Genomic DNA, 108,554 nt, shown 5'->3' on the forward strand with positions numbered 1-108,554 from the left:
GATCTTATAAGCCTGGTTGTAAAGAGTCTTAACGCCATCAACTTCGGCTGCATCTGCTACTTTACCAAAGCCTGTAGCTACGAGCTTGAACAGCTTGCCTTCTCCTGTTGTAGCAACTACAGCAGAGTCTGCTTTCATATTGATGCTACGACCTTCCAGAATACCTGATACATAATCCAAAGAGAATGCATAGTTAGTCAAAGAATCAGCAGTGATATAAGACCAGCCCATTGTTGAATCTTTCAAGTTTACATCTTCCATCACTTTGATTTCGAATGTATCTGTCAGGTTTGTATAAACATCAGCCTTACCTTCTACTGAATAAAGAGCATCTGTTGAAACTGTATTCAATTCACGGTTGATCATCTTAGCACCGTCAAACACGAACTGTGTAGAAGGCAGGTGAGCAAAGACCTTGCTTGAATAAGCTTCGCCATAAGCATCTGCAGCTGTCGGAGCTACTACCATATACTTACCTGCATTTTCAGCATCAGCAGCTTCGTTTACATTCTTAACAGAGTAAACCTTTGTACCATCAAACAGAGGAGCAGGAGTTGCACCACCGGTGAAGGAGATACGGGTATCTTCAGGAAGAGGACCTGCTACAGCTGTAGCATCACCTGTCGTCAAAACCAATTTATCTGTAGAGATTCCGGCAAGAGGAGCTAACTGCAATGGGAAAGGATTAGAACCATCAGTTACCTTATAAGTTCTCGGATCAACACCAGAACCTGATTGACCTAATTTGTAAGATTGCTTCACAAACACAGCAACAGAATCATTCGGAGAAGAAGGATCTACATAGAAGCTGAATGTATAAGCATCAGCATCCAAGATAGTACCTGCAGTTGCTGTTCCATCAGTAGTCGGGATTGTATCAACCTTGAAAGTCAGCTTTGAACCATCATCAGTCTTGTTAGCTGCATCATAACAAATAGTATCAATATAAGCATACAAATACTTATTGTTACCCTCTGCGCTTTTCTTAGGAGCTAATGTTTTTGCTTTCAACATAACTTCAGTACCATCGGTTGCAGCATCGCCTGCCTCTCCTGTTACTTTTGTTACAGCTTCAAAGATAACCCCAGCCAAAGCATTATTAGCAGTAGTCAACTTATTCTTATAAGAGAAGAACAGTTGGAAACCTCTGCCTTCACCCAGCATGTTGTTAAGTTCGATACCATTCAGTTGTCTTGGTGTAGCACGAACAGCTTTAACTGCAAGGATAGGATTTTCCTTAGAAGCGTCACCAACTGTCGGTTTAGCATTTCCCTTAGTCATTACCTGAATAATCGGAGATTTCGTAGCAGCAAGAGCTTCACTGCTTCCTAATTTTACAGCCAAAGACAAAGTAGAGTCCTTTGCCGGAATATATGAAGACAGAACAGCCGCAGTAGTTTGTACACCAGAAGGGGCAGCCCAGTTAAACAGCAAAGAGCCACTCAATGTGCCGTCTGCTTTTGTGCCATGCTCAGTTAAGTCATTAGCACCAGATGTGATTGTAGCCGGAGTTTTAACATTGCTTCCCGCAGCAAAAGACAACTGTGTTCCGGTAGCCTTATTCTTAAATGTATAAGAATATTGGCCAGAGGTAACATCTAATTTATAATCTACTTTCCATAAAGCAGAGTCAGTAAGGGCAAGAGGCTGATCTGACTTAACAACGACTAATGCATCTTTTGCATCAGCAGTTTCCTGTGTTAACACCAAACGACCTGCTGCACCAGGTGTATTACCGATCGCTTGTGTCTCCAAATGATAATAGTCCCCTTTCACAATGTCAGCATCAGCAGCCATTGCGAACGAACTTGTCGCCAATCCGAAGACGGCAACCAGAGTAGAAATCTTTTTGTTCATAATCTAAATTTTAATATTAATAATACAGTTATTGAAATGCAAGTTCTATATATATACGTACGCGCTATTATAAGGTACGTTTGTTAATTCTTGTATTTTGACTACGAATACGATCGTTTTTTTTAGTCATTTTTTTTCGCGATCTTTGGACTTCGTATTAAAAAGGCGTATTTTCGTACTAAAATTGCTATCTAATTGATAAGAAAGACTATAGAGGTAGGAAATTTTTTATTGAAAAGAGTTGTGGTTTAAAAAGGAATGCGTATTTTTGTGCAGTAAAAATGACGAATTAAAACGATCGTTTTTTTTAGTCATTTTCCCGGAACTTAATTCACTCTTCCACAACCACTTATCCACTTTTCGCATAATCTTAAAAAAGCTTTCGTGCAAAACGGTTCAAAAAATGGTATCTTTCAAGGAATACCCTGATGAATACAGCGTTTGAAGGCAGTGCCTATCCGTTTTTGAACCGATGCCTGTCTCGTTGAAAAGCAATGCTTATTCAATTTTTGCGGAATCAGGACAACGCATTTGTAAAAAAAGTTTCAAAAGTTTCAAAAATTCTTAGGGTATTTCCGGGGCGACGATTGTTTTTCCTTTCGTTGTCTTTTCGAAATAACCGGCTCCTACAGAAACGATTAGCTTTTGTTCTTCGCATTTCTTGATCATTCTGTTTACACTCGACTTGCTGATGCCACGGACATTTCCCTCCTCGATCAGCTCGGCGCGCTTGAAGCGGTCGGGCAGGTCGGCAAAGAACTTTTGCTGGATGTAGGGAAACTTATAATGCGCCACCCGTTTCTCGCGGTTCAACGACGTGCTAACCACATAGGCGTGCTGCAGGCATACTTCCATAATGCGAAAAGCGGTACGATAATCGTCTTCACAAACGGTACAGACACGTTCCAGGCTACGCGCCTCGCCTTTACGGAGGGCAGTCAGTACCATCGCGATGCGGAACATCGCCAGGCGGTAGCGCAGGACGGCCGAAGCGAGGTCTTCGTTGTCGAAAACGCGTACCTTTTCATACTCGCGTTCAAAGAAACGGTCGATCCTTTTCCGTTGTGCATCCGTGTAATTCACCCATGTGGGCGAGCCGTCGAGGTGTATGCCGATGTCCAGGATACGCTGTCCGGCCACGTCGAAACAGTTTGCAGCCGTTGGCGAATCGTCTGCCGAAGTCAGGCCCCGGTAGGCCGCGTCGCCGGTCAGTTTGTAGATCAGCAGGCGGCTGAAGGTTCCGTTCTCGGTCGAGGGTACTAATTGCGGGAACATTCCGTCGGTACCGGTGACAAAGAGTGCCAGTTTGGGTTCGGCAACCATGAAAGTGCCGTTCGTCTTCGAGTCGTTGCCGGCACGTTCGTGGTGGTAAGCCTGGTTGAGCAGGTAGCCGTAGCCGCCGAAATCCTGCCCCATGGTATGGATGAGTGACTCCATCTCCGTTTCGAAGAGGCAGGAGGCATAGGGAGAGTTGACTTGCAAAAGCTCGATGAAGCGGGCCAGTGTGGTATATCCGAAGATATTCAGGTTTCGCTGTTTGACCACTTCCGGCTCTTCGGGAGGCAGACCGGCCTGGGGCGCCGCGTTTTTGGAGGGGCGCTTCTTCGACTGGATATAGAGATCGTATTCCATTTTCTTCCTTTCATATTCTTTCACGTAGCAGCGCGAATTGTCGTAGACGTACTGCTGCCAGGGGGCGATCAGTGCGTGCATGCCTGCCACACAGCCCTTACCACTTCCCGAGGGTCCCAGGAGAGCGCCGAAGAGGCAGGGATAATGTATTTTTTCTGCTATCGAACCGCGGACGTTCGACGTCACACTGCTGATCAGCGTGAGGGCTGCAAAGAGCATGGTGTCTCTTTCCGTCTCGCCCGGAGCCCGCTCTAAAATGTCCGTGAGTATGGTTGGGAGGTTCTCGTAGACGTCCTTTCCAAAACGGGGCAAAAGGAGATTATCGGGTTCTATATCAGGCTGTTCCTGATCTTCCTCCGAAGCCTGCTGCTGGCCGGGAACTATAGGGGAATTTTTGAGACTTTTGAGACATTTCTTCGTCTCCTGCTCCTCTTTCGGCCTATACGGATTGCAGCCATGCGAGGCGCTGTAACGGCGGTAAATATCCGTGACGGTCTTCTCGATTTCGCCTGCCGGGAAATCCGGCTGGACGTAGCGGCGGGTGCATTCGGCCGCTACTTCGTAAGGCGAAAAGCCGGCATTGTTCAGGACGGCGGCGAGTTTCACGACATGCGAGTGGCGCCCTCCGGCAGCGAAAGGGTTATCCTGCTCATACTTGTCGATGTAGTTCGTGAGGGCGTCTGCCGTACGGCCGGCCTCCGGACGGGGCGCATGGGTGACCGACGCGGGCTCGGGCATAGGAAGGGAGAGCACTTCCGACTCTACCTTATAAAAAGCGTCAGGGTCGTGGCTGACGAAACAGCCACGGTTCGGGTCCTTGCCGCTCCGGTCTACCGTCACGCCGGGGATATCGGTTTCGATGCGGCGGCGTACGAGCTCGAAGGCCAGGGAGTGGCACTCCAAAGGGCTGTCTACCAGGATAAAGAGTTTGTTACCTGTGCCGGAAGGACTGATATGCCCGGCTTTCACATACGGGAGGCTTCCTGCGATCCGGAGGACTTCCTGGGGCGAGATGGCGGGGTCGTCGATATCAGTGCAGATGCAACCGCTATAAGCCACCATGTGCTCCAGGCGCCGGCCGCCTTGCATTTCGCCGCCGGCAACGTAGAGGGGTAGCTCCTTCTTCAGGCTCTCCGCTTCTTTGTTTTTACCGGCCGAGACCAGTTCCCTGATCCGGGCAATCGCCGGGGCGTGAACTCCGTTTTTCACTTCGTTGATGTACTGATCTAAGGGCATCATACGGGCGCTCCATGTCCGGATCGCCGAGTCAAAGAAAGTTCCTTTGACGCTTAATGAATCAATCATGTCACAATTGTTTTATGTGGATGTACTAAAAATATCCGATTAGTATTCTATCTAAGGTTCGCCCAGGTGCTCAACCAGGCAGGCGACTTGTTTCGGCGTGTAGAGTTTCTGAAATCTTACCCAACCGGCAGCGATCAGCTTTTCCTTCAATCCGCGCGAGGTACGAATCCATACCCACATCCTTTTGTATGCCATTTCGGGCGTACAGTCAGGGAAATAAAGGAGGGCGAACTCGGTTACTCCCATTGCGCCCCTTGCTAATTCCAGCTCGTTTTTTTTATCTTCCATAATATTTTTTGTCTAAGTCATCTAAATCACTTACAATGTACGGACTTATTTAATACTATACAAACTTTTTGACAACTATTTTATAAAAAGTTATTGAATCCGGCACAAACATCCGGCATCCTGCAACACCTTTCCCATTGGGCTACATGGTGTTGTATCTTTGTAATGTAATAATTCACTAACCCTTAAATTTTTTAATCGTATGTCAGTAAAGTACAAACTTGTTTTGAAAAAAGACCTGACGAAAGGTGCGGATGCAGATGCGAAGCGGTATTATGCTTCCGCCAATGTCACGGGAATGATGGACTTCAATACCATCTGCGATGTGGTGGCAGACCGTTCAACAGCCAGCGATGGCGACGTGGCGCTCGTCTTGCTGGGTGTGATCCGCTGCATGCAAGAGGCGTTGCTCCGAGGCGAAACGGTCCAGATGGGGGCATTGGGCAACTTCCGCCTCTCGATCGGAAGCGCTGGAGTGGTATATGCAAGCGATTTTCAGGCATCCATGATCCGAAAGCCGCGAATAATCTTCTCTCCGGGGGCTAAACTGCGTGAAATGATAGCCAAAGTAAGCGTTGAACGCATTGAAAATGAATCAGATAATTCCGGAAATGGTTCTGGTGTAGAAAGACCTGGAATTTTATGAAACCAGCACAAATCAGCTTCGTAAAAGAGTGTCTGCCGGCGGCTTTGTCGGCAGGAGCTGCTTTCAACATGAATCCGCTGGTCATTTTGGCGCAGGCGGCGTTAGAGAGCGGTTGGGGCATGAGTGACCTGGCACGGGAAAGCCGGAACTTTTTCGGATTGACGGCCTACGGTTGCAGTAACGCTTATTGGCATGGCGGAAAGACGGTTTTAAAGACTTCTGCCTATTCTTTGGACTTCCGCCGGTATGATACGCGCGAAAACTCTTTCCTGGATTTTGCACGCCTTATTCGGGATTGTTATCGCCGTGCCTGGCAGGTAAGCAATGACCCGGAGGCCTATGCCAAAGAGATTGCCTACAGTCCCTACATTAGTGAACAGAACGGCGACAACCGCGAAACGTACCGGCACAGCATCATCCAGATCGCACGGACAATTCAGGCGGTTATTGCGTTAATTGAAAAATAATTATGCAGAAAATCAGAAAGATCATTGAATTTGTTTTGGCATTATTGAATTTCTTGTTTCACTTTAAACCCGTACCGGATGAAGAACCTCCCGTCAGCACTGAAACTTATCCTCGCCCTGCTCCTCCGGATTCTGAGGAAGGGGATGAACCTCTATTTGAGACTGTCCGTTAGGATCAGGCTCTGGTAAGTTCCTACAAAGCCCTGTAGGGGCGACAGAACTTAGCCCAGGGCGTAAGCCTTGGGAGAAAGGTCCCTACCCTAACACTAAAGCCCTGTAAGGGCGACACAATGTTTTCTATATACAAAGTGTCGCCCCTACAGGGCTTTTATCATAAAGAAGAACTCCTATCCCCCAGGGCTCACGCCCTGGGCTAAGTTCTGTCGCCCTTACAGGCTTTGAAAGTATTATTCGGCAGCTTTTTCTTCAGCAACCGGTGCTTCTGCAACGGGAGCTTCGACAGCGGCTTCAGCAGCTGTAGCTTTCTTACGAGAACGTCTTGTCTTCGTAGCTTTCTTAGTTGTAGCTGCGCTCAACATGTTTTCGTTGTAATCAACCAGTTCAATGAAGCACATGGCTGCGTTGTCACCCAGACGGTTGCCAGTCTTCAGGATACGTGTGTAACCACCCGGACGGTCGCCGATCTTCTGAGATACTTCCTTGAACAATTCTGTTACAGCAAATTTGTCCTGCAAATTGCTGAATACCACACGTCTTGAGTGAGTTGTATCCTCCTTAGACTTAGTGATAAGCGGTTCTACAAATTTACGAAGCGCTTTAGCTTTTGCAACAGTAGTAAAGATTCTCTTATGCTTGATAAGGGAACATGCCATGTTTGAAAGCATCGCGTTACGGTGAGTATTTGTACGACCCAAATGATTTATTTTTTTATTATGTCTCATCGCTATACTTACTCTTTATCTAATTTATACTTAGTGATATCCATACCGAATGAAAGGTTCAGACTTTCAAGCAGTTCGTCAAGCTCAGTCAGTGACTTCTTACCGAAGTTACGGAACTTCAACAGGTCATTCTTGTTGAATTTAACCAGTTCGCCTAACGTTTCAACATCTGCGGCCTTCAAGCAATTCAATGCGCGAACGGAAAGATCCATATCCGAGAGTTTGCTCTTGAGCAACTGGCGCATGTGAAGTACTTCTTCATCGAATTCCTCATTACCGTCAGTATCAACTGTCTCGATAGCAATCTTTTCATCTGAGAACAACATGAAATGGTGAATCAGAATCTTAGCTGCTTCTTTTAACGCTTCCTTCGGATGAATAGAACCATCAGTGGCTATTTCAAGAACCAACTTTTCGTAGTCCGTCTTCTGCTCAACACGGAAGTTTTCGATTGAATATTTGACGTTACGCACAGGTGTGTAAATAGAGTCGATTGCAATCACGTGCATGTCTGCGTTCGGGTCTCTGTTTTCATCAGCGGGAACATATCCGCGACCTTTGTTAATCGTCAGTTCAATCTGGAAACCTGCGTTCGGATCTAAGCGACAAATAACCAACTCAGGATTCAATACTTCGAATCCGGTCAGCTGTTTACCTATATCACCGGCTTTGAACACTTCCGAACCCGAAACAGTAATACTTACTTTTTCATTCTCTATGTCGTCTACAATATGCTTGAACCGGACTTGTTTCAGATTCAAGATTATGTTTGTCACATCCTCGATCACGCCGGGAATTGTACCAAATTCATGGTCAACGCCTTCGATCTTAATGGATGTAATAGCAAAACCTTCAAGTGACGACAGGAGAATACGACGTAGAGCATTACCTATTGTAATACCATAGCCGGGTTCCAACGGACGAAATTCAAACTTTCCGAAGAAATTGTCCGCTTCCAACATTAATACTTTATCGGGTTTTTGAAATGCTAATATCGCCATGGAAATCAATTATTATTTAGAATACAATTCTACGATCAACTGCTCTTTAATGTTTTCAGGAATGTCAGCTCTTTCCGGCAGATGCAGTAATTTTCCGCTTAAAGAAGACTGATCCCATTCGATCCAGGGATACTTGCTGTGATTGAATCCTGACAGTGCGTCAGCAATCACTTCAAGTGATTTGGATTTTTCTCTAACACCAATAACCTGACCGGCTTTTACAGAGTAAGAAGGAATGTTTACAACCTTACCGTCTACTGTAATGTGACGATGAGAAACCAACTGACGGGCTGCAGCACGCGTCGGGGCGATACCCAAACGGAATACTACGTTGTCCAGACGGCCTTCCAGGAGCTGCAACAGCACCTCACCGGTAATACCTTTTGAACGTGAAGCCTTTTCAAACAGGTTTCTAAATTGTTTTTCCAATACACCGTAAGTGTATTTTGCTTTCTGCTTCTCACGAAGCTGGATTCCGTACTCAGAAGTTTTTCTTTTGCGGGCGTTTCCGTGCTGTCCGGGAGGATAGTTCTTCTTTGAAAGAACTTTATCCGGTCCGAATATTGCCTCACCAAACTTACGGGCAATTCTTGTTTTAGGTCCAGTATATCTTGCCATTTTTTTATTGTTTTAATGTTCTGTTCTGAATCTGGAACCGTGCAGCCGCGATTACAGAGAGGATAAGGTCTTTGTGTAATCTATTCACAATTCCGGATTCAATGTTCAAGAAACTATAGTTAATTATACTCTTCTCTTTTTCGGAGGACGACAACCATTGTGAGGAAGCGGAGTAACGTCAACGATTTCTGTTACTTCAATACCGGCACCGTGAATTGTACGGATAGCAGACTCACGTCCGTTACCCGGGCCCTTAACGAATACTTTTACTTTTCTCAAACCAAGATCATAAGCTACTTTTGCACAATCCTGAGCTGCCATCTGAGCGGCATACGGAGTGTTCTTTTTAGAACTTCTGAATCCCATCTTACCAGCAGAAGACCAACTGATAACCTGACCTTCGCTATTAGCAAGAGACACAATAATGTTGTTAAAAGAAGAATGAATATGAGCTTGACCGTAAGCGTCAACTTTTACGTTTCTCTTCTTTGCTGCGACTGATTTCTTTGCCATATCAATTCTTATTATTTAGTAGCTTTTTTCTTATTTGCAACAGTTTTCTTCTTACCCTTACGAGTACGAGCATTGTTCTTTGTGCTCTGGCCTCTCAAAGGCAAACCAATACGGTGACGAACACCTCTGTAACATCCGATATCCATCAGACGCTTGATGTTCAGCTGAACTTCTGAACGAAGATCACCTTCTACTTTATACTCAGCGCCAATGACTTCACGTACTTTTGCAGCCTGATCGTCTGTCCAGTCTTTTACTTTGATATCACGATCAATGCCTGCTTTATCTAAGATGGATTTTGAAGCACTACGACCAATACCGTAAATATAGGTCAAGGCAATTTCTCCTCTTTTATTTTGTGGCAAGTCTACACCAACTATTCTTATAGCCATATTACTTACTTAAATTATTTTGCAAAAATAATAAATTATCCTTGACGTTGTTTATACTTAGGATTTTTCTTGTTAATTACGTATAAGCGTCCCTTTCTTCTAACGATTTTACATTCGGGAGTACGCTTCTTTAAAGATGCTCTTACTTTCATATCTTGTTGTTTTTTTTATTTATATCTAAAAGCAATTCTACCTTTCGATAGATCATACGGAGACATCTCAACTCTTACTTTATCACCCGGGAGGATCTTAATGTAGTGCATTCTCATCTTCCCTGAGATATGAGCAGTAATTTCATGTCCGTTCTCTAATTCTACACGAAACATTGCGTTTGACAATGCTTCTACTATAACTCCATCTTGTTCAATTGCTGACTGTTTAGCCATATAAATTAAATCAAATTAAATTGCGTTATTACCTAAAACTTCTTCTAAAAACTCGAATGAAGATAAGATTTGGGGACCGTCGGGACAGATCGCGATACAATGCTCGAAATGAGCCGAACACTTTCTGTCTTTCGTGCGGACTGTCCAACCGTCTTTCTCAAAAGCTACATTCTTGCTTCCCATATTGATCATCGGTTCTATGCAGATGCACATACCGCTGCGTAATAAGGGACCGCAACCGGGGCGCCCGTAATTGGGGACTTCCGGTTCTTCGTGCATCTTGCGTCCGATTCCGTGACCGACCAGCTCTCTGACAACAGAGTAACCTTTCGATTCGCAATAGGACTGTACGGCATGGCTGATATCGCCAAGGCGTTTGCCTTCGAGGGCATGCTGGATGCCCAGGTAAAGTGATTCTTTTGTTGTCTTCAACAAGGCTTTCACTTTGGGATCGACTTCGCCGACACAAAATGTATAGGCGGAATCTCCGACAAAACCATTCAACACCGTACCGCAATCGACAGATATAACGTCACCTTCTTTCAAAACTGCTTTCTCGGAAGGGATGCCGTGTACTACCTGCTCGTTTACGGAAGCACAGATTGAGTTTGGAAAACCACCGTATCCTAAAAAGGCCGGAACTGCACCATTATCTCTAATGAATTCCTCGGCAATCTTATCGAGTTGAAGCGTATTCACGCCGGGAGCGATATGTTTGGCTAATTCGCCAAGCGTCTTACCCACCAGTTGATTCGCGGCACGCATCAACTCTATTTCTTCATCTGTTTTTAAATAGATCATTCTATTAGTAAGCGGCAACTGAGCCTGTACGACCTTTAATTCTTCCTGACTTCAACAAACCGTCATAATGACGCATCAACAAATGACTTTCTACTTGCTGCAGTGTATCCAACACTACACCAACCAGGATCAACAAAGATGTTCCGCCAAAGAATTGGGAGAACGCCATACTTACACCGGCGATCCGGGCAAAAGCAGGCATGATTGCCACTAATGCAAGGAAGAATGCTCCCGGCAAAGTAATACGGTCCATGATGGTATCCAAATAATCTTTGGTACTCTTTCCCGGTTTGACACCCGGAATGAACCCGTTGTTTCTCTTCAGATCATCCGACATCTGGGTAGGATTGATCGTGATAGCTGTATAGAAATATGTAAACAAGATAATCAGTACAGCAAATACGAAGTTGTACCAAAATCCGGTATTATCCATAAAGGCAGCTACAAAGCCGGAACGTTCGCCCGTGCTTGAGAAACCAACAATTGAAATCGGAATAAACATGATTGCCTGGGCAAAGATGATAGGCATTACGTTTGCAGCATTCACCTTCAGGGGAATGTACTGGCGTGCGCCACCATATTGTTTATTTCCAATGATCCGTTTTGCATACTGTACGGGGACCTTACGGGTACCTTGTACTAACAGGATAGCACCTGCGATAACCAGCAAAAGGAACAACATTTCAAACAGGAACATAACCAGACCACCGGTTTTTTCACTTGTTCTTGAAATAAATTCTTCGAACAGCGAGTGCGGCAGACGGGCTATAATACCAACTAAAATGATAAATGAGATACCATTTCCAACACCTTTATCTGTAATTCTTTCACCAAGCCATAAGATAAACATACTTCCAGCAGCTAAAATAACTGTAGAAGAGATTGTAAACCATATACCTGCAGGCAGAGCTGCTCCGGCGGCTTTCAGCTGTACACTTAAGTTAACAAGATAAGTAGGACCCTGGAACAGAAGAATAGCCACTGTCAGGTAGCGAGTCCACTGGTTGATCTTACGACGACCACTTTCGCCTTCTCTCTGTAATTTCTGGAAAGAAGGAACTGCAATTGCCATCAACTGCATCACAATGGAAGCGGAGATATACGGCATAATCCCTAATGCAAAAATAGAAGCATTAGAGAATGCACCACCAGAGAACATGTCCAACAATGCCAGCAATCCGCCTCTTGTCTGTTCCTGCAAAGCGGTCAACGCTTTAGGATCAATACCCGGAAGCACAACGTATGTACCGAAACGGTATATCGCCACTAACAAAAGAGTGGTGAGGATCCGATTTCTCAGATCCTCAATCTTCCAGATATTTTTTATTGTTTCAACTGCTCTCATAACTTAGAGTTTAACAACAGTTCCACCTACAGCTTGGATAGCTGCTTCAGCACTCTTTGAGAAAGCGTGAGCTTCCACTTCAAGTTTCGCTGTCAAGCTACCTTTAGCAAGGATTTTAACCAACTGGGAAGCTGAGATGAAACCAGCTTCGATCAAATCATTGATACCAATCTTTGTGAGCTGCTGAGCTTCAGCCATGCCCTGTAATGTAGAAAGATTGATAGCTTTATATTCTACGCGGTTAATATTCTTGAAACCAAATTTAGGTAAGCGTCTCTGTATAGGCATCTGACCACCTTCGAAACCAATCTTCTGGCTATAACCGGATCTTGATTTCGCACCTTTATGACCTCTTGTTGAAGTTCCTCCTAATCCTGAACCCGGACCACGGCCGATTCTCTTTCTGGTCTTGGTAGATCCTTCAGCAGGTTTTAAATTTGATAAGTTCATATCGTATAATTTATTTTTCAACCGTTATTACTTTACTACTGAAACCAAATGTTTCACTTTCTCAACCATACCCAGAATTGCCGGAGTAGCTTCATGTTCTACTACCTGGTTCATTTTCTTCAGACCCAGTGCATCAAGAGTTCTCTTTTGGTCTTTCGGGCATTTAATTCTACTTTTTGTCTGCTTAACTTTGATAGTTGCCATAACTTATTATCCTCCCTAATTAACCTCTGAATACTTTTTCAACTGCAACACCTCTGTTCTGAGCAACCATCAACGGGCTTCTCAACTCACTCAGTGCAGCGATAGTCGCTTTCACCAGGTTGTGAGGGTTAGAAGAACCTTTTGACTTAGCCAAAACGTCTGTGATACCAACACTTTCCAATACGGCACGCATAGCACCACCAGCCTTCACTCCGGTACCATGAGATGCCGGTTTGATCAGCACCTGAGCACCACCGAACTTAGCTAATTGTTCGTGAGGGATAGTTCCTTTATGAACGGGAACCTTGATCAAGTTTTTCTTTGCAGCTTCAACACCTTTAGCGATAGCTGTCGTGACTTCACCGGCTTTTCCCAAGCCCCAACCAACGATGCCGTCTTCATTTCCTACTACAACGATTGCAGCAAAACTGAATGTACGTCCACCCTTAGTTACTTTAGTTACGCGGTTGATTGCAACCAAACGGTCCTTCAACTCTATGTCGTTGGTCGACTTAACTCTATTATTAACTCCTGCCATCTTCATTAAAATTTAAGGCCGCCGTTACGTGCAGCATCAGCTAATTCTTTAATTCTCCCATGATACAGGTAACCGTTACGGTCGAAAACGACAGCTTGTACACCAGCTTCCTGGGCTACTTTAGCAATCTGTTCTCCAACCTTGGCAGCGATCTCCTTTTTCGGAGCTTTAACATCCATCTTCAGAGATGATGCTGCAGCCAGAGTCTTACCTGTAGTGTCATCAATAACCTGTGCATAGATCTGCTTGTTGCTTCTAAACACAGTCAGGCGCGGACGTTCAGGAGTTCCTGAGATCTTACCGCGTACACCTGCTTTTATCTTTAATCTTCTTTCTTCCTTCGTTGTCATGATAATTTCAGTTTACGTAGATTACTTACCTGCTGATTTACCAGACTTTCTGCGAATTTCTTCACCCACGAACTTGATACCTTTACCTTTATACGGTTCCGGCATTCTGAATGAACGAATCTTAGCACAAATCTGTCCCAGTAATTGTTTATCAGCCGATTCAAGGATAATAAGAGGATTTTTATTTCTCTCTGCCTTTGTTTCAACTTTCACTTCTTTAGGCAACTGCATGTAAATGTTGTGTGTATAACCTAAAGAAAGGTCTAACAGCTGACCTGTATTTGTCACACGGTAACCAACACCGACAAGTTCCAGTTCTTTCTTATATCCTTCTGAACATCCGATCACCATGTTGTTGATCAGTGAACGATACAAGCCGTGCAATGCACGATGGTTCTTTTCGTCTGTCGGACGTGTCAGATGGATGATTCCATCTTCCAAAGTCACATTAATATCAGGATTCACAGCCTGAGTCATCTCGCCTTTGGGACCTTTTACAGTCACTACATTATCCTTAATGGTAACCGTAACACCGGCCGGTACATGAATTGGTAATTTTCCTATTCTTGACATTCTTCTTTCCTCCTAATTAATAAACATAACATAATACTTCGCCGCCGATCTTCAGATCACGTGCTTCTTTGTCTGTCATCACACCCTTAGAAGTAGAAAGAACGGCAATACCTAAACCATTCAATACTCTCGGCATTTCCTTGTAACCAGTGTACTTACGCAAACCAGGGGTAGAAACTCTCTCAAGTTTCTTGATTGCATTAACTTTGTTTACCTGGTCATACTTCAAGGCAATCTTAATTGTACCCTGAGGACCATCTTCTACAAACTTGAAATTAAGAATGTAGCCCTTGTCGAAAAGGATCTTTGTGATCTCTTTCTTTAAATTTGACGCCGGCACTTCAACAACTCTGTGCTTCGCTTTAATTGCATTACGCAATCTTGTCAAATAATCTGCAATAGGATCTGTCATATATAAATGAATTAAATTGATCCGGACACCCGGACAATATTTAAATTAAAAAACTCTTACCAACTTGCTTTCTTTACACCCGGGATTAAACCATTAGATGCCATTTCACGCAGTTGAATACGAGAAATACCGAACTGGCGTACATAGCCTTTCGGACGTCCTGTAATTTTGCAACGGTTGTGCAAACGTACAGGAGAAGCATTTTTAGGTAAAGCCTGTAAAGCTTCATAGTCACCTGCTGCTTTCAGTTCTGCTCTTTTAGCAGCATATTTAGCTACGAGCTTTGCTCTTTTCACCTCACGGGCTTTCATTGATTCCTTTGCCATAACTACTTAGTCTTTTTTTGCATTTTTAAAAGGCAATCCAAATTCTCTCAAGAGAGCATACCCTTCTTCATCTGTTTTCGCAGAGGTCACAAAGGTAATATTCATTCCCAATATTTTGGTAATATTATCGATATTTATTTCAGGGAAAATGATTTGTTCCTGAATACCGAGTGTATAATTACCTCTTCCGTCCAATTTGCTTTCGATGCCCTTGAAGTCACGGATACGGGGAAGAGCCACGCGAACGAGTCTTTCCAGGAATTCGTACATCTGTTCACGACGCAATGTTACCATTACACCGATCGGCATTTTCTTACGCAACTTGAAGTTAGAGATATCCTTCTTTGAAACTGTCGCAACAGCCTTCTGGCCTGTGATAGTTGACAATTCGCTGATAGCGATATCAATAATCTTCTTATCAGCAGCAGCCATACCTAAACCTTGATTGATAACAATCTTCTTCAGTACGGGCACCTGCATAACGGTTTTATAACCGAACTCTTTCGTCAAAGCAGGAACAATTCTGTCCTGATATTCTTTCTTAAGACTGGCAGTATTGCTCATTACTTAATTTCCTCCCCTGATTTTTTAGAATAACGCACTAAAGCACCTTTTTCGTCTAATTTGCGACCAATACGTGTCGGCTTGCCGGATTTCGGGTCAACAACGTTTAGGTTGGAAATATGAATCGGGGCTTCTTTCTTTTCAATTCCTCCCTGAGGATTCTTTGCATTAGGCTTGGTATGCTTTGATACCATATTAATACCTTCTACAATGGCACGGCTGTCTTTTACGAGTACTTCTAAAACACGACCTGTCTTACCTTTGTCTTCGCCGGTATTAACAAAAACTATATCGCCTTTTTTGATATGTAATTTGCTCATTACTTTACGTTTTACAAAATTAAAGCACTTCAGGTGCAAGTGAAACGATTTTCATGTTTGTTGCACGAAGTTCTCTGGCAACCGGACCGAAGATACGGCTTCCACGAATATCACCACCGGCATTCAACAATACGCATGCGTTATCATCGAAACGGATGTATGAACCATCCGGACGGCGGATTTCTTTTTTAGTGCGAACAATGATAGCCTTAGAAACAGCACCCTTCTTCACATCACTTGCCGGGATTACACTCTTAATTGCTACTACAATTACATCCCCAACAGAGGCATAACGTTTTCTTGTTCCGCCCAAAACACGGATACACAACGCTTCTTTAGCGCCACTGTTATCTGCTACTACTAGTCTTGATTCTTGTTGTATCATGTTACTTAGCCCTTTCGATTATTTGAACTAATCTCCATCTTTTTGTTTTGCTCAAAGGACGAGTTTCCATAATCTTTACAGTATCGCCGATACCGCATTCATTCTTTTCGTCATGAGCATGATATTTCTTCGTCTTGCTAACGAACTTTCCATAAATGGGGTGTTTTTCCTTCCATTTGATAGCAACCGTGATGCTCTTATCCATCTTGTTGCTGGTAACCACGCCCGTTCTTTCTTTTCTTAAATTTCTAGTTTCCATCAGGCTCAATTATTTGTTGTTAAGTTCTCTCTGGCGCAATTCTGTCTTCATGCGCGCAATCATCCTGCGTTGTTGTTTAATCTGAGCAGGGTTTTCACTCGGAGATATGCTGTGGTTAATTACTTTCTGATCGTAAGCAGTAACTTCAGCATCAATTCTTTCCACTAACTCCTTCGTGCTTAATTCTCTAATTTCTGCAATCTTCATAACAATTACGCATTTTGATTAGCCATATCATAATCACGTCTCACAACAAACTTTGTTGTTACCGGAAGCTTCTGTGCAGCTAAGCGCAAAGCTTCTTTAGCAATATCAAAAGGAACCCCTTCGATTTCGAAAATCAAACGACCTGGAGTAACAGGCGCAACAAACCCTTCGGGATTACCTTTACCTTTACCCATACGTACTTCAGCAGGCTTCTTTGTGATTGGTTTGTCCGGGAAAATACGAACCCAAACCTGACCCTGACGTTGCATATAACGAGTTACCGCGATACGAGCAGCTTCAATCTGACGACCGGTAATCCATTTATTCTCTAACGCTTTTATACCAAACGAACCGAATGCCAGCTGGTTGCCACGTTGAGCTTCGCCCTTCATGCGGCCTTTCTGCTGTCTTCTGAACTTGGTTTTCTTTGGTTGTAACATCTCTTCTTAAATTCTAACGTTTAACGATTAGCTTTCTTTCTCTTGAAGTTCTTTTCTCTGCTGCCGCCGGCATTGTCATTTCTGCGACCTGAATCTTTAGTAGCAGCAAATGAAGGAGCAAGATCTCTCTTACCATATACTTCACCACGGCAGATCCAAACCTTAACGCCGATCAAACCAACCTTCGTCAACGCTTCAGCCAAAGCATAATCAATATCTGCTCTGAATGTGTGTAACGGAGTTCTTCCTTCTTTATACATTTCTGAACGCGCCATTTCAGCACCATTCAAACGACCAGAGACTTGCACTTTAATACCTTCGGCACCCATTCTCATGGTAGAGGCGATAGCCATCTTGATAGCACGACGGTAAGCAATTTTTCCTTCAAGCTGACGAGCAATGTTGTTTGCAACGATAACAGCGTCCAATTCGGGTCTTTTTACCTCAAAGATATTGATCTGAACTTCTTTGTCGGTAATTTTCTTCAACTCTTCTTTCAACTTATCAACTTCCTGACCACCTTTTCCGATGATGATACCCGGACGCGATGTGCAAACTGTAATTGTAATCAACTTCAGCGTACGTTCAATAACGACGCGAGATACACTAGCCTTAGCAAGACGAGCATTCAGATATTTACGGATTTTGCTATCTTCCAGCAAAGTATCTCCGTATTTCTTGCCGCCATACCAATTGGAATCCCATCCACGGATAATTCCCAAACGATTACTAACCGGATTAACTTTTTGTCCCATCTACAAATTAATTTTGACTATCGTTTTTACTAAGTGTATCAACAAACAGAGTTACATGGTTCGAACGTTTACGAATTCTGTAACCTCTTCCCTGAGGAGCCGGACGCATTCTCTTCAATGTAGTAGCGCAATCTACGCTGATTGAAGATACGCACAACTCTCCAGCTTCTGCTTTACGTTCATTCTTCTGTTCCCAATTGGCAATAGCCGAACGAAGCAATTTTTCTACTCTTGCTGCAGCTTCCTTATTAGAAAACTTCAAAACACCAAGTGCACGGAATACTTCCATACCGCGGATCATGTCTACAACGAGACGCATCTTGCGCGGAGAAGTCGGCACGTTACGCAATTTTGCGAAATACATGGTTTTTTGGGCTTCTTTTCTTGCTTCAGCTGATATTCTTTTTCTAGCACCCATTTTATTGATTCTTTTTATTTTCAGATTCCTGAATTCCTGTTACTACCGATTATTTTTTCTTGTTACCGGCGTGACCACGGAACGTACGAGTAGGAGAAAACTCTCCCAGTTTATGACCTACCATGTTCTCGGTTACAAAAACAGGAATAAATTTATTTCCATTATGAACTGCAATAGTATGGCCTACAAAGTCAGGCGAAATCATTGAAGCTCTTGCCCATGTCTTAACGACAGCCTTCTTACCTGACTCATTCATTGCCAGGACTTTCTTTTCCAGCTTGATATTAATGTACGGGCCTTTTTTTAGCGAACGACTCATAGTTTACTTAATTAATCAGATTATTTCTTTCTTCTTTCAATGATATATTTTGAAGAATGCTTCTTCGGAGCTCTTGTCTTCAAGCCCTTAGCATACAAGCCATTACGAGATCTTGGATGACCTCCGGAAGCACGACCTTCACCACCACCCATTGGGTGATCAACCGGGTTCATTACAACACCACGGTTACGAGGACGACGACCTAACCATCTAGAACGACCGGCTTTACCTGATTTTTCAAGACCATGGTCTGAGTTACCTACGCTACCAACTGTAGCCTTACATGCAGCAAGAATCTTTCTGGTTTCACCAGAAGGCATCTTAATAATTGCATAATCGCCTTCTTTTGAAGTCAGCTGAGCAAATGCACCGGCAGAACGTACCATTTTGGCACCCTGTCCCGGACGAAGCTCGATATTATGAATAATAGTACCAACGGGAATATTTGCCATAGGCAAAGTATTACCTATCTCAGGAGCTGCTTCGCTACCTGAAACCACTGTCTGGCCAACTTCCAGTCCGTTCGGAGCGATGATATAGCTCTTTGCTCCGTCTGCGTAATACAACAGTGCGATACGAGATGTACGGTTAGGATCATACTCGATAGACTTAACTGTTGCAGGAATGCCATCTTTATTTCTCTTGAAATCGATAAATCTGTACTTCTGTTTGTGACCGCCACCAAGATAACGCATTGTCATCTTACCTGTGTTATTACGACCACCTGTACTTCTTTTACCTGTTACAAGAGACTTTTCTGGTGTACTTGCAGTGATTTTATCAAATGCACCAATAACTTTGTGTCTCTGCCCCGGTGTTGTGGGCTTTAATTTACGTATTCCCATTTCTTTTTTTAGATATTACTAAAGAAATCAATTGTTTCTCCTTCTTTCAACGTTACGATAGCTTTTTTGAAAGCTGATTGTTTGCCATTGATAATACCGGATTTGGTATAACGACTTTTCTGTTTGCCTGAGTAGTTGATGGTATTAACATCAACTACGGTAACATTGTACATGTCTTCAATGGCTTTTTTAATCTCTAACTTGTTGGCATCAGGAGAAACACGAAAACCATAGCGATTAGCCATCTTTTCTGTAATCGCTGTTTGCTTCTCAGTTACTATAGGTTTAATAATAATTCCCATTTTTCTACTCCTTATGCGTTAAACAGTTTTTCAATAGCAGCGACTGAACTTTCGGTAAATACAACATTTGCAGCATTTAACACTCCGTATGTATTTAATTCAGAAGCTGTTATAACATTTGCCTTCTCTAAATTTCTGGCCGACAAATATACGAAATTATTTTTCTCTGATAAAACCAAAAGTAACTTTCCGTCAGCCACTTTCAGATTCTTAGCAATTGTTACGAATTCTTTAGTCTTAGGAGCTTCCAAAGTGAAATCTTCTACTACTACGATTGCGTTATTCTTTGCTTTATAAGCCAAGGCAGACTTACGAGCCAGACCCTTCACTTTCTTGTTCAATTTGAACTCATAATCTCTGGGTTTCGGACCGAATACACGGCCACCACCTACCAACACCGGAGAGTTGATGTCACCACGACGAGCTCCACCACCACCCTTCTGGCGGATCAGTTTACGAGTACTACCGGAAACTTCACTTCTTTCTTTCGATTTGTGAGTTCCCTGACGCTGATTAGCCAAATACTGTTTTACATCCAAGTAAATAGCATGATCATTGGGTTCAATTCCAAAGATAGCATCGTTCAATGTTACCTTTCTTCCGGTATCTTCACCTTTAATATTTAATACGCTCAGTTCCATTACTTTTCAATTAATAAGATTGAACCTTTTGCTCCTGGAACAGATCCTTTAACCAATAAAAGATTGTGTTCCGGCATCACCTTGATCACTTGCAGGTTCTGAACAGTTACACGTTCATTACCCATTTGGCCGGCCATACGCATACCTTTGAATACCTTTGCAGGGTAAGAACAGGCACCGATACCACCGGGAGCACGCAAACGGTTATGCTGACCGTGAGTAGTCTGACCTACACCACCGAAACCATGACGTTTTACTACACCCTGGAAACCTTTACCTTTTGATGTACCAACTACATCAACGAAACCTGCATCTTCCAAATAATCTACAGTGATTACATCACCGAGCTTATATTCGGTTTCAAAATTCTTGAACTCGGCCAAGTATCTCTTGGGAGTTACACCAGCTTTTTTAAAGTGACCCATTTCAGGCTGTGTCGTGTGTTTCTCTTTTTTCTCTTCGAAACCCAACTGTACAGCTTCATAGCCATCATTTTCCAAAGTCTTAATCTGTGTAACTACACAAGGACCCACTTCGATAACAGTGCATGGAAGATTTTTTCCCTCGGCACTGAAAACGGATGTCATTCCGATTTTTTTTCCTAATAATCCTGGCATTTCACTAATTTGTTAATAAACTTACACTTTAATTTCTACTTCAACACCGCTGGGCAATTCCAGCTTCATCAAAGCGTCAACTGTTTTTGCAGTCGAGCTATAGATATCGATTAATCTCTTATAAGAAGAGAGTTCGAACTGCTCACGAGACTTTTTGTTAACGAAAGTCGAGCGGTTCACAGTAAAGATACGCTTGTGCGTAGGCAGAGGTATCGGGCCGCTAACAACTGCACCGGTAGCCTTAACCGTCTTCACGATCTTCTCGGCAGACTTGTCTACCAGAGAATAATCGTAAGACTTTAATTTAATTCTGATCTTTTGGCTCATATTTATATATATGTTTCTAAATTATTTGATCAAATCAGCACGACCCTGTACTTCTGTCAATACCTGCTTAGCGATAGAAGAAGATACCTGAGCATAGTGTGAGAACTGCATTGAAGAAGTTGCACGACCTGAAGTGATAGTACGCAATGCTGTTACATAACCGAATGTTTCAGCCAAAGGAACTTTCGCTTTCACTACACGTGCACCGGTACGGCTTGATTCCATACCTTCAACCTGTCCACGACGTTTGTTCAAGTCGCCGATTACATCACCCATGCTTTCTTCCGGAGTCACAACTTCCATCTGCATGATCGGTTCCATCAAAGCAGGACCTGCCTTTTCAGAAGCACTCTTGAATGCCTGGATGGCACAAATTTCGAATGACAACTGGTCAGAGTCTACCGGGTGGAAAGAACCATCGATCAAAGTAACTTTCAGTTTATCCAACGGATAACCGGCCAAGATACCGTTCTTCATTGCCTTTTCGAAACCTTTCTGAACAGACGGGATAAATTCCTTCGGAATGTTACCACCCTTCACTTCGTCGATAAACTGCAGTGTACCTTCAAAGCTTTCGTCAGCCGGTTCGATGCGAACGATGATATCGGCAAACTTACCACGACCACCAGACTGTTTCTTATAAACTTCGCGAAGTTCAACAGACTTGGTGATAGCTTCCTTGTAAGTAACCTGAGGTTTACCCTGGTTACATTCAACCTTGAATTCACGACGCAGACGGTCAACAATGATATCCAGGTGAAGCTCACCCATACCGCTGATTACTGTCTGGCCAGTTTCTTCGTTAGTCTGTACGCGGAACGTCGGGTCTTCTTCAGCCAGCTTAGCCAATCCCATGCCCAGCTTATCCAGGTCTTTCTGAGTCTTAGGCTCTACGGCGATACCGATAACCGGATCCGGGAATTCCATTGATTCCAGAGTGATCGGATGTGCTTCGTCGCAAAGAGTATCACCAGTACGGATATCCTTGAAACCAACACCTGCACCGATATCACCGCAACCGATAGCTTCCATCGGGTTCTGTTTGTTTGAGTGCATCTGGAACAGACGTGAAATACGTTCTTTCTTGTCTGAACGAGTGTTATATACATAAGAACCAGCCTGCAAAGAACCTGAATACACACGGAAGAAACACAAGCGGCCTACATACGGGTCGGTTGCGATCTTAAATGCCAACGCAGTCAACGGTTCTTCAAACAACGGTTTGCGAACAATCACTTTTTCCGGATCACGCGGATCTGTACCTTCGATAGCATCTGTATCGGCAGGACTCGGCAAATAAGCACAGACAGCGTTCAACAGTGTCTGAACACCTTTGTTCTTGAAAGAAGAACCACAGATCATCGGATTGATCTGCATAGCGATAGTTCCTTTGCGGATAGCTACACGGATCTCATCTTCTGTAATAGTAGAAGGATCGTCGAAATATTTCTCCATCAAAGCATCGTCGCATTCAGCCAAAACTTCGAGCATCTTGTCTCTCCATTCTTCAGCTTCATCCTTCAGGTTTGCCGGAATTTCTTCAACAGAATATTCAGCACCCATTGTTTCATCGTGCCAGAAAATAGCCTTCATCGTAACCAGGTCGACTACGCCTTTGAAAGTTTCTTCTGCACCGATAGGTATCTGAATCGGACAAGGATTAGCACCTAAAACATCCTTTACCTGACGAACTACTTCGAAGAAGTTTGCGCCGGAACGGTCCATTTTATTTACATAACCAATTCTGGGTACGTTATATTTATCAGCTTGACGCCATACTGTTTCAGACTGCGGTTCAACACCACCTACAGCACAGAAAGCAGCAACAGCACCATCCAGGATACGCAATGAACGTTCTACTTCGACAGTAAAGTCAACGTGTCCCGGAGTGTCAATCAAGTTAATCTTATATTTATCATTAGCGTAGTTCCAGAAAGTCGTAGTTGCAGCAGAGGTAATTGTGATACCGCGTTCCTGCTCCTGTTCCATCCAGTCCATTGTTGCAGCACCGTCGTGAACTTCACCAATCTTGTGAGTCAGACCTGTGTAGAAAAGGATACGCTCTGAAGTCGTAGTCTTTCCTGCATCGATGTGCGCCATGATACCGATGTTTCTGGTATACTTTAATTGTTCGTCAGCTTTTGTTGCCATCTTTTTTATTATCTCCTAAATAATTGATAAATTAAAATCTGAAGTGAGCGAATGCACGGTTAGCTTCAGCCATACGGTGCATATCTTCTTTTCTTTTGAATGCGCCACCCTGGTTGTTGTAAGCATCTACAATCTCTGCAGACAGCTTGTCAGCCATAGTCTTACCACCTCTCTTGCGTGAGAAGATGATCAGGTTCTTCATTGAAATTGATTCTTTACGATCGGGGCGGATTTCAGTAGGTACCTGGAAAGTAGCACCACCAACACGGCGGGATTTCACTTCGACTTGAGGAGTAATATTGTCGAGTGCAGCTTTCCAAATTTCGAGAGCGGACTTTTCTTCGTTAGGCAATTTGGCCTTAACTGTTTCCAAAGCGGAATAGAAAATTTCGAAGGCAGTATTTTTCTTGCCGTCATACATCAAATGGTTAACGAATCTCGTAACCTTAACATCACCGAAAACAGGATCCGGAAGGATCTGTCTTTTCTTTGGTTTTGCTTTTCTCATTTTGTTTTCAAAAATTTCGTTCTTGTTTCTTGGTTGCCTTTTATGCGTCTTCAACGGTTCCGCTGAACCATTTACTCAACCTATAGCCTATCCAAATAACTCAAACCAGCTTTAATACTTAAATTTAAATTCTCAGTTTGAAGGGATGTAACTAATTACTTCTTCTTTCCTTTAGCTGCTGCAGCTGCCTGTCCCGGTTTCGGGCGTTTAGCGCCGTATTTGGAACGTCTCTGAGTACGTCCGTTTACGCCTGCAGTATCCAAGGTTCCACGTACAATGTGATAACGTACACCAGGAAGGTCTTTCACACGACCACCACGTACCAGTACGATTGAGTGTTCCTGCAAGTTGTGTCCTTCTCCCGGAATGTAAGAGTTTACTTCTTTTCCATTTGTCAAACGTACTCTCGCTACTTTACGCATTGCAGAGTTAGGTTTCTTCGGAGTTGTAGTGTAAACACGAACGCAAACGCCACGTCTCTGCGGACATGAATCCAATGCGGGTGATTTACCCTTTTCCACCAAAGTTTCCCTTCCTTTTCTAACTAATTGCTGAATTGTAGGCATTTCTTTTCTTTTTTAAACTTTGAATGTGTTATTATTATAATTATCTATTTCTTTATTTTGAGCTGCAAAGGTACGCATTCTTTTCGGACTATCAATCATTTAAGTCCACTTTATTATACACTTCGCGCTAAAAACGGTGCAAAGTTACGCATTTGTTCCCGTATCACAAGACCAACCTTTTATCCATTTACAGATAATTAACAATTATTTCATCAAGAAGGAGACATTCGTTAAGTTTCCGCTCCTTTAGCGTTTGCGATTCGATGCCCATCGAAGTTGCAGCCGATGCCCATCGAAGTTGCAGCCGATGCCCATCGAATCGCAAACGGACTGCAGTCCGTATAATGAGCCCTATATCAATAATTACTTGAAGCGTTTTTCCAGCTCATCATCCGTCAATAGCGAGATGATCGTCTTGCCGTCGGGAGTCAAGTTAGAATCCGGGCAGGAGAAAAGAGTAGCGATCAGGTTATCCATTTCTTCGGCGGAAAGGACTTTGCCGGGGCGGATAGCTGCGGCTTTTGCCAGGGAAAGTGCCAGCGATTCACAAATTTCCTCATGTACCTCACAGCCTGTTTCGATGGCGCGGCTGACCATGTCGCGCACCAAGGCTACCGTATCCAGATTCTCGATACCGGCAGGCATACCGTTGATGGCATAACTGTTGTTTCCCAGATGGGTCAACTCAAAACCGATGAAGTGCATATCATCCAGCAAAGACGGCAAGACAGCCGCTTCGGCAGTCGTAAACTCCACTACTTCCGGGAAAAGCATCTGTTGGGAGGCGCCTTTCTGCTGCCGTATATTCGTGATATATTGGTCGAAGAGGATACGGACATGGGCACGATGCTGATCGATCAGAGCCAGACCGGACTTCAACGATGTGACGATATATTTCCCTTTATACTGATAGCAGGGATTAGACACATCATTAAACAGACCTGTAGAAGAGTCCGCCGCAGCCGCTTCACCGACATCGGCCACAGGTTCTGAGAGATCTGGCAGCAAGGCATCTGTCAAATCCGGATCCTGGCTGACAGCAGAACGGTCTTCCTCAAAATCCTGATAGAGCTTGGACCAGTCGAACTCCGGTTTCTTATAGGAAGAGGATTCAAATGGATTATAGCCGGCATCCACCTGTACACGGGGAGCTTTATAAGAGGCAGTCTCCTTGACAGGATTGTAGACCGGTATGTCGATAGCGCCCTCCACATCGAAGTCGATTGTTGGGATAGCGCTCGATTTGGCCAGCGCTTCGCGGGTTGCCGCCATCAGGATTTGCCAGATCGGTTGTTCGTTTTCAAACTTGATCTCTGTTTTGGTCGGATGTATATTCACATCTATCGTAGAGGGATCGAGCGTGAAATAGATAAAATAGTTTGGCTGTTCGCCTTGCGGGATCAATTGTTCATAGGCCTGCATCACGGCTTTGTGGAAATACGGGTGCTTCATGAAGCGTCCGTTCACAAAGAAATATTGCAAGGCTCCGCGTTTCTTGGCCGAATCGGGACGGCCGACAAAACCGGAAACCGTAACTAACGAACTTTGGGCATCCACCGAAAGCAGCTTTTGGTTCAGCGTCTTGCCATATACATTAATAATACGTTGCCTCAAGCCGGACTCCGGCAGGTTGAAAATCTCCGTATCGTTATGATAGAGCGACAGGGCGACCTGCGGATTCACCAGGGCGATCCGTTCAAATTCATTGATGATATTCCGGAACTCCGTCTCGTTCGACTTCAGGAATTTGCGACGCGCCGGGACATTAAAGAAAAGATTCTTGACAGAAAATATACTCCCCTCGTTACAAGCATCCGGCTCGATGCTTTCCAGGTTGGAACCGGAAAAGACAAGATGCGAACCCAGCTCCGTTCCCTTTAGGCGTGTACGAAGCTCAACCTGCGAAACAGCCACGATCGAAGCAAGCGCCTCGCCGCGGAAACCCATCGTATGCAAAGAGAAAAGATCGTCGGCCGATGAAATCTTGGAAGTTGCATGCCGCTCGAAAGCCATGCGGGCATCCGTTTCGGACATACCTTTCCCGTCATCGATCACCTGGACCAATGTACGGCCGGCATCCTTGATATTCACCTGAATATGTCCGGCACCGGCATCAACCGCGTTCTCCACCAGCTCCTTCACAACAGAGGCAGGACGTTGGATCACCTCGCCTGCCGCTATCTGATTGGCAATACTGTCGGGAAGTAAATGTATAATATCGCTCATTACATGAACAAATACCAGAATATGCCGACTAAAATAGCGGCAGCCAATAACAGTTTTACATTCTTATAGGTACGACTACGGGAATCATGTCCATTGTCGCGGCTCTTTTTCAAATGGGAAGTTCCTTCGACAAAACTGCCTTTGATCTCAGCTTTGTAATCGTCGATCGACAGTTCACCGTCCATCCCAATCTCTCGCTTCACCTTGCGGATACGATCTTCCATCGCCTCTTTATGAGGATCCCAATAGATCGGTTTGTGCTCGAATTGGCGAGGTTTCCGTACATTATAAAATGAGAATAACGCCATAGTCTTTTATTGTTTATAAATACTGTGCTAATGTACAAATTTATTGCTTCTCTTGGGTGACTCTGCCGCTTTTCTTTTCACCACCTGGTAAATATCATACTTATCCTTCGGACGCAGATAGTCGAACCAGTAGAAATCTTTCAACGTCTTTTGATCTGGTTTCAAGTCTGGAATAGGAGTTAAAGTCCCTGTAACCCCGGTATAAATACCCAATCTGTCCAATTTATTATTTTTCACCCAGATCGAAAGTGAAGCTCCTTTTGCATTATTCATTCCGACTTTTGAACCATCATTCTCCAAAGGATAATAATTTAATTCGGCATTGCCGTTTACATCAATACGCCGTAATTCCTGATTTTCAAAATAGGCTTTCAGGTCGTTCCCTTTCAGCTGGTTATAATAAGTCGAGTCGACATGCTGGGCGGCGAAAGCGAACTGGATCACATGGGCGTACTCGATCGTACTGTCATTCATATAAATGGCAATCGTATCGCCGTACAACTGATACTGTTCGTTCCAAATGACCGGTTCCGTGTACATATATAATACAGAGTCACGCGTATTAAACTGCATGGAGTCACAAACTCCCTGCATATCGGTCCGGTAGAAGCGGACACCGTAATAGGCTTTGATCTCCCGGTAAGCCGAGTCGACCGTCATCATCTGTAAGGTATCGGCATGCAGGAAAAGCGTATCACCTTGCGAATATTCAAGGAAACGGGCACTGTCGGTCGCAAATGCATAGCCGGTCTGTTCGTTATAATAGCCGTAATTGCCTTCCAGGGTCACATGTTGCGCCGTATCGATCAGGAGCATATTACCGTAAACTTCCCCCATACCCGAATCCCGGTTATAGAAGATGGAGTCACCAATCAGTATCTTTTCACCCGACTCCACCTGCGAGCGGTCAAGCAAAAGAGAGGTATTGTTTTGCGTATCATACCAACCGCGCGAAGTATGGATCGTACCGCTGTCCGAAACAATGACAGACGGCCCCAGGATAGTTGCAATCTTCGATTCCGTATCGTAATTCAAGGTATCGGAGTACAACGTAAAATCGGGGTTCTCGAGTTGCACACTGTCATTAAAGACAGCCAGTTTTGTATCCGGAGAATATTGCCCGTAGAAAGAGGTAAGCTGATTGAGGGAATCGACAATCATCCCTCCCTCGAAATAATAACCGATATTTGGAATACGCTCATAGTTGAGACTGTCCGTAAAAAGCGTCACCTCTCCGTTCTCCATCCGGACATTCTCGCGCAGGTAGGCAATTTGCGTATTACCGTCATAAAACAGGTAATCGCCATAGACGAACAAGGTGTCTCCCTGCTCCATCCTAACATTACTGAATGCTTCGAGCGAATTGGCCTGCTCAAAAAAGTAAGCGCTGTCGCAATACATATACGAACTGTCGTGCCGGAAACAGACATCCCCGTTCAGGATTTGCGCATCGGGCATGATATCCTTGTCAAACGACAGCGTATTCGTATGTTCCAAATAAATTTTTGTCTTCTTTACCGGAACGGTATCAGTAACAAGCAAGCTATCTGCAACCTGCAAGCTATCGCCGGCCAACAAACTGTCCGGCGGAGCGACTGTTATATTTTGTGCAGAGACGACAGTGGTATCCTGGGTCTGTGCAAAAGCGCAGACCGTACAGAGAAAAAACAGAGATGTGAAAACAAATTTCTTTACCGTCTTCATTCTTTAACCCAGCCAGGGAACTTGAAGTCACAATTACGCCAGCCTTCACTGATGCGTACATATGTACTTTTCTGCTTCTTAACAATCCAGTTATTCAACAATTCTTCACGCTTCCGAGCTTCGACGATTGCCTTCAAAGCCTGATAGTCGTCCGAGATATTTGCCTTATGCTGTTCTACTCTGGATTTCAGTTTTACAATGGCAACCACGTCTTTCTGCTTGTCGTTAATCATCGTAAAAGGTTTGGAGATTTCGCCAACCTGCATGGTATAAACCATCTTACCAATTTCCTGGGGTAGTTCGGACATCTCAAACTTCGGCGTTCCGTGATTGTTGCTTTCAAAATGCGAGTTCACCATCAAACCTTTGTTGTTTCTTGTATCCTTATCGGCAGAGATAAAGGTGGCAGCTTCTTCAAATGTAAATTTCTTAGCCGTCAAGTCCGTGTAGAGCGAATCCATACGAGTCAAACATTCGTTCAATTCCTTATCCGACACTTTCGGCTTCAACAGGATATGGCGGCAGTTGATACGGTCGCCACGCTTTTCGATCAACTGGATAATGTGAAAACCATATTCAGTCTGTACAATCTGGGAAATCTTCTTCGGATCGTTCAAATTGAAAGCGACATTGGCAAACTCCGGCAACAAGTCCATCTTACTCATAAAGCCCAACTCGCCACCACGAACAGACGATCCCGGATCTTCGGAATACAAACGCGCCAATGTCGAAAATTCATATTTTCCACTATTGATATCTTCCGTGTACTGGCGCAAACGAGCCTTGATCGCATCCGTTTCTTCAAACGGAATCTTCGGTTCCATTGTGATAACCTGCACTTCCACTGTTGTCGGGATATTAGGCAGACTATCCTTGGACAGCTGGTTGTAGTATTTGCGGACTTCGGAAGGGGTCAGCTTGATCTCACCGATCAGCTGGCGCTGCATCTGCTGCACCGTTTGCTGCTCCATAAGCTGTTCCTTTTTTTCTTCCTTTATTTCGGAAATCCTTTTATTGAAATACTCCTCCAGCTTTTCTCTTGAACCACTCTGGTTGATCGCATAGTTTACCCAACGGTCCGCTTCCTGGATCACCTGGCTTTCACTTACTTCCACACTATCGATCTTTGCCTGGTTCAGATACAATTTCTGGATGGCCATCTGTTCCGGAATCACACAATAGGGGTCTCCATCCAGACGCTGCCCCTCGTTCTGTAAGTACAAACGCTGGCTTTCCACATCCGAACGCAGAATTGCATCATCTCCTACCACCCACACTATCTCATCAATCACATTATCCTGTGCATAAACAACACAGGATAAGCAGGCAAGAATGAATACTGTTAAAATCTTTTTCATCATGTACTATTTATAAATAAGTTACCAATCAGGGTTCCGTGTAAAACTGAACATCACCTCGCCTGACTGCATCATTATATAATTCTTCTTCAAATTTCCTCAAAAACTCCACCTTACGCAAATTAGTCAGCATCTCCACAATCTGCGGGCTGGCGTAATCGTAAGGAGCCACACTGCCTACGGGCAAATACTCTTTGATATTCAACAAATAGCAATACGTACTATCGGTCGCTTCCACAAATTTATTCGCCTTCAGGAAGTCGTTTGCGTTCGACACCCGGACAGGAATATTATCCATCACCTGGTCGAAGTCCACCCATTTGTCGTAAAAGTAGTCATAAATACTGGCATTCTGCACACTATACTTCTCAATTTTTTCTAAAGAAGCCTCAGATGTCGATCTATACCATCCTTTTACATCAGAAAGCCCGGGGGCATCCACTGGGATTTTCAGGAACAAGCCTTTCACCAAAGCCTTGTCCAATACAAACTTTTTCTGGTTCTCTTCGTAATAGCTCAACTTGTCGCTTTCCTGGAACTCGGATGAAAGCCTTTCCCTTACCAGTTGTTCCTGATAGCGGTAGCGGATCAGCGAATGGCGGTATTCCTCCACCAGCTTGTCCACTTCTTCTTTATCTTTTCCTTCCAAGTTACGTTGTGCCACCTCATAAACCAAAGCGTCTTTCACCCATTTCTTTTCCAGACTTTCGCCAAGCAACAAGCTGTCAGCCGACGAGAGTCCGCGCGGGATCTGCTTTTTGACCTCCGAATGCTCGAGAACCCGGTCCTTCACTCTTACCAGTACATCTGCATCATCGGAAGACTGCGTCTTCTTGCAAGAACACAGCAAAGATACGAATGCTATAAAAATGAAGCAATATCTCATATAACTTTCTCTTTATTATTTCTTTATCTTTTTATCGATCTTCTTCAGCAACTTCTTGTTTACCGTCACCGGATATTTCTGGTTCAAACGCTCGATCCATGCGGCTTCTGCCTGAGCCTGCTCGTTCATCGGCTTGTTCCAGACTTCCTTATTGCTAATATCAAACAACAGGATGCCATCCCGGTATTCCTGCATCAACAGGTTAAATTCAGGATGCTTTGTCGTCAGGTTTTTACGCTCTGCTGTCGTTACGATATCACGGATGAAAAGATCGTACACTTCCTGCATAAAATCTCCGGCATAGGATTTTGTGGAGAACGGGCAACGCTGGATGTAATAAGCGAACTCGCTCTGCGGGAAATCCGTACCGTTAAGATGGAACAATGTCTTGTTCATATCCTTCGCCTTCTCATAGAAAGCCGGATCGGACGGGAAATAGTCATTGCAAAGCGCCTGCAATTCCGCATAGGCTTCGGGATAGAATTTATATCCGTACTCTTTCTTCATCCGTTCATCAAAGGCACCGTAATATTCAAAGTTGCGTTCGCCCTGTGCCATCTGGCGTGACCAACCTTTTTTCTTTTCATCGAAAGTAGGCATTCCTTTCTTCTCGATCAACTTAATGATATGATAGCCGAAACGCGTTTTCACCGGACGGGACAATTCCCCCGGCGTATTCAATGCAAAAGCAGCCGCTTCGAACGGTTCTACCATCTCGCCGACACCGAAAGCGGGCAGTTCGCCACCCCTTTTGGCAGAGCCGGTATCCGATGAATATTCTTTTGCCAACTCGGCAAAGTCGGCTCCTTCTTTTGCTTTCCGGTAAACTTCTTCCGCACGCGCCAACACCTCTGCTTCATCCTGCTTCACCGAGTCCGCCGGAAACGGAATCAGGATATGCGCCACACGTACCAGACCGGGATTCGGCTTACGGCTGTGTATCTTTATCAGATGGAAACCCATCGTCGTACGCACCGGCTTGGATATAGCCCCTACCGGCATAGAATAGGCGACATTCTCAAAGGCTTTGACCGTCTGCATCGGCAGCAGGCAATGGACATACTCATAACCGACGTTTTCTTTGTCGGCTTCTTTCAGTTCCTCACCTACAGCGGCAAAGTCCTCCCCTTTCTGAATGCGCTCGTAAGCCTGCATCGCTTTCTGATAAACGGCAACCGTATCTTTCGACAAGGTACGCGCCGGCAAGCGGAATAAGATGTGACTTAATTCGAGCACCTCGCCATAGCGATCGTACACGGCATGCACTACTGCCTCTTCACCTTCTTTATCCGACAAATAACTCGAAGTCAACTGAGCGCGATAGCCGTCCAATTCATCTTTGAACGCCTTTGTCTTGTCCAGGCCCTGTTCTTCCGCTTCCGCCACTTTCAGCTTGAAGTTCTTAAACAACTCCACATAGGCATTCACGGACTTCTGGTCTGACAAATTAACTTCGCTATTCTTTTGTGCAATAAAAATAAATTCATCCAACGGGATCTGCTTTCCGGCAACCGTCATCACAACTGAATCGGCCGGGATCTGGGCATGTCCTGTCATACAAGCGAATACCAAAGATAATACAAGTAACTTCTTCATTAATCCTCCTTTTATCATATCACGATATACATTACAAAAATAACACTAATCTAACGGAGAGCAGGCAAGAAAAGTATGCTATCCAATTAAATTAGTGTTTTTTATAATACAGGTCATATGACTTTCTTATTCTCCACGGCTGTAATTCGGCGCTTCCTGCGTAATCGCCACATCATGCGGATGGCTTTCCAGCACACCGGCATTCGTGATACGGGTAAACCGGGCCGAATGCAGTTCGTCGATATTGTGTGCTCCGCAATATCCCATCCCGGCACGCAGACCGCCTACCATCTGGTAGATCACCTCATACAGCGAACCTTTGTACGGCACACGCGCGGCAATACCTTCGGGAACCAGCTTCTTCACATCGTCTTCCACATCCTGGAAATAGCGGTCTTTCGAACCTTTCTGCATGGCTTCCAGCGAACCCATGCCACGATAAGACTTGAACTTACGCCCGTTGAAGATGATCGTCTCACCCGGCGACTCTTCCACACCGGCCAACAACGAGCCCATCATGACCGACGAGCCGCCGGCGGCAATCGCTTTCACGATATCACCGGAATAGCGCAAGCCTCCGTCTGCAATCAGCGGGACTCCCGTACCCTTCAACGCCTTTGCCACCTCATAGATGGCTGACAGCTGGGGCACACCGACTCCGGCAATCACGCGGGTCGTACAGATAGAACCCGGACCGATCCCGACTTTTACAGCATCCGCCCCGGCTTCCACCAGATACCGGGCCGCATCGCCTGTCGCTATGTTTCCCACAACACAGTCGATTTGCGGATATTGGGCTTTGATCTGCTTCAACACGTCGACAACCCCTTTGGAGTGCCCGTGGGCCGTATCGATCACCAGCGCATCCGCACCGGCTTCCACCAAAGCGGCAACCCGTTCAAACGTGTTGAACGTAACGCCGACACCGGCAGCTACACGCAAACGGCCTTTTGAGTCCTTACAAGCGGTCGGTTTGTCTTTTGCCCTCGTTATGTCTTTATAGGTAATCAGGCCGACCAGTTTATTATGGTGGTCCACTACCGGCAATTTCTCGATCTTGTGCTGCTGCAGGATGCTGGCTGCCGCTTCCAGGTCTGTCGACTGGTCCGCCACAATCAGTTTTTCCCTTGTCATCACCTCGTCGATCGAACGGTTCATGTCTCTTTCGAACCGCAGGTCACGGTTCGTCACGATCCCGACCAGGCAACCGGCTTCATCCACCACAGGAATCCCTCCGATCTTATACTCCTTCATCATCCCTAAGGCATCCCCAACGGTCTTGCCTCTTGTGATGGTAACGGGATCATAGATCATGCCGTTCTCGGCCCGTTTCACACTCTGAACCTGCTTTGCCTGTTCGGCAATCGTCATATTCTTATGAATAACACCGATACCGCCTTCGCGGGCAATGGCAATCGCCATCTTCGCTTCGGTAACCGTATCCATCGCAGCCGAAACCATCGGGATATTCAAAGAGATGTTACGGGAAAACTTCGTAGTCAGATCGACATTACGGGGAAGTACTTCCGAATAGGCCGGAATCAACAATACATCGTCGAATGTCAACCCGTCCATCACTACTCTGTCTGCTATAAATGACATAAACTTATACTTTAAATAATTATTAATCAGTTCGCCATTTCAGACAGGAACTTGATACGGACCAAACGAATTTCTTCTTCGGTATAATCGCCTCCCAATTCTTCAATAGCATCTTCCAGATCATCCGTTTCCGAATCCTTGAAGTATTCGTAAATATCTTCGATATGATCTTCATCCATCACGTCGTTCAGGAAATAGTCGATATTGATACGGGTTCCGGAATAAACGATCGCTTCGATTTCGTCCAGCAGTTCGTTAAACTCCAGTCCGTTCGTCATCGCGATCTCGTCCAACGCCACCTTGCGGTCGATGCGCTGAATGATTGAAACTTTCAGTTTGGACTTATTGGCAACCGTACGCACACGAAGGTCTTCAGGACGTTCGATCTCATTTTCTTCCACATGTTTCTTGATCAACTCGACAAACTCCTTGCCATATCTCTTTGCCTTACCGGCACCCACTCCCGGGATGTTCTGCAACTCATCCAATGTCACCGGATAAGTCGTTGCCATCGCTTCCAAAGACGGGTCCTGGAAAATTACGAAAGGAGGAACCTCCAGGCGTTTCGACAGCTTCTTACGCAAATCCTTCATCATCGAATAAAGGATCGGGTCGACGGCACAGGTAGCCCCGCCGCGTACCGGAACTTCTTCTTCCTCTTCGTCAAATTCGTTGTCTTCCGTAATCTTGAAAGAGACCGGCTTTTTTATAAACTCTTTTCCTTTTTCCGTAATCTTCAGCAGTCCGTAGTTTTCAATGTCTTTAGCCAGATACCCGGCGATCAGTGCCTGACGGATAACGGCATTCCATGTTTTCTCTTCTTCATCCGAACCGGAGCCGAAAACTTCCAGTTCGTTGTGTTTGTAAGATTGAATTTCGGAGGTTTCGTTGCCAACCAACATGTTGACGATATATTCTGCCTTAAACTTTTCCTTTAACGTACCAATAACTTCCAGTACGGCGCTTAATAATTCTTTTGCTTCCACTTTCTTTTTGGGGTTCAAACAATTATCACAATTTCCACAATTATCTTCCAGGTACTCTTCACCGAAGTAGTGCAACAATACTTTCCGGCGGCATACGGAAGTTTCGGCGTAAGCGGCAGTTTCCAGCAATAATTGCTTTCCGATTTCCTGCTCCGCAACCGGCTTCCCCTGCATGAACTTTTCTAATTTCTGCAAGTCTTTGTATGCATAAAAAGCAATGCACTGCCCCTCGCCGCCATCACGGCCGGCACGTCCGGTTTCCTGGTAATATCCTTCGAGGCTTTTCGGTATATCGTAATGAATGACATAGCGTACATCCGGTTTATCGATTCCCATACCGAAAGCAATAGTCGCCACAATCACATCCGCTTTTTCCATCAGGAATGCATCCTGGTTGGACGAACGCTGCTGCGAATCCATACCGGCATGATAAGGCAACGCCTTAATGCCGTTTGCTTTCAGGATATCGGCAAACTCTTCCACCTTCTTACGGCTCAGACAATAAATAATACCTGATTTTCCCTCGTTGGACTTAATATATTTAATGATCTCACGGTCGATATTCGCCGTTTTCGGACGAATCTCATAATACAGATTAGAACGGTTGAAGGACGATTTGAAAACTGAAGCATCGATCATTCCCAGGTTTTTCTGGATATCGTGCTGCACTTTCGGCGTTGCCGTAGCAGTCAGGGCTATTAACGGACGTTTGCCGATCTCGTTTATGATCGGGCGGATACGACGGTATTCCGGCCGGAAGTCATGTCCCCACTCTGAAATACAATGCGCTTCGTCCACGGCATAAAACGAAATATTGACCTGACGCAAAAATTCGACATTCTCTTCCTTTGTCAGAGACTCCGGGGCCACATAAAGCAACTTGGTACGGCCGCTTCTGATATCATCTTTCACCTGGTCTATGGCCGACTTGTTCAGAGAAGAGTTGATGAAATGAGCCACCCCGTCTTCCTCACTGAAGTTCCGCATGGCATCCACCTGGTTTTTCATCAGGGCTATCAAGGGAGAAATCACAATGGCCGTCCCCTGCATCATCAGAGAAGGCAATTGGTAACACAAAGACTTTCCTCCTCCGGTCGGCATCAACACAAAGGTATCGTTTCCTGCCAGCACATTTTCGATGATCGCTCTCTGATTACCTTTAAAGGTACCAAAACCAAAATGTTTTTTGAGCGCCTCTGTCAAATTATCCTTCTTTGCCATACTAATTAATATTTTAAAAACCGCCGATCAGACCACCTGCAGACGGTTTACGTCCGACTTTTCAAACTTATCCTTCGCATACTCCAACGTAACATGGAGTGTCTTCTTTTTTGCAGACGGCATACTGTACATGGCATCCATCATCACAGCCTCTACAATGGAACGCAGACCACGTGCTCCCAACTTAAATTCGAGTGCCTTATCGACAATGAATTCGAACACGTCCTCATCAAACGTCAGCTTTATATCATCCATATCGAACAATTTGATGTATTGTTTGATAATGGAGTTCTTCGGCTCCGTCAGGATATTTCGGAGCGTACTTCTATCCAACGGATTCAAATACGTCAGAATGGGCAGACGTCCGATGATCTCAGGAATCAGACCAAACGACTTCAAATCGGTAGGCGTAATATATTTCAGCAGATTGTTACGGTCAACCTGTGCTGTGTTTTCGTTTGCGGCGTATCCAACTACACGAGTATTCAAACGCTGGGCGATTTTCTTCTCTATTCCGTCGAAAGCGCCACCACATACAAACAGGATATTTTTGGTATCCACAGCAATCATCTTCTGTTCCGGATGCTTACGGCCACCCTGGGGAGGCACGTTCACGATGGAACCTTCCAGCAATTTCAGCAATCCCTGCTGTACGCCTTCACCACTGACATCACGTGTAATGGAAGGATTATCGCTCTTGCGAGCGATCTTGTCTATTTCGTCGATAAATACGATACCGCGTTGCGCCGCATCCACATCATAATCGGCTGCCTGCAACAAACGGGTCAAAATACTTTCTATATCCTCCCCTACATAACCGGCTTCCGTCAACACCGTTGCATCGACAATAGCAAACGGGACATGAAGCAATTTGGCGATCGTACGGGCCAATAACGTTTTACCGGTACCCGTAGCACCCACCATAATAATATTCGATTTCTCGATCTCGACATCATCCGATGTCACTTTCTGGATCAAACGCTTATAGTGGTTATAAACGGCAACCGACAGGTAACGTTTGGCATCGTCTTGCCCTATTACATATTGATCCAGGAAAGCCTTAATATCTTCCGGTTTCGGCAACTCTCCCTGGCTTAATCCGAAAGAGCTCTTTTTACCGGGCATTTGTTCTTTTACTATTTCGTACGCCTGCTGTGCACATTCATCACAGATAGCACCGGAAATTCCGTTAATCAGCATATTAACATCCCGGCTACTGCGCCCGCAAAACGTACAGTTATCGCCTGTTTTGGCCATTCCGTATTTGTTTTTTTAAAGGGCAAGCTAACCTTGCCCCTGCATTAATATTATTTGTTACGTACCAGAACCTTGTCCACCATACCGTAAGCCAACGCTTCTTCCGCTGTCATCCAGTAGTCACGGTCACTGTCGTGTTCTACCTTTTCATACGGCTGACCGGAATGGGTCGATATGATCGTGTACAGTTCTTTCTTTACTTTCAGGATTTCACGCGCTGTAATCTCGATATCCGAGGCCTGTCCCTGAGCACCACCTAACGGTTGGTGAATCATCACGCGGGAATGGGGCAATGCCATACGTTTGCCTTTTGTCCCGGCCACCAGCAATACGGCTGCGAATGAAGCTGCCATACCCGTACAGATTGTCGATACGTCACTGCTGATAAACTGCATGGTGTCATAGATGCCATATCCGGCATAGACGGAACCGCCCGGTGAATTGATATAAATTGAGATATCCTTACCAGGATCACTGGAGTCCAGATACAACAACTGTGCCTGGATTACATTGGCCGTATAATCGTCAACTTGTGTACCTAAAAATATAATACGGTCCATCATCAACCGTGAAAAAACGTCCATCTGAGCAACGTTCAATTGGCGCTCTTCGATAATCGTCGGAGAGATGTAACTGCTGGTTATGTTCATATAACTGTCCAGCGCATTACTGCTCATCCCTAAATGCTTCGTTGCATACTTTCTGAAATCTTCCATAATCTATAGTCTTATTTGTATTACCGAAAAGTCATAAAAAAAGGGATTCCCCTCTTACTTATCGGAAAAACAAAGTTATAAATAAATTTCTGAAAGAAACAACTTATTTGCAATCCGGTAAGATATTTTTTCGAGAGAAAGCCCTTTTTAGAAGAAAAAAGCAGCCGGAGCTGCTTTTTCAGGGGATATTATTCTTCAAAAAGTTTATTGAACTCGTCGGCTGATACTTCCTTAACATCCAGCTCAACCTGTTCCTTCAACCAACCAGCCAGTTTTTCTTCGACAGCACGGTCGATGATATTCTGCAAGGTTTGTTTATTCTTCAAAATGTCCTTCGCATAGTTAGCCAGCACATCTTCAGGTACAGAAAGCATTCCGTACTGTGCGAACTGGGCTTTAGCCACACGTTTAGCGAAGTTTTCGATATCGGCATCTTCAACCTTCAGACCGTTTTCTTTCACCAGATTTTCCTTGATCAGGTGATATTTCAGGTCTTCCACGATCTGCGGATATTCTTCGTCGATCTTTTCTTTTGTATTCTTTTCGTTTGCAACCAGCAACCAACGTTTCAACAGGTCTTCGGCAAAAGCCAGTTCTCCGGCTTTCTTAACCAAAATATCACGTGTATCGGTCAGGAACTTGAAGTCGCTCTGCGGAGTGAACTGTTCAGCCAACGCTTCACGGATCTTGTTCTTAAATTCTTCTTCGCTGGTAACTACACCTTCTCCGAATACTTTGTCGAACAATTCCTGGTTCAGTTCTGCGTTTTTATGACGAGTCACTTCCTTGATTTCGAAGCTGAAGTCACCTGTGATACCGGCAACAGCCTCTTTCTCTACCTTCAGGAATGAAGCGATTTCAGCTTCTGCACCTTCATAAGCCTTGTTCGGGTTGAACACGACAACCGTATTTTTCTTTGCACCCAAGAATTTAGCCTTTTCTGCTTCATCCTTGATATACATAGGCATCAGGACTGCGTCTTCAACAACGATACCGCCTTCTTTCGGAGAACCGTTTTCCAGCTCGGCTACAGTACCTTTTATCAGGTCTTTTTCTTCTACATCGTCAACTTCGTCATAAGAGCCGAAATTAGCCTGGTAAGCTTCAACCTGCTTGCCGATCATGTCGTCGTCGATATTCACCTGATAGTAAGGAACCTTATCGTTCTTGGACAGTTCGAGTTTGATTTCCGGAGCCAAAGCAACGTCGAAACAAAATTCGAACTCTTCCTGAGTATCAAAGTTGATTTCTTTCTGTTCAGTCTCGTTAGGCAGCGGTTCGCCCAAAATGTTCAGGTTATTTTCACGGATATAGCTGTACAGGTTTTCAGAAACCAATTTGTTGATTTCTTCCACCAACACATGCTTTCCATACATCTTTTTCACCATACCCATCGGCACCATACCTTTACGGAAACCAGGCACATTTGCTTTCTGACGGAAGCTGCGAAGGCTCTTTTCGACCTTTTCAGCATAGTCAGCTTTCACTATTTCTAATTTCACAATGCCTTTTGTGGCATCAATGTTTTTAAGCGAAACGTTCATTCTGAATGATTTATTTAATTAATAGTCTTGTTCGAATTTTAGGGTGCAAAATTAGACTTATTCTTTTAATCTCGCAAATTGTTTGCTTAATTTGTTATAACCGAGATGAATTTAAGAGCAATATTATTTTTTCCCGGCTAAAATGTTGTTTATCTAAAATAAATGTATTCCTTTGTGACATGAAAGGGCAACCTGTTACGAAGTTCCGGTTTACTTCTTTCATTAAGTAACAATTTTATTTTTTTAATTTTCTATTTTATGAACATTTATGTTGGAAACCTGAACTATCGTGTTCGGGAAGATGATTTGAAACAAGTAATGGAAGAATACGGTACTGTTGATTCCGTAAAGATCATCAAAGACCGTGAAACCGGCAAATCAAAAGGTTTTGCTTTCGTTGAAATGCCCGACGATGCAGCCGCAAAGAAGGCTATCGAAGAATTAAACGAAGCTGAATACGAAGGCCGTCAGATGGTAGTAAAAGAGGCTCGTCCTAAATAATTACTTTTCCGGAAAGAAATAAAAAACTTCTGCTTATCTTTGAGCAGAAGTTTTTTTATGTCCAAACGTATGTTCTTAAAAGGTATATATGCCGGAAAACCGGCTTTCTTTCAACTGTTCGTCTTGCTCCTGCTGGTTTTGTTCGGGGCCATTTTCTCATCGCTGATCGCAATGGGAATATTCTATATGGTGTATGGTTTCCAGTCCGATATCATGCAATATCCCGACATGATGCGCCTTTTGCAATTGATATCGGCTGTCGGAACTTTCCTGTTTCCGGCCGTAGCGCTGGCCTGGACTTGCAGCAACAATCCGAAAGAATATCTGTCGATCGGCAAAATCCCCAAAGGACAAATACTGCTGCTCACACTGGTCAGTATCTTCCTGCTCTCTCCCTCCATCAGCCTGGTCGGATTGTTGAATAAACAAATGGAACTGCCGTCTTTTATGGAACCGGTAGAAAACTGGATGCGCGCGCAGGAAAAGACCGCTGAAGAATTGACACTGATGCTGCTGGCAGGCAAAGGGATCGTAACGTTATTGTTCAACTTGCTTGTCATCGCCCTTGCCGCCGGGATCACGGAAGAATTTCTTTTCAGGGGAGCTGTGCAACGGGTAATCGGAGGATGGACACGTAATCACCATATTATCATCTGGAGCGCCGCAATTCTTTTCAGCGCCTTCCATATGCAGTTCTTCGGTTTCCTGCCCCGCATGCTGTTAGGGGCTTATTTCGGCTATCTGCTCTACTGGGGACGGAATATCTGGATACCGGTATTCGCCCACTTTACCAACAACGCTTTTGCCGTAATAAGCATGTCGGATGCCAAGCTGAAAGACAACGAATTTATCACCGGCGATATCTCTGCGCAAAACCTGTTGCCTTACACCGTCATAGCTATTATCTCGTTGTTCCTGTTTTATGCCTGTGCAAAAAAGATTAAACAGTTGACGGCAGCCAAAAACTAAAAGTCTTTCTTGCGAAGCACAAAGTCTTTACCCAGGTATTTTTCGCGTACGATCTCGTTCTCGGCCAGCTGCTCGGCTGTTCCCTGAAAGAGCACTTTTCCTTCAAACAAAAGGTACGCACGGTCGCAAATACTCAGCGTCTCATACACGTTGTGGTCGGTAATCAGGATACCGATATTTTTGTGTTTCAATTTGGCAACGATGCTCTGGATATCTTGTACGGCAATCGGGTCGACTCCGGCAAACGGTTCGTCGAGCATGATAAATTTCGGGTCGATAGCCAGACAGCGGGCAATCTCGGCACGGCGCCGTTCACCTCCGGACAACTGGTCACCTAAGTTTTTCCGCACCTTGTTCAGACCAAACTCGGCAATCAGGCTTTCCAGCTTCTCCTTCTGGTATTCAGGTGTCGTTTCCGTCATTTCCAATACGGACCGGATATTATCTTCCACCGTCATTTTCCGGAAGATGGAAGCTTCCTGCGCCAGGTAGCCGATACCGTTACGGGCACGTTTATATACCGGAAACTTCGTGATCTCCATATCGTTCAGAAATATCTTTCCTTCGTTGGGCGTCACCAAGCCTACCGTCATATAGAACGTAGTCGTTTTCCCCGCCCCGTTCGGTCCGAGCAATCCCACGATCTCCCCTTGCTTCACATTAATAGAAACATGATTTACAACGGTTCGTGTCTTATATTTCTTAACGAGGTCCTCCGTGCGGAGCACCATTTGTTGTTCGTCTGCCATATCCAAAAATCTTTGCCACAAAGAAACGGAATTAATTCCTTCTATACAAATAGAGGCCCTCCCTTTTTAATCTGCTATTCCATCTCACACAGGAATTGCCCCAATATCGTTTCGTCATACAGGTACCGAGAAATTCCTGACGTTCGCTTTTGATCAGGCGCACCGGAAAGAAAGCCATTTCTTCTTTCCGGCAGTAGTGGCAGATCGTATCGCAGATATACCGGCTAACGACAAAGCCCCGGAAGTGTTACCATCTCCCGGGGCTTGTTTTTTTGTATGCTTTCGTCCTTCACAGGGTTACCGGCTACATTGAACTTTTTAAATTCAATATACTTTAGTATTATTAATATTAAACTTGACCGCTTGTTCGCCTGTCACAGGGTAATTGGTGTTGATATGGGATATATCCCGTACAAACCCGCGCGGCCTGTTTTAGAATTATTCTTATAATATCCTTAGTTATTTAACGATAGCTTTTACAGCATCTTCGCCTTCGATAGCGACAACCACTACGCCGGCAGGAGCAGCGATTACAGCGTCGCTTGAAGTAAGAACTGTGTTAGCAACTACCTGGCCTAAGATGTTAGTTACAACAACTTTCTTACCGGCAGCACCAATGATCTGAACACCACCGTTAGCAGCAATAACTTTCACTTCTGTTACGGAAGGAGCAGCTTCGTTTGATGTTGCATAATCCGGAGCTTTCAAAGTAGCAAGCATATTTTCATCAGAATCAGCTTTAACAACTAACAGGCCGTTAACACTTACGACATATTTACCTGTCATAGATTTCATCAGATAATTATCGGTACCATCTACTACTTCGAATTGGAACTTAAAGTTATCGATACCGCCCAGCAACAAGCCCTTAGCAGCATCTGCAGAATGCTTAGTTCCGTTAGCACCAGCAGCTACTGTATCAGGAGCCATAACGCCAGCCTTTTCATCAAAGTTATTTACGATCAAAGTATCTACACCATGGCGGGCAGCAGTACGGAAGTACAGGCGAGCAGCACCATCTAACGTATATAACTTGGCCAGATCATCTGATTTCTTAATAGAGTCATTGCTTGCAACCGTCAGATATAATCTTTCAGCAACAGCATCTTCAGCCTTTGTTTCTTCGCCAGCGGCTTTGATACCCTGTGAAATGAAGTAAGAAGCTTCGATATCAGCTTTGTAGTTTACAGTATCGAACCACAATGTAAAGTTGTCATTTACGAATTTGTCAGCATCAGCCTTCAAGTCGTTACCCGGTTGAGCCATCACAGCCAAATTGTTTTTACCAACAGCCAGACGGTCGTTGTTATTATAGATATTCTGGTGAGTCGGATCTGTGAACAACATTGAAGGAGCAGCCTTTTCTGTTACTGTGAACAAATCGCTCTTAGCAGCAGTCAAAGAAGAAGGATAGATTTCTGCATTCTGAGCATTTACGCTTACGATAATAGCTTTGCTCCAATCTACAGTAGCAGCACCAATACCGGTCGTATCAATCAACATGTAGCTGTCAGCTGCACCCCAAGACTTGAAGAAGAATACAGACGGTTTGTTTGCTGCGTCTTTTGTCAAGATATATTTGCTATCTTTCTGAGCAACAAACTCTCCCTTCTTTGTTACCAACTTATATGTGTAACGATACAGAGAATCCACACCCTTAACTGTTGCGCCATAAGCTGCATTGTTTACATCTTTCAGGTAGAAGAAATAATCATCTTCAGCCAAATTCATCGTAGAATCAGCCTTAGCTTGCATAAACAAATCTTTCATGAAAGGAGAAGCAGAAGCCACCTTAAATGTTTTGTTTTCCAGAACTTTCGGGTCATAGTAACCATAACCGATAGTAGCGTAGTTCTTCTTATTTACAGTGATTTTGCCTTCAACAACTGCACACTTGGCGTCTTCCAACAGAAGCGTGTCGATACCGACAACATATGTATCGGCAATAGCCTTGCCATCAGCATCTTTTACCTTGTTGAACGCGCCGGAATATTTAATAGCCGGGAACTCACGGTTCTTGATCACATACAAGCCATCGGCGGTACCAGCCTCAACTACCCACTGAGTAGAAGGCATATAAGCATAAGCATGGTCGCTATAAGACTTTTCAGTAGCATTTACAATAGCACCGGCAACTACATATTTGTCCTTGTTGTCACCTTTGTTTGCATACTTGATGAAATACACCTTGTCGGCTGCAATCTTAGCATCACCACCCAAAGTAGCAGAGCGCAACGGAGATTTGATGTTGGCATAAGAAAGGCCGGTATTTTCAGCGTCAATCATAGATGTTGAATCCACAGCTAAAACAGTCACATTATCCAATGCTCTCAAGCAAACAACAGCTTCTGTAGAACCGTTTTCGCCTAATCCTGTCTTTACATTCTCCTGTCCATCAGCGTTCCACCATGAAGCACCGTTTGTATTCGGAGAACTCAGTTTGATCGGAGTGGCTACCGGCTTGATTGACATAGAGTCTGTCACATAATCGTAAGAAACGACAAACATATGCAAACTGTCAAGACCTGCTTTGTAGTAGTTAGAAGGAGACGCTGTTCCTGCAGCACGGCGGAAGAATGCAGAGTCACCTACAGCCAACTTCATAGACTGAGTCGGATTAATATTTGCCGTATCCACATACAGGAAGCCTGTGGAATCCTTTGCTCCTACTTTCTGGAACAACAAAGTGTCAAGAGACGCTGTATTGTCATTGCGTTTGAAATACTGTCCGTCCAACGTACCGTCTGCTTTCTTTTTACCATGAATGGAAATAGCCACCCAGTCATTATCGGTCAATACGTTTGCCTGTCCTTCGGATGTTTTTGCAGGATCTTTACGACCATTCACTGCAGCAAAACTAAATTTCTTGACAACGTTGTTGAAATCTTCAGCTGTCAAGTTGAAAGAAGTTGTAATCTCATACGGCTTTACATAATCCACATTGGTAAATGTTGTGGTTGTACTACTTTCAACAACACCTGCAAAACTTGCACCTGCTTTCAAATAATAAGTAGAGTCACCGCTCATTGCATAGAAACCTGTGTCATCCAATCCCCATTCGTTAATGGCACCACCAAGTTTCATTGTTCCGGTTTTCTTTTCGTATGAAAGAATATCACCGGTTGCCCTGTTTTGCAATTGGTAAGACTTACCGATAGAAGTTGTTTTCACAGTGACCTTCCATGCCATAGAATCCAATCGTGCGAAAGTGGAATCGGTTGAAGCGACTACTGTAGAATCAAGCTTCCCGTTTTTAACGACCAAAGAGTTATCGCCACTGGCGCTTCTCAAGTAGATGAAACCATCCTTGAGCTTAGTGCCGTCTAACTCGTTATAATCGGTAGGCGTTGCACTTGCTGACAATCCACCGGCTACCAAAATGGCAGCCAAAAGAGTAGAAAATCTTTTGTTCATAATTTAATAATTTAATTAGTAATAAAACTTATGTGTTATATAATGTATATCACTTTGTGAATGTTAACGATTGTATTTTGACTACAAATACGTACGTTTAAATTCGTCATTTTTTGAGGCGTTTTTGGAGTTTGTTGCAAAAAGAGGTATTTTTGTCCTTGATAAGCTATCTAATTGATAAGAAACAACATAGAAAATGAAAAATTATTAGAGAAAAGAATTGCAGGTTTAAAAAGTATGCGTAAATTTGTGACGAATTTAAACGTACGTTTTTTTTCGTCATTTTGAATTAGCCTCCTATCTTTTTTATTTCCAGTCAGTTATAAGTCAAAAACAGGTCATTTTTACCCCTAAAAAACGGGCTTTTCCGTGTCCGCTTACAATTGTGTATATATTTCTTATTTATAACCACTTACACCACCTCCATGCAAGTAGTGCTTGAAGTGCAGTTTTGTTATTTTTGAAGGGATGCGGCAAAAAAGGGGGTAAAAAGAGCTAAAAACAGCTTACTGGTTTACCTGAAATCAGAACACATGAATGCTTATTTGAAACAACGTATCACAAAGGAGGCTATTTATGTTTGACCGAGAATTAGCTGTCCAATGTCTGGAAAATATCAAATTTAAATCTTCCGCAAATAAAAAAATACAATAACCCCCATTTCGGCCATTTTTCTATTTCATCTAAAATTTTGATCAATTTTGGATTGACTTTTTTTACGGTTTTAGCTTTTGGGGCTGACAACTGATAAAACGAGGTGCCGAACTCGTCCCGTAAAGCCTGCAATTTGATTGCCTAAAGGCTGAAAAACCGACAAAGTGATAAACCTTAACTCCCGGAGAATCGAATATTTGAAAACAAAACGGACGGCGTTCCAAATATCCCAAGGACATTCAGGTGCTTTTTTGCCCTTAAGACGGTCCTCTTTTCAATTACGACCGTCCAAATCGCCATTACGACCGTGCTAATCTTCGCGAGGTGCCGAGTGCACTACACATTAGCACGGTCGTAATGGCAAAGAGGACGGTCGTAATTTGGGAAAACGCTCGAAAAAGTCGAAAAACCCCCTTTTTGACGTCCGAAAAGCGGATTAACATTTGTTTTGTTTCGGAGGCCTTTTACCTCCCAAAAATACGTTTTATACAATAAGCCCCCTTAAATAACGGACTGATAGAAGACAAATAAGAACAAATGTTAATTTACTATCAAACGGATACGACTATGTGAGTTTTTCGTACATTTGCAATAAATACAATAATATTTATTATATCTAATTTTACCATATAAAAGATACAATAATGTCTTTAATATATACATTTGATTTAGATACGGCACAGAGCCTTTTACAGATAATAGCCCAGAATCTGCAAAAAAGGAGATTAGAGAAGAATCTTTCCAGAGAAGCTCTTTCCCAGCTTAGCGGCGTACCTGCTCCAACAATTGCCAAGTTTGAACAGAAATATACTATTTCATTGGCTTCTTTCGTTGCTCTTGCAAAAGCATTAGGATATACGAAAGAGATAAAAGCATTGCTATCCGAACCTCAATACAGCACAATGGAAGAATTGGAAAACATCAATAAAAACAAAAACAGAAAGAGAGGACGCTATGAAATGGATAGATAAGTTGTCAGTGTTGTATCGTGACAAAAAAGTAGGAATACTGACAATGACACCGGATAATACAAGATGCGCCTTCCAATATGACAAGGAATGGTTATCTACTGGATTTTCAATTTCTCCTATAGAACTTCCATTAAAGCCGGACCTGTTCATAGCTAAGCCTGAACCCTTTTGGGGCAATTTCGGGATTTTTGAAGATAGCCTACCCGATGGATACGGGCGTTATCTATTAAACCGGCTATTGAGAAAACAAAATATAGACGACTCAAATCTGACCCCTATACAACGTTTAAGTATTGTTGGAAATTCCGGAATGGGAGCCTTATGCTATGTACCCGAATCATACATCGGCGAAGAAAAATCTTTACCGGAATTAGACACATTACAACAAATGGCTCTTGACGTTCTTTCTGAAAAATCAGACGTAGGAACTGATATCCTTTATTTTAACAGTGGTAATTCCGGCGGATGCCGCCCCAAATGCCTATTACATGATCAAGACGGTAGTTGGTTGGTTAAATTCCGTCATAATTATGATCCGGAAGATATGGGAGTAATGGAGTATCGCTATAATCTGACAGCCCGAAAATGCAATATACAAGTCGCCGATTTCAAGTTGCTGGAAGGAAAATATTTTGCAAGCAAACGTTTTGATCTAAAAGCCGGAAAACGTTTGCATATTGCAACAGCCGGAGCATTATTAAACGAATCGATCAGTCAACCGAAATTGGATTACAAAATATTGCTCCATTTAACAGGCTTCTTGACTCAAGACCCGAAACAGGTAGACGAAATGTTCCGGCGCATGGTTTTCAACGTACTGACAGACAACAAAGACGATCACGCAAAAAATTTCAGTTTCATCTATGAAAATGACAGATGGATATTATCACCTGCATATGATCTGACACTATGCAGTATCGGATATCATGGAGAACGCGCGACATCTGTCAATAACAATGGGACACCTACTTTGGACGATATGCTTACCGTAGGAGAAAGTATCCGCATTAATCGAAAAAAGGGGATGGAATTATTCCAAACAGTCTACGAAAATTGCCAGGAGATCATATCAAAAGCGTGGAAGGGCTAATCCCCTTCCACCGTTAACGCTAATTTCTGCAAATCTTTATCCGCTGAAGAGGAGCCGACCATTAGGGTGAAATCACCGGGTTCTACTTCCCAAAGCTTACGGACGGTATAGAATTTCAGGTCGTCCGGAGTGATCGCAAACTCGACACGTTTGGTTTCACCGGCTTTCAGGGAAACACGTTGAAAACCTTTCAGCTCTTTGACCGGACGAGTGATTGAACCGTATTCGTCGCGGATATACAACTGCACGATTTCTGTTCCATCCATTTTGCCCGTGTTTGTCACATCGAAAGAGACTGTTACGGATTCATCTTTCCGGATCTTATCCTTTGAAAGGACCGGTTTGCCATATTGATACGAGGTGTAGCTCAGTCCGAAGCCAAACGGATAAAGCGGGCCCGTATGTCCCAAAGCAAACTGGCGGGAATATTGGGAAGCCTTATGATTATAGATTGTCTGAATCTGTCCGACATTATACGGAACGGTTACCGGAAGTTTTCCGCAAGGATTGATATCGCCGAAAAGAGCTTCGGCAATCGCCTGTCCGCCCATCATGCCCGGTTCCCATGCTTCCAGGATAGCCGGAACATGTTCATTCGCCCAGACAATGCTCAACGGACGGCCGTTCAACATCACCAGGACAGTCGGTTTGCCGGATGCACAGACCTTTTCAAGCAAATCCTGTTGCAAGCCGGGGAAATCGAGGTTGTCGCGATCACAATTTTCACCACAGGTACGGCCTTTACTTTCGTAGCGCTGCGAATTTTCGCCTATCACGACAATATTCAGATCGGCCTCCTGTGCTTTCCGTCCGGCCATCTCGACATCTTCCGGTGTTATGCTGGTTATGACACCGGAAAAACACAAGGAATCGATCGAGGCGTCCGGACAAGCAGCGCGGATACCTTCGTAAACGGTTACCACGTTATCATCCGGCTGCGGCATCGCCCAGTCACCCAATATCGTCTGGCTGTCGGCGTTCGGACCGGTAATAAATATTTTGCGATATGCACCTTTCTTCAGGGGCAACAACCCGTCGTTTTTCAACAAGACAAGCGATTGGCGGGCAGCATCCAGCGCTGTCTCGCGATGAGCAGCCGGAGCGATCAGTTTGCGGGTTGCCGGAATATCGACTACCGGCTTTTCAAACAGTCCCAATAAGAATTTAGCTTCCAGAATCTTATGTACGGCCTTGTCTATCCGGGTTTCCGGAATGCGTCCGTCCCGAACGGAAGCCAGAATCGTTTCATAATAGTTATCACCCTGCATGTGCATGTCGATACCGGCTTCCACCGACACCCGGAAAGCCTCTTCCTCACTCGGCAGGTAATGATGCATGGAGTGCATACGTTCGATATCCATCCAGTCGCTGACGATAAAACCTTTGAATCCCATTTCATCACGCAACAGGTCGTTCAACAACCAATAATTGCCATGACAGGGAATGCCGTTCAACTCATTGTGGGCTGCCATTACGGTAAAGACTTTCGATTGAACAGCCGATATAAAAGGCGGCAGAAAGACTTCACGCAATTTCTGTTCCGACATATCCATCGGAGCGGCATTGATGCCGCCGGCCGGCTCACCGCCGCCGATCAGGTGTTTAGCGCAAGCCAGTACGCGATCCGACTCCACACCGTCCCGGCCCTGCAAACCTAAAATCAGGCTTGTTCCCATGCGGGTAACCAGATAAGTATCTTCGCCGAATGTTTCCCCTATACGTCCCCAACGCGCATCGCGGGCCACATCCAGATTCGGATTGAACGCCCAATGCATACCGCTGGCACGCATTTCGGAAGCCGTCTCCCGGCCGCTTTTTTCCAACAGGTCGGGATTGAATGTCGAAGCCATACCGATCGAAGTCGGATACACCGTACAACCGGCATGAAGCCCGTTGCCGTGAATCGCATCCACACCGATCAACAAGGGTATTTTCAAACGGGTCTGCTGCGCCACCTGTTGCAAGGCATTCGCCTCATCGACAGAAAGGACATGCAGGAAAGAACCGATTTCGCCTTTCCGCACTTTATCGATGATCGCCTGTGATTTCAAGCCGAAAGCATTGGCATCGATATTTCCCATATCACTGCTGTTCTGATCGGCTTTCTGTTCGTTTTGCTTGATATGGCCGGGTCCGACATACTGGCACATCTGGCCGATTTTTTCTTCCAAGGTCATCTCCTTCAACAATAAATCGGCGCGCCGGGCCGGAGAAAGAGAGGTGTCCCGATATGATTTTCCGGTAGAAGCCCCCATCAAAAGAACGCTTCCCGCAAACATAAAACTACAAAAAAGATATTGCTTAATGGTCTGTGTTTTCATGTAACTATACTTATTTAATGGAACCCTCAAAGGTATATTCTTTTATTCAAATAATCGACAAATCTGCTCTCCGGATGTTCTTCTTAAATAATTTACAACCCAGTTTAGATTAAATCCAAACCAGAAGTATCAACAGGAAATGAACAGTTGTTCCCAGATTTGCGTTATATTTGCAGACTGAAATTGAACAGAAATATATAATAATGAATAAAGCATTACATCAATTAGGTGAATATGTCATGTTGATGGGCAAAAGCATCTCCATCCCGAACCGTTGGAGCATGTTCTTTAAGCAGCTGATAAAAGAGATTTACAAATTAGGAGTCGACTCGCTCTGGATTGTTATCATCATCTCCGTTTTTATCGGTACGGTTATCGCCATCCAGATATCACTGAACATCAGTTCGCCGCTTATTCCTAAATTTACAATCGGATATACAACGCGTGAAATCATCCTGCTGGAGTTTTCATCCTCTATCATGTCACTGATCCTGGCCGGTAAAGTCGGCAGTAACATTGCATCCGAAATCGGCACCATGCGCGTGACTGAACAGATCGATGCAATGGAGATCATGGGTGTTAACTCGGCTAATTTCCTGATACTCCCGAAGATTGTCGGTCTGATGGTTTTCATTCCGGTACTGGTTATTTTCAGTATGTTCACTGGGATATTAGGCGGTATCGCAGCCAGTCATTCCACCGGGACAGGCATGACACCGGCTTCATTCGAATATGGTTTGCAATTCTACTTCAACGATTTTTATATCTGGTACTCCATCATTAAATCGGTGGTGTACGCATTCATCATTTCGTCGATCGCAGCCTATTTCGGTTATAATGTAAAAGGCGGCGCCTTAGATGTGGGTAAAGCCAGTACGAATGCAGTCGTAATGAGCAGTATCATGATCCTGCTTGCCGACGTGATCTTAACCAACTTAATGCTGACATAAAGAAATGGTAGAAGTCAAACATATTACAAAGTCCTTTGAGGGACGGACAGTACTGAATGACATCAGCGCTGTTTTTGAAACAGGGAAGACGAATCTGATTATCGGCCGAAGCGGTTCCGGAAAGACGGTTCTTATTAAAAATATCATCGGGTTGATGCGACCGGATTCGGGAGAAATCCTGTATGACGGACGTGATTTGACATCGATGGGAAAGTATGAACTGAATATGCTGCGCCGTGAAATGGGTATGCTGTTCCAAGGATCAGCCTTGTTCGACAGCATGACGGTGTTGGAAAATGTCATGTTCCCGCTGGATATGTTCTCCAACGATAGCAACAAAGACCGTCTGAAACGGGCTCAGTTTTGCCTGGACCGCGTCAACTTGTCGGAGGCCGGACATTTGTATCCTTCTGAGATCAGTGGCGGTATGATGAAACGCGCTGCCATTGCCCGGGCGATTGCCCTGAATCCGAAATACCTGTTTTGTGACGAACCCAACTCCGGACTCGACCCGAAGACCTCTCTGATTATCGACGATCTGATCCATGACATTACGAGCGAATACAAGATGACGACTATCATCAACACGCACGATATGAACTCGGTTATGAATATCGGTGAAAACATCATCTTCATCAAAGAAGGTGTCAAGGAATGGCAGGGAAACAGCAAAGATGTTATTACCTCCCAAAACAAGGCGCTGAACGACTTCATCTTTGCGTCCGACCTGTTCCGCAAAGTGAAAGAGGTGGAAGAGGAAGAATTGAAAGAAGAAGAAGCAAAAGCGAAATAAAAATATCCGATGCCCATCGAATGAAAATTCCATGGGCATCGGACTGAAAACGGATGGGCATCGAATTTTCAGCCCATCCGTTTCCATATTCCACTATCCGTTATCCGGAGTTTTCGTCCGGACAATCGTCACAGGTCCTAACAGGCCGGAAGGTTCCAACTGTATTTCGGAAACCGGGTTTCCCCTGAAATCATTTCCCAAAACAACATTCGTTTGCGTGTATCGGGTCGGGCTTACCGACATTTCATCTCCAGCAACCCTGTTGAACCATGAGTTCGTAACTTCCACGACCAATTCATTTTCACCCTCTTTCAGGGCATCTGTTATGTCTACCCGGAAAGGTTTGGTCCAGACAATGCCTTTATCCGTATGATTGATACGGACAGCAGCAATTCCGACATCCTTTACATTTTCCAGTTGCAGGAAATAACGGTTTGCCGGAGTCTTTTCAAAATCGACTGTGAATCTCTTGTTATAGACGGCCGTACCCGAATAATACCGGATGCCCTTGTCCGGATGTGTCGTCCAATCCATCAATTCCGGAAATACAACAGACGCCGGGCCGCCCCATTTCGGATCAAAGCAGACAGTCCAGGAGCCGTCCAAGGTCTTTACGGTTTCATAATCCGGATAATTGTGTTGTTTCGTACCTTGCCGGTTCTTGCCGATCTCTTTGTTGAACACAACGAACACCGAACCGTAAGGTTCCAATACCAGAGGGACAGAGGTCAAGCCGTCTTTCTGGGCAAAGGCTTCCGCTTCGCGTATTTCCCCGGAAAGTGCATCCCAGAGTTCAGGCTGTAGCCCGGATACGCGGAATCGAGCCGTAACGGTTTGCTTTTCGTCCGTTTGATTACTTACAAAATAGAGATGGGTTTCACCGATCCTGTAATGGATATAATCAAAGTCCGTTTTACTGTCGTTTCCTTCGATGGAGAAATCCACCGGTATATTCTGCGAAAGCAGGTATTCTTTAGCATTCTTTCCCCATGAGACAGTGCCTTTTCCATATTCATTCCGGCCCGTAACTTCGGTAGCCTCACCCCAAAGTTTGTCCGCCAATTGCTTAAATTCGGCATCTGCGGTTTTGCCACCGACCAACGACACGGTTTTCAAGGGTTTGTAACCGATCACATGAGCGCCTTCTTTCACTAATGTTTCCAGTTTTTTCAACACAGCCAAAGACAAAACGCGGTGATCCGGAAGAACCAACACTTTGTAGGTTCCGCCGGCCAGTGTCGTGACATTCCCGTTGTCCACATCTAACTTCATAAAAATGGTCTCATCCGTCACGTCATAATCAAATCCGAACATTGCGCCAGCCATATCCCGGTGTTTGAACGGATAGACATTAGGCACATGATCGCCGTAATAATAAAGGACATCCGCCACAAACTTACCTTCTTGCACAAGCATTTGTGTCCGGTGCAAGTAGTCGACAAAAGGCCCGGATTGATTCCACCACGTAACGCGCGGGTTCACATGCGTACCTGCAAAATATTCCTGCCCCGGCAATCCCTGTTCCGCAGGAGAACAAGTAAAAGTATGGAAATAGAGCCGGTTCAATCCATCACAGATTTCATGGTCGAACGCCGACTTCTGGTCATGCCACAATTCATCATTCCAATGCGGACCAATGGTCGTAAAAGACTCGGCTCCCACGATTTTCTTTCCGTAGATATGGGCGGCGGAAGAGGCCTGCTTGATAAAGAAACGGTCCTGCGGCCTCGGGCGATGCGGCGACGGAGACCAAAACTCGCTCATCACGATATCACTGAAACCATAATTCTTAATACCGTCCAGCGGACCGGCATGAGGACCGGCAGACTCCGGCTGAATCCCCATATTATTCTTATGGGCATACGCTGCAAAACGGGCATAATGGTTATTGGCGACCAAATGGGCGATCGCTTTTCTGAAGTCAGCCAAAAAAGCATTCGAAACATCTACATTTCCGACTACATGACCGGCTATGAGAGGCAAATACTGTTTCAGGTCATATCCGCAATAAGCGCGAAACTCATCGGAAAAAGAATCCGTCCAGTTCATTCCTCCACACTCCCAACTATCCGTTTCCATAAATTTAAGGGTGGAACCGACATGGTCTCCGGCAGCTTTAAAAATCGGCTCGACGACAGTATTCCAATAATAGTCAAAGGCTTCCTTACTCATATAATCCAACACATTGCCTTGCCATTCATTACTGGAAGTCGAGACTTCCGAATTCGTACACGTATATCCTATACGCATAATGTTCCATTCGCCTTGGGGAGCATCCCAACTAAGCGCCCCCTTTTCATCCATCTGAGCCGTAAGGTCTACTATTTTTGACGGATCAACGAGAAAAACCGTTTTACCCGTTTTCCGTTCTTCGTTCCGGGATGTATTTTCCAATAAGAAGCGGCAGTCCGGAGCAGAGCCACCCAATTCGTGCAGGCCCAATTTCAAATCTAACTTATCAACTGTTTTATCAGTCTGATTCTCTCCGTTTGCCGGGAAGGCTAACACTGCGACATCTTTATAAAATCCTTTATGCTCTTCCGGTTTCGCCAACTGCAAATGGAGCGTTTTTCCTCCCGTCGTTTTCAATTCCGAATAGGTCAATTGCTTGGCGGCATATTGCGGAGTGACACAAGGACCTCCTAAATTCCAACCGCTTTGGATATTGAAACCCATCTCCAATCCTAAACGTTTGGCCTCATCCAAGGCAAAAACAAAAAGGTCCGTCCATTCCTTACTGCCGAACAAGGGACCGGCCGGAATATCTTTATTTCCCCGTTGGTTATGACCACCGGCATCAAAGATCATGGCACCTTGGAAATTTCTGGATTTCATAGCTTCCAAATCTTTCGTGATGGCTTCTTTTGTCACATTTCCATTCAGCCACCACCACCAGCAATTTACGCCATAAACCTGTTCCGGCTGCTGAAAATGGCTTTTCAGATAGTCATAATTAACCTGCTGATCATCGTTTACACCCACTTTTCCCGGGTCCGTACAACTAAACAGGAAGCTAACCAACATAAGCTCCCATACTATTATCTTCCAATTCATAATTCATGTATATTATCAGTCTAAAAAATCGAGCCCGCTAAAATCTTATTTTCTTTCTATCAATAAAACTTTAGCGGGCTCTTGCTTAACTAAGGCACAGGAATCAATTCCAGCCCGGATTTTGCTCCATTACCACATCTTTATTCGTATCGATCACGACCTGCGGGATCGGCCACAAATTAAAGTTCTTAGTCAATGTCGCTCTCGGATCATTCCAATAGGAATATTTCTTAATCCGGTCGACAGCAATCGTGCCACCCATACGCAACAAGGTATTCCAGCGACATTCTTCATAGACCAATTCGCGGGCGCGCTCATCCAGTATTAAATCGACATTCACATCCGAAGCTTGTACCAGATAATCACACTGCGCTCTCTTACGCAACAAGTTGATGTCGTTGGCCGCACCTGCGTTATCACCGGCGCGCATCTTCGCTTCCGCACGCAACAAGATGGTTTCCGGCAAACGGATCAGATATTCATCCCGGAACAGATTACTTCTGTTTTCCCCGTCTGCAATACCTCTGTATTTATCTGTTGAGATTTTACAAGAGACCGGAAAACACTGCGTCTTTGCCACATCGATGGCATCCTGGCTTTCTCCATCCCTGTAAATGACACTCCAGGGAACAGGTTTGCCGTAATAGGGAGATGTCGGAACATTGCCTAAGAATGTGCGTCTGAATACAGCTTCGGAATTACGCATATCTTTCCCCCATTTACCGTCATAAATGACATCGCGGGTGTACATGGTCGGCATTGTTTGCACAATACCGCGCCCTCCCACATCTTCCAACGCACCGGACAGGTGAGCAGACATCGGGTCTCTGTAAACAGGACCATAAACACGGGTGTATTGCAATTTAGCTTGCCCGTCTTCCGCCTTATAGGCGTCATAATCGATCTGTGCCACCCATATCGCTTCTTTATTTCCTTCCTGGTAGTTCTGGTTTCCTTCCTGGAACAGGTCCCAATAGACATTTCCTTCGATAGGATAACCGGCAGCCGAATATAAATGATCCGGCGTTTGCTGGCTTTCTATGTTTGCATAATAGAAATCAGGATTCTCATCTTTTCTACTGCCAAAACGTTCTGTCATCAGGCCATATACGGAACCGTCTATCACGTCATTACCGTAAGTAATGGCTTTTGCATAGGCAGCGGGAGCTTCCCCGCCTTGTCCGGCTTCTTCCAAAGCGACACCTTTATCGATGTATAACTGACAAAGGTTATGCTGTGCAGCGCCTCTTACCAGACGGCCCGGGCTATTGGTCGTTTCGGGCAGGTCGTTTAAAGCAGCTTCCAGTTCATCGATTGCGAACTGGTATGTTTCAACACGGCTGGTTCTCTTAAAATCATACTGGGGAGTAGTCGTAATTTCGGTAACGATAGGAACGCCTCCGTATAATTCACCCAAGTTCCTATATGCAAAAGCTCTGAAAAAGCGGGCTTGTGCAATCACATAAGCCTTGTCGGCCTCCGAACCCCAGCTTATTTGCGGAAGTTCCGCCGCATACAAAGCTAAATTCGCTTTCGAGATCAATTGATACCAATGTGAATAATTAGTATAATAAACTTCGTTCGACGGATTCAATATACCGTAGTCATTGAAGCGGCTACTACGCCTGATCGTTGCAACATCAAACATATCCGTACCGTTTCCGCCGCGAAAAGCAAAAGCGGTCATATTCTCTTCAACCATGCACGTCATGACCCGTATGTGGGAATAACAGCCGACCAAAACCTGGTCAACCTGTTCAGATGTCGAAAAAGCATTATCCACAGTATAGAATGTTTCAGGATTTTCTTCCAGAAACTTCGAATCATTACAACTACTGAATAGACCTGCAAACAGCAGGCTATAGATACCATATTTTATTAAGTGATTCATTTTCATCTTTCTTATAAATTAAAAACTAATGTTCGCTCCCAATGAGAAAGAGGTCAATACGGGATAAGTGTTCGCACCCACCGTTACTCCGACTTCAGGATCTCCACCTTCCCAATTTGTTATTGTCAACAGGTTCTTTGCCGTAAAGAATACTTTCAAATTGTTGATAAGCATTTTCTTTACCCAAGGTTCACGGAATGTATATGACAACGTCACATCTTGCAGGCGAACAAATGCCCGGTTCTGTAATCCCTGGTAACGGCCTCCATCACCGGAGAATGTAGCAGAAGGATATACATTGCTCTTATTTTCCGGAGTCCACCAGGGGATATAAATTCCATTCGAATTAAACAATCCGGATCCGTTTGTCATGTATGCACTGGTATTGGATTTCATATAATATCCGCCGCCACCGAATGTTCCTGTCAACATAAAATACAAATCCCAGTTTTTATAAGTAACCGTATTGCTCATGTTCAACTTGAAGTTAGGAGTCGTATATCCTAAAATGGTACGGTCTGCAGATGTAATAACGCCATCTCCGTCCAAGTCTTTATATTTCGGAATACCTGCCGTAGCACCATTCGCTTCCATATAGTCCACATCTGTTTCCTGGACAATACCATCCTGCTGATATCCGTAAATTGCGCCTAACGGTTTACCGATAAAACGGCTGTTGGAGATATCATCATCCTCTTTTCCGTCACCGTTCAAATCTTCGCCATAAAGGTGGGTCAGTTTATTCCGGTTCAACCAGAAGGTTACACTTGTAGTCCAATACCAATCCTGCGTAGTGATATTCACCGAACGTACCGTCAGTTCGACACCTTTGTTGTTCACCTGTCCCATCGATGATTTGATATTCTTAAAACCAGTCATAACCGGAATATCTCTCGTGAATATCTGGTCTGTCGTTTTAGAGAAATAGAGGTCCAGATCGACAAATAAACGGTTTCCAAGCCATGCGGACTCAAAACCCGTATTCCAGGATTCCGTAGATTCCCAGCCTAAATTGGCGTTACCCAATGCTTTTTGATTTAAGCCATAAATAATATCACTTCCCCCGAACTCATAACGCACGCCTCCGGAAGAGCCATTATTAATAGTCGACAGCGTTCCATAAGGATCCAGTCCCTGGTTACCATTCTTACCCCACGACAATTTCAATTTCAAATCATCCAGGAAAGAAACAGGTTCCATAAACTTTTCGCCGGTCATTCTCCAGGCAGCACCGAATGCAAAGAAATCACCCCATTTCTGATTGGCACCGAAAACAGAAGCACCGTCACGACGATAAGAACCGGTCAGGAAATAACGATCGTCAAAAGAATAAGAGGCACGTCCCAAATAACCGATATTAGAACGCCGGTTATTATTCATGTCTATTTTTTGAACGGTTGCTTTATGCAAACCATTGAGACCTAAAGTGGTATTCCCATTTGCAGCAAAATCTGTTCCGGTAGTGATTATTTCTTTATATGATTTCCGGTCACGTGTAGCAACGGCTGTCAAATCGATCGTGTGCTTTCCAAACGTATTTTTATAATTCAGAATATTATCGATTACCCAACTGTTTGTTGTATTATTATTTATCTTTCCGTTTGCACGAGACAATAGATCCTGGAATGCAGAAGGAGAATATCGGGTTTCATCATCATAATCACCTTCCTTGACATAATATCCTTCATAATAGAAATCTCCGGATTGAATTTTGCTCAAATTCCCGGCATAATTAAAACGGTAGCTCAAACCTTCCACCCAAGGCAGCTTAACAACCGCATATGCATTTGCACGGAAATTATTCCGGAGATCTTTGTTATCACGGATACTTCTATCGGTATTCCACAAGGGATTTACACCGGATTGTGTATAAGGGAACTTTTCTAATAGTTTCTCTCCTTCATCCCTATACATAACGCCGTATGGAGACATATTTGAAGCCTGGCCCAAGTCGGCACCGGCACCGGAATAATCCGACTTTGTAAATGCCGCATCCACACCGATCTGCAACCAACTGGTTATATCCGTGTTTATCTTGGCTAATGCTGTTATACGATTATAATTATCACCAATGACAATACCCTGATTATCAGAATAAGCAGCGGACAAATAGTAATTCATTTTTTCACCGGCACCGGAAACAGATACTTGATAATCCTGCACCCAACCGGTACGTGTCGAAGCATCAAGCCAGTTGGTTTCCCGTCCCGCTTCCATATTAGCCTGTTCCTGGGGTTTCAACCAGCTTAAATCCGTACTGTTGTTTCTTGCCATAACCGACTCCAGCCATTGTTCACCTTTCATCAACTCCGGTCGATTTTGCCAGGTTTGCATACTTCCCGTCGCATTAAAAGTGATCACAGGTTTACCCATTCTACCCTTTTTCGTGGTAATGATAATTACACCGTTCGCCGAACGGGAACCGTAGGCGGCAGCAGACGTTGCATCCTTCAGGATATCATACGAAGCGATATCATTGGGATTTATATCATTGATACTTCCCATATAAATAACTCCGTCAACAACGAGCAACGGATCATTTGATCCTGATATGGATTTTTGCCCGCGCATCTGCATGGAAGGCTCCCCTCCCGCGGAATTGGTTGCACCGATATCCAATCCGGAAACATTTCCCTTCAAAGATTCCAACGCATTCAAATTGGGCGACAAGGCTATCGGAGAATTTTCCAATTTAACAGAGCTGACAGAACCGGTAAAATCTTTTCTCTTTGTCGTACCATAACCAATGACAATTACTTCGTCCAGTGTTTCCGTATCCTCTTTCAGCAATACATCCACCGTGTTGTTGTTACCTACAACAACTTCCTGGGTCACATATCCGATATAAGAGATTACCAAAACACTCTTCGATGTTACTTCCAATGAATATTGCCCTTCAACATCCGTAATCGTACCGTTAGTTGTTCCTTTCTCAACGATATTTGCACCGATTACCGGTTCGCCATTCTGATCTTTAATCGTACCGGTGATTTTTCTTGTGTTTTGTTGAGTCGAAGAAAGCAGATTTAACGCAGAAAGTACAATCTGCTTGTTTTCTTTAATAATATAACTGATTTTAGCCTGCTGTTTTATCTGCTCCAGCAAATTTTGAATATTTTCTTCATCTGCTGAGATTGTTATTCTGGTATCCAGACCGGACAGATTATCATTGTAAAAAAAACGATAATCGCTGACTTTTTCTATCTCGCGAATAACCTCACGAGTTGATTTGTTTTGCATGGATAAGGAAATCTGCGCAGAAAGTATAGTACCTGAAACAAGGCAAAAACTTCCAATAACAAGTCCTTTCCGAAAGAAATTCTTTAAGACATTCATGTTTTTTAGTGTTCTTCTTTAATTAGTAATAAATTTATCAGGTAACTTTGTGGTGAAATCAAGTGGTGAGAAGCGTGATTTCAATCCAGCAAAATTACATTGCACAAATCTCAGGTGTGTCTATCCGTAGATGCACCTGCGTTTTTTCATAACTCCTTTCTCATAAGCATTTCATTTTTAATTAACAATTGAACTCTCTATTTTCTCTCATCTATTACAATATCACCTCCGACTTTTTTATAAGTAATCGGTGCTGTAAGACTTATCAATTCTATCACATTCTCCAAACTATTATTTTTAATAACTCCGGAAAAACGATAGTGTTTTACCTTTTCAGATGCAAACCTTACCTGAACATTATACAAACGGTCCAGCATCACCGCCACCTCCTGCAACGTCTCTCCCTTAAAGAAGAGCTCATTATCTTTCCACATCCGTGCATAAGCGGCAATATCCTTGGATACTTGCATTTTCCGGGAAACCTTATCAAAACTAAGACTTTCATCCGGCCTTAAAATAACTTCATCTTTTCCTACCGCCGTACGAACCTTTCCTTCAAAGAGTGTAGCTGTCAATTTTTTATCTTCTTCGTAAGCCCTTACATTAAAAGCAGTTCCTAAAGCCTCAACCTCCATTTCTCCAGCTTTGACAATAAAATGACTGGTCGAATCTTTCTCCACTTCAAAATAAGCCTCTCCCGACAAGGCCACCAGGCGGTTCTCTTTCCCGTAATCGGCATTATAGGTCAACTCCGTATGGGAATTTAACCAAACTTTCGTTCCGTCCGGTAGCATGACACTTGCACGCTGTCCCTTATCGACCAAGACTCTATAAGTCCGTAACGGATCGCTTGCGATCTCATCTGCCAAATTCTTATACAGAAAGGCTGTTGTTGAAAAGCCAATTAGAAGAATAACAACAGCAGCATATGATACCCATTGCGGTATCTTCAGCCTGAAAATGGCCTTTCGTTTTTTCTTCTCTCCCATACCGGCATGCATACGAGCCTGTATCTCCCGGAACATACGAGTCTGAACTTCTACCGGAAGACTTTTTTCTTCCGCTTCTATCCAACGTTGCCGGTAATGTTGGAATAGTTGTTCACGCGCCTCCGCTTGTCGAAACCAGGTCAACAATTCATGCTCCCTTTCAACCGGGAGTTCACCGCGCATAAAGCGATCCAGCAAATCTATGTATATATGCTTATCCATGTCTATACTATGTATATCCATCACAGCGGGAAATCACTTACAAGAAGCCCTGTGTTTAACTTTGATTAACTAAATAAAGAAATAGGAGGACCAAACCTTTATCTAAAGGCAGTTTGGAACGTAGGTATTGGAAAGACCGATAGAGTTGCGTTTCTACCGTTTTTTCAGAGATGGATAGTTTTTTGGCGATTTCTTTGTTAGACAGTTGTTCAAAACGACTTAAACGGAAAATTTCCCTTCGCGCAGGAGGCAGGTTTTCTATTAAACTATCAATATATTCACGAAGAGAATCGGCATCATGTTGCTGCTCTTCTATAGCATTATCACTTACATCAAAATTCTCAACATGCAGCGCTGCATGTTGAGATAAACGGAGCTCCGTTTCCTTATACACAAAATGGCGGGCAATAGTAAACAAATAAGCAGTAAATCCCTGTTCCGGTTCTATCTGTTCATGCTTCTCCCATATTTTCAAGAAGACATTCTGTGTCAGATCTTCCGCAAGAGATTTATCAAACAATAAAGAATTAATAAAATGATAAACCTGAGAATTGTAAGTCCAATACAGAGTCTCAAAGGCTTTTTCTTCACCAGCCTTTAAACGTATCAGTAAGTCCTCCTTGATTCTCATTTTACGTACTCTTTATTTTCCCAATATAGGTATTTTTTTATGTTTTTGTTAAGACAATAAGAGGGCATATCGAAATGACAAAATGTTTTTGACATGCCCTCCTTTTTCTAATAGAGAATTGAGTATTTTTTTAGACTCAACTCTCTATTTATCAATTTTATCAATATCCAAACAGCTCCTCTTGCGTCAGCTTCTGAATGGGGCCATATTGGGAAAGACCTTTCATGTCGAGGTTTTTTTCATCGCCCAACACGCAATACGTATAAGTACGGCCTTTTACCCATTTTTCCTGGAATGCTTTGATTTCAGGCAGTGTCATGGTCTGGGCTTTTTCGAACAATTCCTTGCGGCTGTCCGTTGTCAGACCTAAATCCTGTGCATTCAGATAAGACCAGAGAACATCGGATTTCGTGATACGTTCGGTACGCAGACGAGTGATAAGCGCGTCTTTAGCCAGATTGAACGCTTTTTCTGATTCCGGCATATTGTTGATAATCTCATCGAATGCTTTCATGGCATCGATCATCTTATCGTTCTGGGTAGCGATAAACGTACGGTAGACATACGGATATTTCAACTTGGACGGAGTGATCAGGAATGCACCGGCAGAATAGGCCAGACCGCGTGATTCACGCATTTCCTGGAATACGATTGCATTCATACCGCCACCAAAGTATTCGTTGTACATATTCAATGTAGGCTGGATAGCCGGATCAAACTTTTCACCACGATTAGACACGGCAGAATAATAAATCTGTTTTGCATCATACTGGGCAAACAGTACTTTATTGGCCGGAGTTTCCTGCTGCTGGAATTCGATACCTGCCGGAACCGGTTGCAACTGATCGGGGACATTATGATATTGTTTGATAATATCCAGAACTGCCTGCGGTTTTTCCGGACCATAATACAGAATCTTATGCTCGAAAGAGTTGATCTTATGGATACGGTCTACCAGTTCCTGCGGATTCATCTGCTGCAATTCGGCAGTTGTCAACACAGTTGTTGACGGAGATTTCGGTCCCCAGATAGCATACTGGATCAATTTGTTGAAGTTCTGTCCCTGGTTCAGTTTAGCATCGGAACGTTTCTTCAGGATATCGCCAGCCAAATTGTCGTAAGCTTCCTTATTAACCTGTGCATCGGCCAGGATTTCTTCGAACAATGCCATCGCTTTCGGCATATTTTCCTTCAAACCTTCCAGCATTACATACGTACGGTCAGAACCTGGGAAGACGCTGAAATAACAAGCCAGTCTGTAAAATTCTTCGTTGATTTCCTTCAAGCTCTTTTTGGAAGTGCCCAGATATTTCATGTATTCGAAAGCAGTACCCATTGCCTTATCATTATTCGTTCCCATCTCGAAAACATACATCAGAGAGAAAAGATCATTCGATGTATTTTCTTTATACAGGACAGGGATATTCGATTTAGCTGTCAGTTTCTGCAAATCTTTATTGTAATCCAAGAATACAGGTTCGATCGGAGCGACATTGGATGCCTGGATTTCTTTCAGGAATGCGCTTGAACTATCACGATTCATCACGATAGGTGTGATTTTAGGCTTGTCGATTTTCTTTTCGTTCGGGTCTTTGCCTTGTTTCTTATAGATTAAAGCATAGTTATCACCAAAATACTTGTTGGCAAAATCAACAATTTCCTGTTTTGTCACCTTACTCATGCGATCTAAAGAAGCCACCTCATCTTTCCAGTCTACACCATCGATAAAGGAAGACACAAACATATCGGCACGACCGTCGTTACGATCCAACCGGTACATCTGCATCAGCTTATAGTTGTTGATAGATGCCTCCAACAAACCTTCGTCGAAATCACCTTTTTTCAACTTATCGATTTCCGCCAGGAAAAGGTCTTTTACCTCATCCAGGGTCTGGCCTTGTTTCGGACGGCCGCTCATGACAAACGCATTATAATCGGACATTCCGTAAGTACCGGCATAACAACTCAATACTTTCTGTTGCTGAACTAAATCGACATCCAACAGACCGGCTTTGCCATTGTTGATGATTTCACCTGTCAGGTTCAACAGATCCTGTTCCGGAGAAGCAGCTCCCGGGAAACGCCATCCTAATGTAACATTTTCAGCGTCTACACCCAAAACTTCTTTTACCACCGGCGCCTTAATCGGAGATTCATGCGTCACAGGAAGTTTAGGCAGGTTAGGATTCGGTTTCAGATGGCCGAAATATTTATTGATCGTAGCAATCATCTGGTCGGGATCAAAATCACCGGACAAACAGATCGCCATATTGTTAGGAACATACCAAACATTATGGTAGTTCTTAATATTCGTGATTGACGGGTTCTTCAGATTGTGCTGCGTACCGAGAACAGTCTGGGTTCCATAAGGGTGATCGGGGAAAAGGGCGCTCAAAACAGCTTCATACACTTTACGCCCGTCACTGGTCAGCGACATATTCTTTTCTTCATACACCGTTTCAAGTTCGGTATGGAAACCGCGGATTACATTATTTTCAAAACGGTCTGCCTGTATCTTAGCCCAATTATCGATCTGGTTGGAAGGAATATCTTCCACATATACCGTCTGGTCGAAGCCGGTATAAGCATTTGTTCCGGTAGCACCGATAGCAGACATCAGCTTGTCGTATTCATTCGGAATAGACAACTTGGATGCTTCATAGGAAACGCTGTCGATCTGGTGATAAATAGCCTGCCGTTCCGCCTCGTCCGTCGTCTTGCGATAGACTTCGAAAAGCTGTTCGATTTGGTCAAGCAGCGGTTTTTCTTGTTCGTAGTTTTGCGTTCCAAACTGTTTAGTACCCTTAAACATCAGGTGTTCAAAATAGTGTGCCAGCCCTGTAGTTTCAGCCGGATCGTTTTTTCCGCCTACGCGGACAGCAATATATGTCTGGATACGGGGGGTCTCCTTATTCACAGTCATATACACTTTCAGGCCATTATCCAGAGTATAGATACGGGCTTTCAGAGGATCATTAGGGACCGACTCGTATTTAAACGGGGAAGTCTCTGCACATGCAGTAGCCAAGAGAAGAATAAAGGCTAACTGAAGAAACTGAATCGTTTTACGCATATAATTTAAATTTAGATAATTACTGCGTCAAATATATGAAATTTAAAATAAAAAAAGCTCCCGTCCGGGAAAAAACAGGGCTAAAGCCCATTTTTTCCAGACGGGAGCTGGTATGTGTTCGTACAAACGGTAAATTAAAGACCGAAAGCTTCTTTTACTTTATCGACATAATCCAGTTTTTCCCATGTGAACAGTTCCACCTCACAGATGGTCGGTTCCGGATTATAACGGGAAGTAAATGTTTTCGTTACAATCTGCGGTTTACGTCCCATATGGCCATAAGAAGCTGTTTCCAGATAGATCGGATTACGCAGTTTCAGGCGCTCTTCAATTGCTTTCGGACGCATATCGAACAGGTCCCAGATCTTCTCTGCAATCTCTCCGTCTGTCATTTTCACGTTTGCACGGCCAAATGTATTTACGAAGATGTTCATCGGTTTAGCAACACCGATCGCATACGAAACCTGTACCAGCATTTCATCGGCAACACCGGCAGCCACCAGGTTCTTGGCAATATGGCGGGCTGCATAAGCTGCAGAACGGTCTACTTTCGAAGGATCTTTTCCTGAGAAAGCGCCACCACCGTGAGCACCTTTACCACCATATGTGTCAACGATAATCTTACGGCCGGTCAGACCTGTATCACCGTGAGGACCACCGATCACGAACTTTCCGGTCGGGTTCACGTGATAGATGATGTCATCGTTAAACAAGGCCTGCACATAAGCCGGATATTGGGCTTTTACACGCGGAACCAGGATATTCTTCACATCCTCGGCGATCTTTTTCTGCATGGCCAGATCGGCTTCTTCCTGCGTAATGCCTTTCGCTGTGACAAATTCGTCGTGCTGCGTAGAAACAACGATCGTATCGATGCGCAACGGTTTGCCGTTGTCATCATATTCAATAGTAACCTGGCTCTTGGCATCCGGACGGAGGTAAGGCATCAGGTCGTTTTCATTCTTACGTATCTCGGCAAGTTCCCACAACAGGCTGTGTGAGAGATCCAATGCTAAAGGCATGTAGTTTTCAGTTTCATTCGTGGCATAACCAAACATCATACCCTGGTCGCCTGCACCCTGATTGTAGGGGTCTTCGCGTTCAACGCCACGATTGATGTCGCCACTCTGTTCATGGATAGAAGAGAACACGCCGCATGATTTAGCTTCAAACTGGTATTCACTTTTTGTGTAACCAATTTTCTCGATCACGCTACGGGCTACATCCTGTACATCCACGTAAGCACTTGATTTTACTTCTCCAGCCAAGACAACCTGTCCGGTTGTTACAAGGGTTTCGCAAGCAACTTTCGAGTTCTTGTCATAAGCCAGGAACTCATCCAGCAAAGCATCCGATATCTGATCGGCTACTTTATCGGGGTGCCCTTCGGACACCGATTCGGAGGTGAATAAATAACTCATCTTGTTTTAATTGAAAATTGAAAATTGAAAGTTGAGAATTAAAGAGCAAAGCCTCTAAAGCCAACTGCCAATTTACAATTGACGGTTAATAAATCAAATTAAATAGGTGGATTGACGAGGGGAAATTTGCTTTGCCGCGCGGCAGTAAAAGAAGTTGTTTTTAGCATTTTTTCCTGTGGTTGCAAGCAATACAAATCTATCCACATCAATTCGGGCACAAAAATACAAAACAATTGACAATTAGCAACTGATAATCGAAAATTATTTTTTCTTTTTGGTGTTACGCAGCGCTTTTTTATATTTAAACTCCGCTCTCATCTTGGCAGAGCCTGATTTATGCGTTCCACGCAAGAAGTCCGAGAACTTCAGTTTTTTTTCTCCGGCATTTTCATCTTTAGCTTTCTTCTTAAAGACCATGCCGCCCTCGGTTATTATTTTTTCTTTATCATTCATAATCGTTCCTTTAAATCTATTATACGTTCTTTCAATATAGGATGCACGACAAACGGAGCTATTTCGGACAAAGGGTCCATCACAAATTTCCGTTCATGCATGAGAGGATGCGGTAACGTCAGTTCCGCTGTTTGCCGGATCTCGTCATCATAGAGCAGGATGTCTATATCGATGATCCGATCGTGATACGCCCCGTTGCTCTTCTCCGTACGGCCCAGTTCTTTTTCGATCTGTTGGGTAGCCAAAAGCAGTTCCGACGGAGAAAAAGAGGTCTTCAATTTAACAGCCGCATTCAGGAAAAGGTTCTCCGATGCAAAGCCCCAAGGCTCCGTTTCATAGAAACCGGAAAGGGCGAGAACATCTCCCACCCTTTCAGCTAACAGTGCGGCGGCTGTTATCATGTTCCGTCGTTTATTCCCGATATTGGTACCCAAGTTCAGGTATACAATCGCCATAATTCCGTTTTTACAGGATCAGCATGGCATCGCCATAAGCTCCGAAACTATATTTTTCTTTCAAGGCCACTTCATAAGCATCCATGATCTGCTCATATCCGCCAAAAGATGCTGTCATCATCAGCAAAGTAGACAGCGGCATATGGAAGTTTGTGATCATACTGGATGCAACACTGAAATCATACGGCGGAAAGATAAACTTGTTCGTCCATCCTTCAAATTCTTTCAGATGCCCGTCCGTACTTACAGCGGTTTCGATTGCGCGCATGACAGATGTTCCGACTGCACAAATCTGGCGGCCGTTATCCTTTGCCGTGTTTACGACTTCCACCACATCGGCATTTACAACCATCTGTTCAGAATCCATCTTATGTTTGGTCAAGTCTTCCACATCGATTTCACGGAAATTACCCAGACCGGAATGCAATGTCAGGTAAGTAAACTGGCAATCCTTGATCTCAAGGCGTTTCATCAGTTCACGGCTGAAATGAAGGCCGGCGGCAGGAGCGACGACAGCCCCTTCTTCCGTTGCAAAAATGTTCTGGTAACGTTCTTCATCTTCCGGTTCCACAGGCCGGTCAATATATTTAGGCAGCGGGGTTTCACCCAGCGCATACAATGCCTTTTTAAATTCATCATGGTTACCGTCATAAAGGAAACGCAGCGTACGGCCGCGTGATGTCGTATTGTCGATCACTTCAGCCACCATCGAATCGTCTTCACCGAAATACAGTTTGTTTCCGATACGGATTTTGCGGGCGGGATCCACCAATACATCCCACAGACGGAGGTCTTCATTCAGCTCACGCAGCAAGAAAACCTCGATACGGGCACCAGTCTTTTCTTTATTTCCATACAAGCGTGCCGGAAAGACTTTTGTGTTATTGAAGATAAACACATCTTTTTTTCCGAAATAATCCAGCAGGTCTTTGAATACTTTATGTTCGATCTCTCCGGTCTTGCGATTGACAACCATCAACCGGGACTCATCTCTGTTTTTTGCCGGATGGAGGGCGATCAGCTCCTGCGGTAAATTAAATTTGAATTTCGACAGCTTCATAATGCTAATTCTATATTTATTTTATTTTTATTCATTCGGTTTTATTTCTTCTATATTTTCCTCCAGGAAGGCGTCTATATCATCGGGAGACATACATTTATCCAACGTAATGTCACCGATACGGGTACGTTCCAAAGCAATCAGGTGTGCTCCTGACTGAAGGGCAACACCGATATCGCGCGCCAAAGCCCGGATATAAGTACCTTTACTGCAAACCACCCGTATCTTGACTACCGGCAGGTTACATTCCAGCAACTCCATTTCATCGATTACGAGCGTTTTCGATTTCAACTCAACTTCTTCCCCCTTACGGGCCAACTCATACGCCCTTTTGCCCTCAACTTTACAAGCCGAAAAAACCGGCGGAATCTGCTGGATCGTTCCTACGAACGACTGCAAGACTCTTTCTACTTCCTCACGGGTTATATGTTCTGTCGGATAGATCCCGTCTATCTCTTTCTCCAGATCGAAAGAGGGTGTCGTCTCCCCCAATTTAAGGGTTGCGACATATTCTTTCGTCTGATACTGAAACTCGTCAATCCTTTTAGTGGCTTTACCGGTACAGACGATCATCACACCTGTTGCCAGGGGATCTAACGTTCCGGCATGTCCTACTTTTATCTTTTTCACCTTCAGCTTCCGCGACAATTTGTAACGGAACTTATTCACCAGGTCAAAAGAGGTCCACTTTAAGGGTTTATTAAAATATAATACTTCTCCTGCTATAAAATCCATTCTTATTTAAGTAACGTACAGGCGATTGTTATCAAACCTGCAATTGCACAATAGATGGCGAAATAAATCAGTTTCCCTTTCTTCACGATATTGATCATCCACTTGCAGGCGATGCATCCCGATACGAATGCGGCAAGAAATCCGACAACCAGCGAAAGCGTCGGAATATCTCCGGCAACCGCTTCTCCTTTCATCGCTTTCATCACATCCAACAAGGCTTCACCCAAAATAGGAGGAATAACCATCAGGAAAGAAAACTGAGCCAGTTTTGCTTTATTGTTCCCTAATAACAAACCGATTGCAATCGTTGTTCCGGAGCGGGAAAGTCCCGGTATCACGGCACATGCCTGCGCCAAACCGATAATGAAAGCATCCTTCATCGAGATGTTTTCTTTCTGACGGGGCTTCGCATAATACGAAAATGCCAGCAATGCAGCTGTCAACAACAACATGCATCCCACAATCAGCAATCCTGAACCGAAAATATCTTCAACCGTATCTTTGAAGAACAGTCCTACGATTCCGACCGGAATCATGGATATCAGGATGTTTATCACATAACGCGTCTCAGCATTCATCTGAAACTTAAACAACCCCCGGAATATCCATTCAATCTCTTTCCACAGGATAACCAACGTACTAAGTACGGTTGCCACATGGACGACAATCGTAAATGCTAAATTTTCTTCTCCCTGAATGCCAAATAAAGCAGAACCGATTGCCAGGTGACCGCTACTGCTGACCGGCAAATATTCCGTAAGTCCCTGAACGATCCCCAGCACTAAGGCTTCAAACCAACTCATTCTGCTACTTCTTTATTCTTGCTGTTTCTCAATATCCCGAAAATCATCATCACAAAACCGATCACCGTCACAGCCGGAGCCACAACGATACGGCGGGAACTGAATATTTCCGGATTAAATCCGGTCGGGTCCTGCGAACCGCCGCCACTCATCAACATAAAACCGATTGCGATAATAACGACAGAAACAGCAATCAGGATAAAATTGTCTTTTCCAAAAGCGAAATCTCTCTTTGCCATACATTTATATATAATATAATTTATCAACTCCCATCCGCAGATATTTGTTCACCGCTAAAACAGTTGCCGTAATAGAGAGCAAAATCCCCATCACCAACACACCCGCGTAAACAATCACCAACGCCTTTATATCCAGCAACTGAATGAAACCGGACAATTCATTTTGTAAATAATACAACGCTCCCGTCAGCATGAATATTGCAAGGATAGAGGCAAAAATGCCACTAACCACATTATACCGGACAAACGGCCTCCGGATAAAGCCGGGCGTAGCGCCCACCAGCTTCATGGTGTGAATCAGGAAACGTTTGGAATAGATCAGCAACCGTATCGTATTACTAATCAACACAAACGATATTGCCATCAGAATTACCGCCAAGGTCAACAGAATCAGGCTGACACGTTTCACGTTATCATTCACCATCTGCATCATATCTTTCCGATACAATAAATCGGAAACGGAAGTATAGTTCTTTATCTTCTTTTCAATCAGTTTGAGACTGTCCGGATTGGCATATTCCGAATACAGCTTTACTTCGATCGAAGCCTGCAAGGGATTAAAGCCCAGAAACGTTTCGGGATTCTCGCCCAACTCCTCTTCCAGTTCTTTAGCTGCCTGTTCTTTCGATATGTATTCTGTAGATTTGATATAAGGTAATGCATCCAATGTCTTCTGCATCTTCTTTATCTCCGCTTCTTTCTGGTTATCTTTCAGCACAATCGAAAACGAGATGTTTTCCTTTACATATACGGAAAGTTTGTTTCCCAACAACCCCATCAGAAAAATAAGTCCCAGCAGAAACAGTACCAATGCGATACTTATTATGGAAGTCAAGCGAGAATTAAAGAAAGAAACCGAACTAACCTTTTTACTTTCAGCCATTAGACAATACCTTATTGTTGTTGAATAAAGCGGGGAGATGCGTCCAGAGAACACACCTCCCAATTTTTCTGCAAAAGAACAAATAATTTACGAGATAGCGGCTTCTTTACAATTCTTTAACTACAAAAGAGGTTGTGCCAACTGTTTGACACAACCTCTTATTTTTATCTGCATTCGTCCTTCACAGGAGTACCGGCAGAAGAACTTTATTTCAATACTTTAGTATTAATAATACGATCGCTTGTTCGCCTGTCGCAGGATACTTGATGTTGATTGGGAGACGGACTTCCGTCCGCCTCTACAACCTCGCGCGATCTTATTTAGAATTATTTGATTATAATTTTTTATCTACAATCATTATTTCACGATTGCCTTAACAGCATCTTCACCTTCCACGGCAACAACTACTACACCGGCAGGAACAGCAATTGTGGCGTTGTCGGAAGTGATAACAGTATTGGCTACTACCTGACCTAAGATGTTAGTTACTGCAACTTTCTTACCAGCAGCACCTACGATCTGAACAGTTCCGTTACCGGCAACGACCTTGATTTCGGATACTGTAACAGCGTCGTTTGCAGTAGCTTCATCTGTTGTTGTTTCGAAGTAATAGATTCCGGACTGACCGATCTTTTCAGCGATAGCGGCACCTGTACCATTTTCATGTTGTCCATTTTCTGTATCAATCTTAGCCAATACAGGAATACCATTTTCAGATTTAACCCATTTACCTTCGAAGTCAGCAACAGCATCACAAGCAGATTCCAACAGGAACGGTTCGCTTGCAGTCTTGTCATAAGTACCATCAGCATAAGTATTTGTCTTACGCAGAGAGAATGTATGATTTGTATTCAAGTCGCCCTTGATACTGTGACGTTTTACATAGACACCTTCATTAGTTGTTGCATCTACAGCCAACTTGTTCGGATCCAATACGAAACCAGCCTTTGTATATTTTGCATGGCTACCGTTATCTTTAACTGTCATCAAATCATTCAAAGTATAACCAGCATTAACCACATACAAGTATTCTTCATCTCCGTCAACCTGGTGGATACCTTCTACGAAGCCCAGGCGAGTATAGTTGTTGAACTTGTACAAATCAGCATTATCCATCATATTTGTACTTGAGCCGATAGAATCTTCCAGATTTACAAGGAACCAACCTGCTGTATAGCCATTATATGCTACATAGTGAGTTTCACCATCATCTTCTGCATTATCCTTGCTATCCCAGTAGCCGTGAACCATTGTAGGATCGTCGCAAACATAACCGTCAGGAATTGAATCTACCCGCACACCAAACAGATAACGTTGCATCAGAGCGTAGTCATTAACAACTTCATCAACATACAGAGCTGCATCTTTTTCTACATCCATCGTACGACTTTCAAGACCCAGATAGTGGAAGTCCGGATTGATATCCTGGATCAACTGAACTTTATTATGGTCTTTGCAATCTTCAAACAGATAGTTCTTAGCTGCTAACTGCTGATAGATCTTGATATTACTATTCAACTGTACATCATAATCAGCCGAGATATTCACATACTGCGGACGAACTTCGTGAGTTGTATAGAATGCATCTGCAACATCATTCGGCTTGTCATTCAAATCATTGTCACGAAGGTTACCCATCTTGTAACCGGCTTCAACAGCGATCTGCATCCAACCGTTATCCGTATCCAAATCATAAACAGATGTACTCAATGTGCCATCATAAGCAACCGGAGTCGTAGTCGGCATGTTGATATCAACCAGTACATAACAAGTATCCATAATAGCACTGTCATCATCCAGACGAACCTGATTAGCTTTCAGATAGAATACAGCCAATTTCTTGTCTACATTGTTCAGTTCAGACTGTTTAACAGCACGATAGTAATAACGGCCATCAGCAGCTTTAACAGATGCGATATACAGACGGTTATTGTCGATCAAGTTGTTATCCTTAACTTTAATCACATAAGCTTTTCTATGCAACTGAACCAAAGATGTATCTAAATCACCAGACTCATTTACAAACTCAATCACACTACCGAATTCGTTATAGATTGCACCCTGGTTTGTAGGCAGAGTAGCTTCAGCGATTTCGTAATATGTAGGAGCAGAAGCTTCGTCGATATAAGACATTGTGTCTTTAGTACTCTGCAGATACAAATTATCATTCATGAAGTTGTTCCACTTAATCTGATAATTATTTTCGATACCGTTGTTCAGTTCATCTTTCGTAAACATCTTATAACCATGTTCGCGGGTATAAGCAACAGGATCGGTAACTTTTGTGAAAGTCAGAGAGTCTACAACACGCAGTAAATCCGAACGACCAAACATACCGGAAGAAGGAACATAATCATCAGAGTAACCTCCTGCACGATTGATAAAACGATAGTTTACGCCATCCTTTGAATACAGCTGACCTTCAAATACAACACCCGGATATTCGCGATTCTGAATCTTTACGTATTTAGCAGAGTCAGCATCCCCCATCTTTTCACAACCCAACTGTTCAACAGTCCACATAGTAGACGGCATCAAGTCATAACGCTGGTTCATAGCTTCAGTGTCATACATCAGATTTCCAGCCATATTCTTAACTATCCACATACCTTTAGCACGCTGTCTGTCGTTATGGTTAGCCAAGTTGATGAAGTACAAACCGGATTCTTTGGTTGCACGATTCAGGTACTCGAATGGACGGTCGATGGTTGTTTTTACTTTGAATTCACCCTTACCATCCTTCGCAACTGTAATTACTTCTTTATCTACTCCCGGAATCGTTGCTGCAGTCAAAGAAACAGTTTTAGAAGTATAAGATGTATAATCATTTACTAATGTATTGGCTTTAGAATAGTCTGCAGTTCTTGCAAATGAAGTCGTTGCTGCGGATTCTCTCCAATATTTATTAGCATCCCATTCAAAATCAGCCTGAACAGCGGCATTCAATGGCTCAATAACGATACTGTCGTTTGTCGGGAAATATGTAGCACGGAAATAATAACGAGCTTTCATAAATGTGTTATCTGTTGCAATTTCCGGTGTTTTCAGTGCAAACATCACAGCCGGAGATACAGACGGTTTATGAGTATCATCCTGATAACGAGCAGTATCTGCCAACAAATAAGTACCAGCTGCTGTCTGGAAGTTCAAATTGAACTTATTGGCAAGTGGATTCAAACTGCTAACGGTCGATTTAGTAAAAGCCACACCATTAGCATCCAATGTATTAACATTTTCACTTCCATTCAAAAGGACATCTGTTAATTCCAATGCATTTTCTTTAGCAGTAAAATACTGATCTAAGAGAACACCAGCACCTTGTAACTCTTTATTCATCTTAAAAGAGAAAGTATCCTGATTCATCTTGTTGTCAGCGTCCATACGCGTATTGAATTGTTGAGCTGTCATAAAGAACGGAGCTGCAATAACCGGCTTCATTTCTAAGACATCTGTCAAATTATTCAAATCGTGTCCAGCATCAGCAGTATTAACGACCTTCGCTTTTACTAATTTCCACTCAGCTCTATTTCCATCAGGATAAGCAAATCCCATATTTCCTGGATATTCCAATCTGTCATTTAAGGCTGTAACAGTTCCATATTTGGATTTATCACCTGCGACTTCATAAGACAAGTACATAACCTGATTACTACTTTGGTTATGCAGATAAGAATAAACTTTCTGGAATCCTAATACTGCATTATTGCTTGCGTTCACTGTATACCAAGACCATTCAGCAATACCAGCTCTTAATTCTGAAACAGAATCATTTTTGATCACAGAATGATCAAATGTAAGGGCAAGATTAGTTTCTTTATTAATATAAGTGAAGTAGCCACCACTTACACCATCAGGTTTTGAATATTCAATTCTCCATAAAGAAGCATTCAAGGGAGCTTTATCTTTTTTTACTGTACGCAAATAAATCTCGCCTGTTTCATAATCACGTTCCTGAACCAAAACATCCGGATAAGCAGTATCATCATTTTTTACTTCTAATTGATAATACAAGTTACGATCAATGGAATAGACATTTTTAGTCCATTCGCCACCAGTAGCAAGAGTATATTCCCCAGCCCCAGTTGTTGCTGCAATAGCTGCATTGTCTGTGTGATTTGACGGTGCAGACTTTGTCTCAAACGTACGATAGGCACCCTGCACTGTAGCATTAGTTTGATCATTCCAGTTTTGAGCTGAAACAGACCCTGCCACCAGCGCAAGCGCCATCAGAGTAGAAAACTTTTTGTTCATAATCATTTGAATTAATATTAATAATACATATACTAAAAGTTCGATCGATCTTACGGACGTTTCTCGTGTTTTCGTCTTTTAACTAAACTTCTGTATTTTGACGAGAGAAAACGTACGTTTTTTTTAGTCATTTTTGGAGGGTTTGTCAGCCAAAAGCCGTTTTTCGTACAGCTTAATCTATCTAATTGATAAGAAAGGATATAGAAACAAGAAATTTCTTGGAGAAAACAGTTGCAGGTTCAGAAACTATGCTTAAATTTGTGACGAAAATAAACGTACGTTTTCTTTAGTCATTCCATAAACAGCATCTACCTCTTTATTTTTCAATCTCTTACAATCATAAAACAAATACAATTTGCCCATATATTACTAATGTACGCGTGTACATTATATAAAATCCTAAACAATAGATAATCAACCCTATAACTGTGGACACGCCAAATATCAATTCCACCCTAAAAAGCAGGTAAAATAGGCAATTTCAGAGAACAACAGATGCAAATGTTACTTTTTCCTTAAGCAATAATAGTTATTCACATTTCCATCCAAGAAAAGAAAGTGACTTTTCCTCCCAACGATTTTAAATATGAGTTTGCAAGTTTGGAGAAATAGAACCGACCGGTAAGAAAGAGTGAAAGAATAATTCCTATATTTGTAAATGTAATAAAAACAATGACGTATGGACCAGAAAATGTTACCGATAGGCATCAGCGATTATAAGAAACTAATAGAAGAGGATTATTATTATGTAGATAAGACCGATTTTATCCGCCAGATCATAGAAGAAGGCAGTTTGATCACGCTTCTTCCGCGTCCGCGCCGTTTCGGTAAGACGCTGAACCTTTCCACGCTCCGCTATTTCTTCGAGAGGACGGAAGGCAATATCTATCGTCCGCTGTTCAACGGGAAAAACATCGAACAGTGGAAAGACTTCGACCGATATCAAGGTAAATATCCGGTGATACTGGTCACGTTGAAAGACTGCAAGGGTGATACGTTTGAAGAGATGCTTTTACTGTTGGCACGCGAACTGCAGTCGGAATTTATCCGTCACGATTATTTACGGGAACATATCGAACAGAAAGATTATCTGGATCAGTTTGTCCGGTTGCAAAACCGGAAAGCGACTCCTGATGAAATGACTGGTTCGCTCAGACTGCTCTCCGAGTTGCTCACCTCCTATTGGGGCACGCCGCCCCTCGTGCTGCTCGATGAATACGACACGCCGATCCATGTCGCTTTCGATAAAGGCTATTACGACCGTATGATCGGATTTATGCGTAACTTTATGAGTTTGGTGTTCAAAGACAATACGGATATCTTCCGTGGCATCATCACCGGTATCTTGCGGGTCAGCAAGGAATCGATATTCAGTGGATTGAATAATATAGCTGTGTTTTCACTATTGGACCGTCCGGTGTGTACTGCCTTTGGTTTTACGCAAGAAGAGACAAATACCCTGTTAACTGATTATTCATTAGGCGATGAGAAAGATTCAGTAAAACAATGGTATGATGGTTATTTATTTGGGGGATTGACAGTCTATAATCCCTGGTCCGTGCTAAATTATATCATGTATGATGGCGTCTTGGCTCCTTACTGGGTAAACACCGGCTCGGACGTCCTCTTGCGACATCTGCTTGCCGACGGCCCGTCGCAAATACGCATGGGTGTGGAATCACTGATACAGGGCGAACCAATCCGCAGCGTGATAAACGACAAGTTAGCTTTTCCGGATTTGCTGTCAGAAGCATCCAATATCTGGTCATTCATGCTTTTCAGCGGCTATCTGAAGGCTACCGATCCGGTAAAGAACAATGATGACCTGATGGAATATACCCTGCAAGTACCTAATCGTGAGGTCAGAACCGTTTTCTTCACCATAATCCGAAGCTGGATCAATAACGGTCCGGTCAAAAACGACCGCCTGGAGCTGATGCTGCAAGCATTGAAAGAAAAAAACATGCCAATCTTCCAGCGTATCCTGAACGACTTTGTCGTCAATACATTATCATATTATGACACAAGCGGCCGTGAGCCGGAGAAGGTTTACCAAGCCTTCCTGTTAGGTATGCTTGTCAGCAGCGGCGCTTACGAAGTGAGCAGCAACCGCGAATCGGGGCTTGGCCGTTATGACATTCTGCTCCGTCCGCGTGACCTGAGCCTGCAAGGCGTGATCATGGAGTTGAAGCTCTATGATCCGGTATACGACGAATCCGTCGAAAGTGTGTTAGATTCCGCACTTCAGCAGATTGAAGACAAACAGTATGCCGCCACACTTCAGGCAGCCGGCGTCACCGACATCCTCAAAATGGCTATCACATTCGACGGCAAACGTGTCTGGGTAAAGATGGCCTGAATAAGTAAAAAAAAGTTTGTACTTAATACAAATGCAAAAATAAGATACGGACTCAAATATAATCCGTACATTTGCGCATTATGAAAAACGAATTTGATTATCAAGACGTCCCATACGATTTCGCACATTGCTTCAATGACCAATGTACGCAAGCGGACAATTGTTTACGCCACCTGGCAGCAGCCAACAGTACATCTATCCGTAAATTCCTTCCGATAGTAAATCCAGCCTGTTTCCCGAAGGAAGGAGACGATTGCCCTTTCTTCAAATCACAAATCAAAAAACGAATTGCCCTGGGAATTACAAATCTGCTCGATAATGTACCGCATAAAATGGCCCTGCAACTAAGAAGACAGATGGTCAGCCACTTCAAGAAAACACTTTATTACCGTTTCCAACGCAAAGAAAACGAGCTGTTACCCGAGCATCAACTCTTTATCAAACAACTCTTTAAACAGAACGGAATCAACGAAGAACCGGTTTTCGATTCATACAGGGAAAGCTTCGACTGGTAAAAAGTTTCAGTAATATTTTTTCGTGAAACTTTTGTTTCAAACGGTTTCTACCTTTGAAACTTTTGTTTCTTGCCGATGAAACTTTTGTTCCACCGGTCGAAACTTTAGTTTCCTGCCTTGAAACTAAAGTTTCGACCGCAGACACTTTTGTTCCGTGGCAAGAAACACTGAATCAGCACCAATAAAGATTATTCTTCCACCGGTTCCCCGAACAAAGTAGCGGAAGAGGCGCGGTTGATGCGTACCTTTATAAATTGTCCGACGTGATAATTCTTTTTATCGAAGATCACTACCTTATTCTGGCTCGTACGCCCGAACAACTGCTCGCGGGAACGTTTGGAGAAACCCTCGATCAGCACTTCAAAGACTTTTCCGATATCACGTTTATTGCTTTCTTTCGACAGTTGGTTCTGCAGGTCGATCATGCCTTGCAGGCGGCGTACCTTTTCGGCTTCGCTCACCGTATCGGGCAGATGCTTGGAGGCATATGTGCCCGGGCGCTCGGAATATTTGAAGAGGAAAGCACTGTCGTAGCCCACTTCGCGCATCAGTGAAAGCGTTTCCTGGTAGTCCTCTTCCGTCTCGGAATGGAAACCGCAAAAGAGGTCGGTCGAAATGGCGCAATCCGGCAGGATCCGACGGATAGCGGCAATACGATCCAGATACCATTCGCGGGTATATTTGCGGTTCATCACGCTCAGGATGCGGGAACTGCCCGATTGCGCCGGCAGGTGGATCATCTTGCAGATGTTATCGTGCGCAGCAATTACACGCAACGTATCGTCGCTCATATCCTTCGGATGGGAAGTCGTGAAACGGACACGCATCCCGGGAACTTCCTCCGCCACGCGCTCCAGCAAGACAGGAAAAGAAATCTTTTCGCCGTCTTTCTCAAAAAGATAGGAATTCACATTCTGCCCTAAAAGGGTCACTTCTTTGAAACCTTTATCGCGCATATCCCGTATTTCGTTCAAAATGCTATCCACATCACGGCTGCGCTCCCGGCCACGCGTATATGGCACAATGCAATAGGTACAAAAGTTATTGCACCCGCGCATGATGGAAACAAAACCGGAGATATGCACACCTCCTAACTTCAACGGGATTACGTCTTTGTAGGTTTCCTGTGTGGAAAGCTCCACGTTAATCGCCTTTTCGCCATGTTCAACCGCCCCGACCAAGTTCGGCAGATCCATATACGAATCCGGACCGACCACTAAGTCAGCATGATGCACATTGATCAACTCTTCCTTCACCCGTTCCGCCATGCATCCGAGCACACCGACTACTAAAGATTTTTTCTTTCTTTTTAATGACTGGAAATACTGAAGCCGACCGTAAATTTTTTGCTCGGCATTATCGCGAACCGAACAGGTATTGACGAAAATAGCATCTGCATCTTCGATTTTGTCAGTCACGGCATAACCGTCCATTTGCATGATGGAAGCAACAACTTCACTGTCTGCAACGTTCATCTGACACCCGTAAGTTTCGATAAACAACTTCTTCTCTCCGGTTCCGGCTGCGGATTTTAAGTCCACGCCATTTTCTTGATTTGTCATCTCTTCTGTTAATTAATTTTAAATATATTCTTTTGGCAAAAATAAATGCTCAAACACTTGCACAGTTCAAACCGTACCCTTATATTTGCACTTGAAAAACGTAAATTTTTTCATAGTTAAGGTTTTGGTTAAATCGAATAAGGGTGGCTGTGAAGTTACCCTTATTTACTTTTATACCTATTAGACAAAACTAATCTGGCTTATTTCTTTCCCAAAATTATGCAACGCTTCCTGTATTTTCCGAGCCGTCTTTTCAGAGGGATGACGACGGCCTGTCAGATAATGGCTCAACTGTCCTTGATTAACGCCTGTTATACGCGACAAACCTGCTAAAGACAGTTTATCACTATAATACGCAATAAAAGACGGCACATCATAACTAAATTCAAATTCAATATCAGGAAACTCTTTACCCTCTTCTCTAAAGAAATCTCTCATTTCGTCACAAGACATATTAAAATCGCTAATTGCCTCTTTAGCGGTATTACCATCACCAACCAATCCAAAAGGAAGATTATTATCATCCGGCATATATGCACTATATCCGTCATTTCCTCGCTCTATAAAAACTCTAACTTTCATAACTTATTATTTTAGAAGAAGATTTGAAGTCAAAAATTAACCCCCGAATCCCGCTTGATTGATTTTAATGTTCCTGCAGCAACCTCTTGCTTTCCGTGGTTGCTCGTAGTAAAAAACTTCCCTGTAATAGGACTATACCACAATGGATGCCCGGCCCTTTGTTTCTCTGTTTTACGGCATCCCGCGCTTACCAGAAGCCTTTCCAATTCATTATACTTCATATTATTTTGTTTGATTAGCGCACTACAAAGATATTAATATTAATACCATTATTGCATTGCTCCCGAAAATATGATATTAGTTTTAATATCTTTTAATCCTTTATTTTATCAAAACATAAACTCAAGCTTTCTACCGAATGCTACTTCATCCATCTCTCGAAGCGTATAAAAAATCATACCGCATTGAAATACAGAAAAAAGTATTATTTTTGTAAGACTCTTTGTTCTGCAAATAAGGTGGAATTAAAAGTGGAGTGCAAAAATAATCAAAGTTTATGGATAACGCAGGTGATTGGCTATATATTGTGTTCCTGATAATTGCAGGGATCAGCGGCTTGTTCGGTTCCAAGAATAAGAAAAAACGCCCGAAACAGGTGTTGGGGCAACCGGAAAGGGAAATCATTCCCGAGGATGAAGAGGCACCGCAAAAGGGTTTCTGGGACATCTTGCAGGAGATGCAGGAACCGCAACCGAAGCAAAAGCCCGCCAAACCAAAGAAACAGAAAAAACAGCAGGCCGTGCAGCCGACACCGTTCCTGACTGGAGAAAATACGACGGCCAGACAGACGGCTGACGGAAACCGGACCATCCTTCCTCCGATAGAAGAAGATATTCCGCAGACGGATATAGAGTTCAACAACGCCGCTGAACTGCGAAAAGCTATTATTTACACCGAAATACTCAACCGCAAGTATTAATCTATGTTCTTTTTTAATACCTTTGCGCCCGACTGTTAGCTGAATAGAGAATTACTAATATAACAACAAATAATATCATGGCTTTAAAATTTATTACAGCAGAAGAAGCTGCTTCATTCGTACATCACGACGATAATGTAGGCTTTAGTGGATTTACTCCTGCCGGATGCCCGAAAGTTGTGCCGGGTGCGATTGCTAAAAAGGCAATGGCTGAACATGAAAAAGGCAATCCTTTCCAGATCGGTATGTTTACAGGCGCCTCGACTGGCGACAAGTTGGATGGTGAACTGGCTCGCGCAAACGCTATCAAGTTCCGTACTCCGTACCAATCTAACAAAGACCTGCGTGCCTTGCTGAACGCTCACGGCGCCCAGTATTTCGATATGCACCTGTCCGAACTGGCACAGGATTTACGTTACGGCTTCCTGGGCAAAATAGACGTGGCTATCGTTGAAGCAGCCGACGTTACGGAAGACGGCGAAATCGTTCCGACCAGCGGTGTCGGTATCCTGCCGACGATCTGCCGCATGGCTGACCGCATCATTGTTGAATTGAACTGCCGCCACCCGAAAGAAATCCGCGGTATGCATGATATTTATGAACCGGCCGATCCTCCCTATCGCCGCGAAATACCTGTTTACACTCCGTCGGACCGTATCGGTAGCGAGTGCGTGAAGGTTGATCCGGCCAAGATCGTGGGTGTAGTCAAGACTGACGAACCGAACGAAGGAGGTAAGTTCTCTCCGCTGGACGACGTGACGATGGCTATCGGCCAGAACGTTGCGAACTTCCTCGTAGGCGAGATCAAAGCAGGCCGCCTGCCGAAAGAATTCGTTCCGTTGCAGAGTGGCGTAGGAAACGTTGCCAACGCAGTATTAGGTTGCATGGGTGAAAACAAGGATATCCCGGCATTTAACGTCTACACGGAAGTGATCCAGGATGCTGTTATTTCGCTGATGAAACAGGGACGCGTCAAGTTTGCCAGCGGTTGCTCACTGTCTGTCAGCAACGAAGTGATCCGTGAGATCTATGCGAACTTAGACTTCTTCAAAGACAAGATCCTTCTCCGTCCGCAGGAAATTTCCAACAATCCGGAAGTGGCCCGCCGTCTGGGTCTGGTGGCAATCAATACGGCTCTGGAAGCTGATATCTTCGGTAACATCAACTCGACTCACGTTTCGGGTACAAGAATGATGAACGGTATCGGCGGTTCAGGCGACTTTACCCGTTCTGCCATGCTGTCTATCTTCACAACTCCGTCTACGGCGAAAGAAGGCAAGATCAGTGCATTCGTTCCGATGGTTTCACACCTGGATCACAGCGAGCACTCGGTTAAGATCATCATCACGGAATATGGCGTTGCCGACCTGCGCGGCAAATCTCCGATCCAGCGTGCACGTTGCATCATCGAAAACTGCGTTCACCCGGACTACAAACCGTTGTTGACCGAATATTTAGAAATGGGTATCAAGGGACATACTCCCCAGAACCTGAAGTGCTGCTTCGCATTCCACGAAGAGTTGGCTGCCAGCGGTGACATGCACAATGTTGACTGGAGCAAATACAACAAGTAAGAAATAAAAACGGGACTTGTCCCATAAAAAACGGCTCCCGTCCGAAAAAATATAGGACGGGAGCCGTTTTGCGTTTGTACGGGAGGCAATGGCCAAGAGAACAGATTCCGGCATTTCTGCTAAATCAATCCTTTCAAATCCAAATATCCGTATTGTATTTCATCATTGAAACAGAAGATCAAACGGTTATTGTCTTTGTCGTAACAAAACCCCTCGATATCGTAGCCGATTTCAAGTGTCTGAAGATATTTTCCCCGAAGGTCAAATACAAAAAGAGTCGTCGTGAGAGCTTCTTTTGAACTATGCGAACCGCCTAAAGACGTTATAGCAATGATTTTATCACCAGCAATGAGAACATCGTTGAAGAAATCACGCCGATTTGACACTTCATTGTCCCAATCCGGACCGTACACATTATATTTCAAGTTACCATCGAGATCAAGAATCGTCATTAAATCGTTATGGGAAAAACACTCCACAATCACATTTTGCTCCAATGATACGGCAAAACTTGCACGCACACGTTTGATCTCCGGATTGATATAGTTCAAGGGCGTAGTTGCGCCTGTCACCATGTTCCATTTAGCGATGGTGACATCGAAAGGACGACCCGGCTGCGGCCACATAAATGTACCATAGGAAAGCGTATCGTTGACATATATATAGCGCATCGGGATGTAATCACCCAAATCCGCCTTAACTGTATGCGTGTAATTTTGGGGATCAGCCAGGACACTGTCCAAACTGTAGGTAAAGATTTTCTTCTTTCCATGATCCGTCAAATAAAATTCCCGTTTCTTTTCGTTGATGCCGACAGAGCCGAAGTTCGTTATTTCATCCGGTCCCGGTCCCTTCAAGGCGGTACTGCAAATGTGGCGGAAGTTATTTTTGTCGAAGATAAAAACAACCGTATCTTTTGTCCAGTAGTCTCCTATAATCAGATATTGGTCAAGTATGGAAGGCCCCGAATAGCGGCTAATCAAAACATCGCCCATATCGATCTCTTTGATCCGATCGCGCACATTGATTTTATTGTCCCGTTTAGTCTGATAAATTTCCGTTCCGTCTTTTTGGGAAGAGCAGGCGCACAAGGCGAGAAGGAAGAGTATGAAAGGATAGATGGTTTTCATATTTGAAGTATGATTATAAGCGTGTATGAGATGAAGGGTGTGCCAAAAGTTTTAACACACCCTTCATCTCTATTTATCAAGGTTGTTTGCCGATATAAGCCAGGATACCGCCGTCCACATACAGCACGTGGCCGTTTACGAAGTCGGAAGCATCGGATGCCAGGAATACGGCCGGTCCCATCAAATCTTCGGGAGTTCCCCAACGGGCTGCCGGAGTCTTGGCGACGATAAAGGCATCGAACGGATGGCGTGAACCGTCCGGCTGTTTTTCACGCAAAGGAGCGGTCTGCGGAGTTGCGATATAACCCGGGCCGATTCCATTACACTGGATATTGTATTCGCCATATTCGGAAGCGATATTACGGGTCAGCATCTTCAGGCCGCCTTTGGCAGCAGCATAAGCAGACACCGTTTCACGTCCCAACTCGCTCATCATGGAACAGATATTGATAATCTTTCCGTGTCCTTTCTTGATCATGGAAGGGATAACGGCTTTCGATACGATAAACGGAGCATTCAAGTCTACGTCGATTACCTGGCGGAATTCGGCAGCAGACATTTCCGTCATCGGAATACGTTTGATGATACCGGCATTGTTAACCAGAATATCGATCACACCCACTTCCTTTTCAATCTGTGCAACCAAAGCGTTTACCTGTTCCTCATTCGTTACGTCGCAAACATAACCGTGAGCTTCGATGCCTTCCGCTTTATAAGCAGCAAGACCTTTATCCACCAATTCCTGTTTGATATCGTTGAACACGATAGTCGCACCGGCTTGTGCAAAAGCCGTAGCCAAAGCAAAACCGATACCGTAAGATGCACCCGTTACAAGCGCAACCTTACCTTCCAATGAAAAATTTACCATAATATATATAATGTATTAATGTGCGAATATGCCAATGTGCCAATAGAAAGCATCGGACATATTCGCCTCGTTTTTTAATCCGTAATTCAGCATCGCCACATTTGCACATTGGCATATTGGCACATTATTTCAAGTCTGTGATCAAAGAGAAGTCCTGATCGCCATAATCCAGGTTTTCACCGCCCATACCCCAGATAAACGTATAGTTGTGGGTAGCAGCAGCACTGTGGATAGACCATTCGGGAGATAAAACTGCCTGATCGCCCTTCATCCAGATATGACGGGTTTCGTCTACTTCGCCCATAAAGTGGCAGATGGCCTGGTCTTCGGGAATATCGAAATAGAAATAAGCTTCCATACGGCGGCTGTGTACGTGTGCCGGCATCGTATTCCAGACACTGCCCGGTTTCAGTTCCGTCATACCCATCTGCAACTGGCAGGTAGGCAACACCTGGTTCACGATCATCTTGTTGATGTTACGGTCGTTAGACATTTCCAGTGATCCCATGGCTGCCACAACAGCATCCGCCTTAGTTATGATCTTATCCGGATAGTTACGGTGTGCCGGTGTCGAGTTGAAGTAGAACTTAGCCGGATTTTCTGCGATCGGGCTTATAAACTTCACTTCGCGGTCACCTGAACCCAGATAAAGGGCTTCCTTAAAACCGATTTCATATATCTTGTCATCTACCATTACGGCACCGGGACCATGTCCCACATTAAAGATGCCCATTTCACGGCGGGTCAGGAAATAAGGCGCTTTCAACGGTTCGATCGCTTCCAGTTCGATGATCTCGCCCATCGGCTGAACGCCACCGACAATCATACGGTCGTACATCGAGTACACCATGTTCACTTCATTCTCGACAATCAGATTTTCAATCAGAAAGTCACGACGGATACGCTTCGTATCATAATGCTTTGCATCCTCCGGATGTGCAGCATAACGCAATTCATAATTAGTCTTCATCTTCTTATTTATCTGTATTTGATTTTAATTCTTAATTCCTAATTCTTAATTATTTAATCGCATGGTCAGCCTGCACCTTCTCGCCATTCCAGGCCTTCACATTTGTCCACTCGGTATAAGGCCCCGACCAGAACTCATCTGTTGCCGGCAACCCCAGAGGCACAAGACCGAAAGAACAAAGATATACACTCCCCGTATTAATATAAGACTCGGAGATATCGATTTGTTCACCGGTAAAACCTACGCGCAACCAGCCGTTCTTATCGAAGTTAGCAGGGAAACTCATCTGGCGGCGGATAACAGCCGTCAAAGCGCAACGTACCTGCGCCGGTTTGACCAGCTCCGGCAGGATATGCATCAATGCCGCCTGTCCCAAAGCATGAAACGCGCCGAAACGGTAACAGATGGAGCGGCCGACTACCGGGTAAGCGCCTTCCGGAGAGATGAAACGTTCCAATATCTCGGCATAGCGGGAATGACGTTTCAACTGCGTCGGCAGGAAATCCGCCCCTTCCACGTTGTGTTTCTTCATCACGACCAGCACATCCGTCAACATCGGGTGAATCACAAAGCTATTGTAGTAATCCATGTGGAAATCCGCTCCGTCACCATACATGGCATCGCCTTTGTACCAGTCGTCGCGGAACCTTTTCACGCCATACAGCATCCGTTCCATATCGCATTCTCCTGTAAATTCCAGTAAGGCAGCTTCGACAGTCGATGCAAAAAGCAGCCAGTTACTTTCAAACGGTTTGATATTACGGCTCCGTTTCAATTCGGTAATCATCCATTCCTTAGCTTGCGGATCGAGATTTCCCCAAAGCTGCTTCGGAGCACGCAAAAGACCCTGTGCCAGAAAAGCCGCATCGACCAAAGGTTGGGAGGGTTCGCCGAAAACCAGGTAATCGGGAGACTGCGGGTTCACGGCATTCTTCAAACCTTTCACCGTCAGGTCGATATATTTGACGCGAAGTTTTCCTTCCGGCGTATTGTCCGGTCCCAGTTCCAACCAAGGCGCTATGCCGCAAACCAAACGGCCGACAGCTTCCAGATGCGAAAAACGATGTCTGTTTCCCAACGACTCGTAAGGCATGTTCTTCTTCAGCGTGTTATTACTCAGATTGACAAGTACTGGATCAGCAATACGCGTCAGGGTTTCCACCCAAAGAGCACGGTCTTCTTCCCCTGTCGTTTGCTGGGCTTTACCTGCAAACGGCAGGCAGATCGTACAAAGAATTAGTACGGCGATTTTTAAAGGATGTCTCATGGTTTACTATTTAGATTAATTTCTTCAGCCTCATCAATGCCTCTACATAGTAGTAGTCGGCATAGCTAAGCGGAACGTCCACTTCACTGTTTCCAGGCAAGTGTCCGGTCGAATGCTTGAGTACAAAGTTACAGTTTGTTCCTCTCTCTGCCAAATATTCGGGGGAAGATAAAGAACGCACTTGCTGTTCGGCGAAATCCAGGTAACTTTTTGCTTCCTCCGATTTATCTAACTGGCTCAATTCGATCAAGGCGGAGGCCATAATCGCGGCAGAAGAGGCGTCGCGCGGAGCATCCGGGATATTCGGCGCATCGAAATCCCAATACGGGACTTTATCGGCCGGCATATTCGGATGGTTCATCAGGAAATGTGCAATATGCTTGGCTTGTGCCAGATAGGCGGGATCGCCGGTTTCACGCGCCATCATCGTATAACCATAGATGGCCCAAGCCTGTCCGCGTGCCCATGCCGATTCGTCGGCATAACCCTGGTGTGTCATCTTTATATGCGGGTTACCGGTGATTGTATCGTAGGAAACAACGTGATAGCAACTGTAATCATCACGGAAATGGTTGGCCATCGTTGTATTGGCATGCGTCACGGCGATATCATGGAAACGGTTATCTCCCGTCGTCTTGCTCGCCCAAGTCAGCAATTCCAGATTCATCATATTGTCGATGATAACCGGATACTGCCACTTCCCGTTATTCGTAAAATCCCAGGAACGGATCGCTTTGATCGTCGGGTTGAAACGGGTACTGAGCGAACCGGCTCCGGTTACCAGGACATTCTTGTAGTCCGGACTTTGGGTCAGGCGATAGCCGTTGCCATAACTGCAATAAAGCATAAAGCCCACATCGTGGTTATCCGTCACATGCTGCACGTCTTCCAAACGTCCGGTAAACAATTCTGCGTACTTTTTCAATTCGGGAGTCGGGTTGCTTTCATACAAATACCAAAGTTCACCGGGAAAGAAGCCGCTGCACCACCAATAGCAATCGCTGGTTTCCAGCTTGCCGTCCTTAATCGTTTTAGGCAGGCGCCCTTCCTGTTGTTCCAACTCTTTGGCCATCAGCAATGCCTGTTCGGTCGAAGCCTTCAAGCCACGGTCAATCACTTTCGCAAGAGGTTCCTCCTGCGGGGTATTACTACAAGACGACAACAAGAGTGTGGTCGCTAACACAGTTAAACTAAAAAGTTTGTTCATAAATAAAAGATTAGAAAGATTTTGGACAAATATACAGGAATCTCTCCTAAGAAACAGCAAAATCCGGGAATAAAATCAGGAACGACTCCGAATTTCATCGGAGTCAATTGAATAAAAGCATGCAGAGATGTTTGAAACATAAATGTAATGCAATCGTAACATCTCATTCAACCCCATGTAACAGCTTCTTAATCTCTGTTTCGTTCCTTTGCATCAGAATAAAAAGGTAAACAAAGTGAAAAAGTTTTTCGAAAAGATTGTAGAAGGGGGATTGCTTATTAGCGGGAGCGTCAGCAGCTTTACGATTTTGCTGATCGTGTTCTTCCTGTTCAAAGAGGCCGGCGGCCTTTTTAATACTCCGGCCACTGAAGAAGGTTATGTACTTGCCGTAAATGAAAAGAACGATGTCACCAAATTATCGCCGGAGAAGATCATGGATATTTTCGATGGCAATATCAGCAACTGGAAAGAGATAAACGGGATGGACCAGGATATTCTGATATTCCGTTTCTCCGATCTGACCAATTACTACTCCGAAGAAGAGTTAGGCGACGAATTCCAGTATGTGCCCGAGAAAATCAGCGAATTGGTAGCTAAAGAGCCCGGCATCATTGCATTCTTCCCCAAACAATACCTGTTAGAGAAAGGCTTCCAAGGCAGGGTTCTCCCGGAAGAGAAAATTACACCGGGGGAATTTTTCGGCGGGACAAAATGGTATCCGACCTCCACTCCCGCCCCGATATTCGGGTTGGTCCCGCTGTTGTTAGGGACATTGCTCGTCAGTATCGGTGCAATCATCCTGTCGCTTCCTTTCGGTGTGGCCGTAGCGATCTACATGGCGGAGATTGCAAGCAAACGGACACGCGGTTTGCTGAAACCAATCATCGAATTGCTTGCCGGCATCCCGTCTGTTGTTTACGGATTCTTCGGGTTGGTGGTGATTGTACCATTGATACAGAAAGGGCTTCATCTGCCTGTCGGTGAAACGGCTTTTGCCGGTAGTGTAGTCTTGGCCATCATGGCTCTCCCCACTATCATTACGGTTGCAGAAGATGCCATGCGGACAACACCGCGCGCCATGAAAGAGGCAAGTCTTGCGCTGGGAGCAACCCAATGGCAAACCATCTACAAAGTGATAATCCCGTACTCGATTTCCGGTATCACATCGGCTATCGTATTGGGTATCGGACGTGCGATAGGCGAAACAATGGCGGTCCTGATGGTCACCGGAAATGCGGCAGTCATCCCGACTTCCTTCTTTGAACCCGTACGTACCATTCCGGCAACGATCGCAGCCGAACTTGGGGAGGCACCTGCAGGCGGTGCACATTACGAAGCGTTGTTCCTGCTGGGTGCGGTCCTTTTCCTCATAACCTTGATATTGAGTATCTCGGTTGAATATATCTCATCCAAAAGAAAAATCTGATTAATAATATGGCACCTGTACAAAAAGTAGGAAATATAGACGCAAAGAAACGTTCCTCGCAAAAGTTGGCTTTCGGTTTCTTTACCTTCCTGAGCTATTTAGTAGTCGTAATCCTGTTTGTGATCCTGGGCTTTATCATCATCAAGGGAGGCAGCGTGATCAGCTGGGATTTCCTGACGAAAGCGCCTGAAGACGGCATGACAAAAGGAGGAATCTATCCGGCAATCGTCGGAACGTTCTACCTGATCCTCGGAAGCAGTATCATCAGTTTCCCGATCGGAATCATGAGCGGTATCTATATGAATGAATATGCGACAAACGGCAAATTAGTACGCTTCATCCGCATCATGACCAATAACCTGAGCGGTGTGCCTTCGGTCGTGTTCGGGCTGTTCGGTATGTCGCTGTTTGTGAATACACTGGGATGGGGCGACTCTATCATAGCCGGTTCGTTTACACTGGCGCTGATGTCGTTACCGCTGATTATCCGTACAACGGAGGAGGCCTTGAAGAGTATCGATGATTCCTTCCGCCACGGAAGCTTAGCCTTAGGTGCAACGAAGCTGCAAACGATCCGCCGCGTGGTACTCCCGATGGCATTCCCGAATATCATCACCGGTTTGATCCTGTCCGTCGGACGCGTTTCGGGGGAAACGGCACCGATCCTGTTCACTGTCGCGGCTTATTTCCTTCCCCAGTTACCGGGAAGCATTTTCGACCAGTGTATGGCATTGCCCTACCACCTGTATGTAATCTCGACCAGCGGTACGGATATCGAGGCTGCCCGGGGCATGGCCTATGGAACGGCATTAGTTCTGATCGCAATCGTGCTGGTTGTCAACCTACTGGCCAATGCATTGCGTAACTACTTTGCTAAAAAGGTAAAGATGAATTAGACGCATTCATCAAACATTCAGAATTCATAATTCACAATTCATAACTCATATCATGATAAAGATTGATGCTCAAAACGTAGATTTCTATTATGGCGACTTCCATGCATTGAAAAACATATCGATGCAGATAGAAGCCAATACCTCGGTTGCCTTTATCGGGCCGTCAGGTTGTGGAAAATCTACATTCCTCCGTTTATTCAACCGCATGAACGATCTGATTCCAGACACACGCCTGGAAGGAAAAATCTTCATCGACGGACGGAATATCTATGAAAAAGGAGAAAAGGTAGACACGCTCCGTAAAAATGTCGGGATGGTCTTCCAGAAAGCGAATCCGTTCCCAAAGACAATCTTTGAAAACGTCGCTTACGGGCTCCGCGTAAACGGTATTAATGACAATGAATATATTGAAGAGACAGTAGTCAAAAGCTTGAAACAGGTGGTTCTCTGGGATGAAGTAAAAGATAAGCTGAAAGATTCGGCTTTCGCCCTTTCCGGAGGCCAGCAACAGCGGCTTTGTATTGCGCGTGCACTCGCAATCTCCCCTTCTATCCTGCTGATGGACGAACCTACCTCAGCCCTCGATCCGATCTCGACAAGCAAGATTGAAGACCTGGTGCATGAATTGAAGAAAGAATATACCATTGTGATCGTCACACACAATATGCAGCAGGCTGCCCGTGTGAGTGATAAAACGGGATATTTCTATTTAGGAGAGCTGATCGAATACGGAGATACGCGTAAGATTTTTACCAACCCGGAAAAGGAGTCGACACAGAACTATATCACGGGACGGTTCGGATAATTAATAAACTAATAATTAAAAATTAATAGATCGATGAAAGTCATTGAAAAAGAGATAACAACGTTGAAGAATACAATCAACGAAATGTGGGCGCTTGTCCACCAGCAGATATACAATGCCGGTGAAGCCATGCTGACAGGCGACAAGGAACTCGCTTATAAAGTAATCAACCGCGAACGCCGCGTGAATGCATTCGAGCTGAAGATAGACAGTGACTGCGAGGATATCATCGCCCTGTATGCACCGGTAGCAGTCGATCTTCGTTTCGTGCTGGCCATGTATAAGATCAATACGAACCTCGAACGGTTAGGAGACTTCGCCGAAAGTATCGCCCGTTTCTCCGTCAACCTGCCGGAGGGGGAACCGCTTGACCCGGAATTGGTGAAAGACACCCGTGTAGAAGAGATGTTACAAGAACTTCTCTCGATGTTTTCTCTCGCCCAGGAAGCCTTCGAAAAAGAAAGCTCGGAAATTGCGTCTCGCATTTTCATGAAAGATAATCTTATCGACGAGATCAACCATAATTCGACACACCTGATTGCCAACTATATCGAAGCTCATCCGAGCAGTGCGTTGGCTGGTCTTTACATGGCCGGTGTAATCCGCAAGATGGAACGTTTCGGCGACCACTGTACGAATATTGCAGAAGAGCTGATCTTTTATCTGGATGCAAAGGTGATGAAACACATGGGCAAAACAGAAGAGAAATAGTTATCTTTGCAGCCAGAATCAAACACAATCGTAATCGACAATGAAACGACTAACGGCATTCTGGCTGTCAGCCTTCTTTTTATGTACTACATCCTTACAGGCGCAATCGATCATCCCGGAACGGGATTCGTCTGCCATTTCCCTGTTTGAATATGCAACCAAGATTCCCCGGCGGAATAATGTATTCAATCTGAATTTGGAAATGCACGCCTCTTTCAACACATTCTTCACCGGCAACAAGCTGGATGAAGCCGCCTTTCGTTTTAACCATATCAAGCTCGAAGCCGCCGGCGAAGTAAACGACCGGCTCTTCTACTGGTACCGGCAAAACCTCAACCAGGGGAATGAAGGCATGGAGCTGGAAAACCTGCCGGAATCAATCGAGTATGCCTTGATCGGCTACCGCCTCAACGATAAGTTCACTGTCATCCTCGGGAAGCAGGATGCCACCTGGGGCGGGTTTGAATATGACCTCAATCCGTTCGAGATATACGAATACAGCGACATGAATGAATATATGGATTGCTATTTCACCGGTGCAACACTGGCGTACCAGCTGACACCCTCACAGGAATTGCGTGTACAGGTGACGGACAACCGTATCGGCAGCATGGAAGATGCTTATGGCGTGCTACCTGCCAGAATCGAAAAACCACGTGCCCCTCTTTTCTATACACTTAACTGGAACAGCAGTTATCTGGACGAAGTAGTAAACCTCCGTTATTCGGCTACTGCAGGCGAACAGGCAAAAGGGAAATGGATGTATATGGCTTGGGCTGGACACAATGTCTGCTCCGGTCCGTTCGACGGCTATCTGGATGTGATGTACACACGCGGTCCGCTCGACCCGCTGGGCATCCTGACCGAATTGGTTCCGGCTGCCGACGAGGATGAAGAAGGCCCCGTTTGTCTCCGCAACGTCCAGTATCTTTCGTTTGTCGCAGAAATGAATTACCGTTTCCACCCGAAATGGAATGTCTTTGCCAAAGGCATGTATGAAACCGGCTCCATCTACAAAGGCGGAAACAGCGAAGACGCGCCCCCTTCCGGCAAATACCGTACCGCATGGGGCTATCAGGCCGGTATCGAGTTCTATCCGATGGCCGACGAAAACCTGCACATCTTCCTGACAGGGACAGGCCGCTCCTACAGCTTGACGGGAAAAGCGAAAGCGCTGGGTGCTTCCATTGAAAACACAGGGAAAATTTCAATCGGATTTATCTACAAACTTCCATTGTATTAAGAATAAGTCTGTATATTTGTAAACAGAATAATAAACAAAAAAGCAATATGCAAACAGTCAAACAAGACATTATCGGAAAGTTCTCCCCGCATCTATTCTGGGATACAGACCGGGATAAATTAGATTGGGATCATCATTGCGCTTTTATTATCAAACGTATACTGGAATACGGTACTTTAAATGACTGGTATTTACTTTGTCGTTATATTCCAATATCTGATATAGCTTGTATCGCAAAAAAGTTCCGGGATCTCGAGCCTCGGGCTCTCGCTTTTATTTCAACAATATCACACATTCCAAGAGAACAGTTCAGATGCTACACTACAAAACAATCGATCCCGCAACACTGGAACTTCTAAAAAGTCTTCTGGCTATTCCGGAATTTGAAAATCTGCGTCTGGCAGGAGGCACTTCACTGGCTTTACAAATTGGCCATCGAACATCTGTTGATTTAGATTTATTTGGAGCTTTGTCTATAGAGCCGGATGAGGTTCTTGAAATAATCCGTCCTTTAGGAAACATTTCAATTATAAAGAACTCAAAGAACATCCATATCTTCACCATTAACAATATAAAAGTAGATCTTGTAAACTATGGATATCCTTGGTTAGCTCCGGTGAATAACACAGATTTTCTTCGACTGGCAGGTCTGGAAGATATTTGCGCCATGAAGCTGGCGGCAATAACCGGCTGAAGAAGAACCCGAACCACTCATGTTTAGTATTATTGATTGGAATGTGATAAAAGAAGAAATGCAAAAACAGATTTCATCACTTACTTTCTAAATAAAAAGAGGGGATCAAAAACTCTTTTGCCCCTCTTTTATACAAATAACCAATTTAAAACATCAACCCCAACTGATCCCCAGCCTGCAAGTCTACGACCAACATGCCGTCGACAACGGGGAGGGAGACGGATTTCTGGTTGATTTTGATGCTCATGTTGGCTGAATTAGCAGGGAGTTTGATGCGGAAAGTATCAGTCACCAATGCTTTCAAGCCGGCTTCTGTCAGCTGGCCTTCCGACCATTTAGCGGACACTTCGCCACCACCACGCACTTTCAGCCCCTTGAAACTGCCGCTTTTCCAGGCAGAAGGCAGGGCCGGAAGCAATTCGATCCGTCCGGTCTGGCTCTGCACCAGCATTTCGGCAATACCGGCGCAACCTCCGAAGTTTCCATCGATCTGGAAAGGAGGATGTGCACAAAACAGGTTCGGATACGTACCGCCGCCGTTCGTCATATTTGTCTTCCGGTCCACACACGGACGAAGCAGGTCGGCCAACAACTTATAAGCATGGTCGCCATCGTGCAACCGCGCCCAAAAATTGATCTTCCAAGCCATCGACCAACCTGTGCTCTTATCGCCGCGGGCAATAAGCGACTTACGGGCAGCCTCGGCAAGCTCCGGCGTCTGTTCCATTGAAATCTCATTACCCGGATACAGACCGTAAAGATGGGACACGTGACGATGATGGTGTTCTGTTTCCTCATACGGTTCAAGCCATTCCATAATACGCCCATCCTGACCGATCGTCGTCGGCATCAGGCGGGCACGCTTGGCAGACAGTTCGCCGGCAAAATCCGAATCGATACCCAAAATACCGGCAGCCTCGATCGTGTTGGTGAATAACTCGCGCACGATCTGATTGTCCATCGTAGAACCGGCACAGATATGGGCTGTATGGCCGTTCGGCAGCTTATAGCCATTCTCCGGCGAAGTCGTCGGAGCCGTCACCAGATATTTGTTGCGGGGATCTTCCACCAGCATATCCACAAAGAACTGGGAAGCGCCCTTCAAGACAGGATAGACTTCTTTCAGATATTCTTTATCCAATGTATAGAGATAATGCATATACAGATGTTCACAAAGCCAGGCAGCGGAAGTATTGGTCGCCCCCCACGACGGATGCTCGCCCGGAGCTGTAAACTCCCAGACGTTACCCAAAATATGCGTCACCCAGCCACGGGCATTATAATAAGCCTTTGCCGTCCGCTCGCCACTGGCAACCTGTTTCTTGGTCCATTCCACCAACGGGAGATGCAGCTCGGAAAGGTTTGTAACCTCAGCCGGCCAATGGTTCATCTGCAGATTGATATTCAGATGATAGTCGCCATTCCAGGGCGTATTGATCGTATTACACCAAAGCCCTTGCAAATTAGGAGGCAACAGGCCGACGCGGGTAGACGAGATAAGCAAGTAACGGCCAAACTGGAAATAAAGTGCGCCCAGCGAAGGATCGTTATGATCTTCGTTGAAAGCGGCAAGACGTTCGTCCATCGGCAGGTCTTCCCGGGAAGAACGTCCCAGATCCAATTCTACACGTCCGAAAAGAGAACGGTAAGCAGCGACATGTGCTTTCTTCAAGGAGGCATAATCTTTCTTTTCGGCATTCGCCAGCAAAGATGCAACCTTGCCGTCCGGATCTTTGTCGAAATAATCGGTAGCCATGCTGACCAGCAGAATAGCCTCGGAAGCATTATGCACGGAAATCGTAGAATCGCCCGGAGTGACAGTTCCACCTTTCGGCAAAAGGACACGGATACGGGATGCATAGCGAAGGCCTTTCATCTCGAGCGTATCGACTCCATCGGGCAATTGCCCCTGCATCAACAAGTCATTGCCGTCGGCCGTCACCAGATAATGTTCGGGACGATTCATGCTGAAGGAGAAGTTCAAGGCCCTGTCGGCATCGGCAGTCAGACGGATCACGCCCAAATCATCGGCAAAGGAAGTGAAAACCTCACGGCCGTAATTCACTTTCCCCTTTTTAAAAGAGGCAGTCGCAATCGCGTTATCCAGATTCAATTCACGCCGGTAGGCAGAGATCGAGTCTGCCGCATCCTGATAATCATAATCCAATACGAGGTTGCCCAGCAATTGATAACTACCATAAGGGACATTTGCTCCTTGTCCCTGTCCGCTTCCTTCACCCTTGCAGACGAAGGTGTTGTACATCAGCTCCTGCGCCTCATCATTGCGGCCTTCAAAAAGAAGACGGCGTATCTGTGCCAGCGAATAATAAGCCTGCGGATTATCGGTATCCTGTTTGCTTCCCGACCACATGGAGATTTCATTCAAGACAATGTTTTCCGTTTCGACACCTCCGTCCGGCATCAATCCGAGACGCCCGTTACCTAACGGGAATGTTTCTTCCCAAATCTTTGCGGGAGCATCAAAATGATAGGACAACGGCTTGCCCGTCTTTACTTCCGGCATATTGCATCCTGCCAGGAAAAGCAATATGAACGAGAGACATTTTAGTTTCATGGCTATTAAATCTTTAAGTTATTATCAGAAGCTTTGCATATCGCAAAGCTTTTTATAGTATCCGTTCAGTTCGATCAGTTCGTCATGCCGTCCGCGTTCCACAATCGCGCCTTCGTGCATCACGCAAATCTCATCTGCATTCCGGATAGTCGAAAGGCGGTGTGCAATCACGATCGTCGTACGGTTACGCATCAGATTCTCCAAAGCTTCCTGCACCAAACGTTCCGACTCGGTGTCGAGCGCAGAAGTCGCCTCATCGAGGATCAGGATCGGCGGGTTCTTCAGGATCGCGCGGGCAATACTGATGCGCTGGCGCTGTCCGCCGGACAACTTGCCGCCCCGGTCGCCGATATTGGTATCATATCCTTCTTCGCTCGCCATAATGAAATCGTGCGCATTGGCGATGCGGGCCGCCTCCTGTACCTGTTCAAGCGTAGCTCCTTCCACTCCGAAAGAGATATTGTTGAAGAACGTATCGTTAAAAAGAATCGCCTCCTGGTTCACATTTCCCATCAGGCTGCGCAGGTCGTACAGGGTCGCATCACGCACATCCGTACCGTCAATCGTTATGCTGCCTTTATCCACGTCATAGAAACGGGGCAGCAAATCCACCAGCGTGCTCTTTCCCGAACCGGACTGTCCGACCAAAGCCACCGTACGCCCTTTCGGTATCGTCAAGTCAATGCCTTTCAACACCCATTCATGTTGGTACTTGAACCATACATCCTGATAACGGATACTCTCGTTCAAGGCAATCGGTTTCGGGTTCTCCGGATCGTTGATATCGCTTTCCGCTTTCAGTATCTTATCCACACGATCCATGGAAGCAAGGCCTTTCTGGATGGCATAGGACGCTTTGCTCAGATCTTTTGCCGGATTGATAATACTATAGAAAATCACTAAATAATAAATGAAGGTAGAGGCGTCGATCGGACTGTTACTGCTCAGAATAAGCGTACCGCCATACCAAAGCACAATCGCGATCGTAGCCGTTCCCAAGAACTCGCTCATCGGATGCGCCAATTGCTGGCGACGATAAATGCGGTTCGTCAACCGGCGGAATGTCTCGTTGCTCTTCTCAAAACGATCCTGTATCTTTTTCTCTGCATTAAAAGCCTTGATGACCCGCAGGCCGCCCAATGTTTCCTCGATCTGGCTCATCAGATAGCCCCATTGCTGCTGCCCCTCGAACGATTTCCGCTTCAGTTTCTTTCCGACCTGGCCCATCACGTAACCGGCAACAGGCAGCAGGATAAAGACAAAAAGCGTCAACTGCCAACTGATCGCAATCATCCCGATCAGGTAAATCAGGATCAGAATCGGATTCTTAAAGAGCATATCGAGCGAACTCATGATGGATGTCTCGATCTCGTTCACGTCACCCGACACACGGGCAATGATGTCACCTTTCCGTTCTTCCGAGAAAAAGCCAAGCGGGAGCTCCGTGATCTTGCGGTTGATCTGGTTGCGGATATCGCGCACGACTCCCGTACGGATCGGAATCATCGTATAAAAAGCCAGATACATCGTCCCGACCTTCATGAAAGTCGACACAACCAGGAATATACCTAAAATGATAAGCGTAAACGATCCGCCTTTCGTCTCGATCATATCGGACACAAACCAGAAGAAGTTATTTTTCAGCAACTCGGGGGTCGCTTTCCAGGCCTCGAAAGACAGCGGGTTGAACGTCCAGTCGATATATGTATATGTCTCGTCACTAATCTTAAAAAGAATATTCAGAATGGGAATAATTAAAGCAAAGGAGAATAGATTCAATATGGCAGACAGGATATTGAATATCACATTCCACACCATATATTTCTTATAGGGAGGCACAAAGCGCCTCAGTATACGCAGAAAATCTTTCATGTTTGATTGATAGATTGAATTTAGGGCCGCAAGTTACTCAATATCCGGCTTATTCCGGGTATCAAGCGGTATTTTATTTCATTGTCCCCGATTCCTTAGCTGCCGGACGCCGTTCTTTTCACTCGTTCTACGGCTTCCATTAGTTGTCCGCTTGGCGGCGAACGATCGTTCGCTTGGCGCCGGACGATCGTTCACCAGCAAGCGGACGATCGTTCACCGCCAAGCGGACGGTTTATTGTTGCCGGTCGAACGGATAAGAGTCCTAATAGAAAAAGGTAAAATAGTAAGGATAAAACGATAAGATGTGCAACTATATACGTTATCTTTGCATCTATATAGTATAAACAAATGCTATAAAAATATGAAAAAGGTTTCTACTTCTCTACTGAAAAGTATCAACTGGCTACTGGGCGGGATACTTGCGTTATTAGGTTTCTCGGCATGCAACCGGATTGAATATGATATGTACGGTTGTCCACATTCCAATTATACCATAAAAGGGCAAGTGACGAATGAAACCAATATCCCCATTCCCGGAATCCGGATATGTTCTCCATACGGGGAAGACATTCCCTATGCAGACACGCTGTACACGAACAATAAAGGAGAGTTTTCCTATACTTTCGACGGTTTTAGCAGAAGAAATGAAATTCCGCTTTTGCTGACTGATATCGACGGAGAAGAAAACGGAGGCAACTTTGCGCCGGACAGCGTATCGGTTTCTTTTAAAGGAGCGGAACTAACCGGTGGAGACGGCAGCTGGTATTTGGGAGAAGCGACAAAAGAAGTTACAATTGTTCTCAAAAAGAAGAAAGAAGAAAATAATAAATAAAAGCACATGGATAAACGCCCTGGATTGCGAAAACGTCTTGCTTTAGAACTATTCAGAAGTATCCGGAGAAACCGGGCCAAGATACATGAGTTGCGTACGCTCTTCTGGGAGTGTACGCTTCGTTGTAATGCGTCCTGCCGCCATTGCGGAAGCGATTGCCATGTTTCGTCGGCGCATCCCGATATGCCGGTCGAAGATTTCCTGAAAGTCATCGACGAGATCACGCCGCATGTGAACCCGCACCAGGTAATGATCGTCTTTACCGGAGGGGAAGCGTTGGTTCGCAAGGACATCGAGGTCTGCGGACGGGAACTGAACAAACGTGAATATCCTTGGGGAATCGTCTCCAACGGATTGCTGCTCACCCGCGAACGACTGGATTCGTTGCTTGCCGCCGGTATGCACTCCATCACCATCAGCCTCGACGGTTTCGAAGAGGCGCACAACTGGCTCAGGGGCAATCGCCGGAGTTTCGAATGTGCCGTCAATGCGATTGCGATGCTGGCGGAAGAAAAAGAAATCTCGTGGGATGTCGTGACCTGCGTCAACCAGAAGAATTTTAAGGACCTGATGCTGTTCAAAGAGTTCCTGATCGAGATGGGTGTCCGCAACTGGCGCATCTTTACCATTTTCCCGGTCGGACGGGCGGCAGAAACACCGGAATTGCAGATCGACGACAAACAGTTCACCTGGGTCCTTCAGTTTATCCGCCATTGCCGCCACGAAGGAAAGATACACGTAGACTTTGCCTGCGAGGGCTTCCTCGGCAACTATGAAGGCGAAGTGCGCGACCAGATTTTCCACTGCGACGCAGGTGTCAGCACCGCATCAGTCCTGATAGACGGCTCCATTTCCGGCTGTCCGAGCATCCGCGCCAACTATCACCAGGGAAACATCTACAAAGACAGCTTTATCGACGTCTGGAACAACGGCTTCAAGGAATATCGCAACCGGAAATGGGCCCGGAAAGGACAGTGTGCCGACTGCGACATGTTCCGCTATTGCGAAGGCAGCGGAATGCACCTGCACGACGAGAATGGGGACCTGATTACTTGCCATTACAAAAGGATTGGCAATTGAAAATTCTTTCTTATCTTTACCCTCGTAAACTAAAAAAACAACAATCGTACATGAAAAACGCTCTAATCTTATCGGCCTTACTTGCGTTTGGGCCCGTCTGTTTCGCTCAACAGACAGAGAAATATCCATTGGGCAATTATGAGGAACTGACAGACACAAAGCCGCACGACAGTGAGGAAGTCTGGAACAAGATGAAAACGCCAACCGAGTTTAGCTGGGGCACAACGGATATCCGCTATAAAAAGCTGGACGTTCCCGATGTGAAAAAGACAACACGTCTGCAAACAAAAGCCTGGAAAGGCGAAAGGATAAATGCACAGGCTGTGCTGTGGACCAAGAATGACCTGGAAGAGGCAACCATCACGGTAAGCGAGCTTAAGAACGGTTCTTCCGTCATTCCGGCTTCTGCCATCACGACGAATTTTGTACACTATGTCATGACCGACGAGCTGAACAAAGACCGCAAAGGCGGTTGCGGACATCGTGAGAACAAAGCCGAATGGGATTCGTCCGTCGTTGCCGATGTGCTGGACATTGTCAAGATACAAGACATTAAAGCCCGCACGACTCAACCGATCTGGCTGAACGTATGGGTTCCCTCCGATGCCCGCGCCGGGAAATACAAAGGGACATTGACCGTTTCGGGAAAGAATTTCCAGGCGATGAACCTACAATTCGAGGTAAACGTGCTGAACCGTACGTTACCAGCCCCGCAAGACTGGGCTTTCCACTTGGATTTGTGGCAAAACCCGTATTCCGTAGCCCGCTACTATCAGGTTCCGCTCTGGAGCAAAGAACATTTCGACGCAATGCGCCCGATCATGAAAATGCTGGCTAACGCCGGACAACGTGCCATCACGACCAGCATCATGCACAAACCCTGGGCCGGACAGACCGAAGATCATTACGACAGCATGGTCACTCGCATCAAGAAAATCGACGGCACATGGGAATATGATTATACTGTATTCGACAAATGGGTGGAATTTATGATGAACGAAGTGGGCATCAAGGATCTGATCAGTTGCTACACAATGATCCCCTGGGCACTGAGTTTCGACTATTTCGATCAGGCAACCAACCGCGTGCAATTTATCGAAGCCAAACCAGGCGATGCCGAATATGCCGACTACTGGGGTTCTTTCCTGAAAGACTTCTCCCGCCACCTGCGTGCAAAAGGCTGGTTCGAAAAGACAGCTATCTCGATGGACGAACGTCCGATGGAAGCCATGCGCGAAGCCATCAAAGTGATCAAGCAGGCTGATCCCGAATTTAAAATCACGCTGGCCGGCAACTACCATCCCGAAATCCAGTCCGACTTGTATTACCTGGCTATTCCTTACGGCCACAAATTCCCGGAAGATGTAAAAGCCGAACGCGAACGCAAGGGACAGATCAGTACGGTTTACACCTGCTGCTCGGAGGCATTCCCGAACACGTTCACTTTCTCTGATCCTGCCGAAGCTCCCTGGACGGCTCTACATGCCATCGCCGGAGGCTACGATGGCTACCTGCGCTGGGCTGTGAACAGTTGGACAGCCGATCCGCTACGCGACTCCCGTTTCCGTACTTGGGCAGCCGGCGATACATACAGTATCTATCCTGGACCACGTAGCAGTATCCGCTTCGAACGTCTGGTCGAAGGTATCCAAGATTGCGAAAAGATCCGCATCCTCCGCTCAGAACTGAAAGGTAGCAAATTAGACAAATTGAACAAAGCAGTCTCCATGTTTACACCGGAAGGCCTATCCGAGACGCAAAAGTCGGCAGCCGAGATGGTAAATAAACTGAATCAGTTGCTAAATTCGCTGTAATCTACTTTTTTGAGATAACAAAAATCCCCTTGGAGAAGCTTGATACGCACTACAAGGGGATTTCTATTTAAAGACTTAAGTCTCTTTATTTACAAGAATAACATTTCTCTTCTGTTTTCCTTATTTCTCCCGAATAAATATATTAATCGGTGTTCCTGTGAACTCCCAGTTTTCGCGGATTTTGTTTTCCAGGAAGCGTTTGTACGGGTCTTTGATCCATTGGGGAAGGTTACAAAAGAATACAAACGAAGGAACCTGGCCTGCGGGAAGCTGGGTGATATATTTGATCTTTATATATTTGCCTTTCCATGCGGGCGGCGGATAATTCTCGATGATCGGCAGCATGATCTCGTTCAGCTTGGCTGTCGGGATGCGGCGTTTGCGGTTCTCAAAAACCACCTGGGCTGTTTCCAGCACCTTCAGGATACGCTGCTTGGTCAGTGCCGAGATAAACAGGATCGGGAAGTCGGTAAACGGTGCCAAGCGTTCGCGGATCGCATTCGTAAACGTCTCGATCACTTTCTGGCTCTTGTCTTCCACCAAATCCCATTTGTTTACACAGACAACCAGGCCTTTCTTGTTCTTCTGCACTAATGAGAAGATGTTCAGATCCTGGCTCTCGATACCACGGGTGGCATCCAGCATCAGCACGCAGACATCCGAATTTTCGATGGCACGGATCGAACGAATCACGGAATAATATTCCAGGTCTTCGTTCACCTTGCCTTTCTTACGGATACCGGCCGTGTCTACCAGGTAAAAGTTCAGGCCGAACTTGTTATATTTCGTATAGATGGAATCGCGGGTCGTACCGGCAATATCCGTTACAATATGGCGGTCTTCACCGATAAAGGCGTTGATCAAAGAAGATTTGCCTGCATTCGGACGACCGATGATGGCGATACGGGGCAGCTCTTCTTCCAACTCCTCCGGCTTGTCTTCCGGAAGTGTAGCAACAATCTTATCCAGCAGATCGCCGGAGCAAGAACCGTTGATGGCAGAGATACAGAACGGATCACCCAACCCGAACGAATAAAATTCTGCAGCAGCAGGATGCAAATCGAAGTTGTCCGCTTTGTTGGCAACCACAATCACTGGTTTCTTATGACGGCGCAGGATGGCTGCAACCTCGTTGTCCAAGTCCGTTATACCGTTTAATACATCCACCACAAACAAGATCACGTCTGCCTCTTCGAGGGCGATCTTCACCTGTTTGTTTATCTCTTCTTCAAAAACATCATCCGAATTAATTACCCATCCGCCGGTGTCAATCAGCGAAAATTCTTTACCGGTCCACTCCACCTTGCCGTATTGACGGTCACGGGTAGTGCCTGCTTCCTCGTTGACAATCGCCTGACGCGTCTGTGTCAAACGGTTGAACAGGGTGGACTTTCCTACGTTGGGCCTACCAACTATTGCTACAATATTTCCCATAAACAACTTTTTCTGTCTGTGCTGTTAATTAATCCAGCTGGTAACCGAAGTTCTTCAGCATGTTATCCCGGTTGCGCCAGTCTTTTTCGACTTTGACAAACATTTCCAGGAAAACCTTCTTCTCAAAGAAGCGTTCGATATCCTTGCGGGCCATAGCACCTACTTTTTTCAATGCCTGGCCACGATGCCCGATGATGATTCCTTTCTGGGAATCGCGTTCAACAATAATGAGCGCCTTAATGTGAATCAGCTCGGCTTCTTCCTTAAACAGCTCCACTACGACTTCTACCGCATACGGAATCTCTTTCTGGTAGTACAGGAGGATCTTCTCGCGAATAATCTCCGTAACGAAGAAACGGGCCGGTTTATCGGTAAGCGCATCTTTCTCGAAATAGGGGGGAGATTCAGGCATCAGCTCTTCCACCCTGTGTTTTACGTAATCTATATTAAAATTCGAAAGGGCAGAGATCGGAATGATCTCGGCTTTCGGAAGAAGTTCTTTCCATTCGGCAACCATTTTTTCCAGCTCGGGCTGGGTGGTCGTATCGATCTTGTTGATCAGCAACAGGACCGGACATTCCACTTTCTGGACCTTCTGGAGAAATTCTTCATTCTTGTCAATCTTCTCGACGACATCGGTTACATAGAGCAGCACATCGGCATCACCAAGTGCCGACTGCGAGAAATTAAGCATAGACTCCTGCAACTTATAGTTTGGATGCAGGACTCCCGGCGTGTCAGAATACACGATCTGCATATCGGCGGTATTCACGATTCCCATAATACGGTGCCGTGTAGTCTGCGCTTTCGACGTGATGATCGAGATACGCTCTCCCACCAGACGGTTCATCAACGTGGACTTTCCAACATTCGGATTACCGACGATATTAACAAAGCCGGACTTATGCTTGTTTTCCATTATACCCCCATTTAAGATAAATTGCACCCCAGGTAAAGCCGGCACCAAATGCTGCAAGGATCAGGTTATCCCCTTTCTTCAGCCTGTCTTCCCACTCCCAGAGGCAGATAGGAATTGTTCCGGCACTGGTATTTCCGTATTTCTGGATATTGATCATTACCTTATCCATATCCACGCCCAAACGTTTGGCCGTCGCATCGATAATACGCAGGTTTGCCTGATGAGGCACGATCCAAGCGATATCGTCATGTGTCAACTGATTGCGTTCTGCAATCTCAGCTGCCACATCAGCCATATACGAAACGGCATACTTAAAGACATATTTTCCATCCTGGAAAACGAAATGTTCCCGGTTATCCACAGTCTCGTGAGAAGGAGGATAGGCAGAGCCGCCGGATTTCATAATCAGATGCGAATAGCCTACACCATCCGTACGCAAGATTGTATCGATAACCCCAACTTCTTCCGTTGTAGGTTCAAGCAATACAGCGCCACAAGCATCGCCAAACAAAGGACAGGTAGAACGGTCCTGGTAGTCTGTGATAGCGGTCATCTTATCACCGGCCACCACAATAACTTTCTTGTAGCGTCCCGAACGAATATAGTTTGAACCCGTTTCCAGTGCATACAAAAAACCGGCACAAGCACCTTGCAAATCAAAAGTCATTGCATTCTTGCAGCCGGTATGGTAAGCAATTATGGAGGAAGTAGTTGGGAAATGATGGTCAGGCGTAGTTGTAGCCGTCAGGATCACTTCTATTTCTTCCGGATTTACATTCGTTTTTTCGAGTAACTGCTTCACAGCACGTATGCCCATATATGAGGTACCAATCCCTTCGCCTTTCAAAATTCGGCGTTCTTTGATGCCTACACGTGTCATGATCCATTCATCCGTCGTATCAACCAATTTCGAAATGTCTTCGTTTGTCAATACATCTTCGGGAACGTATCCGCCAATACCTGTAATAACCGCATTAATCTTATCCATAATCTTTAAAATAAAAGGACTATATATCCCAATTAAAAAAAAGCCCTAAAAAAACTTTTAGGGCTATTTCTTGGTTTATCAAAACTTAATTCAGTCCGGATAAACTTACACAGCTGCTTCTTTTTCGATAGCCAACTTACCTCTGTAATAGCCGCATTCGCCGCATACAGTGTGATAAATGTGCCATGCGCCGCAGTTCGGGCAAATAGCCATTGTGGGAGCGACAGCCTTGTCATGAGTTCTTCTCTTGGCTGTTCTTGTCTTACCTTGTCTTCTTTTAGGATGTGCCATGTTTTAATTTATTTAATTGTTATCATTCTCAAGTAAACCTTTCAGACCATCCCATCGCGGATCTGTTGCTGTCGATACGTCGTCGTCGATCGTGATATCTTCATCCACGCTTTCGTCTTCGTATTCTTCATCTCCGTCGTCAGTACTTCTGGCAGTATGCTTTTTCAGCTTGGACGACATAGTCTTATTACATTTTCCCGGAGCATGTACGTGCTTCATAGGAATAGCCAATGCAATAAATTCATACAGGAACCACGCCAGGTTAATGGCGCCTTCATCTTCCGGTATAACAACTACTTCGTCACTTTCTTCGGCATATTCTTTACCGAACTTTACCACCAGGCGATTGTGTGTGTCGATAGGGATTTCCATATCGTCCAGACATCTGTCGCACGGAACCATAACAACACCTTCTATCTGAAAGTTCATTTCAAACATCACGGACGACCGCTTTACAGTGAGGTGAACCTTCACTTTGCCCTTCTGGACCTGGTCTCCATCGATGTCCACAAAAAACTTATTCTCCAGTAAGTAGTCAAATTCATGAACTCCCGGAGCGAGATTTTTCAAATCTACATTATATAATTTAAACTTTCCCAAAGCCTTTTAGTGTAAAAACCTTGCAAAGGTACGAAAAAACTAAACACAAATGCAACACCTTCGCAGTTATTTTTTATTATCAGGGATTTTAGCACTTATACTTTCTAAGCTCTATGCGGAAAGTCGTCCCTTTACCGACCTCCGAACTCTTTACAAATATCTTTCCGCCATGATAGGATTCTATGATACGTTTCACCAATGAGAGCCCTAACCCCCAACCGCGTTTTTTGGTTGTATAACCAGGATTGAATACAGTATTGAACTTCGACTTGGGAATTCCTTTACCGGTATCTGTTACGTCAATGCGGACAACTTTATCACGCTCTTCCACTTGGAAAGTAATCTCTCCCTGCCCTTCCATCGCGTCAACAGCGTTCTTTGTCAGGTTTTCAATGACCCAGGCAAACAAAGAATCATTCATCAATACCTGAATCGGTTCAGCTGTTAGATGAGTATAGATCTTGACCTTTGAAGATATGCGCGTGCTCATATAGCTTAATGCCGTACGGATCGAATTATTAATATCGACAGGAGCAGGGTCGGGATTAGAACCTATCTTGGAGAAACGCTCTGCAATCGTCTCTAAACGTTTCACATCTTTCTCCATTTCACTCAACAGGGAAGGATCGATCTCTTTTGTCCGCAAATATTCCACCCATGCGATCAGAGACGATATAGGCGTTCCTAACTGATGCGCCGTCTCTTTGGATAGTCCGACCCACACTTTGTTCTGTTCGGCTTTCTTCGTGCTCGCAAGTGCCAAAAAAGCGATTGCAATAAAGACAAAGACTATTGACAACTGTACATAAGGATAAATCAACAGCCGTTTCAGAATAATAGAGTCGTCATAATAGACATATTGGAACGTTCCGTCTTCCATATCGATCACAATCGTATTCTTGCTTTTCAACTCCTGCACTTTTGCCTTTTCAAATTCTTCCACATTGTTTTCCGGCAGATCTATATTTTTGAGAGACATAATACTGTCCCTGTCGTTACAAAGCACAACCGGGATAGTCGTATTGCCTTGAAGAATTTTCAAAACAAGCGACATGTCCACTGCAGCATCCTTACTCGCCGTAAGCCGCGTAGCCTCTGCCCATACTTCCATCATCTGGCGCTCTTCCCGTGCCAGATCTTTGATCAACATATCGGAAACAACAAGTGAAGCAATCGAGATCAGAATTGCCGTAAAAATAAACACATACTTCAGCCGTTGCCGGGAATCATATATACTTTTCATATCGAAATATTCAGTCAATATATATTGAACGGCAAAGAATAGGGAATATTATAATATGAGCCCAGATTGTCGCTTTACACTTGGCTACATTCACGCTTGTACCAAGCTTAAAAGTCGTTTCCATACATTCCAGACTGTGCGTAGAGAGGAAAAGAGGAAAAGAGGAAAAAAGGATAACCTCTATAAACAGAAAAAGGAGTCAGTTCAAATGAACTAACTCCTCTTCACTTCGCTTT

General features: G+C 44.7%; 102 protein-coding genes. 21 read left to right on the forward strand and 81 right to left on the reverse strand.

Annotated elements, in window-relative coordinates; all coding sequences use genetic code 11:
- From DWW90_RS09855 to DWW90_RS09865, 3 genes are all read right to left on the reverse strand, one after another.
- Nucleotides 1–1,857: hypothetical protein (locus DWW90_RS09855; protein ID WP_199662190.1), on the reverse strand; the 1,857-nt coding region annotated here is incomplete at its 3' end.
- A 564-nt stretch (nucleotides 1,858–2,421) separates the two neighbouring features.
- The gene (locus tag DWW90_RS09860; protein ID WP_122344869.1) at nucleotides 2,422–4,794 is read right to left on the reverse strand and encodes a DUF3987 domain-containing protein; all 2,373 of its coding nucleotides are present in this window, start codon (nucleotides 4,792–4,794) and stop codon (nucleotides 2,422–2,424) included.
- A 51-nt stretch (nucleotides 4,795–4,845) separates the two neighbouring features.
- On the reverse strand, nucleotides 4,846–5,082 hold the full coding sequence (locus DWW90_RS09865) for a DUF4248 domain-containing protein (RefSeq protein WP_122344870.1): 237 nt from the start codon (nucleotides 5,080–5,082) through the stop codon (nucleotides 4,846–4,848).
- Between the two features lie 202 nt (nucleotides 5,083–5,284).
- Between DWW90_RS09865 and DWW90_RS09870 the strand changes: the two genes are divergently transcribed.
- Both DWW90_RS09870 and DWW90_RS09875 read left to right on the forward strand, forming a co-directional pair.
- Nucleotides 5,285–5,728, forward strand: a complete 444-nt coding sequence (locus DWW90_RS09870; protein ID WP_115497999.1) for an HU family DNA-binding protein — start codon at nucleotides 5,285–5,287, stop codon at nucleotides 5,726–5,728.
- Nucleotides 5,725–6,195 carry a glucosaminidase domain-containing protein gene (locus tag DWW90_RS09875; RefSeq protein ID WP_122344871.1) on the forward strand — a complete coding sequence of 157 codons (471 nt, stop codon included), beginning with the start codon at nucleotides 5,725–5,727 and terminating at the stop codon, nucleotides 6,193–6,195. Before DWW90_RS09870 ends, DWW90_RS09875 begins: the two co-directional genes overlap by 4 nt.
- 407 nt (nucleotides 6,196–6,602) lie before the next feature.
- Here the strand turns inward: DWW90_RS09875 and rplQ are convergent, their stop codons facing one another.
- From rplQ to tig, 44 genes are all read right to left on the reverse strand, one after another.
- A complete protein-coding gene (gene rplQ, locus DWW90_RS09880) occupies nucleotides 6,603–7,097 on the reverse strand; it encodes a 50S ribosomal protein L17 (RefSeq protein WP_115497997.1) in 495 nt (164 codons plus the stop codon).
- An 8-nt stretch (nucleotides 7,098–7,105) separates the two neighbouring features.
- A complete protein-coding gene (locus tag DWW90_RS09885) occupies nucleotides 7,106–8,098 on the reverse strand; it encodes a DNA-directed RNA polymerase subunit alpha (RefSeq protein WP_115497996.1) in 993 nt (330 codons plus the stop codon).
- Nucleotides 8,099–8,110: 12 nt separating this feature from the next.
- Nucleotides 8,111–8,716, reverse strand: coding sequence for a 30S ribosomal protein S4 (gene rpsD / locus DWW90_RS09890; protein ID WP_008149909.1), 606 nt, complete (start codon nucleotides 8,714–8,716; stop codon nucleotides 8,111–8,113).
- 123 nt (nucleotides 8,717–8,839) lie between these two features.
- Nucleotides 8,840–9,229, reverse strand: a complete 390-nt coding sequence (gene rpsK, locus DWW90_RS09895; protein ID WP_115497995.1) for a 30S ribosomal protein S11 — start codon at nucleotides 9,227–9,229, stop codon at nucleotides 8,840–8,842.
- An 11-nt stretch (nucleotides 9,230–9,240) separates the two neighbouring features.
- Nucleotides 9,241–9,621 (reverse strand): 30S ribosomal protein S13, encoded by a 381-nt coding sequence (rpsM, locus tag DWW90_RS09900; RefSeq protein WP_005634778.1) that lies wholly within the window; start codon nucleotides 9,619–9,621, stop codon nucleotides 9,241–9,243.
- Nucleotides 9,622–9,656: 35 nt separating this feature from the next.
- Nucleotides 9,657–9,773, reverse strand: coding sequence for a type B 50S ribosomal protein L36 (gene ykgO, locus DWW90_RS09905; protein ID WP_005645768.1), 117 nt, complete (start codon nucleotides 9,771–9,773; stop codon nucleotides 9,657–9,659).
- Nucleotides 9,774–9,788: 15 nt separating this feature from the next.
- Nucleotides 9,789–10,007, reverse strand: a complete 219-nt coding sequence (gene infA / locus DWW90_RS09910; RefSeq protein ID WP_005634776.1) for a translation initiation factor IF-1 — start codon at nucleotides 10,005–10,007, stop codon at nucleotides 9,789–9,791.
- 15 nt (nucleotides 10,008–10,022) lie between these two features.
- Nucleotides 10,023–10,808, reverse strand: a complete 786-nt coding sequence (map, locus tag DWW90_RS09915) for a type I methionyl aminopeptidase (RefSeq protein ID WP_122344872.1) — start codon at nucleotides 10,806–10,808, stop codon at nucleotides 10,023–10,025.
- A gap of 4 nt (nucleotides 10,809–10,812) precedes the next feature.
- Nucleotides 10,813–12,153: a preprotein translocase subunit SecY gene (gene secY / locus DWW90_RS09920; protein WP_115497993.1), complete on the reverse strand. Its 1,341-nt coding sequence runs from the start codon at nucleotides 12,151–12,153 to the stop codon at nucleotides 10,813–10,815.
- A 3-nt stretch (nucleotides 12,154–12,156) separates the two neighbouring features.
- Nucleotides 12,157–12,603: a 50S ribosomal protein L15 gene (rplO, locus tag DWW90_RS09925; protein WP_115497992.1), complete on the reverse strand. Its 447-nt coding sequence runs from the start codon at nucleotides 12,601–12,603 to the stop codon at nucleotides 12,157–12,159.
- Between the two features lie 27 nt (nucleotides 12,604–12,630).
- On the reverse strand, nucleotides 12,631–12,807 hold the full coding sequence (gene rpmD / locus DWW90_RS09930) for a 50S ribosomal protein L30 (RefSeq protein WP_005651341.1): 177 nt from the start codon (nucleotides 12,805–12,807) through the stop codon (nucleotides 12,631–12,633).
- 19 nt (nucleotides 12,808–12,826) lie between these two features.
- The gene (rpsE, locus tag DWW90_RS09935; RefSeq protein WP_115498103.1) at nucleotides 12,827–13,345 is read right to left on the reverse strand and encodes a 30S ribosomal protein S5; all 519 of its coding nucleotides are present in this window, start codon (nucleotides 13,343–13,345) and stop codon (nucleotides 12,827–12,829) included.
- 5 nt (nucleotides 13,346–13,350) lie between these two features.
- Nucleotides 13,351–13,695, reverse strand: a complete 345-nt coding sequence (gene rplR / locus DWW90_RS09940; RefSeq protein WP_005634763.1) for a 50S ribosomal protein L18 — start codon at nucleotides 13,693–13,695, stop codon at nucleotides 13,351–13,353.
- Between the two features lie 21 nt (nucleotides 13,696–13,716).
- On the reverse strand, nucleotides 13,717–14,268 hold the full coding sequence (gene rplF / locus DWW90_RS09945) for a 50S ribosomal protein L6 (protein WP_008149927.1): 552 nt from the start codon (nucleotides 14,266–14,268) through the stop codon (nucleotides 13,717–13,719).
- 16 nt (nucleotides 14,269–14,284) lie between these two features.
- Complete coding sequence (gene rpsH, locus DWW90_RS09950; RefSeq protein WP_122344873.1) at nucleotides 14,285–14,680, reverse strand: 30S ribosomal protein S8; 396 nt, start codon at nucleotides 14,678–14,680, stop codon at nucleotides 14,285–14,287.
- Nucleotides 14,681–14,736: 56 nt separating this feature from the next.
- A complete protein-coding gene (gene rpsN, locus DWW90_RS09955; protein WP_115497991.1) occupies nucleotides 14,737–15,006 on the reverse strand; it encodes a 30S ribosomal protein S14 in 270 nt (89 codons plus the stop codon).
- 6 nt (nucleotides 15,007–15,012) lie between these two features.
- Nucleotides 15,013–15,570, reverse strand: a complete 558-nt coding sequence (gene rplE / locus DWW90_RS09960; protein ID WP_008149932.1) for a 50S ribosomal protein L5 — start codon at nucleotides 15,568–15,570, stop codon at nucleotides 15,013–15,015.
- Nucleotides 15,570–15,890 carry a 50S ribosomal protein L24 gene (rplX, locus tag DWW90_RS09965; protein ID WP_115497990.1) on the reverse strand — a complete coding sequence of 107 codons (321 nt, stop codon included), beginning with the start codon at nucleotides 15,888–15,890 and terminating at the stop codon, nucleotides 15,570–15,572. Before rplX ends, rplE begins: the two co-directional genes overlap by 1 nt.
- A gap of 19 nt (nucleotides 15,891–15,909) precedes the next feature.
- Entirely contained in the window at nucleotides 15,910–16,275 is a 366-nt protein-coding gene (gene rplN, locus DWW90_RS09970; protein WP_008149935.1) for a 50S ribosomal protein L14, read from the reverse strand.
- A gap of 1 nt (nucleotide 16,276) precedes the next feature.
- Nucleotides 16,277–16,534: a 30S ribosomal protein S17 gene (gene rpsQ, locus DWW90_RS09975; RefSeq protein ID WP_115497989.1), complete on the reverse strand. Its 258-nt coding sequence runs from the start codon at nucleotides 16,532–16,534 to the stop codon at nucleotides 16,277–16,279.
- A 9-nt stretch (nucleotides 16,535–16,543) separates the two neighbouring features.
- Nucleotides 16,544–16,741 (reverse strand): 50S ribosomal protein L29, encoded by a 198-nt coding sequence (rpmC, locus tag DWW90_RS09980; RefSeq protein WP_075966666.1) that lies wholly within the window; start codon nucleotides 16,739–16,741, stop codon nucleotides 16,544–16,546.
- A gap of 5 nt (nucleotides 16,742–16,746) precedes the next feature.
- Nucleotides 16,747–17,181 (reverse strand): 50S ribosomal protein L16, encoded by a 435-nt coding sequence (gene rplP, locus DWW90_RS09985; RefSeq protein ID WP_005634742.1) that lies wholly within the window; start codon nucleotides 17,179–17,181, stop codon nucleotides 16,747–16,749.
- Nucleotides 17,182–17,201: 20 nt separating this feature from the next.
- The gene (gene rpsC, locus DWW90_RS09990) at nucleotides 17,202–17,936 is read right to left on the reverse strand and encodes a 30S ribosomal protein S3 (protein WP_115497988.1); all 735 of its coding nucleotides are present in this window, start codon (nucleotides 17,934–17,936) and stop codon (nucleotides 17,202–17,204) included.
- 7 nt (nucleotides 17,937–17,943) lie between these two features.
- Complete coding sequence (rplV, locus tag DWW90_RS09995; protein WP_005634739.1) at nucleotides 17,944–18,354, reverse strand: 50S ribosomal protein L22; 411 nt, start codon at nucleotides 18,352–18,354, stop codon at nucleotides 17,944–17,946.
- Between the two features lie 49 nt (nucleotides 18,355–18,403).
- A complete protein-coding gene (gene rpsS, locus DWW90_RS10000; RefSeq protein ID WP_028730655.1) occupies nucleotides 18,404–18,673 on the reverse strand; it encodes a 30S ribosomal protein S19 in 270 nt (89 codons plus the stop codon).
- Between the two features lie 20 nt (nucleotides 18,674–18,693).
- On the reverse strand, nucleotides 18,694–19,518 hold the full coding sequence (gene rplB / locus DWW90_RS10005) for a 50S ribosomal protein L2 (protein WP_115497987.1): 825 nt from the start codon (nucleotides 19,516–19,518) through the stop codon (nucleotides 18,694–18,696).
- 8 nt (nucleotides 19,519–19,526) lie between these two features.
- Nucleotides 19,527–19,820: a 50S ribosomal protein L23 gene (rplW, locus tag DWW90_RS10010; protein WP_115497986.1), complete on the reverse strand. Its 294-nt coding sequence runs from the start codon at nucleotides 19,818–19,820 to the stop codon at nucleotides 19,527–19,529.
- A gap of 11 nt (nucleotides 19,821–19,831) precedes the next feature.
- Complete coding sequence (gene rplD, locus DWW90_RS10015; RefSeq protein WP_115497985.1) at nucleotides 19,832–20,461, reverse strand: 50S ribosomal protein L4; 630 nt, start codon at nucleotides 20,459–20,461, stop codon at nucleotides 19,832–19,834.
- Complete coding sequence (rplC, locus tag DWW90_RS10020; protein WP_122332063.1) at nucleotides 20,461–21,078, reverse strand: 50S ribosomal protein L3; 618 nt, start codon at nucleotides 21,076–21,078, stop codon at nucleotides 20,461–20,463. The genes rplD and rplC overlap by 1 nt, the downstream gene beginning before the upstream one ends.
- Before the next feature lie 21 nt (nucleotides 21,079–21,099).
- Nucleotides 21,100–21,405 carry a 30S ribosomal protein S10 gene (gene rpsJ, locus DWW90_RS10025; protein WP_005634728.1) on the reverse strand — a complete coding sequence of 102 codons (306 nt, stop codon included), beginning with the start codon at nucleotides 21,403–21,405 and terminating at the stop codon, nucleotides 21,100–21,102.
- A 21-nt stretch (nucleotides 21,406–21,426) separates the two neighbouring features.
- Nucleotides 21,427–23,556, reverse strand: coding sequence for an elongation factor G (fusA, locus tag DWW90_RS10030; RefSeq protein ID WP_122344874.1), 2,130 nt, complete (start codon nucleotides 23,554–23,556; stop codon nucleotides 21,427–21,429).
- 31 nt (nucleotides 23,557–23,587) lie between these two features.
- A complete protein-coding gene (gene rpsG / locus DWW90_RS10035) occupies nucleotides 23,588–24,064 on the reverse strand; it encodes a 30S ribosomal protein S7 (protein WP_122276555.1) in 477 nt (158 codons plus the stop codon).
- A 155-nt stretch (nucleotides 24,065–24,219) separates the two neighbouring features.
- Nucleotides 24,220–24,630 carry a 30S ribosomal protein S12 gene (rpsL, locus tag DWW90_RS10040; protein WP_005634721.1) on the reverse strand — a complete coding sequence of 137 codons (411 nt, stop codon included), beginning with the start codon at nucleotides 24,628–24,630 and terminating at the stop codon, nucleotides 24,220–24,222.
- A 363-nt stretch (nucleotides 24,631–24,993) separates the two neighbouring features.
- On the reverse strand, nucleotides 24,994–26,856 hold the full coding sequence (gene mutL / locus DWW90_RS10045) for a DNA mismatch repair endonuclease MutL (protein WP_122344875.1): 1,863 nt from the start codon (nucleotides 26,854–26,856) through the stop codon (nucleotides 24,994–24,996).
- On the reverse strand, nucleotides 26,856–27,164 hold the full coding sequence (locus DWW90_RS10050) for a hypothetical protein (RefSeq protein WP_122332066.1): 309 nt from the start codon (nucleotides 27,162–27,164) through the stop codon (nucleotides 26,856–26,858). Before DWW90_RS10050 ends, mutL begins: the two co-directional genes overlap by 1 nt.
- A gap of 27 nt (nucleotides 27,165–27,191) precedes the next feature.
- The gene (locus DWW90_RS10055) at nucleotides 27,192–28,868 is read right to left on the reverse strand and encodes an OstA-like protein (RefSeq protein ID WP_122344876.1); all 1,677 of its coding nucleotides are present in this window, start codon (nucleotides 28,866–28,868) and stop codon (nucleotides 27,192–27,194) included.
- Nucleotides 28,865–30,229: a peptidylprolyl isomerase gene (locus tag DWW90_RS10060; protein WP_122344877.1), complete on the reverse strand. Its 1,365-nt coding sequence runs from the start codon at nucleotides 30,227–30,229 to the stop codon at nucleotides 28,865–28,867. Before DWW90_RS10060 ends, DWW90_RS10055 begins: the two co-directional genes overlap by 4 nt.
- Before the next feature lie 25 nt (nucleotides 30,230–30,254).
- Nucleotides 30,255–31,112, reverse strand: coding sequence for a peptidyl-prolyl cis-trans isomerase (locus tag DWW90_RS10065; RefSeq protein WP_122344878.1), 858 nt, complete (start codon nucleotides 31,110–31,112; stop codon nucleotides 30,255–30,257).
- A 15-nt stretch (nucleotides 31,113–31,127) separates the two neighbouring features.
- Nucleotides 31,128–32,726, reverse strand: coding sequence for a peptidylprolyl isomerase (locus tag DWW90_RS10070; RefSeq protein WP_122344879.1), 1,599 nt, complete (start codon nucleotides 32,724–32,726; stop codon nucleotides 31,128–31,130).
- 108 nt (nucleotides 32,727–32,834) lie between these two features.
- On the reverse strand, nucleotides 32,835–34,310 hold the full coding sequence (gene guaB, locus DWW90_RS10075; protein ID WP_122344880.1) for an IMP dehydrogenase: 1,476 nt from the start codon (nucleotides 34,308–34,310) through the stop codon (nucleotides 32,835–32,837).
- Nucleotides 34,311–34,336: 26 nt separating this feature from the next.
- Entirely contained in the window at nucleotides 34,337–36,517 is a 2,181-nt protein-coding gene (gene recQ, locus DWW90_RS10080; RefSeq protein ID WP_115497976.1) for a DNA helicase RecQ, read from the reverse strand.
- A 27-nt stretch (nucleotides 36,518–36,544) separates the two neighbouring features.
- Nucleotides 36,545–37,774 carry an ATP-dependent Clp protease ATP-binding subunit ClpX gene (clpX, locus tag DWW90_RS10085; RefSeq protein WP_122344881.1) on the reverse strand — a complete coding sequence of 410 codons (1,230 nt, stop codon included), beginning with the start codon at nucleotides 37,772–37,774 and terminating at the stop codon, nucleotides 36,545–36,547.
- 50 nt (nucleotides 37,775–37,824) lie between these two features.
- Entirely contained in the window at nucleotides 37,825–38,490 is a 666-nt protein-coding gene (gene clpP, locus DWW90_RS10090; RefSeq protein ID WP_115497974.1) for an ATP-dependent Clp endopeptidase proteolytic subunit ClpP, read from the reverse strand.
- Nucleotides 38,491–38,678: 188 nt separating this feature from the next.
- Complete coding sequence (gene tig, locus DWW90_RS10100) at nucleotides 38,679–40,034, reverse strand: trigger factor (RefSeq protein WP_122344882.1); 1,356 nt, start codon at nucleotides 40,032–40,034, stop codon at nucleotides 38,679–38,681.
- Between the two features lie 258 nt (nucleotides 40,035–40,292).
- Here tig and DWW90_RS10105 point away from each other — a divergent pair, with 258 nt between their 5' ends.
- Both DWW90_RS10105 and DWW90_RS10110 read left to right on the forward strand, forming a co-directional pair.
- Complete coding sequence (locus DWW90_RS10105; protein ID WP_115497971.1) at nucleotides 40,293–40,535, forward strand: RNA-binding protein; 243 nt, start codon at nucleotides 40,293–40,295, stop codon at nucleotides 40,533–40,535.
- Between the two features lie 69 nt (nucleotides 40,536–40,604).
- Nucleotides 40,605–41,504 carry a CPBP family intramembrane glutamic endopeptidase gene (locus DWW90_RS10110; protein ID WP_122332098.1) on the forward strand — a complete coding sequence of 300 codons (900 nt, stop codon included), beginning with the start codon at nucleotides 40,605–40,607 and terminating at the stop codon, nucleotides 41,502–41,504.
- Here the strand turns inward: DWW90_RS10110 and lptB are convergent.
- Both lptB and DWW90_RS20970 read right to left on the reverse strand, forming a co-directional pair.
- Nucleotides 41,501–42,253, reverse strand: coding sequence for an LPS export ABC transporter ATP-binding protein (gene lptB, locus DWW90_RS10115; RefSeq protein WP_036658357.1), 753 nt, complete (start codon nucleotides 42,251–42,253; stop codon nucleotides 41,501–41,503). The two genes, DWW90_RS10110 and lptB, sit on opposite strands and share 4 nt — an antisense overlap.
- Nucleotides 42,254–42,712: 459 nt before the next feature.
- A complete protein-coding gene (locus tag DWW90_RS20970; protein ID WP_122344883.1) occupies nucleotides 42,713–45,667 on the reverse strand; it encodes a DUF6383 domain-containing protein in 2,955 nt (984 codons plus the stop codon).
- A 1,298-nt stretch (nucleotides 45,668–46,965) separates the two neighbouring features.
- On the opposite strand from DWW90_RS20970, the gene DWW90_RS10130 reads away from it, so the two are divergent.
- On the forward strand, nucleotides 46,966–47,292 hold the full coding sequence (locus tag DWW90_RS10130) for a helix-turn-helix domain-containing protein (RefSeq protein WP_122344885.1): 327 nt from the start codon (nucleotides 46,966–46,968) through the stop codon (nucleotides 47,290–47,292).
- Nucleotides 47,276–48,382, forward strand: a complete 1,107-nt coding sequence (locus DWW90_RS10135; protein WP_122344886.1) for a type II toxin-antitoxin system HipA family toxin — start codon at nucleotides 47,276–47,278, stop codon at nucleotides 48,380–48,382. Before DWW90_RS10130 ends, DWW90_RS10135 begins: the two co-directional genes overlap by 17 nt.
- Here DWW90_RS10135 and DWW90_RS10140 read toward each other — a convergent pair.
- Nucleotides 48,379–50,703, reverse strand: a complete 2,325-nt coding sequence (locus DWW90_RS10140) for a glycoside hydrolase family 3 N-terminal domain-containing protein (protein WP_122344887.1) — start codon at nucleotides 50,701–50,703, stop codon at nucleotides 48,379–48,381. The two genes, DWW90_RS10135 and DWW90_RS10140, sit on opposite strands and share 4 nt — an antisense overlap.
- A 203-nt stretch (nucleotides 50,704–50,906) precedes the next feature.
- Between DWW90_RS10140 and DWW90_RS10145 the strand changes: the two genes are divergently transcribed.
- Together DWW90_RS10145 and DWW90_RS10150 are read left to right on the forward strand one after the other, a co-directional pair.
- Nucleotides 50,907–51,653, forward strand: a complete 747-nt coding sequence (locus tag DWW90_RS10145) for an ABC transporter permease (RefSeq protein WP_115500731.1) — start codon at nucleotides 50,907–50,909, stop codon at nucleotides 51,651–51,653.
- A gap of 4 nt (nucleotides 51,654–51,657) precedes the next feature.
- A complete protein-coding gene (locus DWW90_RS10150) occupies nucleotides 51,658–52,446 on the forward strand; it encodes an ABC transporter ATP-binding protein (RefSeq protein ID WP_122344888.1) in 789 nt (262 codons plus the stop codon).
- Between the two features lie 93 nt (nucleotides 52,447–52,539).
- Here DWW90_RS10150 and DWW90_RS10155 read toward each other — a convergent pair whose 3' ends face one another.
- The 15 genes from DWW90_RS10155 to DWW90_RS20640 form a co-directional block, all read right to left on the reverse strand.
- Nucleotides 52,540–55,500: a glycosyl hydrolase gene (locus DWW90_RS10155; RefSeq protein WP_122344889.1), complete on the reverse strand. Its 2,961-nt coding sequence runs from the start codon at nucleotides 55,498–55,500 to the stop codon at nucleotides 52,540–52,542.
- 103 nt (nucleotides 55,501–55,603) lie between these two features.
- Nucleotides 55,604–57,391: a RagB/SusD family nutrient uptake outer membrane protein gene (locus DWW90_RS10160; RefSeq protein ID WP_122344914.1), complete on the reverse strand. Its 1,788-nt coding sequence runs from the start codon at nucleotides 57,389–57,391 to the stop codon at nucleotides 55,604–55,606.
- Between the two features lie 18 nt (nucleotides 57,392–57,409).
- Nucleotides 57,410–60,631, reverse strand: a complete 3,222-nt coding sequence (locus tag DWW90_RS10165; RefSeq protein WP_233547704.1) for a SusC/RagA family TonB-linked outer membrane protein — start codon at nucleotides 60,629–60,631, stop codon at nucleotides 57,410–57,412.
- Nucleotides 60,632–60,924: 293 nt separating this feature from the next.
- Nucleotides 60,925–61,938: a FecR family protein gene (locus tag DWW90_RS10170; RefSeq protein ID WP_122344915.1), complete on the reverse strand. Its 1,014-nt coding sequence runs from the start codon at nucleotides 61,936–61,938 to the stop codon at nucleotides 60,925–60,927.
- 55 nt (nucleotides 61,939–61,993) lie between these two features.
- The gene (locus DWW90_RS10175; RefSeq protein WP_115500725.1) at nucleotides 61,994–62,569 is read right to left on the reverse strand and encodes an RNA polymerase sigma factor; all 576 of its coding nucleotides are present in this window, start codon (nucleotides 62,567–62,569) and stop codon (nucleotides 61,994–61,996) included.
- A gap of 160 nt (nucleotides 62,570–62,729) precedes the next feature.
- Complete coding sequence (locus tag DWW90_RS10180; protein WP_122344890.1) at nucleotides 62,730–65,642, reverse strand: pitrilysin family protein; 2,913 nt, start codon at nucleotides 65,640–65,642, stop codon at nucleotides 62,730–62,732.
- Between the two features lie 134 nt (nucleotides 65,643–65,776).
- On the reverse strand, nucleotides 65,777–67,063 hold the full coding sequence (gene metK / locus DWW90_RS10185; protein WP_115500723.1) for a methionine adenosyltransferase: 1,287 nt from the start codon (nucleotides 67,061–67,063) through the stop codon (nucleotides 65,777–65,779).
- Nucleotides 67,064–67,324: 261 nt separating this feature from the next.
- On the reverse strand, nucleotides 67,325–67,516 hold the full coding sequence (locus DWW90_RS10190; protein WP_115500722.1) for a hypothetical protein: 192 nt from the start codon (nucleotides 67,514–67,516) through the stop codon (nucleotides 67,325–67,327).
- Nucleotides 67,513–67,971: a 2-amino-4-hydroxy-6-hydroxymethyldihydropteridine diphosphokinase gene (folK, locus tag DWW90_RS10195; RefSeq protein ID WP_122344891.1), complete on the reverse strand. Its 459-nt coding sequence runs from the start codon at nucleotides 67,969–67,971 to the stop codon at nucleotides 67,513–67,515. Before folK ends, DWW90_RS10190 begins: the two co-directional genes overlap by 4 nt.
- Before the next feature lie 10 nt (nucleotides 67,972–67,981).
- The gene (gene queA, locus DWW90_RS10200; protein ID WP_115500720.1) at nucleotides 67,982–69,031 is read right to left on the reverse strand and encodes a tRNA preQ1(34) S-adenosylmethionine ribosyltransferase-isomerase QueA; all 1,050 of its coding nucleotides are present in this window, start codon (nucleotides 69,029–69,031) and stop codon (nucleotides 67,982–67,984) included.
- Between the two features lie 27 nt (nucleotides 69,032–69,058).
- Nucleotides 69,059–69,766, reverse strand: a complete 708-nt coding sequence (truB, locus tag DWW90_RS10205; RefSeq protein WP_115500719.1) for a tRNA pseudouridine(55) synthase TruB — start codon at nucleotides 69,764–69,766, stop codon at nucleotides 69,059–69,061.
- Between the two features lie 2 nt (nucleotides 69,767–69,768).
- Nucleotides 69,769–70,569 (reverse strand): undecaprenyl-diphosphate phosphatase, encoded by an 801-nt coding sequence (locus DWW90_RS10210; protein WP_122344892.1) that lies wholly within the window; start codon nucleotides 70,567–70,569, stop codon nucleotides 69,769–69,771.
- Complete coding sequence (locus tag DWW90_RS10215; protein ID WP_122332101.1) at nucleotides 70,566–70,808, reverse strand: DUF3098 domain-containing protein; 243 nt, start codon at nucleotides 70,806–70,808, stop codon at nucleotides 70,566–70,568. Before DWW90_RS10215 ends, DWW90_RS10210 begins: the two co-directional genes overlap by 4 nt.
- Before the next feature lie 4 nt (nucleotides 70,809–70,812).
- The gene (locus tag DWW90_RS10220; RefSeq protein WP_122344893.1) at nucleotides 70,813–71,691 is read right to left on the reverse strand and encodes an ABC transporter permease; all 879 of its coding nucleotides are present in this window, start codon (nucleotides 71,689–71,691) and stop codon (nucleotides 70,813–70,815) included.
- A 357-nt stretch (nucleotides 71,692–72,048) separates the two neighbouring features.
- Entirely contained in the window at nucleotides 72,049–75,702 is a 3,654-nt protein-coding gene (locus tag DWW90_RS20640; RefSeq protein WP_199662191.1) for a DUF6383 domain-containing protein, read from the reverse strand.
- A 919-nt stretch (nucleotides 75,703–76,621) separates the two neighbouring features.
- Between DWW90_RS20640 and DWW90_RS10230 the strand changes: the two genes are divergently transcribed.
- Nucleotides 76,622–78,301, forward strand: coding sequence for an AAA family ATPase (locus DWW90_RS10230; RefSeq protein ID WP_122344894.1), 1,680 nt, complete (start codon nucleotides 76,622–76,624; stop codon nucleotides 78,299–78,301).
- A gap of 80 nt (nucleotides 78,302–78,381) precedes the next feature.
- Nucleotides 78,382–78,816 (forward strand): DUF6078 family protein, encoded by a 435-nt coding sequence (locus DWW90_RS10235; RefSeq protein ID WP_115500735.1) that lies wholly within the window; start codon nucleotides 78,382–78,384, stop codon nucleotides 78,814–78,816.
- A gap of 188 nt (nucleotides 78,817–79,004) precedes the next feature.
- Here the strand turns inward: DWW90_RS10235 and miaB are convergent, their stop codons facing one another.
- The 3 genes from miaB to DWW90_RS10250 form a co-directional block, all read right to left on the reverse strand.
- A complete protein-coding gene (miaB, locus tag DWW90_RS10240) occupies nucleotides 79,005–80,378 on the reverse strand; it encodes a tRNA (N6-isopentenyl adenosine(37)-C2)-methylthiotransferase MiaB (protein WP_122344895.1) in 1,374 nt (457 codons plus the stop codon).
- A gap of 180 nt (nucleotides 80,379–80,558) precedes the next feature.
- The gene (locus DWW90_RS10245) at nucleotides 80,559–80,960 is read right to left on the reverse strand and encodes a helix-turn-helix transcriptional regulator (protein WP_122344896.1); all 402 of its coding nucleotides are present in this window, start codon (nucleotides 80,958–80,960) and stop codon (nucleotides 80,559–80,561) included.
- A gap of 29 nt (nucleotides 80,961–80,989) precedes the next feature.
- A complete protein-coding gene (locus DWW90_RS10250; protein ID WP_122344897.1) occupies nucleotides 80,990–81,181 on the reverse strand; it encodes a type II toxin-antitoxin system HicA family toxin in 192 nt (63 codons plus the stop codon).
- 275 nt (nucleotides 81,182–81,456) lie between these two features.
- Between DWW90_RS10250 and DWW90_RS10255 the strand changes: the two genes are divergently transcribed.
- Nucleotides 81,457–81,879 (forward strand): hypothetical protein, encoded by a 423-nt coding sequence (locus DWW90_RS10255; RefSeq protein WP_122332084.1) that lies wholly within the window; start codon nucleotides 81,457–81,459, stop codon nucleotides 81,877–81,879.
- Between the two features lie 77 nt (nucleotides 81,880–81,956).
- Nucleotides 81,957–83,453, forward strand: coding sequence for an acetyl-CoA hydrolase/transferase family protein (locus DWW90_RS10260; RefSeq protein ID WP_115500861.1), 1,497 nt, complete (start codon nucleotides 81,957–81,959; stop codon nucleotides 83,451–83,453).
- A gap of 119 nt (nucleotides 83,454–83,572) precedes the next feature.
- Here the strand turns inward: DWW90_RS10260 and DWW90_RS10265 are convergent, their stop codons facing one another.
- The 5 genes from DWW90_RS10265 to DWW90_RS10285 form a co-directional block, all read right to left on the reverse strand.
- The gene (locus DWW90_RS10265) at nucleotides 83,573–84,583 is read right to left on the reverse strand and encodes a 6-bladed beta-propeller (RefSeq protein ID WP_122344898.1); all 1,011 of its coding nucleotides are present in this window, start codon (nucleotides 84,581–84,583) and stop codon (nucleotides 83,573–83,575) included.
- Between the two features lie 76 nt (nucleotides 84,584–84,659).
- Entirely contained in the window at nucleotides 84,660–85,451 is a 792-nt protein-coding gene (locus DWW90_RS10270) for a gluconate 5-dehydrogenase (protein ID WP_115500859.1), read from the reverse strand.
- Between the two features lie 124 nt (nucleotides 85,452–85,575).
- Nucleotides 85,576–86,421, reverse strand: a complete 846-nt coding sequence (gene kduI, locus DWW90_RS10275) for a 5-dehydro-4-deoxy-D-glucuronate isomerase (RefSeq protein WP_115500858.1) — start codon at nucleotides 86,419–86,421, stop codon at nucleotides 85,576–85,578.
- A gap of 49 nt (nucleotides 86,422–86,470) precedes the next feature.
- Complete coding sequence (locus DWW90_RS10280; protein ID WP_122344899.1) at nucleotides 86,471–87,688, reverse strand: DUF2264 domain-containing protein; 1,218 nt, start codon at nucleotides 87,686–87,688, stop codon at nucleotides 86,471–86,473.
- A gap of 10 nt (nucleotides 87,689–87,698) precedes the next feature.
- On the reverse strand, nucleotides 87,699–88,895 hold the full coding sequence (locus DWW90_RS10285; protein ID WP_122344900.1) for a glycoside hydrolase family 88 protein: 1,197 nt from the start codon (nucleotides 88,893–88,895) through the stop codon (nucleotides 87,699–87,701).
- A gap of 235 nt (nucleotides 88,896–89,130) precedes the next feature.
- Here DWW90_RS10285 and pstC point away from each other — a divergent pair, with 235 nt between their 5' ends.
- From pstC to DWW90_RS10320, 6 genes are all read left to right on the forward strand, one after another.
- Nucleotides 89,131–90,321 (forward strand): phosphate ABC transporter permease subunit PstC, encoded by a 1,191-nt coding sequence (gene pstC, locus DWW90_RS10290; protein ID WP_122344901.1) that lies wholly within the window; start codon nucleotides 89,131–89,133, stop codon nucleotides 90,319–90,321.
- Between the two features lie 8 nt (nucleotides 90,322–90,329).
- Complete coding sequence (pstA, locus tag DWW90_RS10295; RefSeq protein ID WP_122344902.1) at nucleotides 90,330–91,217, forward strand: phosphate ABC transporter permease PstA; 888 nt, start codon at nucleotides 90,330–90,332, stop codon at nucleotides 91,215–91,217.
- A gap of 52 nt (nucleotides 91,218–91,269) precedes the next feature.
- The gene (gene pstB, locus DWW90_RS10300; protein ID WP_233547705.1) at nucleotides 91,270–92,022 is read left to right on the forward strand and encodes a phosphate ABC transporter ATP-binding protein PstB; all 753 of its coding nucleotides are present in this window, start codon (nucleotides 91,270–91,272) and stop codon (nucleotides 92,020–92,022) included.
- Between the two features lie 33 nt (nucleotides 92,023–92,055).
- Nucleotides 92,056–92,733, forward strand: a complete 678-nt coding sequence (phoU, locus tag DWW90_RS10305) for a phosphate signaling complex protein PhoU (protein WP_122344904.1) — start codon at nucleotides 92,056–92,058, stop codon at nucleotides 92,731–92,733.
- A gap of 40 nt (nucleotides 92,734–92,773) precedes the next feature.
- Entirely contained in the window at nucleotides 92,774–93,976 is a 1,203-nt protein-coding gene (locus DWW90_RS10310; protein WP_122344905.1) for a porin, read from the forward strand.
- A gap of 313 nt (nucleotides 93,977–94,289) precedes the next feature.
- Complete coding sequence (locus DWW90_RS10320; RefSeq protein ID WP_122344906.1) at nucleotides 94,290–94,670, forward strand: nucleotidyl transferase AbiEii/AbiGii toxin family protein; 381 nt, start codon at nucleotides 94,290–94,292, stop codon at nucleotides 94,668–94,670.
- A 145-nt stretch (nucleotides 94,671–94,815) separates the two neighbouring features.
- Here the strand turns inward: DWW90_RS10320 and DWW90_RS10325 are convergent, their stop codons facing one another.
- Both DWW90_RS10325 and DWW90_RS10330 read right to left on the reverse strand, forming a co-directional pair.
- On the reverse strand, nucleotides 94,816–97,245 hold the full coding sequence (locus DWW90_RS10325) for a glycoside hydrolase N-terminal domain-containing protein (protein ID WP_122344907.1): 2,430 nt from the start codon (nucleotides 97,243–97,245) through the stop codon (nucleotides 94,816–94,818).
- Between the two features lie 24 nt (nucleotides 97,246–97,269).
- Nucleotides 97,270–99,117: an ABC transporter ATP-binding protein gene (locus tag DWW90_RS10330; RefSeq protein ID WP_122332091.1), complete on the reverse strand. Its 1,848-nt coding sequence runs from the start codon at nucleotides 99,115–99,117 to the stop codon at nucleotides 97,270–97,272.
- A 361-nt stretch (nucleotides 99,118–99,478) separates the two neighbouring features.
- Here DWW90_RS10330 and DWW90_RS10335 point away from each other — a divergent pair, with 361 nt between their 5' ends.
- Genes DWW90_RS10335 through DWW90_RS10345 form a run of 3 tightly spaced genes read left to right on the forward strand, consistent with a single transcriptional unit; the run spans nucleotide 99,479 to nucleotide 102,843 of the window.
- A complete protein-coding gene (locus DWW90_RS10335; RefSeq protein WP_115500847.1) occupies nucleotides 99,479–99,949 on the forward strand; it encodes a radical SAM-associated putative lipoprotein in 471 nt (156 codons plus the stop codon).
- Between the two features lie 6 nt (nucleotides 99,950–99,955).
- A complete protein-coding gene (locus DWW90_RS10340; RefSeq protein ID WP_122344908.1) occupies nucleotides 99,956–101,029 on the forward strand; it encodes a TIGR04133 family radical SAM/SPASM protein in 1,074 nt (357 codons plus the stop codon).
- Between the two features lie 50 nt (nucleotides 101,030–101,079).
- Nucleotides 101,080–102,843 carry a DUF4091 domain-containing protein gene (locus DWW90_RS10345; RefSeq protein ID WP_122344909.1) on the forward strand — a complete coding sequence of 588 codons (1,764 nt, stop codon included), beginning with the start codon at nucleotides 101,080–101,082 and terminating at the stop codon, nucleotides 102,841–102,843.
- Between the two features lie 120 nt (nucleotides 102,844–102,963).
- Here the strand turns inward: DWW90_RS10345 and der are convergent, their stop codons facing one another.
- The 6 genes from der to DWW90_RS10375 all read right to left on the reverse strand — a co-directional run bounded on the left by der (nucleotide 102,964) and on the right by DWW90_RS10375 (nucleotide 108,318).
- Nucleotides 102,964–104,277 (reverse strand): ribosome biogenesis GTPase Der, encoded by a 1,314-nt coding sequence (gene der / locus DWW90_RS10350; protein WP_122344910.1) that lies wholly within the window; start codon nucleotides 104,275–104,277, stop codon nucleotides 102,964–102,966.
- 28 nt (nucleotides 104,278–104,305) lie between these two features.
- A complete protein-coding gene (gene era, locus DWW90_RS10355; RefSeq protein ID WP_115500840.1) occupies nucleotides 104,306–105,196 on the reverse strand; it encodes a GTPase Era in 891 nt (296 codons plus the stop codon).
- On the reverse strand, nucleotides 105,180–106,184 hold the full coding sequence (locus DWW90_RS10360) for a beta-ketoacyl-ACP synthase III (RefSeq protein ID WP_122344911.1): 1,005 nt from the start codon (nucleotides 106,182–106,184) through the stop codon (nucleotides 105,180–105,182). Before DWW90_RS10360 ends, era begins: the two co-directional genes overlap by 17 nt.
- Before the next feature lie 105 nt (nucleotides 106,185–106,289).
- Nucleotides 106,290–106,475 carry a 50S ribosomal protein L32 gene (gene rpmF, locus DWW90_RS10365; protein ID WP_005634607.1) on the reverse strand — a complete coding sequence of 62 codons (186 nt, stop codon included), beginning with the start codon at nucleotides 106,473–106,475 and terminating at the stop codon, nucleotides 106,290–106,292.
- Between the two features lie 12 nt (nucleotides 106,476–106,487).
- Complete coding sequence (locus tag DWW90_RS10370) at nucleotides 106,488–107,075, reverse strand: DUF177 domain-containing protein (RefSeq protein ID WP_115500838.1); 588 nt, start codon at nucleotides 107,073–107,075, stop codon at nucleotides 106,488–106,490.
- An 88-nt stretch (nucleotides 107,076–107,163) separates the two neighbouring features.
- On the reverse strand, nucleotides 107,164–108,318 hold the full coding sequence (locus DWW90_RS10375; protein WP_122332097.1) for a HAMP domain-containing sensor histidine kinase: 1,155 nt from the start codon (nucleotides 108,316–108,318) through the stop codon (nucleotides 107,164–107,166).
- Nucleotides 108,319–108,554: the final 236 nt, after the last annotated feature.

The organism is Parabacteroides sp. AF17-28, assembly GCF_003479205.1.
Taxonomy (GTDB): domain Bacteria; phylum Bacteroidota; class Bacteroidia; order Bacteroidales; family Tannerellaceae; genus Parabacteroides; species Parabacteroides acidifaciens.

Bases quoted from the DNA above. Each gene is read 5' to 3' on its own strand.
- fusA (WP_122344874.1), bottom strand. From the start codon at position 23,556: ATGGCAACAAAAGCTGACGAACAATTAAAGTATACCAGAAACATCGGT.
- DWW90_RS10055 (WP_122344876.1), bottom strand. From the start codon at position 28,868: ATGAAGACGGTAAAGAAATTTGTTTTCACATCTCTGTTTTTTCTCTGT.
- DWW90_RS10060 (WP_122344877.1), bottom strand. From the start codon at position 30,229: ATGATGAAAAAGATTTTAACAGTATTCATTCTTGCCTGCTTATCCTGT.
- DWW90_RS10170 (WP_122344915.1), bottom strand. From the start codon at position 61,938: ATGGATAAGCATATATACATAGATTTGCTGGATCGCTTTATGCGCGGT.
- tig (WP_122344882.1), bottom strand. From the start codon at position 40,034: ATGAACGTTTCGCTTAAAAACATTGATGCCACAAAAGGCATTGTGAAA.
- queA (WP_115500720.1), bottom strand. From the start codon at position 69,031: ATGAAGCTGTCGAAATTCAAATTTAATTTACCGCAGGAGCTGATCGCC.
- DWW90_RS10270 (WP_115500859.1), bottom strand. From the start codon at position 85,451: ATGGTAAATTTTTCATTGGAAGGTAAGGTTGCGCTTGTAACGGGTGCA.
- infA (WP_005634776.1), bottom strand. From the start codon at position 10,007: ATGGCTAAACAGTCAGCAATTGAACAAGATGGAGTTATAGTAGAAGCA.
- rplN (WP_008149935.1), bottom strand. From the start codon at position 16,275: ATGATACAACAAGAATCAAGACTAGTAGTAGCAGATAACAGTGGCGCT.
- rplO (WP_115497992.1), bottom strand. From the start codon at position 12,603: ATGAACTTATCAAATTTAAAACCTGCTGAAGGATCTACCAAGACCAGA.
- clpP (WP_115497974.1), bottom strand. From the start codon at position 38,490: ATGGAAGATTTCAGAAAGTATGCAACGAAGCATTTAGGGATGAGCAGT.
- guaB (WP_122344880.1), bottom strand. From the start codon at position 34,310: ATGTCATTTATAGCAGACAGAGTAGTGATGGACGGGTTGACATTCGAC.
- folK (WP_122344891.1), bottom strand. From the start codon at position 67,971: ATGGCGATTGTATACCTGAACTTGGGTACCAATATCGGGAATAAACGA.
- rpsC (WP_115497988.1), bottom strand. From the start codon at position 17,936: ATGGGACAAAAAGTTAATCCGGTTAGTAATCGTTTGGGAATTATCCGT.
- rpsQ (WP_115497989.1), bottom strand. From the start codon at position 16,534: ATGGAAACTAGAAATTTAAGAAAAGAAAGAACGGGCGTGGTTACCAGC.
- rpmF (WP_005634607.1), bottom strand. From the start codon at position 106,475: ATGGCACATCCTAAAAGAAGACAAGGTAAGACAAGAACAGCCAAGAGA.
- mutL (WP_122344875.1), bottom strand. From the start codon at position 26,856: ATGAGCGATATTATACATTTACTTCCCGACAGTATTGCCAATCAGATA.
- DWW90_RS10375 (WP_122332097.1), bottom strand. From the start codon at position 108,318: ATGAAAAGTATATATGATTCCCGGCAACGGCTGAAGTATGTGTTTATT.
- rplF (WP_008149927.1), bottom strand. From the start codon at position 14,268: ATGTCAAGAATAGGAAAATTACCAATTCATGTACCGGCCGGTGTTACG.
- metK (WP_115500723.1), bottom strand. From the start codon at position 67,063: ATGAGTTATTTATTCACCTCCGAATCGGTGTCCGAAGGGCACCCCGAT.
- DWW90_RS10145 (WP_115500731.1), top strand. From the start codon at position 50,907: ATGAATAAAGCATTACATCAATTAGGTGAATATGTCATGTTGATGGGC.
- recQ (WP_115497976.1), bottom strand. From the start codon at position 36,517: ATGGCAAAGAAGGATAATTTGACAGAGGCGCTCAAAAAACATTTTGGT.
- rpsS (WP_028730655.1), bottom strand. From the start codon at position 18,673: ATGAGTCGTTCGCTAAAAAAAGGCCCGTACATTAATATCAAGCTGGAA.
- DWW90_RS09885 (WP_115497996.1), bottom strand. From the start codon at position 8,098: ATGGCGATATTAGCATTTCAAAAACCCGATAAAGTATTAATGTTGGAA.
- rpsG (WP_122276555.1), bottom strand. From the start codon at position 24,064: ATGAGAAAAGCAAAACCAAAGAAAAGACAGATCCTTCCGGATCCTGTT.
- DWW90_RS10245 (WP_122344896.1), bottom strand. From the start codon at position 80,960: ATGAAAGTTAGAGTTTTTATAGAGCGAGGAAATGACGGATATAGTGCA.
- map (WP_122344872.1), bottom strand. From the start codon at position 10,808: ATGATCTATTTAAAAACAGATGAAGAAATAGAGTTGATGCGTGCCGCG.
- ykgO (WP_005645768.1), bottom strand. From the start codon at position 9,773: ATGAAAGTAAGAGCATCTTTAAAGAAGCGTACTCCCGAATGTAAAATC.
- DWW90_RS10110 (WP_122332098.1), top strand. From the start codon at position 40,605: ATGTTCTTAAAAGGTATATATGCCGGAAAACCGGCTTTCTTTCAACTG.
- rplX (WP_115497990.1), bottom strand. From the start codon at position 15,890: ATGAGCAAATTACATATCAAAAAAGGCGATATAGTTTTTGTTAATACC.
- rpsN (WP_115497991.1), bottom strand. From the start codon at position 15,006: ATGGCAAAGGAATCAATGAAAGCCCGTGAGGTGAAAAGAGCAAAGCTC.
- DWW90_RS09865 (WP_122344870.1), bottom strand. From the start codon at position 5,082: ATGGAAGATAAAAAAAACGAGCTGGAATTAGCAAGGGGCGCAATGGGA.
- DWW90_RS10230 (WP_122344894.1), top strand. From the start codon at position 76,622: ATGGACCAGAAAATGTTACCGATAGGCATCAGCGATTATAAGAAACTA.
- DWW90_RS09875 (WP_122344871.1), top strand. From the start codon at position 5,725: ATGAAACCAGCACAAATCAGCTTCGTAAAAGAGTGTCTGCCGGCGGCT.
- DWW90_RS09870 (WP_115497999.1), top strand. From the start codon at position 5,285: ATGTCAGTAAAGTACAAACTTGTTTTGAAAAAAGACCTGACGAAAGGT.
- DWW90_RS10285 (WP_122344900.1), bottom strand. From the start codon at position 88,895: ATGAACAAACTTTTTAGTTTAACTGTGTTAGCGACCACACTCTTGTTG.
- DWW90_RS10140 (WP_122344887.1), bottom strand. From the start codon at position 50,703: ATGAAAACACAGACCATTAAGCAATATCTTTTTTGTAGTTTTATGTTT.
- DWW90_RS10180 (WP_122344890.1), bottom strand. From the start codon at position 65,642: ATGCGTAAAACGATTCAGTTTCTTCAGTTAGCCTTTATTCTTCTCTTG.
- DWW90_RS20970 (WP_122344883.1), bottom strand. From the start codon at position 45,667: ATGAACAAAAGATTTTCTACTCTTTTGGCTGCCATTTTGGTAGCCGGT.
- DWW90_RS10070 (WP_122344879.1), bottom strand. From the start codon at position 32,726: ATGATAAAAGGAGGATTAATGAAGAAGTTACTTGTATTATCTTTGGTA.
- era (WP_115500840.1), bottom strand. From the start codon at position 105,196: ATGGAAAACAAGCATAAGTCCGGCTTTGTTAATATCGTCGGTAATCCG.
- DWW90_RS10335 (WP_115500847.1), top strand. From the start codon at position 99,479: ATGAAAAAGGTTTCTACTTCTCTACTGAAAAGTATCAACTGGCTACTG.
- DWW90_RS10130 (WP_122344885.1), top strand. From the start codon at position 46,966: ATGTCTTTAATATATACATTTGATTTAGATACGGCACAGAGCCTTTTA.
- rpsJ (WP_005634728.1), bottom strand. From the start codon at position 21,405: ATGAGCCAAAAGATCAGAATTAAATTAAAGTCTTACGATTATTCTCTG.
- DWW90_RS10265 (WP_122344898.1), bottom strand. From the start codon at position 84,583: ATGAAAACCATCTATCCTTTCATACTCTTCCTTCTCGCCTTGTGCGCC.
- rplP (WP_005634742.1), bottom strand. From the start codon at position 17,181: ATGTTACAACCAAAGAAAACCAAGTTCAGAAGACAGCAGAAAGGCCGC.
- miaB (WP_122344895.1), bottom strand. From the start codon at position 80,378: ATGACAAATCAAGAAAATGGCGTGGACTTAAAATCCGCAGCCGGAACC.
- rpsH (WP_122344873.1), bottom strand. From the start codon at position 14,680: ATGACAGATCCTATTGCAGATTATTTGACAAGATTGCGTAATGCAATT.
- truB (WP_115500719.1), bottom strand. From the start codon at position 69,766: ATGGATTTTATAGCAGGAGAAGTATTATATTTTAATAAACCCTTAAAG.
- DWW90_RS10175 (WP_115500725.1), bottom strand. From the start codon at position 62,569: ATGAGAATCAAGGAGGACTTACTGATACGTTTAAAGGCTGGTGAAGAA.
- DWW90_RS10165 (WP_233547704.1), bottom strand. From the start codon at position 60,631: ATGCAAAACAAATCAACTCGTGAGGTTATTCGCGAGATAGAAAAAGTC.
- DWW90_RS10105 (WP_115497971.1), top strand. From the start codon at position 40,293: ATGAACATTTATGTTGGAAACCTGAACTATCGTGTTCGGGAAGATGAT.
- rplW (WP_115497986.1), bottom strand. From the start codon at position 19,820: ATGGGAATTATTATTAAACCTATAGTAACTGAGAAGCAAACAGCGATT.
- DWW90_RS10260 (WP_115500861.1), top strand. From the start codon at position 81,957: ATGGCTTTAAAATTTATTACAGCAGAAGAAGCTGCTTCATTCGTACAT.
- DWW90_RS10190 (WP_115500722.1), bottom strand. From the start codon at position 67,516: ATGAATGATAAAGAAAAAATAATAACCGAGGGCGGCATGGTCTTTAAG.
- DWW90_RS10250 (WP_122344897.1), bottom strand. From the start codon at position 81,181: ATGAAGTATAATGAATTGGAAAGGCTTCTGGTAAGCGCGGGATGCCGT.
- der (WP_122344910.1), bottom strand. From the start codon at position 104,277: ATGGGAAATATTGTAGCAATAGTTGGTAGGCCCAACGTAGGAAAGTCC.
- DWW90_RS10220 (WP_122344893.1), bottom strand. From the start codon at position 71,691: ATGGCTGAAAGTAAAAAGGTTAGTTCGGTTTCTTTCTTTAATTCTCGC.
- DWW90_RS10280 (WP_122344899.1), bottom strand. From the start codon at position 87,688: ATGAGACATCCTTTAAAAATCGCCGTACTAATTCTTTGTACGATCTGC.
- DWW90_RS10310 (WP_122344905.1), top strand. From the start codon at position 92,774: ATGAAACGACTAACGGCATTCTGGCTGTCAGCCTTCTTTTTATGTACT.
- clpX (WP_122344881.1), bottom strand. From the start codon at position 37,774: ATGGCCAAAACAGGCGATAACTGTACGTTTTGCGGGCGCAGTAGCCGG.
- DWW90_RS10135 (WP_122344886.1), top strand. From the start codon at position 47,276: ATGAAATGGATAGATAAGTTGTCAGTGTTGTATCGTGACAAAAAAGTA.
- rpsE (WP_115498103.1), bottom strand. From the start codon at position 13,345: ATGGCAGGAGTTAATAATAGAGTTAAGTCGACCAACGACATAGAGTTG.
- DWW90_RS10255 (WP_122332084.1), top strand. From the start codon at position 81,457: ATGGATAACGCAGGTGATTGGCTATATATTGTGTTCCTGATAATTGCA.
- phoU (WP_122344904.1), top strand. From the start codon at position 92,056: ATGAAAGTCATTGAAAAAGAGATAACAACGTTGAAGAATACAATCAAC.
- lptB (WP_036658357.1), bottom strand. From the start codon at position 42,253: ATGGCAGACGAACAACAAATGGTGCTCCGCACGGAGGACCTCGTTAAG.
- DWW90_RS10330 (WP_122332091.1), bottom strand. From the start codon at position 99,117: ATGAAAGATTTTCTGCGTATACTGAGGCGCTTTGTGCCTCCCTATAAG.
- rplQ (WP_115497997.1), bottom strand. From the start codon at position 7,097: ATGAGACATAATAAAAAAATAAATCATTTGGGTCGTACAAATACTCAC.
- rpsL (WP_005634721.1), bottom strand. From the start codon at position 24,630: ATGCCTACAATTCAGCAATTAGTTAGAAAAGGAAGGGAAACTTTGGTG.
- pstB (WP_233547705.1), top strand. From the start codon at position 91,270: ATGATAAAGATTGATGCTCAAAACGTAGATTTCTATTATGGCGACTTC.
- rpmD (WP_005651341.1), bottom strand. From the start codon at position 12,807: ATGGCAACTATCAAAGTTAAGCAGACAAAAAGTAGAATTAAATGCCCG.
- rpsD (WP_008149909.1), bottom strand. From the start codon at position 8,716: ATGGCAAGATATACTGGACCTAAAACAAGAATTGCCCGTAAGTTTGGT.
- rplB (WP_115497987.1), bottom strand. From the start codon at position 19,518: ATGGGAATACGTAAATTAAAGCCCACAACACCGGGGCAGAGACACAAA.
- rplR (WP_005634763.1), bottom strand. From the start codon at position 13,695: ATGACAACGAAGGAAGAAAGAAGATTAAAGATAAAAGCAGGTGTACGC.
- DWW90_RS10215 (WP_122332101.1), bottom strand. From the start codon at position 70,808: ATGGCAAAGAGAGATTTCGCTTTTGGAAAAGACAATTTTATCCTGATT.
- rplE (WP_008149932.1), bottom strand. From the start codon at position 15,570: ATGAGCAATACTGCCAGTCTTAAGAAAGAATATCAGGACAGAATTGTT.
- rplC (WP_122332063.1), bottom strand. From the start codon at position 21,078: ATGCCAGGATTATTAGGAAAAAAAATCGGAATGACATCCGTTTTCAGT.
- rplV (WP_005634739.1), bottom strand. From the start codon at position 18,354: ATGGGTGCTAGAAAAAGAATATCAGCTGAAGCAAGAAAAGAAGCCCAA.
- rpsK (WP_115497995.1), bottom strand. From the start codon at position 9,229: ATGGCAAAGAAATCAGTCGCAGCAAAGAAGAGAAACGTAAAAGTTGAC.
- DWW90_RS10345 (WP_122344909.1), top strand. From the start codon at position 101,080: ATGAAAAACGCTCTAATCTTATCGGCCTTACTTGCGTTTGGGCCCGTC.
- DWW90_RS10065 (WP_122344878.1), bottom strand. From the start codon at position 31,112: ATGAGATATTGCTTCATTTTTATAGCATTCGTATCTTTGCTGTGTTCT.
- DWW90_RS10325 (WP_122344907.1), bottom strand. From the start codon at position 97,245: ATGAAACTAAAATGTCTCTCGTTCATATTGCTTTTCCTGGCAGGATGC.
- kduI (WP_115500858.1), bottom strand. From the start codon at position 86,421: ATGAAGACTAATTATGAATTGCGTTATGCTGCACATCCGGAGGATGCA.
- DWW90_RS10340 (WP_122344908.1), top strand. From the start codon at position 99,956: ATGGATAAACGCCCTGGATTGCGAAAACGTCTTGCTTTAGAACTATTC.
- rpmC (WP_075966666.1), bottom strand. From the start codon at position 16,741: ATGAAGATTGCAGAAATTAGAGAATTAAGCACGAAGGAGTTAGTGGAA.
- DWW90_RS10235 (WP_115500735.1), top strand. From the start codon at position 78,382: ATGAAAAACGAATTTGATTATCAAGACGTCCCATACGATTTCGCACAT.
- DWW90_RS10150 (WP_122344888.1), top strand. From the start codon at position 51,658: ATGGTAGAAGTCAAACATATTACAAAGTCCTTTGAGGGACGGACAGTA.
- DWW90_RS10360 (WP_122344911.1), bottom strand. From the start codon at position 106,184: ATGGATAAGATTAATGCGGTTATTACAGGTATTGGCGGATACGTTCCC.
- DWW90_RS10050 (WP_122332066.1), bottom strand. From the start codon at position 27,164: ATGGCGTTATTCTCATTTTATAATGTACGGAAACCTCGCCAATTCGAG.
- DWW90_RS10320 (WP_122344906.1), top strand. From the start codon at position 94,290: ATGCTACACTACAAAACAATCGATCCCGCAACACTGGAACTTCTAAAA.
- DWW90_RS09860 (WP_122344869.1), bottom strand. From the start codon at position 4,794: ATGATTGATTCATTAAGCGTCAAAGGAACTTTCTTTGACTCGGCGATC.
- DWW90_RS10160 (WP_122344914.1), bottom strand. From the start codon at position 57,391: ATGAATCACTTAATAAAATATGGTATCTATAGCCTGCTGTTTGCAGGT.
- rplD (WP_115497985.1), bottom strand. From the start codon at position 20,461: ATGGAACTGAGCGTATTAAATATTAAAGGTGAAGATACCGGAAGAAAG.
- DWW90_RS10210 (WP_122344892.1), bottom strand. From the start codon at position 70,569: ATGAGTTGGTTTGAAGCCTTAGTGCTGGGGATCGTTCAGGGACTTACG.
- DWW90_RS10155 (WP_122344889.1), bottom strand. From the start codon at position 55,500: ATGAATTGGAAGATAATAGTATGGGAGCTTATGTTGGTTAGCTTCCTG.
- pstA (WP_122344902.1), top strand. From the start codon at position 90,330: ATGGCACCTGTACAAAAAGTAGGAAATATAGACGCAAAGAAACGTTCC.
- rpsM (WP_005634778.1), bottom strand. From the start codon at position 9,621: ATGGCTATAAGAATAGTTGGTGTAGACTTGCCACAAAATAAAAGAGGA.
- secY (WP_115497993.1), bottom strand. From the start codon at position 12,153: ATGAGAGCAGTTGAAACAATAAAAAATATCTGGAAGATTGAGGATCTG.